Origin of the sequence: Streptomyces sp. NBC_00249 (genome assembly GCF_026342355.1) — a bacterium.
GTDB lineage: Bacteria > Actinomycetota > Actinomycetes > Streptomycetales > Streptomycetaceae > Streptomyces.
This window is the reverse complement of the sequence record NZ_JAPEMV010000011.1, coordinates 1-112,220: the sequence shown is the minus strand read 5'-3', so window position 1 is coordinate 112,220 and position 112,220 is coordinate 1. Positions and strand designations below refer to the sequence as shown.

At 71.2% G+C, this 112,220-nt stretch carries 108 protein-coding genes, 1 tRNA gene, 6 pseudogenes and 1 CRISPR repeat array (1 of these 116 running past the window's edge); of the genes and pseudogenes, 65 read left to right on the top strand and 50 right to left on the bottom strand.

Annotated features, from left to right (window positions below):
* Positions 1-495: the start of a hypothetical protein gene (locus tag OOK31_RS36185; protein ID WP_267091677.1), read on the bottom strand. Its footprint begins 3,201 nt before the window's first position; only the first 495 of its 3,696 coding nucleotides appear in the window; its start codon is at positions 493-495; its stop codon lies beyond the left edge, outside the window.
* Between the two features lie 298 nt (positions 496-793).
* On the opposite strand from OOK31_RS36185, the gene OOK31_RS36180 reads away from it, so the two are divergent.
* The 6 genes from OOK31_RS36180 (at position 794) to OOK31_RS36155 (ending at position 6,316) form a co-directional block, all read left to right on the top strand.
* A complete protein-coding gene (locus OOK31_RS36180; protein WP_267091676.1) occupies positions 794-970 on the top strand; it encodes a hypothetical protein in 177 nt (58 codons plus the stop codon).
* Positions 971-1,142: 172 nt separating this feature from the next.
* Positions 1,143-2,741 carry a type I-E CRISPR-associated protein Cse1/CasA gene (locus OOK31_RS36175; RefSeq protein ID WP_267091675.1) on the top strand — a complete coding sequence of 533 codons (1,599 nt, stop codon included), beginning with the start codon at positions 1,143-1,145 and terminating at the stop codon, positions 2,739-2,741.
* On the top strand, positions 2,738-3,379 hold the full coding sequence (casB, locus tag OOK31_RS36170; protein WP_267091674.1) for a type I-E CRISPR-associated protein Cse2/CasB: 642 nt from the start codon (positions 2,738-2,740) through the stop codon (positions 3,377-3,379). The genes OOK31_RS36175 and casB overlap by 4 nt, the downstream gene beginning before the upstream one ends.
* Positions 3,376-4,758, top strand: coding sequence for a type I-E CRISPR-associated protein Cas7/Cse4/CasC (locus OOK31_RS36165; protein WP_267091673.1), 1,383 nt, complete (start codon positions 3,376-3,378; stop codon positions 4,756-4,758). Before casB ends, OOK31_RS36165 begins: the two co-directional genes overlap by 4 nt.
* The gene (gene cas5e / locus OOK31_RS36160) at positions 4,755-5,597 is read left to right on the top strand and encodes a type I-E CRISPR-associated protein Cas5/CasD (RefSeq protein ID WP_267091672.1); all 843 of its coding nucleotides are present in this window, start codon (positions 4,755-4,757) and stop codon (positions 5,595-5,597) included. The genes OOK31_RS36165 and cas5e overlap by 4 nt, the downstream gene beginning before the upstream one ends.
* Positions 5,594-6,316 carry a type I-E CRISPR-associated protein Cas6/Cse3/CasE gene (locus OOK31_RS36155; RefSeq protein ID WP_267091671.1) on the top strand — a complete coding sequence of 241 codons (723 nt, stop codon included), beginning with the start codon at positions 5,594-5,596 and terminating at the stop codon, positions 6,314-6,316. The genes cas5e and OOK31_RS36155 overlap by 4 nt, the downstream gene beginning before the upstream one ends.
* Positions 6,317-6,403: 87 nt before the next feature.
* On the opposite strand, the gene OOK31_RS36150 is transcribed toward OOK31_RS36155, so the two are convergent.
* From OOK31_RS36150 to OOK31_RS36130, 5 genes are all read right to left on the bottom strand, one after another.
* Positions 6,404-7,303, bottom strand: a complete 900-nt coding sequence (locus OOK31_RS36150; RefSeq protein WP_267091670.1) for an SDR family oxidoreductase — start codon at positions 7,301-7,303, stop codon at positions 6,404-6,406.
* Complete coding sequence (locus OOK31_RS36145; RefSeq protein WP_267091669.1) at positions 7,300-7,893, bottom strand: TetR/AcrR family transcriptional regulator; 594 nt, start codon at positions 7,891-7,893, stop codon at positions 7,300-7,302. Before OOK31_RS36145 ends, OOK31_RS36150 begins: the two co-directional genes overlap by 4 nt.
* 732 nt (positions 7,894-8,625) lie before the next feature.
* The gene (locus OOK31_RS36140; protein WP_267091668.1) at positions 8,626-9,186 is read right to left on the bottom strand and encodes a hypothetical protein; all 561 of its coding nucleotides are present in this window, start codon (positions 9,184-9,186) and stop codon (positions 8,626-8,628) included.
* A gap of 298 nt (positions 9,187-9,484) precedes the next feature.
* A complete protein-coding gene (locus OOK31_RS36135) occupies positions 9,485-10,753 on the bottom strand; it encodes a ParB/RepB/Spo0J family partition protein (protein ID WP_267091667.1) in 1,269 nt (422 codons plus the stop codon).
* Complete coding sequence (locus tag OOK31_RS36130) at positions 10,750-11,910, bottom strand: ParA family protein (RefSeq protein ID WP_267091666.1); 1,161 nt, start codon at positions 11,908-11,910, stop codon at positions 10,750-10,752. The genes OOK31_RS36135 and OOK31_RS36130 overlap by 4 nt, the downstream gene beginning before the upstream one ends.
* A 176-nt stretch (positions 11,911-12,086) precedes the next feature.
* Here OOK31_RS36130 and OOK31_RS36125 point away from each other — a divergent pair, with 176 nt between their 5' ends.
* The gene (locus OOK31_RS36125) at positions 12,087-12,605 is read left to right on the top strand and encodes a hypothetical protein (RefSeq protein WP_267091665.1); all 519 of its coding nucleotides are present in this window, start codon (positions 12,087-12,089) and stop codon (positions 12,603-12,605) included.
* 27 nt (positions 12,606-12,632) lie between these two features.
* On the opposite strand, the gene OOK31_RS36120 is transcribed toward OOK31_RS36125, so the two are convergent.
* The 3 genes from OOK31_RS36120 to OOK31_RS36110 all read right to left on the bottom strand — a co-directional run bounded on the left by OOK31_RS36120 (position 12,633) and on the right by OOK31_RS36110 (position 15,050).
* On the bottom strand, positions 12,633-13,424 hold the full coding sequence (locus tag OOK31_RS36120; protein WP_267091664.1) for a hypothetical protein: 792 nt from the start codon (positions 13,422-13,424) through the stop codon (positions 12,633-12,635).
* Between the two features lie 110 nt (positions 13,425-13,534).
* On the bottom strand, positions 13,535-13,936 hold the full coding sequence (locus OOK31_RS36115; RefSeq protein WP_267091663.1) for a hypothetical protein: 402 nt from the start codon (positions 13,934-13,936) through the stop codon (positions 13,535-13,537).
* A 247-nt stretch (positions 13,937-14,183) separates the two neighbouring features.
* Positions 14,184-15,050 (bottom strand): AraC family transcriptional regulator, encoded by an 867-nt coding sequence (locus OOK31_RS36110; protein WP_267091662.1) that lies wholly within the window; start codon positions 15,048-15,050, stop codon positions 14,184-14,186.
* Between the two features lie 1,233 nt (positions 15,051-16,283).
* Between OOK31_RS36110 and OOK31_RS36105 the strand changes: the two genes are divergently transcribed.
* Together OOK31_RS36105 and OOK31_RS36100 are read left to right on the top strand one after the other, a co-directional pair.
* Positions 16,284-16,988, top strand: coding sequence for a hypothetical protein (locus OOK31_RS36105; protein WP_267091661.1), 705 nt, complete (start codon positions 16,284-16,286; stop codon positions 16,986-16,988).
* Positions 16,989-17,039: 51 nt separating this feature from the next.
* Positions 17,040-17,456 (top strand): hypothetical protein, encoded by a 417-nt coding sequence (locus OOK31_RS36100; protein ID WP_267091660.1) that lies wholly within the window; start codon positions 17,040-17,042, stop codon positions 17,454-17,456.
* Positions 17,457-17,861: 405 nt separating this feature from the next.
* Here the strand turns inward: OOK31_RS36100 and OOK31_RS36095 are convergent, their stop codons facing one another.
* Positions 17,862-18,866, bottom strand: coding sequence for an NADP-dependent oxidoreductase (locus tag OOK31_RS36095; RefSeq protein ID WP_267091659.1), 1,005 nt, complete (start codon positions 18,864-18,866; stop codon positions 17,862-17,864).
* A gap of 126 nt (positions 18,867-18,992) precedes the next feature.
* Between OOK31_RS36095 and OOK31_RS36090 the strand changes: the two genes are divergently transcribed.
* Complete coding sequence (locus OOK31_RS36090; protein ID WP_267091658.1) at positions 18,993-19,595, top strand: TetR/AcrR family transcriptional regulator; 603 nt, start codon at positions 18,993-18,995, stop codon at positions 19,593-19,595.
* Between the two features lie 33 nt (positions 19,596-19,628).
* Positions 19,629-20,570 carry a MerR family transcriptional regulator gene (locus tag OOK31_RS36085; protein ID WP_267091657.1) on the top strand — a complete coding sequence of 314 codons (942 nt, stop codon included), beginning with the start codon at positions 19,629-19,631 and terminating at the stop codon, positions 20,568-20,570.
* A 42-nt stretch (positions 20,571-20,612) separates the two neighbouring features.
* Here the strand turns inward: OOK31_RS36085 and OOK31_RS36080 are convergent, their stop codons facing one another.
* The gene (locus tag OOK31_RS36080; RefSeq protein ID WP_267091656.1) at positions 20,613-20,936 is read right to left on the bottom strand and encodes a hypothetical protein; all 324 of its coding nucleotides are present in this window, start codon (positions 20,934-20,936) and stop codon (positions 20,613-20,615) included.
* Entirely contained in the window at positions 20,896-21,486 is a 591-nt protein-coding gene (locus OOK31_RS36075) for an RNA polymerase sigma factor (protein WP_267091655.1), read from the bottom strand. The genes OOK31_RS36080 and OOK31_RS36075 overlap by 41 nt, the downstream gene beginning before the upstream one ends.
* Before the next feature lie 960 nt (positions 21,487-22,446).
* Here OOK31_RS36075 and OOK31_RS36070 point away from each other — a divergent pair.
* The 3 genes from OOK31_RS36070 to OOK31_RS36060 all read left to right on the top strand — a co-directional run bounded on the left by OOK31_RS36070 (position 22,447) and on the right by OOK31_RS36060 (position 25,634).
* Positions 22,447-23,553 carry a bifunctional DNA primase/polymerase gene (locus OOK31_RS36070; protein WP_267091654.1) on the top strand — a complete coding sequence of 369 codons (1,107 nt, stop codon included), beginning with the start codon at positions 22,447-22,449 and terminating at the stop codon, positions 23,551-23,553.
* The gene (locus OOK31_RS36065) at positions 23,550-25,136 is read left to right on the top strand and encodes a phage/plasmid primase, P4 family (RefSeq protein WP_267091653.1); all 1,587 of its coding nucleotides are present in this window, start codon (positions 23,550-23,552) and stop codon (positions 25,134-25,136) included. Before OOK31_RS36070 ends, OOK31_RS36065 begins: the two co-directional genes overlap by 4 nt.
* 114 nt (positions 25,137-25,250) lie before the next feature.
* The gene (locus OOK31_RS36060; protein WP_267091652.1) at positions 25,251-25,634 is read left to right on the top strand and encodes a DUF6009 family protein; all 384 of its coding nucleotides are present in this window, start codon (positions 25,251-25,253) and stop codon (positions 25,632-25,634) included.
* Here OOK31_RS36060 and OOK31_RS36055 read toward each other — a convergent pair.
* Together OOK31_RS36055 and OOK31_RS36050 are read right to left on the bottom strand one after the other, a co-directional pair.
* Positions 25,621-26,337, bottom strand: coding sequence for a hypothetical protein (locus OOK31_RS36055; protein WP_267091651.1), 717 nt, complete (start codon positions 26,335-26,337; stop codon positions 25,621-25,623). The genes OOK31_RS36060 and OOK31_RS36055 overlap by 14 nt on opposite strands.
* A 67-nt stretch (positions 26,338-26,404) precedes the next feature.
* Positions 26,405-27,502, bottom strand: coding sequence for a MerR family transcriptional regulator (locus tag OOK31_RS36050; protein WP_267091848.1), 1,098 nt, complete (start codon positions 27,500-27,502; stop codon positions 26,405-26,407).
* A 99-nt stretch (positions 27,503-27,601) separates the two neighbouring features.
* On the opposite strand from OOK31_RS36050, the gene OOK31_RS36045 reads away from it, so the two are divergent.
* The 5 genes from OOK31_RS36045 to OOK31_RS36025 all read left to right on the top strand — a co-directional run bounded on the left by OOK31_RS36045 (position 27,602) and on the right by OOK31_RS36025 (position 34,435).
* Complete coding sequence (locus tag OOK31_RS36045; RefSeq protein ID WP_267091650.1) at positions 27,602-27,835, top strand: hypothetical protein; 234 nt, start codon at positions 27,602-27,604, stop codon at positions 27,833-27,835.
* Positions 27,836-28,028: 193 nt separating this feature from the next.
* Positions 28,029-28,851: direct repeats of the CRISPR family, unit length 26 nt; unit sequence CTCCCCGCGCCCGCGGGGATGAACCC.
* Between the two features lie 301 nt (positions 28,852-29,152).
* Complete coding sequence (locus tag OOK31_RS36040; RefSeq protein WP_267091847.1) at positions 29,153-31,132, top strand: ABC transporter ATP-binding protein; 1,980 nt, start codon at positions 29,153-29,155, stop codon at positions 31,130-31,132.
* Positions 31,129-32,172, top strand: a complete 1,044-nt coding sequence (locus OOK31_RS36035; RefSeq protein WP_267091649.1) for an NUDIX domain-containing protein — start codon at positions 31,129-31,131, stop codon at positions 32,170-32,172. The genes OOK31_RS36040 and OOK31_RS36035 overlap by 4 nt, the downstream gene beginning before the upstream one ends.
* A 104-nt stretch (positions 32,173-32,276) precedes the next feature.
* Complete coding sequence (locus OOK31_RS36030; RefSeq protein WP_267091648.1) at positions 32,277-33,689, top strand: NUDIX domain-containing protein; 1,413 nt, start codon at positions 32,277-32,279, stop codon at positions 33,687-33,689.
* Between the two features lie 80 nt (positions 33,690-33,769).
* Positions 33,770-34,435 carry a bifunctional 2-polyprenyl-6-hydroxyphenol methylase/3-demethylubiquinol 3-O-methyltransferase UbiG gene (locus tag OOK31_RS36025; protein WP_267091647.1) on the top strand — a complete coding sequence of 222 codons (666 nt, stop codon included), beginning with the start codon at positions 33,770-33,772 and terminating at the stop codon, positions 34,433-34,435.
* On the opposite strand, the pseudogene OOK31_RS36020 reads toward OOK31_RS36025, so the two are convergent.
* A pseudogene (locus OOK31_RS36020) lies at positions 34,414-34,641 on the bottom strand (hypothetical protein); the annotation flags it as partial. The gene OOK31_RS36025 and the pseudogene OOK31_RS36020 sit on opposite strands and share 22 nt — an antisense overlap.
* Before the next feature lie 142 nt (positions 34,642-34,783).
* Here OOK31_RS36020 and OOK31_RS36015 point away from each other — a divergent pair.
* Positions 34,784-35,521, top strand: a complete 738-nt coding sequence (locus tag OOK31_RS36015) for a VOC family protein (RefSeq protein WP_267091646.1) — start codon at positions 34,784-34,786, stop codon at positions 35,519-35,521.
* Between the two features lie 112 nt (positions 35,522-35,633).
* On the opposite strand, the gene OOK31_RS36010 is transcribed toward OOK31_RS36015, so the two are convergent.
* The 6 genes from OOK31_RS36010 to OOK31_RS35985 all read right to left on the bottom strand — a co-directional run bounded on the left by OOK31_RS36010 (position 35,634) and on the right by OOK31_RS35985 (position 39,668).
* The gene (locus OOK31_RS36010) at positions 35,634-36,608 is read right to left on the bottom strand and encodes a hypothetical protein (protein ID WP_267091645.1); all 975 of its coding nucleotides are present in this window, start codon (positions 36,606-36,608) and stop codon (positions 35,634-35,636) included.
* A 102-nt stretch (positions 36,609-36,710) separates the two neighbouring features.
* Positions 36,711-37,049: a hypothetical protein gene (locus tag OOK31_RS36005; RefSeq protein ID WP_267091644.1), complete on the bottom strand. Its 339-nt coding sequence runs from the start codon at positions 37,047-37,049 to the stop codon at positions 36,711-36,713.
* Positions 37,050-37,240: 191 nt separating this feature from the next.
* Positions 37,241-38,386, bottom strand: a complete 1,146-nt coding sequence (locus tag OOK31_RS36000; RefSeq protein WP_267091846.1) for an RNA polymerase sigma factor — start codon at positions 38,384-38,386, stop codon at positions 37,241-37,243.
* Positions 38,387-38,420: 34 nt separating this feature from the next.
* Entirely contained in the window at positions 38,421-38,828 is a 408-nt protein-coding gene (locus OOK31_RS35995) for a YciI family protein (RefSeq protein ID WP_267091643.1), read from the bottom strand.
* 346 nt (positions 38,829-39,174) lie between these two features.
* Positions 39,175-39,321: a hypothetical protein gene (locus tag OOK31_RS35990; RefSeq protein ID WP_267091642.1), complete on the bottom strand. Its 147-nt coding sequence runs from the start codon at positions 39,319-39,321 to the stop codon at positions 39,175-39,177.
* 20 nt (positions 39,322-39,341) lie between these two features.
* A complete protein-coding gene (locus tag OOK31_RS35985) occupies positions 39,342-39,668 on the bottom strand; it encodes a hypothetical protein (protein ID WP_267091641.1) in 327 nt (108 codons plus the stop codon).
* Positions 39,669-39,806: 138 nt separating this feature from the next.
* Here OOK31_RS35985 and OOK31_RS35980 point away from each other — a divergent pair, with 138 nt between their 5' ends.
* On the top strand, positions 39,807-40,256 hold the full coding sequence (locus tag OOK31_RS35980) for a hypothetical protein (protein WP_267091640.1): 450 nt from the start codon (positions 39,807-39,809) through the stop codon (positions 40,254-40,256).
* A complete protein-coding gene (locus tag OOK31_RS35975; protein WP_267091639.1) occupies positions 40,235-40,690 on the top strand; it encodes a hypothetical protein in 456 nt (151 codons plus the stop codon). Before OOK31_RS35980 ends, OOK31_RS35975 begins: the two co-directional genes overlap by 22 nt.
* 28 nt (positions 40,691-40,718) lie before the next feature.
* On the opposite strand, the gene OOK31_RS35970 is transcribed toward OOK31_RS35975, so the two are convergent.
* Positions 40,719-41,378, bottom strand: a complete 660-nt coding sequence (locus OOK31_RS35970) for a hypothetical protein (RefSeq protein ID WP_267091638.1) — start codon at positions 41,376-41,378, stop codon at positions 40,719-40,721.
* Positions 41,379-42,064: 686 nt separating this feature from the next.
* Between OOK31_RS35970 and OOK31_RS35965 the strand changes: the two genes are divergently transcribed.
* Complete coding sequence (locus OOK31_RS35965) at positions 42,065-43,546, top strand: hypothetical protein (protein WP_267091637.1); 1,482 nt, start codon at positions 42,065-42,067, stop codon at positions 43,544-43,546.
* Between the two features lie 484 nt (positions 43,547-44,030).
* A complete protein-coding gene (gene fabV, locus OOK31_RS35960; protein ID WP_267091636.1) occupies positions 44,031-45,257 on the top strand; it encodes an enoyl-[acyl-carrier-protein] reductase FabV in 1,227 nt (408 codons plus the stop codon).
* A gap of 18 nt (positions 45,258-45,275) precedes the next feature.
* On the opposite strand, the gene OOK31_RS35955 is transcribed toward fabV, so the two are convergent.
* On the bottom strand, positions 45,276-45,812 hold the full coding sequence (locus tag OOK31_RS35955; protein ID WP_267091635.1) for a GNAT family N-acetyltransferase: 537 nt from the start codon (positions 45,810-45,812) through the stop codon (positions 45,276-45,278).
* Positions 45,797-47,062 (bottom strand): XRE family transcriptional regulator, encoded by a 1,266-nt coding sequence (locus tag OOK31_RS35950; protein WP_267091634.1) that lies wholly within the window; start codon positions 47,060-47,062, stop codon positions 45,797-45,799. Before OOK31_RS35950 ends, OOK31_RS35955 begins: the two co-directional genes overlap by 16 nt.
* Positions 47,063-47,216: 154 nt before the next feature.
* Here OOK31_RS35950 and OOK31_RS35945 point away from each other — a divergent pair, with 154 nt between their 5' ends.
* The 3 genes from OOK31_RS35945 (at position 47,217) to OOK31_RS35935 (ending at position 49,863) form a co-directional block, all read left to right on the top strand.
* Positions 47,217-47,564: a hypothetical protein gene (locus OOK31_RS35945; RefSeq protein WP_267091633.1), complete on the top strand. Its 348-nt coding sequence runs from the start codon at positions 47,217-47,219 to the stop codon at positions 47,562-47,564.
* 118 nt (positions 47,565-47,682) lie between these two features.
* Positions 47,683-48,885 carry a glycosyltransferase gene (locus OOK31_RS35940; RefSeq protein WP_267091632.1) on the top strand — a complete coding sequence of 401 codons (1,203 nt, stop codon included), beginning with the start codon at positions 47,683-47,685 and terminating at the stop codon, positions 48,883-48,885.
* A gap of 60 nt (positions 48,886-48,945) precedes the next feature.
* Positions 48,946-49,863, top strand: coding sequence for an aminoglycoside phosphotransferase family protein (locus tag OOK31_RS35935; RefSeq protein ID WP_267091631.1), 918 nt, complete (start codon positions 48,946-48,948; stop codon positions 49,861-49,863).
* A 55-nt stretch (positions 49,864-49,918) separates the two neighbouring features.
* Here OOK31_RS35935 and OOK31_RS35930 read toward each other — a convergent pair whose 3' ends face one another.
* Positions 49,919-51,037, bottom strand: a complete 1,119-nt coding sequence (locus OOK31_RS35930) for an ABC transporter substrate-binding protein (RefSeq protein ID WP_267091630.1) — start codon at positions 51,035-51,037, stop codon at positions 49,919-49,921.
* 51 nt (positions 51,038-51,088) lie between these two features.
* Entirely contained in the window at positions 51,089-52,471 is a 1,383-nt protein-coding gene (locus tag OOK31_RS35925; protein ID WP_267091629.1) for an FAD-dependent oxidoreductase, read from the bottom strand.
* A gap of 326 nt (positions 52,472-52,797) precedes the next feature.
* Here OOK31_RS35925 and OOK31_RS35920 point away from each other — a divergent pair, with 326 nt between their 5' ends.
* Positions 52,798-53,502 (top strand): 2-phosphosulfolactate phosphatase, encoded by a 705-nt coding sequence (locus OOK31_RS35920; protein ID WP_323188296.1) that lies wholly within the window; start codon positions 52,798-52,800, stop codon positions 53,500-53,502.
* Positions 53,503-53,568: 66 nt separating this feature from the next.
* On the opposite strand, the gene OOK31_RS35915 is transcribed toward OOK31_RS35920, so the two are convergent.
* Complete coding sequence (locus tag OOK31_RS35915) at positions 53,569-54,501, bottom strand: MerR family transcriptional regulator (protein ID WP_267091627.1); 933 nt, start codon at positions 54,499-54,501, stop codon at positions 53,569-53,571.
* A gap of 156 nt (positions 54,502-54,657) precedes the next feature.
* On the opposite strand from OOK31_RS35915, the gene OOK31_RS35910 reads away from it, so the two are divergent.
* The 4 genes from OOK31_RS35910 (at position 54,658) to OOK31_RS35895 (ending at position 58,577) form a co-directional block, all read left to right on the top strand.
* Positions 54,658-56,349 carry a carboxylesterase/lipase family protein gene (locus OOK31_RS35910; RefSeq protein WP_267091626.1) on the top strand — a complete coding sequence of 564 codons (1,692 nt, stop codon included), beginning with the start codon at positions 54,658-54,660 and terminating at the stop codon, positions 56,347-56,349.
* Between the two features lie 85 nt (positions 56,350-56,434).
* Positions 56,435-57,004, top strand: coding sequence for a hypothetical protein (locus tag OOK31_RS35905; protein ID WP_267091625.1), 570 nt, complete (start codon positions 56,435-56,437; stop codon positions 57,002-57,004).
* Positions 57,001-57,534 (top strand): hypothetical protein, encoded by a 534-nt coding sequence (locus OOK31_RS35900; protein WP_267091624.1) that lies wholly within the window; start codon positions 57,001-57,003, stop codon positions 57,532-57,534. The genes OOK31_RS35905 and OOK31_RS35900 overlap by 4 nt, the downstream gene beginning before the upstream one ends.
* A 164-nt stretch (positions 57,535-57,698) precedes the next feature.
* Positions 57,699-58,577: a hypothetical protein gene (locus tag OOK31_RS35895; protein ID WP_267091623.1), complete on the top strand. Its 879-nt coding sequence runs from the start codon at positions 57,699-57,701 to the stop codon at positions 58,575-58,577.
* Between the two features lie 43 nt (positions 58,578-58,620).
* Here the strand turns inward: OOK31_RS35895 and OOK31_RS35890 are convergent, their stop codons facing one another.
* The 3 genes from OOK31_RS35890 to OOK31_RS35880 all read right to left on the bottom strand — a co-directional run bounded on the left by OOK31_RS35890 (position 58,621) and on the right by OOK31_RS35880 (position 60,955).
* Positions 58,621-59,067, bottom strand: coding sequence for a helix-turn-helix transcriptional regulator (locus tag OOK31_RS35890; RefSeq protein ID WP_267091622.1), 447 nt, complete (start codon positions 59,065-59,067; stop codon positions 58,621-58,623).
* 65 nt (positions 59,068-59,132) lie between these two features.
* Positions 59,133-59,903 (bottom strand): hypothetical protein, encoded by a 771-nt coding sequence (locus OOK31_RS35885; protein WP_267091621.1) that lies wholly within the window; start codon positions 59,901-59,903, stop codon positions 59,133-59,135.
* A 113-nt stretch (positions 59,904-60,016) separates the two neighbouring features.
* Positions 60,017-60,955: an aldo/keto reductase gene (locus tag OOK31_RS35880; protein ID WP_267091620.1), complete on the bottom strand. Its 939-nt coding sequence runs from the start codon at positions 60,953-60,955 to the stop codon at positions 60,017-60,019.
* A gap of 193 nt (positions 60,956-61,148) precedes the next feature.
* Here OOK31_RS35880 and OOK31_RS35875 point away from each other — a divergent pair, with 193 nt between their 5' ends.
* The 4 genes from OOK31_RS35875 (at position 61,149) to OOK31_RS35860 (ending at position 65,666) form a co-directional block, all read left to right on the top strand.
* On the top strand, positions 61,149-62,021 hold the full coding sequence (locus OOK31_RS35875) for a TauD/TfdA family dioxygenase (RefSeq protein ID WP_267091619.1): 873 nt from the start codon (positions 61,149-61,151) through the stop codon (positions 62,019-62,021).
* A 195-nt stretch (positions 62,022-62,216) separates the two neighbouring features.
* Complete coding sequence (locus OOK31_RS35870) at positions 62,217-62,756, top strand: EF-hand domain-containing protein (RefSeq protein WP_267091618.1); 540 nt, start codon at positions 62,217-62,219, stop codon at positions 62,754-62,756.
* Positions 62,757-62,886: 130 nt separating this feature from the next.
* A complete protein-coding gene (locus tag OOK31_RS35865; RefSeq protein WP_267091617.1) occupies positions 62,887-64,515 on the top strand; it encodes an NAD(P)/FAD-dependent oxidoreductase in 1,629 nt (542 codons plus the stop codon).
* A 59-nt stretch (positions 64,516-64,574) separates the two neighbouring features.
* Positions 64,575-65,666 carry a PP2C family protein-serine/threonine phosphatase gene (locus OOK31_RS35860; protein ID WP_267091616.1) on the top strand — a complete coding sequence of 364 codons (1,092 nt, stop codon included), beginning with the start codon at positions 64,575-64,577 and terminating at the stop codon, positions 65,664-65,666.
* A 10-nt stretch (positions 65,667-65,676) separates the two neighbouring features.
* On the opposite strand, the gene OOK31_RS35855 is transcribed toward OOK31_RS35860, so the two are convergent.
* Together OOK31_RS35855 and OOK31_RS35850 are read right to left on the bottom strand one after the other, a co-directional pair.
* Entirely contained in the window at positions 65,677-66,540 is an 864-nt protein-coding gene (locus OOK31_RS35855) for a hypothetical protein (protein WP_267091615.1), read from the bottom strand.
* A 212-nt stretch (positions 66,541-66,752) separates the two neighbouring features.
* Entirely contained in the window at positions 66,753-67,010 is a 258-nt protein-coding gene (locus OOK31_RS35850; RefSeq protein ID WP_267091614.1) for a hypothetical protein, read from the bottom strand.
* Between the two features lie 682 nt (positions 67,011-67,692).
* On the opposite strand from OOK31_RS35850, the gene OOK31_RS35845 reads away from it, so the two are divergent.
* Positions 67,693-68,001, top strand: coding sequence for a hypothetical protein (locus OOK31_RS35845; RefSeq protein WP_267091613.1), 309 nt, complete (start codon positions 67,693-67,695; stop codon positions 67,999-68,001).
* A gap of 212 nt (positions 68,002-68,213) precedes the next feature.
* Here OOK31_RS35845 and OOK31_RS35840 read toward each other — a convergent pair whose 3' ends face one another.
* Together OOK31_RS35840 and OOK31_RS35835 are read right to left on the bottom strand one after the other, a co-directional pair.
* Positions 68,214-69,191 (bottom strand): poly-gamma-glutamate hydrolase family protein, encoded by a 978-nt coding sequence (locus tag OOK31_RS35840; RefSeq protein ID WP_267091612.1) that lies wholly within the window; start codon positions 69,189-69,191, stop codon positions 68,214-68,216.
* A 167-nt stretch (positions 69,192-69,358) separates the two neighbouring features.
* Positions 69,359-70,186, bottom strand: coding sequence for an SDR family oxidoreductase (locus OOK31_RS35835; protein ID WP_267091611.1), 828 nt, complete (start codon positions 70,184-70,186; stop codon positions 69,359-69,361).
* Between the two features lie 394 nt (positions 70,187-70,580).
* Between OOK31_RS35835 and OOK31_RS35830 the strand changes: the two genes are divergently transcribed.
* Positions 70,581-71,540, top strand: coding sequence for an AraC family transcriptional regulator (locus OOK31_RS35830; RefSeq protein ID WP_267091610.1), 960 nt, complete (start codon positions 70,581-70,583; stop codon positions 71,538-71,540).
* Between the two features lie 165 nt (positions 71,541-71,705).
* Here the strand turns inward: OOK31_RS35830 and OOK31_RS35825 are convergent, their stop codons facing one another.
* The gene (locus tag OOK31_RS35825; RefSeq protein WP_267091845.1) at positions 71,706-73,286 is read right to left on the bottom strand and encodes a M4 family metallopeptidase; all 1,581 of its coding nucleotides are present in this window, start codon (positions 73,284-73,286) and stop codon (positions 71,706-71,708) included.
* A gap of 275 nt (positions 73,287-73,561) precedes the next feature.
* Here OOK31_RS35825 and OOK31_RS35820 point away from each other — a divergent pair, with 275 nt between their 5' ends.
* Positions 73,562-74,617, top strand: coding sequence for a M4 family metallopeptidase (locus OOK31_RS35820; protein ID WP_267091609.1), 1,056 nt, complete (start codon positions 73,562-73,564; stop codon positions 74,615-74,617).
* 165 nt (positions 74,618-74,782) lie between these two features.
* Positions 74,783-75,676 (top strand): hypothetical protein, encoded by an 894-nt coding sequence (locus OOK31_RS35815; RefSeq protein WP_267091608.1) that lies wholly within the window; start codon positions 74,783-74,785, stop codon positions 75,674-75,676.
* 78 nt (positions 75,677-75,754) lie between these two features.
* Here OOK31_RS35815 and OOK31_RS35810 read toward each other — a convergent pair whose 3' ends face one another.
* Both OOK31_RS35810 and OOK31_RS35805 read right to left on the bottom strand, forming a co-directional pair.
* Positions 75,755-76,453, bottom strand: coding sequence for a hypothetical protein (locus tag OOK31_RS35810; RefSeq protein ID WP_267091607.1), 699 nt, complete (start codon positions 76,451-76,453; stop codon positions 75,755-75,757).
* A 106-nt stretch (positions 76,454-76,559) separates the two neighbouring features.
* The gene (locus tag OOK31_RS35805; protein ID WP_267091606.1) at positions 76,560-76,901 is read right to left on the bottom strand and encodes a HopJ type III effector protein; all 342 of its coding nucleotides are present in this window, start codon (positions 76,899-76,901) and stop codon (positions 76,560-76,562) included.
* Between the two features lie 160 nt (positions 76,902-77,061).
* Here OOK31_RS35805 and ligA point away from each other — a divergent pair, with 160 nt between their 5' ends.
* The gene (ligA, locus tag OOK31_RS35800) at positions 77,062-79,137 is read left to right on the top strand and encodes an NAD-dependent DNA ligase LigA (protein WP_267091605.1); all 2,076 of its coding nucleotides are present in this window, start codon (positions 77,062-77,064) and stop codon (positions 79,135-79,137) included.
* Between the two features lie 40 nt (positions 79,138-79,177).
* Here the strand turns inward: ligA and OOK31_RS35795 are convergent, their stop codons facing one another.
* Both OOK31_RS35795 and OOK31_RS35790 read right to left on the bottom strand, forming a co-directional pair.
* Positions 79,178-79,822 (bottom strand): NADPH-dependent F420 reductase, encoded by a 645-nt coding sequence (locus tag OOK31_RS35795; RefSeq protein ID WP_267091604.1) that lies wholly within the window; start codon positions 79,820-79,822, stop codon positions 79,178-79,180.
* A 50-nt stretch (positions 79,823-79,872) separates the two neighbouring features.
* The gene (locus OOK31_RS35790) at positions 79,873-80,685 is read right to left on the bottom strand and encodes an inositol monophosphatase family protein (protein ID WP_267091603.1); all 813 of its coding nucleotides are present in this window, start codon (positions 80,683-80,685) and stop codon (positions 79,873-79,875) included.
* A gap of 122 nt (positions 80,686-80,807) precedes the next feature.
* Between OOK31_RS35790 and OOK31_RS35785 the strand changes: the two genes are divergently transcribed.
* The gene (locus OOK31_RS35785; protein WP_267091602.1) at positions 80,808-81,752 is read left to right on the top strand and encodes a LysR family transcriptional regulator; all 945 of its coding nucleotides are present in this window, start codon (positions 80,808-80,810) and stop codon (positions 81,750-81,752) included.
* A 58-nt stretch (positions 81,753-81,810) separates the two neighbouring features.
* On the opposite strand, the gene OOK31_RS35780 is transcribed toward OOK31_RS35785, so the two are convergent.
* Complete coding sequence (locus tag OOK31_RS35780) at positions 81,811-82,716, bottom strand: SDR family NAD(P)-dependent oxidoreductase (RefSeq protein ID WP_267091601.1); 906 nt, start codon at positions 82,714-82,716, stop codon at positions 81,811-81,813.
* A 199-nt stretch (positions 82,717-82,915) separates the two neighbouring features.
* On the opposite strand from OOK31_RS35780, the gene OOK31_RS35775 reads away from it, so the two are divergent.
* From OOK31_RS35775 to OOK31_RS35745, 7 genes and pseudogenes are all read left to right on the top strand, one after another.
* Positions 82,916-84,109 carry a sensor histidine kinase gene (locus OOK31_RS35775; protein WP_267091600.1) on the top strand — a complete coding sequence of 398 codons (1,194 nt, stop codon included), beginning with the start codon at positions 82,916-82,918 and terminating at the stop codon, positions 84,107-84,109.
* On the top strand, positions 84,106-84,759 hold the full coding sequence (locus OOK31_RS35770) for a response regulator transcription factor (protein ID WP_267091599.1): 654 nt from the start codon (positions 84,106-84,108) through the stop codon (positions 84,757-84,759). Before OOK31_RS35775 ends, OOK31_RS35770 begins: the two co-directional genes overlap by 4 nt.
* A 75-nt stretch (positions 84,760-84,834) precedes the next feature.
* Positions 84,835-85,275, top strand: coding sequence for a hypothetical protein (locus OOK31_RS35765; RefSeq protein WP_267091598.1), 441 nt, complete (start codon positions 84,835-84,837; stop codon positions 85,273-85,275).
* Between the two features lie 160 nt (positions 85,276-85,435).
* Positions 85,436-86,059 carry a TetR/AcrR family transcriptional regulator gene (locus OOK31_RS35760; RefSeq protein WP_267091597.1) on the top strand — a complete coding sequence of 208 codons (624 nt, stop codon included), beginning with the start codon at positions 85,436-85,438 and terminating at the stop codon, positions 86,057-86,059.
* Between the two features lie 29 nt (positions 86,060-86,088).
* Positions 86,089-87,795, top strand: a complete 1,707-nt coding sequence (locus OOK31_RS35755) for a PEP-utilizing enzyme (protein WP_267091596.1) — start codon at positions 86,089-86,091, stop codon at positions 87,793-87,795.
* Positions 87,792-88,649 carry a PEP/pyruvate-binding domain-containing protein gene (locus OOK31_RS35750; protein WP_267091595.1) on the top strand — a complete coding sequence of 286 codons (858 nt, stop codon included), beginning with the start codon at positions 87,792-87,794 and terminating at the stop codon, positions 88,647-88,649. The genes OOK31_RS35755 and OOK31_RS35750 overlap by 4 nt, the downstream gene beginning before the upstream one ends.
* A gap of 253 nt (positions 88,650-88,902) precedes the next feature.
* Positions 88,903-89,169, top strand: a pseudogene (locus tag OOK31_RS35745) (aldo/keto reductase); the annotation flags it as partial.
* Positions 89,170-89,350: 181 nt separating this feature from the next.
* On the opposite strand, the gene OOK31_RS35740 reads toward OOK31_RS35745, so the two are convergent.
* On the bottom strand, positions 89,351-90,376 hold the full coding sequence (locus OOK31_RS35740; protein ID WP_267091594.1) for a MerR family transcriptional regulator: 1,026 nt from the start codon (positions 90,374-90,376) through the stop codon (positions 89,351-89,353).
* A complete protein-coding gene (locus OOK31_RS35735; RefSeq protein ID WP_267091593.1) occupies positions 90,370-91,122 on the bottom strand; it encodes a HEAT repeat domain-containing protein in 753 nt (250 codons plus the stop codon). The genes OOK31_RS35740 and OOK31_RS35735 overlap by 7 nt, the downstream gene beginning before the upstream one ends.
* A 314-nt stretch (positions 91,123-91,436) precedes the next feature.
* Here OOK31_RS35735 and OOK31_RS35730 point away from each other — a divergent pair.
* From OOK31_RS35730 to OOK31_RS35690, 9 genes and pseudogenes are all read left to right on the top strand, one after another.
* Positions 91,437-91,667: pseudogene (locus OOK31_RS35730) on the top strand (transposase); the annotation flags it as partial.
* A gap of 205 nt (positions 91,668-91,872) precedes the next feature.
* On the top strand, positions 91,873-92,751 hold the full coding sequence (locus OOK31_RS35725) for a GNAT family N-acetyltransferase (protein WP_267091592.1): 879 nt from the start codon (positions 91,873-91,875) through the stop codon (positions 92,749-92,751).
* A gap of 997 nt (positions 92,752-93,748) precedes the next feature.
* A complete protein-coding gene (locus OOK31_RS35720) occupies positions 93,749-94,963 on the top strand; it encodes an IS110 family transposase (RefSeq protein WP_267091591.1) in 1,215 nt (404 codons plus the stop codon).
* On the top strand, positions 94,960-95,574 hold the full coding sequence (locus OOK31_RS35715; protein WP_267091590.1) for an aminotransferase class I/II-fold pyridoxal phosphate-dependent enzyme: 615 nt from the start codon (positions 94,960-94,962) through the stop codon (positions 95,572-95,574). Before OOK31_RS35720 ends, OOK31_RS35715 begins: the two co-directional genes overlap by 4 nt.
* Positions 95,575-95,578: 4 nt before the next feature.
* On the top strand, positions 95,579-96,106 hold the full coding sequence (locus OOK31_RS35710; protein WP_267091589.1) for a histidine phosphatase family protein: 528 nt from the start codon (positions 95,579-95,581) through the stop codon (positions 96,104-96,106).
* Between the two features lie 62 nt (positions 96,107-96,168).
* Positions 96,169-96,966, top strand: coding sequence for a hypothetical protein (locus OOK31_RS35705; RefSeq protein ID WP_267091588.1), 798 nt, complete (start codon positions 96,169-96,171; stop codon positions 96,964-96,966).
* Positions 96,967-96,980: 14 nt separating this feature from the next.
* Complete coding sequence (locus OOK31_RS35700; RefSeq protein ID WP_267091587.1) at positions 96,981-97,460, top strand: hypothetical protein; 480 nt, start codon at positions 96,981-96,983, stop codon at positions 97,458-97,460.
* Positions 97,461-98,199: 739 nt separating this feature from the next.
* Positions 98,200-100,410, top strand: coding sequence for a C2 family cysteine protease (locus OOK31_RS35695; RefSeq protein ID WP_267091586.1), 2,211 nt, complete (start codon positions 98,200-98,202; stop codon positions 100,408-100,410).
* Positions 100,295-100,666 (top strand): DUF6406 domain-containing protein, encoded by a 372-nt coding sequence (locus OOK31_RS35690; RefSeq protein WP_323188295.1) that lies wholly within the window; start codon positions 100,295-100,297, stop codon positions 100,664-100,666. Before OOK31_RS35695 ends, OOK31_RS35690 begins: the two co-directional genes overlap by 116 nt.
* 165 nt (positions 100,667-100,831) lie before the next feature.
* Here OOK31_RS35690 and OOK31_RS35685 read toward each other — a convergent pair whose 3' ends face one another.
* Together OOK31_RS35685 and OOK31_RS35680 are read right to left on the bottom strand one after the other, a co-directional pair.
* A complete protein-coding gene (locus OOK31_RS35685) occupies positions 100,832-101,146 on the bottom strand; it encodes a hypothetical protein (RefSeq protein WP_267091844.1) in 315 nt (104 codons plus the stop codon).
* A gap of 304 nt (positions 101,147-101,450) precedes the next feature.
* Positions 101,451-102,359 (bottom strand): hypothetical protein, encoded by a 909-nt coding sequence (locus OOK31_RS35680; RefSeq protein WP_267091584.1) that lies wholly within the window; start codon positions 102,357-102,359, stop codon positions 101,451-101,453.
* 530 nt (positions 102,360-102,889) lie between these two features.
* On the opposite strand from OOK31_RS35680, the gene OOK31_RS35675 reads away from it, so the two are divergent.
* Positions 102,890-103,660 (top strand): 2OG-Fe dioxygenase family protein, encoded by a 771-nt coding sequence (locus tag OOK31_RS35675; protein WP_267091583.1) that lies wholly within the window; start codon positions 102,890-102,892, stop codon positions 103,658-103,660.
* Positions 103,661-103,865: 205 nt separating this feature from the next.
* On the opposite strand, the pseudogene OOK31_RS35670 reads toward OOK31_RS35675, so the two are convergent.
* Together OOK31_RS35670 and OOK31_RS35665 are read right to left on the bottom strand one after the other, a co-directional pair.
* Positions 103,866-104,181: pseudogene (locus tag OOK31_RS35670) on the bottom strand (dihydrofolate reductase family protein); the annotation flags it as partial.
* A 56-nt stretch (positions 104,182-104,237) separates the two neighbouring features.
* Positions 104,238-104,864 (bottom strand): flavodoxin family protein, encoded by a 627-nt coding sequence (locus OOK31_RS35665; protein WP_267091582.1) that lies wholly within the window; start codon positions 104,862-104,864, stop codon positions 104,238-104,240.
* A gap of 188 nt (positions 104,865-105,052) precedes the next feature.
* Here OOK31_RS35665 and OOK31_RS35660 point away from each other — a divergent pair.
* From OOK31_RS35660 to OOK31_RS35650, 3 genes and pseudogenes are all read left to right on the top strand, one after another.
* Positions 105,053-105,855: pseudogene (locus OOK31_RS35660) on the top strand (alcohol dehydrogenase catalytic domain-containing protein).
* A gap of 134 nt (positions 105,856-105,989) precedes the next feature.
* Entirely contained in the window at positions 105,990-106,217 is a 228-nt protein-coding gene (locus OOK31_RS35655) for a DUF6480 family protein (protein ID WP_267091581.1), read from the top strand.
* 20 nt (positions 106,218-106,237) lie between these two features.
* On the top strand, positions 106,238-106,456 hold the full coding sequence (locus OOK31_RS35650) for a hypothetical protein (protein WP_267091580.1): 219 nt from the start codon (positions 106,238-106,240) through the stop codon (positions 106,454-106,456).
* Positions 106,457-106,742: 286 nt separating this feature from the next.
* Here the strand turns inward: OOK31_RS35650 and OOK31_RS35645 are convergent, their stop codons facing one another.
* Both OOK31_RS35645 and OOK31_RS35640 read right to left on the bottom strand, forming a co-directional pair.
* A complete protein-coding gene (locus OOK31_RS35645; protein ID WP_267091579.1) occupies positions 106,743-107,699 on the bottom strand; it encodes a TIGR03557 family F420-dependent LLM class oxidoreductase in 957 nt (318 codons plus the stop codon).
* A gap of 94 nt (positions 107,700-107,793) precedes the next feature.
* Positions 107,794-108,364: pseudogene (locus OOK31_RS35640) on the bottom strand (enolase C-terminal domain-like protein); the annotation flags it as partial.
* Between the two features lie 61 nt (positions 108,365-108,425).
* On the opposite strand from OOK31_RS35640, the gene OOK31_RS35635 reads away from it, so the two are divergent.
* Together OOK31_RS35635 and OOK31_RS35630 are read left to right on the top strand one after the other, a co-directional pair.
* Positions 108,426-108,779, top strand: coding sequence for an STAS domain-containing protein (locus tag OOK31_RS35635; protein WP_267091578.1), 354 nt, complete (start codon positions 108,426-108,428; stop codon positions 108,777-108,779).
* A 447-nt stretch (positions 108,780-109,226) separates the two neighbouring features.
* Positions 109,227-109,502: an isoamylase early set domain-containing protein gene (locus OOK31_RS35630; RefSeq protein ID WP_267091577.1), complete on the top strand. Its 276-nt coding sequence runs from the start codon at positions 109,227-109,229 to the stop codon at positions 109,500-109,502.
* Between the two features lie 94 nt (positions 109,503-109,596).
* Here OOK31_RS35630 and OOK31_RS35625 read toward each other — a convergent pair.
* Positions 109,597-109,670: transfer RNA gene (locus OOK31_RS35625), tRNA-Met, on the bottom strand.
* A gap of 198 nt (positions 109,671-109,868) precedes the next feature.
* On the opposite strand from OOK31_RS35625, the gene OOK31_RS35620 reads away from it, so the two are divergent.
* Positions 109,869-110,186: a hypothetical protein gene (locus tag OOK31_RS35620; RefSeq protein WP_267091576.1), complete on the top strand. Its 318-nt coding sequence runs from the start codon at positions 109,869-109,871 to the stop codon at positions 110,184-110,186.
* Between the two features lie 37 nt (positions 110,187-110,223).
* Here the strand turns inward: OOK31_RS35620 and grpE are convergent, their stop codons facing one another.
* The gene (gene grpE, locus OOK31_RS35615) at positions 110,224-110,841 is read right to left on the bottom strand and encodes a nucleotide exchange factor GrpE (protein WP_267091575.1); all 618 of its coding nucleotides are present in this window, start codon (positions 110,839-110,841) and stop codon (positions 110,224-110,226) included.
* Between the last annotated feature and the right edge of the window lie 1,379 nt (positions 110,842-112,220).

Below are 112,220 nucleotides of genomic sequence, written 5' to 3'. Positions count from 1 at the left end.
ACCGAGGCGCCGGGCGATGAAGTACGGGACGACGTCGACGCCGGTCAGGTCGTACTGGAGCAAGAACCAGGCGAGGAGCGCCGACTTTCCGGCCCAAGGGCCTGCCTGCAGGTAGGTGTAGCTGGAAGCCCGGGGGTGCCGGTCGGTGGCGGCGGCGGTGAGTCCGATCAGTTCGTCGAGCCGGCCCGAGAAGTCCCGCGGCAGGAAGTGCTGCCTCAGGTGTTCCGCATCGCCGTACAGGCGCACCTTGGACTTCGCGTGGATCCGGGGACCTGAACCGCCTTGCCGGAGCTTGCCCGGACGCTGTGCGGCGTCGAGGAGGGCGAGCCAGTGGGCGTCGCTGGTGCGCCGACGGCTCGGAGGGAGTTCGAGGACTTCGTCCTCCAGGTAGGCGACGAGAGCCAGGACGGTGTCCTGGCGACGGGCCGAAGGCGCCGCGTCCCCGTTGCGCCAGCCGCTGATGGTCGAGTCCGCGACCTTGTGCCCCCGCTTCACCAGCGTCTCGGCAACCTTCGTCTGTGTGAACGCACTTCCTCGACGGGTGCGCGCAGCCTCGAGCAGACTGTCCAGCTTCCGCGCGAAGTCCGACAGCTGCGACTCCTCCGCCAATCCCACACCCCCTTCGCAGCTACGGCTGCTAGTTCTCCGGAAACTTTCCCTGGCCCTCTGACCAGGCCACTTACACCCGTTCCGGCGGTCCGGACGTCGCCGGAAGCTCTCCGGTCCCGGAATGTCTGAGGGACCGCAGCCCAGCGGGCAGAACCGCCGGGCGACCGATCCAGGGGGATTCCCGATGTCCGTACTTCCGTCCGTACTCCACGACGGGGCCGCACTGGCCGCAGCCACAGGTCTCACCTACGCGGGAGCCGTCGTCACCGTGGCCGCCGTGTCGGTGCTCTCCCGCAGCCCGGAGCGCCGACGCGATGCACGGGCGACGCTGACGATTCTGATGCGCCGCCGCCCGCGCTGACGTCCGCATCGGCCATCCCCCAACTCCACTTCCAGGGGCGGCCGTTGAAATTCACAAACCCGTCATACCGCCTATTTCCGCATGCTACGGTCCTGCCTCATTCCAGCAGAAGCCGTCTTGAGCAGAGAGCGAACGATGCATCTTGGCTGAATCACGCACTCCGCCTCGCGGGGTGGCACGTCCTCAGTGGGACCCTCGGCGACAACCATGCGCCGAGGCACTGACACTGAAGGGCGAGCGGGTCGAGCGGAGTCTGATCGAGCTGCTCGCGGAAGCGGACGGCCTGCGGTCCGTGAGTGGATCCACCCCCGGCGAGCAGGTCGCTCTCCTCGAATACCTGCTGGCCATCTGCTACGCCTCCGGGACCTCCCCCAGCACGGACACCGAGTGGCGGGACTGGGTCGAGGACGGCCACTCACTCGACCAGGCCGCCCGATGGCTCGCCGACCGGCCGGAAGACGAGATCTGGGACCTGTTCCATCCCACCGAGCCGCTCGGTCAGAACTCGCTCCTCGCCCCCTACCTCGACCAGCGCGGGGCAGGACCGGCGCAGGTCGTCATCGAGCAGGTGGGCGACTACAGCCAGTTCTTCGACCACCACCACCTGGACCACCCCCAGCCGTTGTCACCTGCCGAGGCGTTCCGGGCCGTGCTCACCCAGCACGTCTACGGTCCGGCCGGCCGCGCGAGGATCTCCGGCAAGGAGACCCTCGGGCCCACGATCACGAACCTCGCCGTCGGCCGGCTCAGCAGCCGCATACGCGTCATCGCCCTCGGCTCGACGCTCGGCGAGACCCTCCGGCTGAATCTGATGCCCTCCCCCGGTCCCCCCGGCGAGTTCAACCGCTCCTGGACCTCAGGGACACAAGCACGTCGCGGCTTCCGGACGAAGCCGGACGGACGGCCCGTGAGCGGGCCCGCGGACCTCCACAGCGCTCTCGGCCGGTCCGTTCTGCTGCGCCCGGCCGTTCTGCCCGGGTCAGGGGACATCGTGGTCGACCGGGTGCTGATGGGCGCCGGGGAACTGCTCCGCCTCCAGCGCCCGCACCTCCAGGACGCCGTCTACGCCACGACCGTCCAGGGCGTCGAGAAGCCGCTGTGGCCCTCGGCGTCCCGCGCCTTCTGGCGCGACGCGCACGCGCTCTACACGGCCGTCGTGGACGCGGGGACTGCGGATCGCGGCGGCCGCGGCACGAACCTCTACCGACGCCTCGCCCTGTTCCCCGGCCCGGACGCGCTGCGCGGACCGGACGGCCCGCCGGTCCGGAGCGTCCGCCTCTGGGCGGTGGGGCTCGTGGCCAAGCAGACCACGGCCATCACCTGGATCTCCGGCTCCTTCCCGTTCGCCCCCGGTCTGGGCGCTGTGCTGTGTCATGCGTCGACGCGGGGTTCCGCCATCGCCGAGTACGTCGCCATGAGTCTGGGCAAGGCCGCCTACGCGGCCTGGGAGATCGCCTACCCGAACCCGAAGCCCTCCGACAAGGCCGGCCAGGTCGCCCGCTTCGACGTCAGGTGGAGGCACTGGGAAGCGGCCGAGGATCCGTTCCACATCCTGCTGGAGGAAACGGCCGCCCGGGAACCGGTGCACGAGTGCCTCTTCTCCTACGCGTCCACCCTCACCGACCAGGCCAAGGGATTCCTCGCCAAGTCCCTCGACTCTCTGCCGAGGAACTCCCGGGGCTTCCAGACACGCGCCGCGGCCCTGCGCCGATTCGAGGACGAGCTGGCGAGCCGGAAGGCCCCGGCAGAACTCCACGGGGAGAAAGCATGAGCACGCAGACCGAGTTCCCCTCCGACGACCCGGACGTCCCGCACACGTCCAAGGGCCTCGTGGACCGGGGGCGGAGGGAGCGCGCCTGGGAGGAGCAGGAGCCCGGCGAGCGCCTCACCGCCTGGCTCGCGTCCCTGGTGCGCGACCGGGAGTACGGGCAGCTCGCGGAGCTGCGCCGGCCGCGCGTACGGACGAACACCCGCATCCGGGCCGGCTGGTTGGACCCGGATCGACGCGAGGTGTTCGAGGAGGTGGCCTTCCTCTTCGCCGTCTACCACCGCGGCGCGGTGCGGCCCTCGTACGGGTTCGGCAGCCTCGGTGCGGCCGCCCGCAGGATCGGCGGCGGAGCGGGGCGCGGGCCGAACGATCCCGGAGCCAGCCGTCTGATCGACCGGATCGTCTCCAGCCGCCGCATCCCCTGGCGTCACCTCCAGCACACCGTCGCCCGGCTGCGCTCCTGCGACCAGGCGCCGCCCGACTGGACACGGCTCGCGGACGACCTCGGCCGCTGGAACGACCGCAAGGCCGCGGTCGCCGACGGCTGGGCCGTGGACTTCCACGAGCCGGCCCGGACCGGAGACAGCGCCGGGAAGCGCGACACGACCGCCGACACGACCGAGAAGGGCACCACCACGTGACCACCCAGGCCTCCTTCACCGGCAGCCCGTTCCTCTCCCTCCACCTGCTGGAAACGCTCGTCGCCGTACTGCCCGTGCGGGACGAGAACGGCTCCCCGAAGTCGATCGTCTACGGGGGCGCCGAACGGCACCTGATCACGAGCCAGGCCCGTCGCCGTGCCGAGCGGGTCCACGCCCGTGACCGGGCCAACGAGGGCGTCGGCGCCCTGGCAGGGCGGACCACGGGCATCCGTACCCGCGAGTGGGCGCTGATCACGGCCCGCGCGCTGGTATCCGAACACGGCTGGGACAAGGACGAGGCGGTCACCACGGCACGCGCGGTCGTCGAAGCCACCGGCCTCAAGTTCGGCGATCCCGGCAAGAAGACCGTGGCCAACCTGACCAAGGTCCTGCTCTTCGCGCCGTCCGACGCGGGCACGCGCATCGCCGCCCACATCGCGGAAAACGCCGAGGACCTCAGGACCTGGACGGCCTCCTATCTGGCAGCGCAGGCAGCCTCCGCGAAACCCAAGCGGGGCAAGAAGGCCACCCCTCCTGCCGAGGCGGAAGCCGAGTCTGCCGAAGGCCCGGTCAAGTCCGCGTCGCTTCCCGCGCTCCCACCCGCGACCCGCACGGCGGTCCTCGTCGCCCTCGCCCCGCGCGACGCCATCGACATCGCCCTCTACGGACGCTTCCTGGCCGAGATCGCGGACTCCCCCAACGTGGACGGGGCCGTCCAGAGCAGCCACGCCTTCACGGTGCACGAGGCCGAGCAACTGGACGACTTCTACGCTGCGGCCGACGACGCCAAGCTGGACCGCAAGAGGAACGCCCTGGACTTCCTGGACTCCGCCGATGACGCGGGAGCCGGCATGACCGGCTACCAGTCGTTGATCTCCGGCACGTTCTACCGGCATGCCGTACTCGACCGCCGCAAGCTGCGCAGGAACCTCGAAGCCGCAGGCATGACCGCCCAGGAGGCGGAGGAGACCGCGGTGGCCGCCGAGGCCGAGTTCGTCAACGCCTTCGTGGACGCCTTCCCCGAGGCGAAGAAGAACTCCACCGCCTCCACCGGGACCCTGCCCGCCCTGGTCCTCGCCTTCGAAGGCGCGCGGCCCTACAACTACGCGGCCGCCTTCCAACGCCCGATCGACGAGAGCCCCGTGGCGGGCGAGGCGGAAGGCCGCGAGAGCGGCCGGAAGCCGAAGGGGGGCGAGGGGCCCGCCGGCCCTGCCGCGGTGAAGAGGCTGATCCGCCACCACGTGTTCGTCAGCGACCGCCGCGACGACATCAAGACCGGACGCGTACTCACGTACGACCCGCACATCGACGATCTGCTGGACGAGCTGAAGGACCTCGGCGCGACGAAGGTGCCGTCCATCGAGGAGCTGACGGCGTGACGCACGTCCTGCTCGTCCGGCTCGCCGCCCCCCTGCAGTCCTGGGGGGCGGTGTCCCGTTTCTCCCGCCGCGACAGCCACAGCCGGCCCACCAAGTCCGCGGTCATCGGCCTGTGCGCCGCCGCCCTCGGCCGGGACCGTACCGAGCCGGTGGACGACCTCGCGGCGCTGGAGTTCGGCGTCCGCGCGGACCGTCCCGGAACCCCGGTACGGGACTACCACTCCGTGGGCGGCGGCCGGTACCCGCTGCGCCCGCGCGACGTCATCACCGACCACCGGCGTGCGGCCGCCGTCGCCGCCGGTCTGGAGGCGGCAACCGGCGAGAGCTTCGGCCACCACGACCTGGCCGACTGGTACGGGGCACCGAAGAAGATCGCGGCCGACCCCGTCTCGGGGGCTCTCGTCTCCGGCGAACTGTCGCGTACGGCCCTGATCACCGAACGCTGGTACCTGTCGGACGCCGCGTTCGTGGTGGGTCTGCGACACGAGGACGAAGGGTGGCTGGAAGAGATCGCCCACGCTCTGGAACATCCGCGCCAGCTGCTGTGGCTGGGCCGTAAGTCCTGCCCGCCCTGCGGCACGCTCGCCGGGGACATCCTGCCCGGCACCCTCGCGGAGGCATTCACCGCCAAGCAGCTGCTCCCCCTCCCCGACGGCCCGGTCTCAGGCCACCGTCCGTGGGCCTGGATCCAGGCCCACGCCGATGCTCCCGGGGCTTCCCCGGTCAACGACCAGCCGGTCAGCTTCCATCCGGCGCGAAGGGCCCACACCACACGCTGGGAGACCCGTATGCGCGTCACCATCGCCCCGACCGCCAGCGAATGGGACATCTTCGAGTGAACAGCACCCGTGCCACGACGGCTCGTTTCGTGGCCACCCACTCCATCCTGACCCTGGACGCCCGCCACCCGTACGCCGCGAAGTCCCTCGTGGACGCCCAGGAGATGCACCGGACCGTCATGAGCGGATTCCGCGGCTGGGTCGCGGACGGGGATCCCGAAGCCCGCTCCCAGATGGGTGTGCTGTCGACATGGTCGGTGGACCTCAAGGCGGCCGCGCTCGTGCTGGTCGTGCAGTCACGGGTCCCGGGAGACTGGAGCCGTATCCCCCGGGCCGCGCTCACCGGCAGGCCGCACGTCCTCACCGTCGACCGCACCTTCAAGGCCGGGGAGGTCCTGGGCTTCCGGACCGTCGTCAACCCGACCCGCAGTCGGCCGTCGGGCAAGCCCGTCTCCGAGAAGGCTCGCGGGACCCGGGTCGCCCACACCAGTCCTGAGCACGTGAAGAAGTGGTTCCTACGGCGTCTCCAGGACGAAGGGGAACCGGTGACCGCGGAAGACGGGGTCGTCCGCATCGGGGCCTGGGCCGAACCTGACACCCTCGGGATCCGCATGCTGCCGACCGTGTCCAGCACCGATCGGCACAAGGCCCTGCGGATCGGGCGGGCGGAAATCCGCGGCGACCTCGTGGTCACCGACCCCGAGGCCCTGTTGTCGGCCCTGGCAGGCGGCCTCGGTCACGCCCGGGCCTACAGCTGCGGCCTCCTCCTGACCCGCTGACCATTCCCTGTGCGGGGGCCCGACTTTTGTCCGCGGACAAAAGTCGGGCCCCGCCGCTCGTGCCGTTCGGGCCGTACGCCGCCGGTGTTACAGGGGGTCGCCGAGGGGGCCGTGGGTGGCTTCCAGGGAATTGGCCCAGTGGGCGGCGAAGTCCGGTTGGGTGCCGTCCGCGTCGGTGAAGCCGTACTCCTCGTAGAGACCCCAGGTGGCCAGGGCGCGGCCCGTCTTCGTCATGACGTGGGGGTCGGCGGCCAGGGCGGCGACGGCGCGGCCGAGGTAGGCGGGGGTTTCGGAGTGGGCGAAGTGCGGGTCCTGGGCCGCGGCGTCACGCCAGGTGTGCTCGGTGACGCCGAAGTGGTCGAGCATGGCCTCCGAGCGCAGGAAGCCGGGGGTGACGGCCACGGCCGCGACGCCGTGCGGCCTGAGCTCGGCGGCCTGTGCGACGGCGAGGCGGATGACCGTCGACTTGGCCAGGTCGTAGAAGAACGAGCCGCGATAGCGGGCGGTGTTGCCGTCGGTGACCTCCACGACCAGGCCGCTCTTGCGGGCGACCATCAGCGGCAGCGCAAACCGGCTGGTGATCACGTGGGTCTCCACCGCCTGGCGCAGCAGCCGCAGGCCGGTGTCCAGGTCCTGCTCCCACAGGGGGTGTTCCCAGTCGGTCAGGGGGTCCCCGCCCCATACGGAGTTGACCAGGACGTCGAGCTGTCCGTCCTGGTCGGCGGCGATCCGCTCGACGAGGGCCCGGACCTCCTCGGGGCTGCTGTGGTCGGTACGGACCGGGATGCCCAGGCCGCCCGCGGCCGTGACCCGCTCGGCGGTCTCCTCGATGGTTTCCGGGCGGTCCAGGTCGGAACGGCCGCCGCCGGTGCTGCTGCGGCCGGTGACGTACACCGTCGCGCCGGCGGCGCCGAGTTCGACGGCGATGCCCCGTCCGCCGCCCCGGGTGCCTCCGGCGACCAGGGCCACCTTTCCGGCCAGCGTCATGATTCCTCCAGGAGGTGGGGAGCGAGTACGTTGTCGAGTTCTTGCCTCAGGCGCTGTTCGAGGGTGCCTTCGCGGTCGAGCGCCCAGGTCAGGCCCGTGCCGGCGGTAATCGCCTGTACGGTGCGGGCGAGCGCGGCGGCGTCCGTGTCCGGGCGGAGTTCGCCGGTGGTGGCCGCCTCGGCCAGGAGGTCTTCGATCGCGCGGGTGTGGGCCTGGTGGACGGCCAGGGCGCGTGCGTAGAGCTCCGGATCGGTGAGGTCCGTGCACAGGAAGGCCAGGTGGTTGGCGAAGCTCTCCGGCGTGGCCATCTCGGCTGCCGACCGTACGGTCAGGGCCGCGAGGGCGGCGAGGGCCGACGCGTGCGACGCGCGCACCTGCCCGGCCGTCTCCTGGGCCTCCTGCGCGGACCGGTCGGCGAGCGCCAGGAGCAGGCCGCGCTTGGACCCGAACCGCTGGACGAGGGTGCCCGCCACCAGCCCGACCTCACCCGCCACGGCGGCCAGCGTGAGCCCTGCGGGGCCCACACGGCCCATGACCTGTGCCGTCGCGCGCAGGATCACCGCGTCTTCGACCCCTCGTGGACGTGCCACCGACCGCCACCGCCCGTCATTAATGAATGCCTGTGCATTTATTAAATGCTGCGAGCGGGGCCTTGGCAAGTCCGGACCGCCAGTCCCCCGGCGCCTCGTCGGTGAACAGGCTGCGGATCTCCCGCGCTTCCGTGACACCGGATGCGCGGTGGCGGCCGTCGTGGTCGGTCAGGTCGGAGCGCAGGTGGCCGGCGGCCCAGCCCTGGTGGCCGAGGGTGTCGGCGAGGCGGCGTGCGGGTGGTGGTGAGGCGGGCGCCTGCGGTGGCGTGAGTGTCGTAGCGGACCACCCCGCACAGGAGCCAGCTTCACGGTGACCGTATGGGTGGCCTTGTTGCCGCTGTCCTTCTTGCCGCCGAGACGGACCGGCGATCCCCCGCGCCTCGGCGATCTACGCGCGAAGCAAGCCGTCCCCGCGTACGCGGGGAACAGGACAGCCCCCACCCGCGGGGAATGATCCCGCCGGGTTCATCCCCGCGGACGCGGGGAGCAGCTTTCTGACCAGGAACTCTAGCCAGGAGGCGCCCTCTTCTCCAGCGCTATCACAGAATCCGACAATCCGCCTGATTGGTTATCAATCAACTGTGGATGGCAAGTAGTTCAGACCCACTGCCCAGAGCAGCCCCTGCCGCAGCCCCGCCCGCCTCCAGGCCCCGGTGTGAACGGGGACGGTGTTACGCGCTTGTCGCCGCGGCGACCTCAGGGGCTGGGACGGAGTGGGACTCGCCCAGGGCATCAGGCGAAGACGAGAGGGCAGTTGTGCCGGATCGCGTGCTGGGCAGCGCGCAGGTACAGGACGACGTAGAAGGCCGTGTCCAGGTCTTCGCCCCACGGTCCCGGCGAAGCCGTTGCCTGTTTCGCCGCGCCTCCGTCCAGGAGCCATGTCGTCAGTTCGAGTGGGTGGCGTGCCCTCGGGACATCGGGCGGGAGGCCGATGGCTTGTGCGAGGTGCTCCGCGAGGGCCAGGACCCGGGGAGCGCTCGCGATCACGGTCTCGTCGTCGTAGCTGTTCTCGATGGGCAGCCGGACCGGCCCGTCGAGGAGGATCGGCACCAGCGCGGACCAGCCGCTGAGCATCTGGTACTCCTCCAGCGAGAGGTGCGTGCGGCACAAGGTGTCGAAGCCTGCCATCGGGGGGACGAGCTTCTCCTCGAACGACTCCCCCGGCGCGGGCTCGTACGCGGGCAGGCCCCGCCGCTTCAGCTCCGCGTCGAGAGCCGCGGCGACCTCGCCGAGGTCGCCTTCCTCATCGCCGAGCCACTGGCCGGCGCCGACACTCACCAGATAGATCCCCATGCCGGCCACGGTAGGCCGTACCACTGACACCCTGGCCGGGATCAGATCTCGCCGCGCTCCCCCGAAACGACGGCGTCGGCCGTCACGACCACGACCGGGTCCTGAAGAAGACCTACGGGCGGCGTCGCTCAGGTGGCTCAGTTCCTCTGGAGGGCGCTTCAGGAGGATGTTCCAGCGGTCGCCGCCCACCTTTGACCGCAGTCGGGCTTCCAGCCGCCCCGACTTTTGTCCGCGGACAAAAGTCGGGGCCCCACCGCGGTGTGCGGTGGGGCCCTCGGCAAGCGGGTGGTGCGGGTGGTCAGCCGTGCCTGTTGTTCTCGATCAGGAGCATCGTCAGTTCGGCGCGGTGCTTGGCCGTCATGTTGGTCCAGATCGCTTCGTACATCGCCTTCGGGTCCTGCCACGGGATCGAGGCCGATTCCGGCGTCCGCATCTGGGAGGGGATCACGCCCTCCGGCTCGTGGATCTGCTCCGACTGCGGGGGAGTCGGGAGGGGAGCCGGGGCTGCAGTGACCGGTTCCGAGGGCGTCGGGGGGAGGGGCTCCGAGGGCAGACTTTTGTCCGCGGACAAAAGTCGAGGCGGCTCAGGAGCCGGTTCCGACTCCCCCGCCGACCCGCTCTCGAGGGCCGGAGTTTTGTCCGCGGACAAAAGTCGGGGCGACTCGGAAGCCGGTTCCGACTCCCCCGCCGACCCGCTCTCGGCGGCCGGACTTTTGTCCGCGGACAAAAGTCGGGCCGGTTGCGGAGCCGGTTCGCGGTCCCCCGCCGGCTCCTGCGCGCTGCGCAGTATCTCCCGCTGGGCCGCCTTCACCTCGGCTTCCTGCTGCTTGTTCTGCTGGAGGAGGCCGAGGAGTTCGGCGGCGGAGACGCCCGGCCGGTCCTTCGCCGTACGAGCCAGGAGGCGCCCGTCGCGCTCGGGCAGTTCGCCGGAGCTGAGCAGGAGCTGGATCTCCTCGGGCAGCTCCAGCAGCACCAGCTGGTTGGTGACCCAGGACGGGGAGCGGCCGAGGCGTTCGGCGGCCCGGGACCTGGCGCCGTGCTCGCGGCCCTCGTCGGCGCAGGTGTCGACGAGCTGCTGCACACCGCGCGCCCGCTCGATGACGTCGAAGTCCTCGCGCTCCAGGTTCTCGGCGAGGAGGTGGTCGATGAAGTCGGTGCGGGAGGCGGCGAGGTCGTCGCGTACGACGAAGTCGAGGGCCTCCAGCCCCACGTGCAGGGCGCTGCGGAAGCGGCGTTCGCCGTTGATGAGGATGTGCGTGGCCGCGCCGACGCGGGACCCGTGGTCGGGCCACAGGCCGAGGTAGGCGCTGCGGCTGACGACGACACAGGCTGACAGCTGCGCCTGCCGCAGCTCCTCGCCGAAGCGGGACTTCTCCTCGTCCGTGCCGAAGTTGCGGCGCGGGTTGAGGGGGGTGGGGGAGACCTGGTCGAGGGGGATGCGGATCAGCTCGTACGCCGGTACGTCGCCCTGCGCGACGGCCTTGGCACGCCCGCGCTCGCTGCGCCCGCCGGCACGGCGGGCGTTGCTGAAGGCGGCGCCGGTCCCGAGGAGGTCGCTCTTGCTCATGCGGTGATCCTCCGGGCGATCTCGCGCATGGCGTCGGACTGCTCGCACTCCGGGGCGTAGTGCAGGAGCGGCAGTTTGACGCGTACGGCCTCGCGCTGTTCCTTCAGGTCGGAGATGACGGTGATGACGGGCGGGTCGCCGAACTCCTTCCAGCTGTTGAGGGAGGAGGTGACGACGTAGCCCTTGCGGCTGTCGTAGAGGTTGACGACGAAGCCGAGCTGGGCGATCTCGATGTCGAGGTCGTCGATGAGGTCCTCGAGCTGCTCGCTGAGCATGTCGTACGCGTCGGCGGAGGTGTCCTCGGCCTGGACGGGGACGATGATGCCGGAGGTCTTGGCGGGCTCGCCGTCGCGGCTGCGGGCGTAGTAGAGCGCCGTGTCCATGGTGTAGCCGAGGCTGGGCGGGCAGTCGACGACGATGTAGTCGAACTCCTTCTCCAGCTCCTCCAGGGCCTTCTCCAGGGCGGTCTCCTTCGTACGGACGTGGCGGGTCGTGGCCAGCCGGGCGTCGAGGAGGAAGGCGTCCTTGCAGGAGGGGAGGAGGAAGAGCCGTCCGGCGAAGACCCCGTGCTCGATGGGGACGAGGAGGTCGCGGACCCGGCCGTCGATCTCGCCGAGCATGTGCTTGGCGAGGCTGGGCTCCTTGATGCTGAGCATCTCGGCGCCGAGGTGGCGGGTGAGGTGGCCTTGGGGGTCGAAGTCGATGACGCAGACGCGGGCGCCGGTCTCGGCGAGGGCCTGGGAGAGGCCGTTGCTGATGGCGCTCTTGCCCACACCGCCCTTCTGGTTGCAGACGACGATCCGGCGGGCGCCTTCGCTGGCGGGCCGTCGGCGGCCGACGGGGGAGGGGTGGGTGTCGAGCCACAGCCGGATGGACTGGGCGACGCCCTGGTTGTACGGGATCTCCCGTACCCGGCAGTCCTCCTTGAAGTCCCCGTACAGGCCGGTGGGGAGGTACGTGGAGAACGAGGAGGCGCCGGAGGTGTCCACGGTGGTGGCGGCCGAGGCGTCGGCACGCCATGCGTGGACGCCCTCGGTGACGGCGTCCTGGATGTCCACGCCCAACTGGGCGGCGCGGACCTTGAGTTCCTGCCTGAGGGACGCCGGCAGCTTGGCGACTACCTTTTCCCTGACTTCCGGATCGTATGGGGCGCTCATGTGGGTACCTTACTAACCTTCTTGCGGGAAGGCGAAGGGCACACGGAAACATGTTGCGCTGATTTGCCTGAAGTTGCCCCGGATGGGGGAGCGCTCGAACCGCCTGTTCGCCGCACGCCCCCGGGGGAGTGGGGCCCGGGGGACCCCGGCGGCGGGGTGCCGCGTACCGTCGGCGCATGGACGGCGATCAGCGGGACCAGGCCCGGGGCGGCAACGCCGACGCGGTGGTGTTCGTGTGCGGGAGCTGCGGGGTCGCGCTGACGGGGCCGCTCACGCGGCTGCCCGCGGTTCCCGAAGCCCCGTTCTACGCATGGTGGGACGCGGATGAGCCCGGCCCGTCGCCGGCGACCGTGCCGTCGGGCCGCTACGCGATCGAGACGGAGCCGTACGGCGCACCCCTGGTCGTCGCCGAGGTGCCCGGGCCGGTGATGCCGCGCCGCGGAACGAAGAGCAACGTGCACGGGCAGCCGCTGGTGTCGCAGGGCCCCCGCGGCAACATCGTCGTCAACCCGGACGACGCCCGTGGCCTGGAGCTGCGACACGCCTCCCCGGCCTGCTGCGGAGCGACCCCGGACGGCAGGCTGAACCAGCTGTGCGCCGCCTGCGGAACCCTCGTGGCGACCCTGTGCTCCGACTGCTGCCTGCCGTACGAACTCCACCTCTCGCCCGGGCACGTCAGGGCCGTCAGGCCCTGACCTGTCAGGCCGACTTGGCGGCAGGAGTCAGGGGATCCAGGGCAGGCGTACGGCCTCGACGTCCTTGTCGGCGAGCAGGGCCTCGATGAGCGGAGCGGGGCCCGCCACCTTGGTGGCCCACAGGTCGTAGTCCGTGCACAGGACCCAGGACCGGTCCCGGGCCCAGAGGTTGGACGGGCTCCACTCCGGCTCGGGGTGGTCGTACAGGGCCTTGGCGTCGCCGAGCCGACCGCTGCGGACGCTCAGGTTGTCGAAGTCCTCGGCCCCGAGCACCAGCGGCGTCCAGTAGGCCAGGCAGGGGGTGTCCGGGCCCTGCGGGCTGTGCTCGGTGAGGAGGTCGACGAGGCGGTTCCAGTCGGCCCGGTCCACGTAGCCCTCGGACGGCGCGCAGATCCCGACCGGCCAGCCGACCGGCTGGCGGAGCGAGGGGAAGGCGGTATAGCAGGGGAACTTGCCCTCGGGCACCAGCGGATCGCCGATCCGCTGCGAGAGTTCCGCCCAGCGCAGACGCCGCCACCGCGGCCCGGGGTGCTCACCCTGGGTGCCGCCGAACACCTCCGCGGGGTCGAGCCCCGGGATGATCTCGGGGCCGGTACCGCCGGCCATCAGGACGGCCTGGTTGTAGGTGGCGTACGACATGTCGGTGGGCCCGACCTCGTGCTCGTACATGGAGTGCAGCACCCAGGCGGCGTCGGGATGCGGTGGTGGCATGAAGCCGGTGAGGCCGTCGTCGTCGGCCAGTTCCCGCAGCCAGTCGGTCTCCCCGGAGGCGGCGAGCGGCCACCGGGCGGTCGCCAGAGCGGCGGAGGTCTCGTCCATCGGGTCAGGATCTCACCGGGCAGGACCGAGCCATGCGGCCGGCCCGCCCGTCCCCGTCAGGCTGACGGGGACGGGCGGGCCGCTCTTCCGTACAGGTCGCACGAGGCAGGTCAGTTGGTGAGCGTGACGCAGGGCAGGCCCACGCTCGCGCCCCCTCGGAAGCCTTCGGCGCAGAGCCGGGTGCCCGCCGGGAAGTGCCGCTGCGGGTATGCCTGGTCCCGGTAGGTCCTGAACGCCGCTACGTCCTCGACCTTGGTCTTGGAGCTCCAGCCGTTGGTGGTCCACACACGGGCACTGATGCGGTTCGGCTGGTTGGTGTTGGTGACCGACACCTCGACCCTCCCCAGATAGGTGCCCGTGTCGTAGGTCTGGATGCAGACCGAGTTGTTGCACCACTTGCCGTCGGCCGCTGCGGGCGGACCTACGGCGATCACGCAGCCGAGAGCGGCGGCGACCGTTCCGATCCCGGCGGCGATCTTCTGGGTGACGTAGTGCATGGCGGGCGACCTCACGCATTCTTCCTGGCCCCACGACGAGGCACGGATCCTGTCGGCACATGTCTCAGGGCCGGACGGATCGAAGTCATCGGATGCGCGTGGCCCTGCGCGGACCAACGTCCGACAAGATCGTGAGTTACGGCGCCCCCTGCGACTGACGCTCCGGCCGGTCACCGCAGCTTCACCGCCGAGCCGCCCCCTCCCCATCTCGACACGTGATGGGGAATCAGTCACGCCTGCCCCAGGGGGCCTTCAGCAGTGTTCAGCCGTGCTCGGGCTCCACCGGGAGCCACAGCACGGCCTCGGCCTCGGTCTTGTCCGGCGACAGACCGATACGCAGGATCTCGGGGCCGGTGCGGCTGCGGTAGGGGTTCGACGGGAACCACTCGGTGAAGACGTCCCGCCACAGCTCCTGGATGGCCTGCGGCATCGGCCCGGAGGTGGTGAAGACCGCCCAGGTGCCGGCCGGGACGGCCAGCGTGGTGGTCCCCTCGGGCGCTGCCGCGGAGGTGAGCACGCCGTGGTGGTAGTCGAGTTCGGTGCCCTCGGCACGGCTGGGGTCCAGGTCGTCGCAGACCGCGACGATGCCGTTCGGCTCCTGGTCGGACAGTTTCTCCAGGCGCTCCAGGATCTGTGGGTCGATCCCGCGGACGAAGTCGATGATCGCCTGGTTCGGCCCCGCATGTACCAGCGGCACCCGGGCCTTGAACCCCACGACGGTGAAGTCCGCCTTGTTCACAACGCGGTATCGCATATTGCTGCTCCCTTCGATGGTGAGGCGGAAGGCCATCCGGGACTGGGAGCTGAGCGCGGCGCCGGTACGCCGGGCCTCGCCCGGACCAATGCCGTGCATGGCCCGGAACGCCCGCGCGAACGCCTCGCCGGAGCCGTAGCCGTAGCGCACCGCGATGTCCAGCAACGTCTCGCGCCCCGCGAGTACTTCGGCGCCCGCGAGGGTGAGCCGACGGCGCCGGACGTACTCCGACAGCGGTATGCCCGCGAGCGCGGAGAACATCCGGCGCAGGTGGTACTCCGAGGTGGCCGCGATGCGTGCCAGCTCCTCCACCTCGACGGTCTGGTGGAGATGGCGCTCGATGTGCTCCATCGCCTGGTTCAGCCGCTCCAGCATTCCCGGGTTTCCTTCCTCTTGACAACCACCACGCTAGGCAGTGCCTACCATGCCGGACCCGACATCTTGTGCCCGATGAAGTCGGGTGCACGAGGCAGAGAGGAAGGTTGAACACCTGTTGCCGATGATCAAAAGCTCTGTGCGCCCCGCTGGGACGCTCTGAGATGAAGAAAGGTCACACCACACACGGGGTGTTGCGAAAGGAGCTCTGAGGCCCCGTTCTGGCGGTCGCTTTTGAGCGTTGTGCGGCAAATTTCTCTGCTGCCGCCCTCAGGAGTGTCCCGTCACACCCTCTGTTGGATCAGACCGGTCAGCCTTCGATGAGACGGGACACGGAGCGGGGTTCTTGTCCGCTCCTGGCTGCGGACCGTTAGTCCCAGGGGCCAGCCCCTGGACCCCGCCAGCGCCTGGCCGCGCTGGACCGGCCGTGGCATGGGGGGCTCCTCGCCCCCCAGACCCCCTCGCCAGGCGCTTGGGCGCCCTGGACCCGCTCCCCCTCACGCCCTGCCCCACCTCCCTGACGGTCGGCGGTGCACCCCTCGGGCGCTGGGCGCCCTCACTGGGCATGAGGGACGAGAAGCCGATGATGGCGATGCCGGAGGTGAGCTGAGGTGGGGGAGTGCCGGTCCTGACTCGGCTGCGGCCGGGTTGTGCTGACGGTGCGTCGGCTGAGGTCGTGTGGCCTGGGGGTCAGAAGTGAGTGAAGTCAGGCTGATACCCCCCGGCGGCGGAGGAGTGACGCACAGCTGATGTGCAGAGACCTTCGGGCTGGCGTCGGCGGTCAGGTTGCTCTTGTAGTAAGAGGGCGACCCGTTTTCAGGGCTCTGACCTGCATGTTTGCCTGACGGAGTGTGTCCCCCAGGACACATTCGGGCTCGTCAAATGTGTACCCAGCGAGCACATTTGGCCGGAAAATCAAGCACACGTTGATTTTCGCGGAGGCTCGGCGCGCTGCGGATCGGCGCAGGTCAGGGCATCGGACGGAAGAGCGCCAAGGGCCAGGCAGGGCGTCGGGGTTCGAACAAGGTGTGCCGCCATCGCGACAACCGAAATCAAGCAGCCGTGGACTTTCGGGGCTTTCTCGCGAAATAAGTACACGCCCCGTGTAGTTTCGGCGCATGTGCGGGGGAGGGGTACTCGGGCGTGGGCCCTCCGGCGCGCCGACGCGTCAAAAGACAAGCCCTCGTTGATTTTTTGGATAGTCTCGGACCGCCTGAGTAACAAGGAGGTCCTGTGACATCTGATCCGCCCGCCCGTCGTCGACAGCGCGGGCCCCGGCCTGTCCCCGCTCCCGCCACCGCGGGCAGCGATGCCGAGTACGGCGACATCCTGGCCGTCCTCGGCCAGCAGCTCGGGGAGCAGGTGGCCCAAGTCGCCGACCCCCGGGGCCGGCGCCGCCTCAAGGGCGTGCACCTGGAGTACGCCGCGGACCCGAGGTCCGTCCACGACATGGCCGGTGGCGCCGGCTACAGCCTGGCCAGCAACTGGTTCACCCAGCTCCTGGCCCAGCTCGCCGTGGCCAACAGCATCACCAAGTCCCAGCTGTGCGTCTTCCTGTTCGTCGCGGGCGGGCAGGTGCCGGGCACCGGCATCACCCAGTACACGCAGCAGGAGATCACGGACGGGCTGAACAAGATCGCCGCACAGAAGGGCGGCAAGATGATCACTCGTTCGACGGTCAACCGTGCCGTCCAGGCGCTGTGCGGCTACAACTGGGTGGAGAAGGCCGGAAACGGCCGGATCCAGATCAACGTACGCCTGTGGTTCCAGGGCAACAGCACCGCCCAGCAGGAGGTTCTCGCGGAGATCGCCGAGAAGCACGGCAACGACCCGGAGTCGTTCCCGTACGCGCTGGGGCCGGAAGGGGCCCACCAGGAACAGCTGGACCTCGACTTCGGAGTCGAGATTCCCGCTCCCGGACGGAGGCGTACCGGGTGATAGTGCTGTCAGGCCCACGCACGGGCGACCGTTCACGAGGAAGGCCGTTCCATGGCTAACGTCATGTCTCCGATCGTCGCGGAGCGCATCTGGGCCCTGCCGCTGTCAGGGTCTGCCGTCAAGTTCCTCCAGTACCTCGTCTCGCGCAGCGACTTCGGGGGAGCGCTGCCGGTCCGGCAGAAGGACATGGCGGCCGAGTACGGGGTCACGCCGCAGGCCGTCAGCGGGCTCATGGCGCCGCTGTGCGACCTGAACATCGTCCTGCGGCCGCGCAGCGAGGAGCGCAACGGCAACTCCTACCGGCTGCACCCGCTCGCGGCGAAGTACGAGAGCCCGGAGGCGATGGAGGCGGCGTTCCGCACGGCCCTCGTCCGCATCCAGGCCGGGGACCTGCCCAACCTGAAGCTCCCCACGTACCACCAGGCCCCGCCCACCCCGACGGGCCGGCCGAAGCTCCAGGTCGCCTGACCGGACCCGGGCGGAGACCCCGGACAAGACGGAAGGCCCTCCACCATGGTGGAGGGCCTTCCGCGCCTGAGTAACAGTTGGTCCCCCGAGTATATCCGCCAGGCGCGGGCTGCACACGGCTGGCATCCGCGACGTCGCCCGACCGTGTCTCGGCCCGAGCCGGAACTCCGCCACCACCAGATTCCGCGAAACCGTCGGGAACGGCACCCGCCCCACGTATCGTTGCAGCTCACGAGGCCTGCTCCCCGCGTCCGCGGGGGATGAACCCCGGTGCTGCAGTTCGATCGTGTACAGGGTTGCCTGCTCCCCGCACGTGCGGGGATGAACCGCCGCCCGGGTTGACGTTGGGCGTGAACTCCAGCTGCTCCCCGCACACGCGGGGATGAACCCCGGGCGCCCGACGGCTCAGCGATCGGGGTAGGGCGCCTGGGCCACCTGGAGGACGATCTTGCCCTGGAGGTGGCCCCGTTCGGCGTGGAGGTGGGCGTCGGAGGCCTCGTGGAGGGGGAAGACGGTGTCGATGCCGACGCGCAGGCGGCCCGTGTCCGCCAGGCGGGCCAGTTCCGTGAGGTGGGCGCCGTTGGAGCGGACCTGCCAGCCCGCCACCGTGATGCCCAGCGCGGCCGCGCGGTGCGGGGCGTAGTCGCCGAGGAAGACGGGGGCGAGGTGGCCGCCGCGGCGCAGGGCCGGGAGGAGGCGGTGGGCGTCGGGGCCGCCGACCGCGTCGATGAGTACGTCCACCTCTTCCCGTACGGCATCCTCGACGGCGGTGCGGGTGTAGTCCACGAACCGGTCGGCGCCCAGGTCCTCCAGGAAGCGTTCGTGGCGTCCCGAGGCCACCGCGACGACCTGTGCGGCGCCCGCCGCCCTGGCCAGCTGCACCGCGAAGTGGCCCACCCCGCCGCCCGCGCCGTTGACCAGGACCGTGGCGCCCTGCGCGTCCCCGAGGCGCAGGTGCTCGAAGACGAACTGGTACGCCGTCAGGCCCGCCATCGGCACCGCCGCGGCCTCGACGTGGCCCAGCGCGGCCGGTTTGCGCGCCAGGTGCGCGGCAGGGGAGACGACGTACTCGGCGTACGCCGAGGCCCGGCCGCCGGGGAAGTCCACCAGGCCGAAGACCTCGTCGCCGACCCGCCACCCGGTCACCCCGGCGCCGAGGGCCGCGACGACGCCGGAGATGTCGGTGCCCGGGGTGAAGGGCAGCGGCCAGGCCGGGCGCATCGCCTCGGGGATGTTCGTGAAGCCCTGGCGGGCGTAGCGGTCGGGCGGGTTGACCCCGGCCGCGTGGACCCGTACGAGCACCTCGCCCGCTCCCGCGGCCGGCCGCGGGACCTCCTCGTACAGCAGTTGCTCCGGGCCCCCGAAGGCGTGCACGCGTACGGCCCGCATCGTTTCCGTGGTCGTTCCCATGGTGACTGTCCTCCCCGAACGTCGAGTGGGCGCCCCGGGCCGTTAGGATCGGCGGGATCCAGATCCGGAGCACTGCTCCGGATATTAAGCGGAGCAGTGCTCCGGTTGTCAACGTCAGGGATTTCCATGCCAGATGAGCCCACCGCCGCGCCAGGGCAGCGCGCAGACGCCCAGCGGAACCGGGAACGGATCCTCGAAGCCGCCGCCGAGGCCGTCCGCGAACAGGGCACCCAGGCCTCGCTACGGGACGTCGCACGCCGCACGGGCGTCGGACTCGGCACGCTCTACCGGCACTTCCCGACCCGCGACGCCCTCCTGGAGGCCCTGCTGCGCACGGGCTTCGACCACCTCGCCGCACGGGCCGACGAACTGCTGGCCGACCGCGGCCCGACCCCCGAGCGGGCGCTCGCCGACTGGCTCGGCGAGTTCACCCTCCGGGCCGGGGCCTTCCGGGGACTGCCCGCCTCCCTGATGGCCACGCTCGGGGACCCGGACTCCGCCCTGCACGCCTCCTGCCTGGCCATGCGCGAGGCCGGCGGCCGGCTGCTGCGCGCGGCCCAGGACGCGGGGGCGATCCGCCCCGACGTGGACGGCACCGACCTGTTCGCCCTGGTCAACGCCCTCAGCTGGGTCGCGGACCAGGCCCCTTCCATCGCCGCCCGCCGCGCACACCTGCTGACCCTGATCACGGACGGCCTCGCCCACCCGGGGACGGGTGCGCGGGCTTGAGTCTCCAGCCGGTGGAGAGCTGAGGGTGGCGGCATGAACAGTCACGAGCTCTACCCGATCGGCGAGCTGGCCCGGCGCACGGGCAGCCCGGTCAGGACCATCCGCTTCTACTCCGACCACGGGATCCTGCCTCCCGCCGGCCGCACCCCGGCCGGCTACCGGCTCTACGACGAAGCCTCCGTCGCGCGGCTGGAGCTCGTACGGACCCTGCGAGACCTGGGCCTGGACCTGGAGGCGGTACGGAAGGTCGTGGACCGGGAGCTGTCCCTGCCACAGGTCGCGGCGGCGCACGCCGAGGCCCTGGACGTACAGATCCGGGTCCTCCGGCTGCGGCGTACGGTGCTGGCGGCCGTGGCCGAGCGGGGCGCCACCCCCGAGGAGACCCGCCTCATGCACCGGCTGGCCAGGCTGTCCGAAGCCGAACGGCAACGGCTCGTCGATGACTTCCTGGACGCCGCGTTCGGCGGCGTGAGCGCCGATCCGGCATTCGCGGGGATCAGGCGCTCGATGACCCCGGAACTGCCGGAGGATCCCGGTCCGGAGCAGGTCCGGGCCTGGGTGGAGCTGGCCGAACTGTCTCAGGACCCCGGTTTCCGTGCCCACGTACGGCACATGGCCGAGGAGCTGGCCGCCGGGCGTGCGCACAGCGGGCCCGGACCGTCCCGTGGGCTGGCAGTGACCGTCGGCGAGCAGGTCGCCCCGGCGGTGGCCGCGGGCACCGAACCCGACTCGCCCCGGGCCGATCCCGTCGTCTCGGCCCTGCTGGCCCGCTGCGCGCCCCTGCTCTGTACCGGGGGAGGGGAGGGCGCGGCCCGCCGGGAGCTCCTGGCCCGGCTGGAGGGCATGAACGACCCCCGCAGGGAGCGGTACTTCGCCCTGCTCGCCGTCGTCAACGGCTGGCCCCGCCCGGAGAGCCCGGGGCCGGTGCTCGACTGGGCCGTCCAGGCTCTGCGTGCGCGCGTGGGGCAGCCGTGAGGGGGCCGTGGGGGCCGTGCGTCGCGGTGCGTGGGTCCCCCGCTAGCGCGGGACCGGTACGGCCGGGCGTTCCTCGGGGGCGCGGTCCGCGACGGACAAGGTGCACTGGCCGTTCTCGCAGGTGCGCTCCAGGCGGCCCCGCGAGATCGTCTGCATCAGGCCGATCGCCCAGCACATCGGGCAGCCGCGCAGTGCCAGGGCCCCGACCGGCAGGAGCAGCAGGCTGACCGGGCCTACGGTCGGCAGGAGCGCGACCGAGGCGATCGCGCCGCCGAAGCCGATCAGACCCCGGACCAGGTGGCGGGGGAGGGATGAACTCGCGAAGTCAGGGCCGGCGGGTTTGGTGGCCGTGGTGGTCGTCTTCATGGGTGTCTCCCGTCGTGGGTTCGGGTGTGGCGCGGAGGGACTGCTGAACTGTGGTGCGGGCGCGGTGCAGACGCGATTTCATCGCGGCGGTACTGAGGCCGAGCGCCTCGGCGGCCATGCGTCCGCTGTAGCCCTGGATGTCCCGCATGATCAGCACGCGCCGCTGCTCGGCTGGCAGGGCGGCGATGGCGGCCGCGACCGTGCCCGCCTCGATGCGCTGCAGGACCACGTCCTCGGCGGAGCGTTCGGCGGCATCCGGCAGGGGTGCGTGGGCCCGCATCGTCCGTGCCCGTCGGAGGCACTCGTTGCGGACGATGCGGAACATCCACGAGGCCAGGGCGCCGGAGGCCCGTAGGGTCCCGATCTTGCGGTAGAGGATGATCAGGGCTTCCTGTGCCGCGTCCTCGGCGTCCTCGGGGGTGGCGCAGAGCGAGCGGGCGAACCGCTGGACGTTGGGGTGAGACCCCGACACCAGCGCGGTGATCGAGTCGACGTTGCCGCGCTGGGCGTCGACGATCAGCTGGTCGCCGGGCCAGGACGAGTCAGCCACGGGCTTGCTTGCGCTTGCGCAGGACGACGTAGCTGCACGTGCAGAGCAGCACGGCTGCGGCAGCGATGGCGATTCCGATGAGCATGAGGACCTTCCTGTTGGCGTTCCGACGGTTGTCGGTACACGTATAAGAGACGCGGGCCCGCCGAAAGGATTCGGGCTGGGGGTGGGAAAGTTGATCCGGCCGGCGGGAGCGGCCTGGCCGCGTGGACATCTGTGCCGGGCATCCGGGCATCCAGGCCGCTTCAGACCCTCCGGGCCATCGCGTGGGTTTCGGTCCCTCAGTCGGTCCCTGGGCTCCACGGCGGGTGCGGGAGCGTTGATCCGAGGGTCTCTGTCGTTCCAGCCCCTTTGGGGTTGAGTCCCTGCGGTTTCGGTCCCTGTGGGAAAAGGCCAGGTCAGGGCTGTTTTTGGGCCAGAGGGAGGGACTGAAGGGACCCAACTTTCCTGTTTCCAGCCTTTACGTGTGCGTGTGTATACGCGGGCGTATGAAGCAGGTAGTGCCATATTTCAGTTATAACTGCGAAGTTGAGTCCCTTCGGTCCCTCGAAAAACGACGATAGGGCCCCTGACCTGCAGGTTTAGCAGGGACTGAAAGGGTCAGGGACTGAAGGGTGGACGACGGCCTCTGGGACCCTGGTTCGGGTGGAGAGGAGAAGGGGGCGGAGGCAGGGGTTCCGGGCCCCGGCGGCTTCAGTCCCTGGGCGAGAGGGACCGGCGGAGGCCGGGTGGATCTCAGGGACCGAACGCCCCCGCCCCCGCCGAACTCGCCCCGAGGGACTCAAGGGACCGGAAAATCCATAAGGGTCGCCCGACCTGCGAGGTCCTGTCGGTCCGCTGCGCTAGGCTCCGCGATAGTGAAACTTCGGTCCCTTCAGTCCCTGACAGAAGGGACCGGCGGTCCGTCAAGCAGTACAACGAACCACTGACATCGCAGGTGACCCGTCGAGGAAGCAGAACGTGCCAGCCGATCCCGCCACCCGGCCTCACGCCGTCTCCGCCGCGGCTGAGCAGCGGCTCGGCGTCGCGCGCTGGTTCGCGGCGCGCGGCTACCCGGTGCACCCCCTCGCCCCCGGCGCCAAGACCCCGGCCCCGAACTGCCCCGACTGCCGGACCCACCCGCACCCGCCCACCGGCTGCCCCTGCCACGCCCGCAGCCACCGCTGGTGCCACGGCTTCCACGCCGCGACCACCGACCCCGAGGTGCTCGGCGCGTGGTGGCGCGAGGAGCCCGGGTTCGGGGTCGGCGTGTCCTGCGGTCCGGCCGGGCTCGTCGTCCTCGACGTCGACGCCCACGGCGCGCCCGTCCCCGAACGCCACCGCCTGCTCCCGGGCATCCGGATCGACGACCGCGTCGACCTGACGGGCCTGTCCTCCGGCTACGACACCCTCGCGCTCCTCGCCGCCCACCGCGCGCAGCCCCATCCCGCCGAGGACGCGGGCACCTTGCGCGTACGGACCCCGTCCGGAGGCCTGCACATCTGGTACCGCCTGCCGCTGGGCAGCCCGCACTTCCGCTCGTCCAGCGGCTCCGGCCCGCGCGTGGCGCTCGCCTGGCAGGTCGACGTCCGGGCCAGCGGCGGCTACATCGTCGCGCCGACGACCCGTACCGCCGCGGGCGTCTACGAGGCGCTGCCCGGGGCCCGTACGCCCGCCCCGCTGCCGCTGTGGCTCGCCGCGGAGCTGACCCGTACCGGCCATGCGTGCTCCGCGCCCGGGGGAGCCGTAACAGCGCCCGTACGAGGCCCCGTACGCCCCTCAGGGCCCGCGGGGGAGGGTCAGGGGGCCGGGGAGGCCCAGCGGATCCTGCGGCCCCTCCTGGACGCCGTACGGGCCTGCGCGGCCGCCCCGCGGGGCACGGCGTTCACCGAGAAGCTCAACCGCGCCGCCTTCACCGCCGGGGGCCTCGCCGCCGCCGGGCACATCCCGCACGCCGACTGCGCGAGCCTGCTGGCCGCCGCCGCCGAAGCCGCACGGCCCCACCAGAGCCGCAGGAACCGGCTCGTCATCGACTCCGCACTCCGCGCCGGCGGCACCCGCCCGATCCACCCCGAGGGACGTTCATGAGCAGCGCAGGCAGCACCGGGTTCGACGCGCACGCCGCCGCCGAGCAGCTCGCCGTCTTCAACGCGCCCGCGTTCGCGCCTGCTCCCGCGCCCGCGTCCCCTCCCGAAGCCGTCCCGCCCCAGCTGCCCGCCCAGCAGGGCGTCAACACCCCCCTGTCGCGCCCCGGCGACTTCGTCCAGGCGGGTCTGCTCGCCAACCTCACCGACCGGGGCAACGCCAAGCTCTTCGCGCACCTCCACAACCACCGCTTCCGGCACGTCGAGGGCCTCGGCTGGTACGTGTGGGACGTGTACCGGTGGAAGCGCACCGGCGGCGAGAAGGCGGCGATCTGGGCGGCGGGCGACATGGCCGAGGAGATGCCGCTGCACGACCCGCGCGGCCACTTCACCGACCGCGAGCTGACGCAGCACCGCAAGCGCTCCATGTCCACCTCCGGCGTCAAGGCGATGCTCGCCCAGGCGAAGGCCTCGCCGGAACTCGCCCTGGACCCCGACACCCTCGACGGCGACAAGTACGCCCTGTGCACCCCCGCCGGCGTGGTCGACCTGCGCACCGGCGCCCTGCGCGCCCCCGACCCGCGCCGCGACCTGCACTCCCGTGCCACCTACGTCGCCCCGCAGCCCATCCCCACGCCCCGCTTCGAACGCTTCCTGACGGAGACCTTCGGGGACGACGACAAGGGCAAGGAGATGATCCACTTCCTTCACCTCCTGCTCGGCTACTCCATCACCGGAGACGTCGGCGGCCAGGTCCTGCCCTTCCTCTACGGCATCGGCGCCAACGGCAAGTCCGCCCTCATGGACGTCGTCATCAAGATCCTCGGGGACTACGCGGACGTCGCCCCGCCCGGCTTCCTGATGGAGCGCGGCAAGTTCAACGAGCACTCCACCGAGCTGACCGAACTCCACGGCCGACGCCTGTTCGTGTGCAGCGAGCTCAAGCCGCACGACAAGTTCGACGAGGCCCGAGTCAAACTCCTCACCGGCGGCGACCGGCTCAAGGCCCGCCGCATGCGCCAGGACTACTTCAGCTTCGAACCCACCCACAAGCTGTGGCTCCTGGGCAACCACCGCCCCGAGGTCGGCACCGGCGGCCACGCCTTCTGGCGGCGCATCCGCCTCATCCCCTTCGACCGGGTCGTCCCCGACCACCGCAAGATCGACAACCTGGCCGAGGAACTCGTCGCCGACGAGGGATCCGGCATCCTCCAGTGGATGGTCGACGGCGCCATCGCCTACCTCGCCACGAAACCCTCCCTGGGCGGACCCACCGTCGTCCGCACCGCCACCCAGGCGTACGCCACCACCGAGGACCACATCGGCCGCTTCCTGGCCGAATGCTGCACGACGACCACCGCCGAGGCCGCCGACCCCCGCGACCTGCGCGTCGAACAGGGCGCCCTCTACCGCGCCTACAGCACCTGGTGCCAGGAGGGCGAAGGCCTGCGCCCCGCCACCACCCGCGCCTTCGCCACCCGCATCCGCGCCGAGGCCGGCCTCACCTCACCGAGCGAGATGCTCCGCTCCAACGGCCAGAAGTTCTACCCCGGCCTCGCCCTCCTCGCGGACGAGCCCCGTGCCTGACCCGTACCGGCGTACTGTCCGCAACCGGGCCACCCCTCTACGATGGAAGAGAACCACCATCACCACCGACGCCATAGCCGACCGCGCCCACACCACCGAGGAAGGACAAAGGCCATGAGTTCGCTGCTCGAACCGAGCGATCTCACCCACGAGGTCAACGTGGTGTGGCTGGAGGACCCCGAGGCGCTCGACTACGTACGCCAGGCCCTCGACAAGACCCCGCGCCGGCGGGGCAGGCCCCGCTACCACCGCGACGGCCGCATGATCGGCTTCACGGAACTCGGCGAGACCGCCGAAGCCGACCCCGACAGCGGCCTCCAGAAGCGCCGCGTCTTCTACCTCCTCCCGCACGACCGCGACGCCGAACCCAACGGCCTCTACCGCGAGGGCGCCCCGGGCGAAGCGGTGGACCCCCGCACGATCGAACCCCGCAAGGTGGGCCTCAAAACCCCCCGCTCCCAACGCGGCCTGGCGACGGCGGAACCTACGGTCGCGTGATCTGCCCGGAGATGAAGGCTCGTAGCTTCTCGTGCTGTTTGCGCAGGATCTTGGCGGGGACCGCGCCGGAGTAGGCGGTGAGCACACCGCCCGTGCGGACGACCGTGACGGGAACGGTGGTGTTCATCGCGATGCCCGGCACGGTCCAGTCGAAGGCGACGCTGTCGTCCCCGGCCGGCGGGGCCGGGCGCCGGCCGATGCGGATGCGCGCGTCCTGGTCCCCGTAGTTCAGGGTGTACACGAGGAACTCGCCGCACAGGGGCACCGCCTTCTTGAGCGAGTCCACCACCGCGGAGGCCTCTTCGACGGTGTGGCTGGACAGCACCACGGAGTGCAGCTTCTTGAAGTCGCGCTTCCCGGAGGTGTCGTCCCGCGGCCATATCTCGGCCGGGACTCTCGCCGCGGGTCGGGGCGGCTCGTGGTTCAGCCTGAAGTCGACGAGTGCCTGGCACGCCTGCGGGGTGTCCGGGCTGACCTTGCTCGGTATGGCCGTGTGGGGTGTCGCGGTAGGCGGTGAGTGGGGCTTGACGACGTAGCCCGGTATGTCCGTCCCTGACGGAAGTACGGACCTCAGCTCGGCCTCGGTCAGCACCCCCGGACGGGGCACCGGGGGCGGCCCCTCCGGCTCGCAGGACGTGGTGGTGGCCGCCACGCAGGCCGTCAGGGTGACGGCTGTCGCTACGGCACGCGGAAGACGCGGCATTCGGTTCCCCCATCGTTGACAGGCCATTCTCCGCCCCCTCCGGCCGACGCCGCGCGGGGGCGTCCGTTCAGGCTACGAGCAGGCGCAGGCCGAGGTCTGCCGCGTCGAGGTCGGCGAGGGCGCGGTTGCGCCCGGCCCACCGGCCGGAGGCGAGGTCGTCGCCGAGGCTTCGTACCGCCCGCTGTTCGGCCTCGGGCCCGACCCTCGTCCACACCGACATCGCGCGGCGCACGTGATCCTCCAGGTACGCCTCCGGCCGGCGCCAGTACGCCTCGAACAGGCCGTCGGCGCAGTCCCACGGGACGGGCACCGGCTCGGCGCGGGCCCCGATCGCGTCGGCCATCCCGGCGAGCGAGGGAAACCCGGCGAGGACGTCGGCGAACTCGGGCAGGTAGTCGCGGGTGAGCCAGAACCGGTCCTGCCATCCGGGCTCGTCGGTGTCGAACGTGAGCACCACCACGCGGCGGGCCACGCGCCGCATCTCGCGCAGCCCCGCTATCGGATCGCCCCAGTGGTGAACGGTGGAGACGGCCATCGCGACGTCGAAGGAGTGGTCCTCGAACGGCAGGCTCTCCGCGGCGGCGGCCACGCACCGCGCCGAGCCGGCAGGGCGCTGCCCGCGCATGACCGCCGATGGCTCGACCGCGGTCACGTCGCGATCGGCGGGCTCGTAGGAGCCGGTGCCGGCCCCGACGTTCAGCACCGTCCGCGGGTCCCCGAGCGCGTCCCAGATCTGCGCCGCGATCCGCGGCTCGGTACGCCGGGTCGCGGGGTAAGCGCCGCCGATCGCGTCGTACAGCCGTGCACCGAGCATCTCCAGTTGCTCCTCCGGTGTCACCCTCAGTCCCTTCGCCCGTGCCTCGAGTTCCCTGTCGATGGCCGCCACCATGGCGTCAGCCCGATCACGCCGCTCCAGCAGCAGGCCGCGCAGCCGGCGCAGGTGCGCGACCGCGTCGGTGGACGGGTCGCCGACCAGTTCCGCGACCTCCCGCAGCCCGAAGCCCAGCCGCCGGTAGGCCAGCACCTCCCTGAGCCGCTCCACGTCGCCCGCCGAGTAGGCCCGGTACCCGGCCGGGGTCCGGGCCGACGGCCGCACGAGTCCGATCTCGTCATAGTGATGCAGCGTGCGGACGCTCACGTCGGCCAGTTCGGCCACGCGTCCCACGGTCCAGTGATCTTCCACGGCACCGACTATGCGGCCTGACGTCACGTGAGGGTCAAGAGCCGCACTCACGGCAGCAAGCAAGGCCGGTTCAGGCCGACGGTGCCCGGTCCGACCACGCGTGCCGCCCGCCCCCGTACCCAAGACCGTGGCGGAGGCCCTCCAGAGAGCTTCCGCGCCCACGTTGGCCGCGCGCTGGGCGCGGGAGCGACCCCCGCCGAGACCCGCGCCGCCGTCCGCGCCACGGCCCCGTTCCGCATGACCCGCACCTGGCGCGCCCTGCACGTCCTCGACACCCTGCTGGCCGAACAGGAGGGGTCCGCCGGGGACGCGTGAGCGCCTGCCGCTTGCTCTCGGGGGGAGTGCCGGCCCTGGCTCGTTCGCGCAGTTGATGCGGTGGAAAGTGGCGGTTCACGGACGATGACGCGGATACCTGAGCCGGCAGCAGCGGGCGATGTCTGAATTGCCGGATTCCACGAAAGTGCGCGAATCTGCGATGCCGCGGCTGTAACGTGCCTGGTCAGAAAGCCTACTCCCCGCGCCCGCGGGGATGAACCCCTTCAGTCGCTGCCAGCCGCTCGTGAAGGCGACTACTCCCCGCGCCCGCGGGGATGAACCCTTGTCGTCGGCGATGACGACTTCCAGGCCCTTCTACTCCCCGCGCCCGCGGGGATGAACCCCCATGCCTGGCAAGGGTCGTTTGCCCGACACGCTGCTCCCCGCGCCCGCGGGGATGAACCCTGGGGGCCGTGATGGTGCCCGAACCCGAGACCCTGCTCCCCGCGCCCGCGGGGATGAACCCGTTCGCGATCCTCGCCGAGCTGGAGATCAGCGACTGCTCCCCGCGCCCGCGGGGATGAACCCCGGCCCGAAATCGTCGGTCGGCTTGCCCAGGGCTGCTCCCCGCGCCCGCGGGGATGAACCCGGCTACCACCTGTACATGTTCAGCCTGCAGTCCTGCTCCCCGCGCCCGCGGGGATGAACCCACCACCGTCCACTCGTACGGAGGGGTCACCGCCTGCTCCCCGCGCCCGCGGGGATGAACCCTTCTCCAGCGCCTCGTCGACCTGGCCCTGCTCCTGCTCCCCGCGCCCGCGGGGATGAACCCTCCAGGTAAGCGTTGTCAGAGTGAAGGGCCTGCTGCTCCCCGCACCCGCGGGGATGAACCCTGGCGCCCCACCTCCCTACCTGAGGTCAACGCCTGCTCCCCGCGCACGCGGGGATGAACCCAACGGGATCATCGACAACATCAGCCCGTGGACCTGCTCCCCGCGCACGCGGGGATGAACCCTTCAACCCCATCGAAGAGCCATACGCCGTCCACTGCTCCCCGCGCACGTGGCCCAGGCCCGCAAGCCTCCGTTCGGGGGACCTTGACCTGTTCGAGCGAGTTTCAATGGCGTCGGGTCAGGGGGGCCAAGCCCCAGGGCGGTGGCGGGAACATGTGTTCAGCGGCTGCCCTCGGACCGGGCGTGACTGGGCCGATCGGGGGGCGTTTCTAGAGCACCAGTGCCAGTTGTGCGTCCGTTCGGAGGGTGTTGTGGGGTGCTTGGCTGATTGCCGTTCTCGGCTTGCTGTATTCGAACGACCGGCTGTCGCATGCCGTGAGGCGTGGTTGAGGTGGGGAGCGTGAGCGGCGCCGGGGCCGACGGGATGTCGGAGTCCGAGCGGTTGTTGTTCGGGGGTGAGCTCGCCTACGACATCGGGTGGGAGCGGCACGAGGGGGCGTGGCTCCGGCTCGGGCTGTGGACGATGGCCAAGGGGCTGCCGCGGCTCGTCGGTACGGGGATGCGGCTCGCCTCCCTCGCCGACGCGCACGCCCTGCGGGTCGTCCTCGGCGCCGAGGTCGGCCGCGGTCTCACCCAGGCGGTCGGGCTCGTCGCGGTCAACAGCGTGCTCGGGCATCTGCTCACGGACGGCACCACCAACGAGCGGCTGGTCCGGGCCGTGCCCGCGCTCGTCGTCGTGGCCGGGGCGGCGTTGCTCGGTTCGCTGCTGCGGTCCGCGTCCACGGCGGCCACCGGCACGCTGGAGCCCAAGGTGCAGCGGGTGGCGACCGAGCGCTACCTCGGGCTGGTGCACCGGGTGGAGCTCGCGGCCGTCGAGGACGACGAGTTCCACCGGCTCCTGGACGCCGCCCGCTACGGGGCCGACTCCGCCCGCGGCATGATCCGTTACTGCACCAACACCCTGAACTCCGCGATTTCCCTCATCGCCGCCGCCGGCGTCCTCACCGTCCTGCACCCGGTCCTGCTGCCGTTGCTGGTGCTGATGACCCTGCCCAGCGCTTGGAGTTCGCTGACGATCTCCAAGCAGCGGTACATCTCCTTCCACACCTTCGTCCAGCACGCGCGGGCCGGCCACCTGCTCGGGCAGCTGCTGACCCAGCAGGAGGCGGCCGCCGAGGTGCGCGTCCACGAGGTGGGCCCGTTCCTGCTCGGGCACTTCCGGAACATGGCCGAGACCAGCGAGCGCGAGCAGACCCGGCTGGCCCGCCGGGCCGCGCGGATCGGGCTGGTCGCGGACGGCGCCGGCGGCGTGGCCACCCTGCTGACCTACGGGGCCCTCGGGCTGCTGCTGTGGGGCGGGGCCATGGAGCTGGCCGTCGCGGGTACGGCCGTACTGGCGATCCGTACGGGCGCCTCCAGCCTGGACTCCCTGGTGCTGCAGATCACCGACCTGCACCAGGAGTCCCTGTTCGTCGCCGACTACGAGCGGCTGTGCCGGGAGGCCGAGGCCCGGGCCATCCCGGTGGGCGGGGAGCCGTTGCCCGAGGAGGTGAGGGAGGTCCGGTTCGAGGAGGTCACCTTCACCTACCCCGGCAGCAGCGGTGGCGGCGAGCAGCCCGAGCCGACGCTGCGCGAAGTCAGTCTGTCCTTCCCCACGGGGAAGATCATCGCGCTGGTGGGGGAGAACGGCTCGGGGAAGTCGACCCTGGTCAAGCTGCTGGCCGGGCTGTACCTGCCGGACGAGGGCGGCGGGACGATCCGCTGGGACGACGTCGACGCCCGGACCGCGGACCGCGCGCAGGTCTTCGCCCGGGTCGCGCTGATGTCGCAGAACTTCTTCCACTGGCCCTTCACCTTCCGCGTCAACGTCGGCATCGGCGAGTCCGCCCGCCCGATCGACGACCGCGCGGTGGAGGAGGCGGCCGCGTACGCGGGGGCCGACGAGGTCCTGGCCGGCCTGCCGCGCGGGCTCGGCACGCTCCTGGCGCGCGGATACCGGGGCGGGCACCAGATCTCCGGCGGCCAGTGGCAGCGCGTCGGGATCGCCCGCGCGAAGTACCGTCGGGCCGAGATCCTCATCGTGGACGAACCCACCAGCGCGCTCGACGCGGTGGCCGAGCAGCGGGTCTTCGACCAGATCCGGTCCCTGGCGGCCACCACCGGGCAGACGATCGTACTGATCACGCACCGCCTGCACTCCGTACGTCACGCCGACCTGATCCACGTCCTGAAGGACGGCCGGGTCGCGGAGTCGGGGACCTTCGCCGAGCTGATGGACGAGAAGACCGGCACCGGGGACTTCCGCGACGCCTACCTCGTCCAGGCCGCCGCCTTCGACGCTCCGCTCCCGGGCCAGTCCGCCGGTGACCACGACGCGCTGCCCGCCGCGAAGGACCGTACGTGACCACCGCCCGCGCGGCGCCGCGTACGGCCCGGCGCATCCCCGCCCCGAAGTGCCCTTCCCCGTCCGCTTCCCCGAACCGCGAGGCCGCCTTGCCGTCCACCCGCCGCACCCACATCCCCGACCCACCGCGCCGAAGCGGCCTCGACGGCCCGGCCGAGCCGGTGAACGCCTCCGTGTTGATCCACGACGACCAGGGCCGCTACCTGCTCCACCTACGCGACGACGTACCCGGGATCTGGGAGCCGGGCGCCTGGGCCCTGCCGGGCGGCGGCCGCGAGCCGGGGGACGGCTCGCTGGAGGACACGGCCCGCCGCGAACTCCGGGAGGAGGCCGGGCTGGTGCTGCCCGTACTGGAGCCCTTCGACGTCGACCTGGTCCCCGGAACCGGAACCGACGGTACGGCCGTCCTGGTGCAGGTCTTCGCCGGCCGGTGGAACGGCGACCCGGCCGGCCTCCACCTCACCGAAGGCGTCATGCTGGCCTGGTTCCACCCGGCGGCGATGCCCCGCCTGCGGCTCAGCCCCTCCACCCTGGACCTGGTACGCCGGCACGCGGCCGCCACCCGCGCGGAAGTACCGCGGCCCGGACCACGGGCCGGCAGCGCGAGCGTCCCCCACGGCGTCGGCGTCCACCTCTACCTGGAGCGCGACGGCCGCGTCCTGCTCGGCCTGCGGCACCCCGACTGCGCGTACGCGGGCTCCACCCATCACTTCCTCGCCGGGCACTGCGAGCAGGAATCGGCCGTCAGCTGCCTGGTGCGGGAAGCGCAGGAGGAGGCCGGCCTGCTCATCGACCCGGACGACGTACACCTGGCCCACCTCGTGCACATCGTCGACGAGCCCGGCGGGCAGCCCCGGATGCAGCTGGTCTTCCGCGCCCGGCGCTGGCAGGGCACGCCCGAGGTACGGGAACCCGACCGCTGCCTGTCCTGGGACTGGTGGCCCGCCGAAGCCCTCCCCGACCCGGTCGTCCCCTACACCCGGGCCGCCATCGAGGGCATCCGGGCCGGCCGCCTCTACACCGAACTCGGCTGGACCTGAGGAGCAGACACCCGCATGACGACGACCCCAACCCCCGCGTTCCGTAGCCACCGCGACACCGCCGTCCCCTGGCTGCCCCAGGTCCCCGACACCCGGCGCGCCCGGTGAGCGGCGGCGCCCGGCACACCGTGCCCGTCGACGTCCACCTCGTCCTGCGCCGCGACGGCGAGCCGGGCGGCGGTGGCCCGGAAGTGCTGCTGTCCCGCCGGGCCGGGCCGGTGTACGCCGCCGGGATGTGGCACCTGCCGTCCGGGCACCTCGAACCGGACGAGGGCATGGTCGACGCGGTGATCCGGGAGGCCCGCGAGGAGACCGGCGTACGGATCGAGGCGCGGGACGTGAGCGTCGCCGTCACCGTCCACCACCGCCCGCCCCGGGGTGCCGGCTCCCGGATCGGAGTCTTCTTCGACGTACGGCGCTGGTCCGGCACCCCCCGGGTGCGGGAACCGGACCGCTGCGACGGGATGGGCTGGTACCCCCTCGACGCGCTGCCGGAGCCGATGGTGGCGTACTGCCGGGCCGGACTGGACGCCTACCGCGCCGGCCGGCCCGCCGCCGTGCACTTCCAGGAGCCCGGCGACACCGTCGAGCACACCGCCGACGGCGCCGACCGCACCCGCCTCCTGCCCGCCCCGCCCGTGGCCGGGCCGGATCTGCCCCACCAGCTGCGGCTGTTCGCGGAACAGGCCGTCGGCCGGGTCGCCGGGGCGGCGGAGGTCTCCGCGGTGCGCGGCGGCGGCAGCCGGGTGTGGCGGATCACCGGCGCCGACGGCGGCACCTGGTACCTCAAGCGGCACCGCGGCGAACGGTTCCACGACCGGGAGGTGGCCGCGTACCGGAGCTGGGTTCCCGCCCTCGGGGCGCGGGCGCCCCGCCTGGTCGCGGCCGACACCCCGGCGCGGGCCGTCGTCGTCACCGCCCTGGCGGGGCGTTCGCCGCACGGCATGCTCCTCGGCGCGGCCGCCGAGACCCGCCTCCACCACGAGCTGGGCCGCCTCGCGTCGGCCCTGCACCGCAGCGCCCCGGAGCAGCAGCCCGCCGGGTCCCCGGCCGCCCCGGTGAAGCAGCACTTGGAGGCGGCCCGGCCGTACCTGGAGGACGGGGACGGGGACGCGGAGCTGGTCCTCGCGCTGGCGGCGACGTACGAGGAACTCCCGCGGCCCGTCCTGGTGCCGACGCACGGGGACCTCCAGTACCGCAACGTCCTCCTCGCCGACGAAGGCGAGGACGCCGAGGTGAAGCTCCTCGACTTCGAGCGCTCGCAGTACGCCACCGCCACCCGGGACATGGTGCGCCTCGGCGACACGTGGACCGCCCGGCCCGAACTGCGCGACGCTTTCCTCGCCGGGTACGGCAGACCGCTCAGCCCCGTCGAGGAACTCCGCCTGGACTGCGAAGCCGCCTTCGACGCCGTCTCGGCCATCGCCTACGGCGCCACCCACCACGACCCCGGAACCGCCGAACGCGGCCGCCGCACCCTGCACCGCCTCCGCACCACCGCCGCCCGACGCCCGTAGTGCCGACGTAGGCGCAGACGGACGTCGTACGCCTCGACCGCGCTGAAGCGATCGACCGAAAAGGGGAGCACACGCACCGCATGAGCACCGCACCGACCGCACAGGACTGGCACGACCACTACGCCGGCGGCCGGGACTTCCGCCCGCTGACCGACCGTGAGAAGTCCCTCCTCCACGCCCATCTGGCCCTCCCGTCGAATGCGCTCGCCCCCCGGGCCCTGGACGTCGCCTGCGGCACCGGCGAACTGGCCCGACTCCTCGCCGCAGCCGGCTACCAGGTCGACGCGGTGGACTGGGCCGCGGCCGCCATCGAGCGGGCCCGCGCGGCCCCGTCGTACGGGATCACCTACCACCGGCTCGACGTCACCCACGGCGGCATCGCCGCCCTCCCGCCCGCCGGAGCCGGCTACCGCGTCATCACCCTGCGGCGGGCGCTGGCCCACCTGCCCGACCGCACCCGCACGGTGGCCGAACTCGCCGCGCTGCTCGCACCCGGCGGCACCCTGTGCGTGATCACCCCGCACGCCGACCGGCACCGCGCGGACCTGCGCGGGATCTGCCTGGACGACGCCGAGATCGGCCAGCTCACCGACGGCTGGGAGCACACCGAGCGCTTCGAGGCCGACGACTGCACCGTCCTGCTCCTCCGAGACCACGCGGCTGACGTCCGGGCTGCCGCGAGAGGGCTCCTGGACTCGGCTATCCACTCCTCGCCCATGTCGAGCGGCACGGAGACGACGATCTGAGTACTGGGCCCGTCGTGCACTTCGACCACGTAGGGGTCTTCGGCGATGAAGCGGAGGTGGGCCGAACGGCCGGCTCGGGGCCAGTCGGCGCTCAGCGGCTCGTCCGCCTCACTGCCCGCCTCACCGTCTTGCTCGGCTTCCTCGACGGCATCCAGCCGGATCACCTCGATCGGCTCGATCGTGTCGGGCTGTGTTGTCGTTCCCATGGCCGGAAACCTACGGCGGTCGCTCGGAGCCGGAACCGACGGGCGGGCACGCGGAATCCGCCGCCGGCGGGCTGGTCGGTGTCCGCGCGGCGACGGGGATATCCGTTTGTCGTCGCAGGTGGGCGTGCATAGGGTCGGCGGCATGACGACACGGCTTGTGCAAATCGCGATGAACGCTCGGGACGACTCCACGCTGGGCCGGTTCTGGGCGGAGGTGCTCGGCTGGGGTGTCGACAGCGAGGGACCCGGCGTGACCAACCTCGAACCCGTGGGCTTCGTCTATCCCGACCCCGTCGCCGTCTGCGTCGACGTCATTCGCGTACCGGAACCCAAGACCGGGAAGAACCGGGTGCACATCGACCTCGCCACCACCTCCGCGGCCCATCAGGCAGAGCTGGTCGCGCGCCTCGAGGCCCTCGGCGCGACGCCCGCCGACGTGGGCCAGGGCGACGTCCCGTGGACGGTCCTCGCCGACCCGGAGGGCAACGAGTTCTGCGTGCTGGAGCCGCGATCGATGTACCGGGACACCGGGCCGATGGCCGCGGTGGTGGTCGACTGCGCCGATCCGCGGGCCATGGCCCGGTTCTGGGGCGAGGCGATGGACTGGACCCTGCACGAGGTGACCGACGGTCATGCGCGGCTGCGTTCTTCCAAGGGCGTCGGCCCGTACCTGGAGTTCATCCGCACACCCGACGTGAAGACCGTGAAGAACCGCATCCACCTCGACCTCCGCCCGTACCCCGGAGACGACCATGCGGCGGAGGCGGCCCGGCTGCGGGTTCTCGGCGCCACCGACATCGACCTCGGCCAGGGCGACGTGCCGTGGACGGTCCTGGCCGACCCGGAAGGCAACGAGTTCTGCCTCCTCACCCCGAGCTGACGGCGGGCCGGCCGGAGCTGCGGACCGGGCTGGCCGGCCGCGCGTGACGACCCCGTAGGGTCAGCCGTGTCGCTTCGTCACGGCCCAGCCCGACGGCCCGGCGGCCCGGCGGCTACTGGATGTTCAGGCGGATCGGGTGCGCGGCGTCCAGCGGGCAGGTGAAGACGCGGAGTTCGCCGAACCGGCCGACGTTGAGGTTGGGGTCCTTGCCGCTGTCCACCGTCAGGAGCAGCCGGGTCCGCGCTCCGCAGGACGGGCAGTCGACCGGCTCCAGGTCCGTCAGGTGCCAGCTCGGCCAGCCCCCGGCCTTCCAGCCCGCGTGGCAGGACAGCTCGCGGTGGTACTCGGTGTCGCGGGCCTCCGCCCAGGCGTCGGCCCGTACGAGGAGTTCCTCCGGGAGCTCGTCCCCGTCCGGAAGGTCGGTCACCTCCAGCGGATCGAGGACACAGGGCCGGGGCAGATAACCGTCCACGGCATCCGTCGGCACGGGCCGCTCCAGGACGGCGCCGACCGACGCCGCCGAACGGTGGCGCAGCTCGACCGAAGGACCCCAGTAGTACGACTGCCCCGGCAGATCGGCGTGTTCCTCCGGGCACCACAGCACCTGCAGTACGTCCGTCCCCTCCGGCCAGTCGACCGTCGGTACGTCCTGCGCGCGGAGCTGGAGCACGGGCACCAGCGGTACGCCCGGCACGGTGGGCACCGGGACCCGGCGGATCCGCTCCCAGGTGATCATGTCGAGGGCGCCGGCGCCGTCCATGATGCGGGACTCGGTCTCGGCTTCCTCGTGCGTGAGTTCGTACGCGGCGTTCGGCCTGCCCGCCCGCCGGTCCCGCATGGCGCGGTCGATCCGCTGCCACGTCTCCCGGTCCTCGTCGGACAGCTTCTCCCGCACCGCGACGAGGTGCGGCCCCTCACACACGGGCCACGCCTCGTCGGCCGGCCACAGCAACGGACCGCCCACATGACTGTCGCGGGAGGTGGGACGGCCCGCTTCCGGCCGGAGCAAGGTGGCCTTGCGGGCGTACGCGGCGAGTTCGGGTATGTCAGCGAGGAGCGCGTCGACGCTCGGGTTCACGGTGGTCACACCGGACACCGTAGTTGGGCTGCGCGGTGGTGAGGGGCCTCGGCGACTTCCTGTGGGCCTCTTCTGCCGCCTGCCCGTCGCGTTCTGGTGCTGGGCCAGCGGCTACAGCAGCTGGCCCTGTGAGGTGACCGTGTACGCGCGGCCGCGGACGGCGGACCCCGAGGTGTCGCTGGCCGCGCCGCCCTCGTCGGACCAGGCCGACGTGGAGTCCGTCGCCGGCCGGCACGGTGAACTCGTCGCCCACCGGCGCCCCGTCGGGGCCGCCGTACCGCCGGGCGCGGAGGCGGTGGTCGTGGCGCCGTCGGCCTTGAGGAGCTGGCCCTTGATCGTGCCGTCGTCGCTGTCGCTCCAGCAGACCAGGTAGTGGGTCCCGAAGAGGGCGGCGACCGTGGGCTGCCCCTGGTCGCCGGTGGTGCTGGTGTTGATCAGGATCTCGGACATGAGTACCCGCCTCCGGGGGAGTCGTTCCTGTGTTCCTGTGTCACTGTCCACGCTACGGAGGGTGGTGGCCCGGAGGTGACAGCCCGTCGGGCGGGGTGCAGTGAACGGTGATGTCCGCCCAGTTCAGAGCGTACGTGGGCCAGGTGCGCGGCGTGTCGTGCAGGACGGGCGACGCCACGGAGGGCGACAGGTCAGCGGCATCGGCGGGCGTTGAGCCGGGCGGCCTGGCGGGTCAGGTGGTCGCGCTCGGCGAGGTTGGGCGCCTTGTGGGCCGCCTCGGCGTACAGCCGCGCCGCCGTCGCCAGGTCACCGTCGCGTTCGTGGAGGTACGCCGCCACCGCCGCGTGGCGGGGCAGTGAGGCGTCCAGCTCGGCGAGCGCCGTCAGGCCGGCGCGGGGCCCGTCGGCCTCCCCGACGGCGACCGCGCGGTTGAGCCGTACGACGGGGCTGTCGGTCAGGCGCGTGAGCTCGTCGTACCACTCGACGATCTGCACGCAGTCGGTCTCCTCGGCGGTGGGCGCGTCGGCGTGGAGCGCCGCGATGGCGGCCTGGGCCTGGAACTCGCCCAGCCGGTCGCGGGCGAGGGCCGCCTGGAGGATCACGACGCCCTCGGCGATCAGCCGCGTGTCCCACCGGCTGCGGTCCTGCTCGGCGAGCGGCACCAGGCTGCCGTCGGGCGCGGTCCGGGCCGCGCGCCGGGCGTGGTGGAGCAGCATGAGGGCCAGCAGCCCCGCCACCTCGGGGTGGTCGACGGCGGCCGCGAGCTGTCGGGTGAGCCGGATGGCCTCGGCGGCGAGGTCGACGTCACCGGAGTAGCCCTCGTTGAAGACCAGGTAGAGGACGCGGAGCACGGTGGCGACATCGCCGGGCCGGTCGAGGCGCACGTCGGAGACGGTGCGCTTGGCCCGGCTGATGCGCTGCGCCATGGTCGCCTCGGGTACCAGGTAGGCCTGGGCGATCTGGCGGGTGGTGAGCCCGCCGACGGCGCGCAGCGTGAGCGCGACGGCGGAGGACGGCGTCAGCGACGGGTGGGCGCACAGGAAGTACAGCCGGAGGGTGTCGTCCTCGGCGCTCGCGGGCCCGGGCGCCGGTTCCTCGTCGACGAGGTCCTCACGCCGGCGGCGGGCGGCGTCCGCCCGCAGCGCGTCGAGGAACTTGCGCCAGGCGACGGTGATCAGCCAGCCCTTCGCGTCCCGCGGCGGGTCGGCCGGCCAGACGCGGACCGCCTCGAGGAGGGCCTCCTGCACGGCGTCCTCGGCCGCCGCGAAGTCGGCTCCGCGGCGGACGAGGACGGCGAGTACGCTCGGAGTGAGGCTGCGCAGCAGGGCCTCGTCCATCTGAGTCACCCGGGGCACCTGAGGCACTGAGCGGTCACTCCGTGATGGTGGGGTGCACGCCCAGGAACGGGCGCAGCTCCAGCCACTCGTGGATCGGCTTCCCGCCCGCACCGGGCGCGGCCGACAGCTCCCCGGCCAGCTCGACGGCGCGCTCGTAGCTGTCGACGTCGATCACCATCCAGCCGGCGATGACGTCCTTGGTCTCGGCGAACGGCCCGTCCGTGACCGGCGGGCGCCCCTCACCGTCGTACCGGACGAAGGTCCCCTCGGGGGCCAGCGCCTGGCTGTCGACGAACTCGCCGGTCTTCTCCAGCCGGGCCGCGAAGTCGTTCATGTACTGCACGTGGGCCGAGATCTCCTCCGGCGTCCACTGGGCCATCGGCACGTCGTTGACCGAAGCCGGGGCGCCGCGGTAGTGCTTGAGCAGCAAGTACTTGGCCATGGTGTCTCTCCTCGCTGGTGCGACCCGTTCCGGTCGCGTTCACTACGGGGACGGAGCCGGTCCCAGGTTCTCGACATCGCCGTCCGATTTTCTTCGGGCTCGCGCCGTGGCCGGGTCCCCGGCATGGCGCGAGGGCGAGACCTTGGAAGATCGGCACCGGCCGAACCACTGAACCACGCGGCAGGGGTGAGTCAGCCGGTGGACACGGGCGCGGGTCCTCGTCCTCGGTGTCCTCGGCCTCGGTGCCGCCTACGCCCCGTCGTCGACACCGCCGTCCTGGAGCACCGTCGGCATGCGAGCGGCTCCAGGTCCCGGTGGACCCGCCGCTCGTCACGGGCGTACCGGGTCAGTCGGTGTCGAATCCGAAGACCTCGTCCTCCCCGAACAGCCTGGGGTCGTCATCCGGGCAGAGGAGGTCGTCCGGCCCGGAGACGGCCAGCAGCCCGCTCGGCACACGCAGGGTCCCGGTCCGGCGCGGCTCCACGACGGTCATCACGGGGTGGTACCCGTCGGTCACCCGTGTCCCGGGCCGGAACAGCGCCGACTCGGGTCGTCCAGCAGCCGCAGGTCCAGCTCGTCGGTGCGGCGGCCCTGGTCGTCGTAGGCCCACAGGCCGACGTAGTGGTCCCGCCGGGAGACCAGCCGGACCTCCAGCGGAACCTCCCGCCCCGGTATCCGGTACACCACGACGTACGGCAGCCCCGCGACGTCCTGCTCCCGCGCCGCCTCGGCGGTCAGCGGCCGCCACGGCGCGCGGGCCTCCAGATCCCATGCCAGCGCGTACGCCACCTCGACGACCGTCCCCGGTCCCCGGTCCCTGATCCCCACCCATACGTCCACCGCCCGCTCTGTCCGTACCTGATCAACACAGTAGCCACCCCCACTGACAAGGCCGATGCCACTGAACCGATCCGTCATCAGGGTGAACTCGTACGCGGTCCGCGTACGCGCCGGCAGTGGGACCACGATTCTTGACGGATGATCACCACCCCCTTACTCCGCACGGCAGCGGTCCTGGCGGCTCTTCTCCCACTGGTGGCCGCCGCCCCGGTCAACGGCCCGGACACCTCGTGGAACACCACGGAGAAGTGCGTCCAGACGGACTGGGACAACCGCCGCATCCCCACCCGCATCGGCAACTCCGAGCTGGGATGGCAGCACTTCTCCCGCCCGCACGGCATCACCAGCTGCAAGCTCATCAACGCCGCGCTCGACGGCAAGCCCGACAAGTCCTCCGATCAGCAGCGGAACCTCGAATACTGGGGGTCGGCCATCAGGAACGGCCGCCAGGTCGACTTCGTGGTCAAGGTCCGCTACGCCAAGAAGACCGACGACGACGCGTACGAAGCACCCGGCGCGAAGGGGAAGGTCGGCGTCATCACCGCCTACTGCAGGGGAGTGCAGAAATGCCCGACGTGGGTCAACTGACCTGTTCCGGCGCATGCCTCGCCCGTACGCAGAGCGCCGTCGCCTCCGCCCTCCGCCACTACACGGACACGCCCATCGCCAAGCCGTACTACATCCGCGGGTGCATTCCCGAACCGGACGGAGCCGGGGTGATCGTCGCCCTGTGGACCGGTCCGACGGCGCGGGAGAAGTGGAACCTCTTCCTGCTCGTGCCCCTGGTGTCCGACGGCCTGGCCGTCCCGGCGCAGCAGGTCGTGGCGTGCCTGATGCGGCTGAGCCGCGGGACGCACCTGTTCGGTTCCGTCGGCCGGCGATTCGACGGCAAGCCCCTCCTCGACGGCAGCCGACTCGTCGAGGGCGAAGGCAGGCCCTGCGAGTGCAGCGCCGCTCCGGAATCCCGAGCGCCGCACGGGTTCTACTTCGAGCGCCCCGGCGAACTGAAGCAATACCCCTGACCTCAGGGCCCCAGGGCCCCAGAGCGGCCTACGGTGATCCATTCGTCAGCAGGAGGAAGAAAACACCGTCCCGGTAGGCGAGAGTGGCGGTATCGGACTCGCCGCCGTCGAAGTAGGCCAGGTCGGGGCAGGGCTTCGCGGTGTAGTACTCGGTTGACGGCAGGAAATCAGGCCTGACGGCGGCGAACGACCAACCGTGCAGAAACGGCTGTTCTGCGGTCCCTCGGCTGGAGGAGGGGCCGCTGCCGGTTCCGAAAGCCTCATGCAGGAAGGCCCCGATCGTTTCTACCGCGCGCTCCTCTCCGAGATGGCCGTGATGCGGACTGAACGCCTCGCACAGCATCCACCGAAGACGGGCCAGGAAACCCGCTTCGTCCATCGGTTCCAGGACGAGGTGGAGATCTTCGGGCACCAGCCAGGGGGCCGCGTCCGTGGAGTTCGCCAACGAGGGGTCCGGCGTCTGCCACGGGACCTCGTGGAACATCCACCAGTCGCGTTCCTGATCCGCGTCAAGCATCATCTCGTGGAACAGTCGGTCGCGGACGAAAGCGCTGAGCACCTCTTGGTGGTTTTCGCGGGTGACCGGGGTCTGGGTGCGCACCTTCAGCAGAAAGGTATTGCTGTTCATGACTTTGTCCACGGCCGTCAAGAACGCATTGACCCCAGGACGGTTCAGGTCTGCGAGCAAGGACTGCACTCTCCTGCCCTCCCTCATTCCCCATACCCCGCAGGTCCAGATAGGCAACACGTCATGTGTTCGGCGACCGGCGTAACCCGTCTCTACGGTGACCGTATCATCGCCACCTTCCGGGGCCGGAGGCGGAGTACGGCCCCGGGGGCCCTGCCCTGACCCGTCATTCTCCTCGAATTGGCAACCGTTGTGCAGCGGTGGTGCCCACCCCCTCGGCGGCACATGATGGAGATGGCGTCTGAACTTCGGCACCACGGGACAGCTGAGGAGAGCTGTTGCTCCGCTGGGATTCTGTCTGCGCATAGCGGACTTCGACAATTTCCGCATGCACGGCAAGTTCTTCGAGGGAATTACGGACCCCGACGTCGCGGACCAGCTTCAGTCCGCATGCTTCAGGATTGCGCAGCCGCTCGATCCCGGGCAGTAATGCGCGGGTGAGTGCTGCGCACCGTGCACGGGTGTCGAGAAGGTCTCTGGCAGCGCCTTCGCCCGCCCTTCTTTCTTTCCTTCCTTCCTTCCTCTCTTCTGTTGGTCCGTTCGCGCGCCTGCGTGGTCCTTCCGGGCTGTTCGCCCGCCCGTACGGATCACGCCGGGGAGCCGACGGCGGTTGCGCGTGGTCGGCTGGGCTCGGCTGGTCGCGGTTCCCTGACGGCCGGCCGTAGACCGCAGAAGAGGAGTCCCCGATGTCCCGTCGGCATGTTCCGGCCGTCCTCGGCCTCGTGGCGGGCGCGCTGGTGGCGGTTCCCGCCCCGGCCGCTCACGCCGCCACGGTGCAGGTGCGCTGCTCGGTGCCCGATCTCGTCGCGGCGGTCAACGCCGCGAACAGCTCACCAGGCCCGGACACGCTCCAGCTGGCCCGCAAGTGCACGTACACGCTGACGGCGCCGGACAGCGCCAACCCCGGCAACGGGCTGCCGGTGATCAGCAGCGAGATCACCATCGACGGACGCGGGGCCACGATCAGGCGGGACGGGGGCAGGGAGGGGCACGGGGACGGGCACGGGCACGGGGACGGGGACGGGGACGGGGACGGGCACGGGGACAGGCACGGGGACAGGGACGGACACGGGCGTACGACACCGAAGTTCCGGATCCTCTTCGTCGACCGGACGGGCAACCTCACCCTCACCCACACGACGATCAGCGGCGGCTTCGCCACGGACTGCCCCGCCTTCCCCGACCCTCCGGGCCTGGCCTGCGGCGGCGGCATCTCCAACGCCGGGACGATGACCGTGACCCACAGCAGGATCACCGGCAACACGTCCCGGTCCGACGTGTTCGCCCAGGGCGGCGGTATCGACAACCCCGGCACCGGACGGGTGAGCGACACCGAGGTGACCGGGAACCACGTCATCTACAGCGGCACCGAGCCCGGCAGCGGCGCCGCGGGCGCCGCCATCGCCAACGACGGCCCGCTCACGGTCACCGACTCCCGGCTCAGCGGGAACACCGCGACCGTCACCAAGGACACCGAGAGCTTCGCCTTCGGGGCCGGCATCATCAGCTTCGCCGAGACGACCGTCGAGAACACGGTCATCAGCAAGAACCGTTCCTTCGCCCCGGGCGGGTTCGCGCGCGCCGCCGTCTCCAACGGCGTCCCGGCGCCCGGCAGGATGACCGTCACCGGCGGTTCCATCACGGACAACACCTCGGACGCCCCGCACGGTGTCGCCCAGGGCGGCGGCATCGCGAACAACGCCCTGATGACCGTCAGCGGCGTGAAGATCAGCGGGAACCGGGCCGTCGCCAAGGACGGCACCGCGCGCGGTGGCGGCGTCCGCGTCGGCCCCTTCGGCACGCTCGACCTGACCGACAGCCACATCACCGGCAACACCGTCGACGCACCGGGCGGCACGGCTCAGGGCGGCGGCCTCGACAACCCCGACGGCGGCACCATGACGGCCCGGCGCAACAAGGTCCTCCACAACACGGTCACCGCGAAGGGCGGCACCGCGCAGGGCGGCGGCCTCTACCACGCCGGGGGACCCGAGGGGCTGGGCAGCACCACGCTGGAGCGCAACACCATCACCCACAACCGGGCGGGCGACGGCGGCGGCATCTTCACGGCGTCGTCCGGCGTCCTCACCCTGAACGGCGACGTCGTCCGCGACAACCACCCGAACAACTGCAGCCCGTCCGGCACGATCCCGGGCTGCACCGGCTGACGCCAGCGGCGGGCGCGGTTCCACCAGCCGATGCCCTCCAGCGCCAGCACCTCCCGCTCCAGGGCCCGGCCGCCCCGCCGCTCCCGGTGACGGCCCAGCAGATGTGAAGGGCCGCCCAGGCCAGGGCGGCCCTGCCCCATATCTGGTGGAGCTGACCGCTGACCGATGACGGCAACGCGGGTGGTGGGTAGGGTTCGGACCGAGCCGAGCCGCAGTGGTTCCTGCTGCCGACCGGCGGGGCCTCGCAGGAGTACCTGGCTTGGGCGGTGCGGGAGACCAGCGCGCGGTAGGCGCCGGATCTGGCCGGAGTTGGTCCCCGCTCTGCCGGAAAGTGGTGGAACACTCCAAGACCGGCTCATGATCATTGTCGTTGGAGGGGACTCTCACCGGGTCCCCGCTGTCGCAGACTTACGGGACGTGGCGGCCCGACCCCGGTTCGCCGCGTCCGTCCAGTTCCCAGTCGACCCACCCAAGGACTGCCATCGTGAGCGAGCGCGTTCTCATCCCCCGCAACCGGGGTTTCCTCTTCCTCGACTCCCACCCGGCGGGCTGCGAGCGGATGGTGGCCGACATGTGGCAGGCCTGCCCGGACGCGGAGCCCGCCCCTGCCGGTGCCCCGGACGGCGCCGGGCCGGTGGCTCTGATCATCGGTTCCTCGGCCGGCTACGGCCTGGCGGCCACGCTCGCCGGGCTCAAGCGGGCCGGCATCCGCGGCGTCATGGTGTCCTTCGAGAAGGCCCCCACCGGTCGGCGTACCGGCACGGCCGGCTGGTACCGGACCGCCGCCACCGCCGACATCGCCCGCGCCGAAGGGCGGGATCTGGTCTTCCTCAACGGCGACGCGTTCTCCGACGCGATGAAGGACCAGGTCGCCGACCTCGTCGAGCAGCGTTTCGGCGGCCGTCTGGACTACCTGATCTACTCGGTGGCCGCGCCCCGGCGCACCGACCCGGAGTCCGGTGCCACGTACGCCTCCGTCCTCAAGCCGATCGGAGGGGCGAACCGCACCAAGACCCTCGTCTTCGACGACCAGGGCGTTCCCGAGGTCCGCGAGGTCGAGACCGGGCCGGCCGAGGGCGACGACGTCGAGCAGACCGTGGCCGTGATGGGCGGCGCGGACTGGGAGCGCTGGATCGACCACCTCGACGGCCGGGGCCTGCTCGGCGAAGGCTTCGCCACCGCCGCGCTGTCGTACATCGGCTCGCCCCTGACGGCGGCGATCTACCGGCAGGGCACCATCGGCGCGGCCAAGGCCCACCTGGAGGCCACCGCCCGCACCCTCAGCGAGCGGCTCGCCAAGACCGTGGGCGGGCGGGCCGTGACCTCCGTCAACGGCGCCGCCGTCACCCAGTCCTCCACCGCCATCCCCGGCATCGCCCTGTACACCGGCCTGCTGCGCGGCGTCCTCGGCGAGGCCGTGGTCCCGCCGGTGCACCAGCTCGCCGCGCTGTGGGACCAGCTCACCGGCGCCGCACCGCTCGCGCTGGACGACGAGGACCGGATCCGGCTGGACGACTGGGAACTCACCGACGAGGTCCAGGCGGCCGTCGCCGAACGCTGGGCGGCCGCCACGACCGACACCATCGCCGGTCTCGCCGACCTCGACTGGTTCCGCGCCGAAGTCCAGCGCCTGTACGGATTCTCCGTACCGGGCATCGACTACACCGCCGCGGTCGCCACCGACGTCCCCTGGCCCGGCCACACCTCCTGACCCCGGCACCGGAGCAGGTCAGACGCCGGCGAGGTCGCGCAGCATGACGGCGTAGACCGGCGAGTCGGCGAAGGGCTGGTTCTGTCCGATCTTCCGGTATCCCCACCCCTCGTACATGGCCTGCAGGCGGGGCCGCTTCGTGTCCACGGTCAGCACCGCGCAGGACTCGGGCCGGTCTTCGAGGAGGGCATCGTGCAGGCGCGGGCCGAGGCCGGCCTTCCGCCACTTCGGGCGGACCATCAGCTCCGAGACGTGGAAGGTGGCCGGGTCGGCCGGCGGCGTACCGAGGTGCCCTCGCCACCACTGGCGCCCCTCGCCCGCCGGAGCCCCGTACGAGAAGCCGACCGGCGCGTCCCCGTCCCACGCGATCACGCACGTGAACCCCGGGTTGCCACCCCAGTGGTCCACGAACCACGGGAAGCGCTGGACGAATTCCTCGCCCATGCGGTCCTCGTACGCGTCGGCGTGCACGTCCAGCAGCGTCTGCCGTATCGCGGGCAGATCGTCGTGGACGTGCCGGGTCAGGGTGATGTCGCTGCTCAAGGCGTGCTCCATTCGGTGCGGTAGCGGTCGGCCCACTCGCGGGCGGCACGGTCGGTGGGGGCGAGGGTGAACAGGTCGCGGTGGAAGTCGCCGATCTGGGTCCGCATCCGGCCCGGGATCGGGTCCCCGGCCATCAGCGCGAACGCGCCACTGCTCGTCGCGCACGCCTGTTCGACGTCGCCCTGACGGAGCTGCGCGTGCGCGAGCCGGACCGTCGTCATCGCCCTGTTCCGGCGCAGCGCCACGGGCAGCGCGGCGAGCGCGCGGTGCGACGCGGCTTCGGCGTGGGCGGGCTCGCCGCGAAGGTCGTGCACGATCGCGGTGAGCGCGGCGAGCTCCGCCGACCCGTAGAAGCCGATCCACGGCGGCCGCGGTCTCTCCTCGGCCCGCGCGAGCGCGTCCTGGGCATGGCCGAGGGACCTGAGCGCGGGTTGCCGGTCGCCCCGCGAGGCGTACCCGATCGCCGTACGGGCATGGGCGAGCGAGGCGAACAGCGGGTCGCGGCGGGCGGTCGTGGTCGCCTGCGCGGCCTGCGACGCGGCGATCCCCTCGGAGAACTGGCCGCGCTGGTGCGCGAGCATGGCCGTGCAGTTCCAGACCCGCAGCTGGGCCATGGGGTCCTGCGCCATGCCCGCCAGGCGCAGCGCCTGATCGAGATGGGCCTGGGCGCGGTCGCCCTGGCGGGCGTCGATGCACGACCAGGCGGCCGAGGCCGTGTAGTGCGAGGCCAGCGAGAACAGGCGCTGCCGCACCGTCTGGGAGGCCGCCCGCTGCTGCAACGCGATGGCCTCGGCGGCCCCGGCCAGTGCCGCCCGTTCCAACGAGCCGTGCCCGCCCCGCGTCTGGTCGAGCGCGGTCAGTGCGGCCATCCCGTCCCGCAGCCGGATCACGTCCGCGGTGCTGACCGACCGGCGGCCGGAAGGGACGACGGCAGCGGCAGCCGCGCCGGCGGTCAGGGAGCAGAAGGTGCGGCGTAGCACGGGGTCCTCCGGCGATGAGGGTGGTGCGGGTGGTGCAGGTGGTGCGGGTGAGGCGAACCCCAGGTCGGCGAGGGGGCATCCGAACACCCGCTCCAGCGCCACCCGCGTCCGGCCGATCGGGCGCGTGGTCTGCCCGTTCAGGAGGTTCCGCACGCTCCGCGCGGACATGTTGCCGGGTCTCCCGGTGATCGAATGCAGCGCGGCGTTCAGCTGACCTGCCAACTCGTCCTGGGTCAGGCCCAGGTCCGCCATCCGCGCGCGGAGTACGGCGTTCTCTGCCATGGCACCGACCGTACGGCCACGATCACGGTCCGATCCAGACGGTCCGTAAAGTCTTCCGGTTGCCCGCGACCCCGGCCCCGGCAACTCTTCCTGTCCCGTCCCGCCCCCACGGTCGTTGACTGGTCATCAGCACCACAGCTCCCCAGGAGGGCCGGTGAGCACCATGACCGACCGCTGCCCCTACTCCGTCGGCGACCACGTCACCGGCACCTCCTACGTTCCGCCGGAGGACCGGGGCCACGAGCAGCCCGAAGCCATCACCGGCCGGATCGTGCAGATCGGAGCGGGCTGGGCCGGAGTCGACGCCGACCGGGCCTTCGTCTGGATCCGCCTCGCCTGCGGCCGCGAGCGCAAGGCACTCATGAAGGACATCGACGTCGTACCGGCCAGGCGCGGCGTGGACGGTGAGGCCGCGCACCGGCGGGACGCGCAGGGGGCGGTCGCGCCTACGGCCGAGGCCTGCGACGACACACCGGTAGTGGCGCAGCCGCTCTCTCCATGATCAACATATAGCGCAGAGGGGGGCTTGCGGCAAGACCCCGGTTGTGACGCAGAATCGCCCACCTGACCCGGAAACACCAGGCCGGGCCGCTCCACAACCACCGAACGAGAGTGACGAAATGCGCGTGCTGTTGATGAGTTACGGGTCGCGCGGCGACATCGCACCCCTGGCGGCGCTCACGCTGCGGCTCCGGGAACTCGGCGCGGAAGTACGGGTGTGCGCACCCCCGGACGAGGAGTTCGCGGCGCTGCTGACCGGTGTCGGCGCCGAGGTGGTGCCGTTCGGCCGGGCGGTGCGCGCGCTGGTGACCGGGCCGCCGCCGTCGGACGTGGCCGGCTTCGCCGCCGAGCTGGTCGCAGCGCACTTCGAGACGGTCGGCAAGGCGGCCGAGGGCTGCGACGTCCTGATGGCGAGCGGCCTCATGCCGGCCGGCGCGCGGTCGGTGGCCGAGAAGCTGGGCATCCCGTACGTGTACGCCTGCTTCCACCCGTTCGAAATGCCGTCGGTGCACTACCCGGCGCCGCCACGGCCGGGCCCGCCGGCCCCGGCTGGCATGACCGGCCACCGCGCACTGTGGGACTTCGACGTCCAGAAGGTGAACGCGCTGTACCTGGCGCCGCTCAACACCCACCGGGAGTCGATCGGTCTGCCGCCGCTGGACAACGTCCGCGACCACGTCTTCGGCGACCGGCCGTGGCTGGCGGCGGATCCGGTGCTCGGCCCGTGGCAGGAGCTGCCGGACCTCGACCTCGTACAGACCGGCGCGTGGATCCTGCCGGACGAACGCCCGCTGCCGGACGATCTGCTGGCGTTCCTCGACGCCGGCACCCCGCCGGTGTACGTGGGCTTCGGCAGCATGCCGATGCGCGCGGCGAAGGACGCGGCCAAGGTGTCCGTCGAGGCGGTCCGCGCGCAGGGCCGTCGCGTACTGGTCTCCCGCGGCTGGGCCGATCTGGGTCTGGTCGACGACGCGGACGACTGCTTCGCCGTGGGCGACGTCAGCCACCAGGCACTGTTCCGCCGGGTGGCCGCCGTCGTGCACCACGGCGGCGCGGGCACGACGACGACGGCCGCCCTGGCCGGTGCGCCCCAGGTGGTGGTCCCCCAGTTCGTGGACCAGCCGTACTGGGCCCGCCAGGTCGCCGAGCTGGGCATCGGCGCGGAGCACGAAGGCCCGACCCCGACCGTCGAGTCCCTTTCGGCCGCCCTCAGGACGGCCCTGACCCCCGCGACCCGCGACCGGGCGGCGGCCGTGGCCGGCACGATCCGCACCGACGGCGCGACGGTGGCCGCGAAGCTGCTGCTCGACACGGCCGGTTGAGGAACCTGGCGGCCCGCCACCCGAGGGTGGCGGGCCGCTGCCCGGCTACCGTTGGCCCGCATGACCCACACCGACATCGAGATCACGGCGGAGCTGGTACGCGACCTGCTGCGCGACCAGCACCCCGACCTGGCCGGTCACCCCATACGGCTCGGCGCGCGGGGCTGGGACAACCAGCTGTGGCGGCTCGGCGACGACCTCGCCGTCCGGTTGCCCTGGGCGACGGACTCCGCGGACGCGCTCCTGCGCAAGGAACACACCTGGCTGCCCGCCCTCGCCCCGCACCTCCCGCTGCCGGTCCCCTTACCGCAGCGCCTCGGTGAGCCCTCCGAGCGGTTTCCGCGGCCCTGGATCGTCACCACCTGGGTGCGGGGCGAGCCCGCCGACCGCGCCCCCGTCACACGCGCCGCGGAGGCGGCCGACACCTTGGCCACCTTCCTGACGGCCCTTCACCGACCCGCCCCCACCGGGGCGCCCGCCGGACGTGGCCGCGGCGGGCCGCTGGCCGGCTACGCCGAAGGGTTCGCCGAGCGCCTCGCCTCGGCCACCGGGCTGGGGCTGATCCCCGACCCGGACGCCGTCCGCGCGGTCTGGGAGGACGCGGCCGCCGCGCCCGACTGGGCGGGCCCGGCCCTGTGGCTTCACGGCGACCTGCACCCGGCCAACGTCCTCACCGCCGACGGCACCCTCTGCGGCGTCATTGACTTCGGCGACCTCTTCGCGGGCGATCCGGCCTGCGACCTCGCCGCCGCCTGGGTGCTGCTGCCGGACGGCGCCGCCGACCGCTTCCACGGGGCCTACCGGCCCACCCCGGACGCCGCGACCTTGCGCCGCGCCCGCGGATGGGCCGTGCTGCGCGCCCTCTCCGGCATCCTCATCGGACACGCCGGCGTCCACGGCCGCCCCGGCGGCAAGGCCACCTGGGGCCCGCCCGGCCACGCCACACTGCGACGCCTCATCGCGACGGCCGGCCGCTGATCCATGAACGTGGCCCGAGCGTGATCCGGGCGGCCGGCCTTCGCGCCCACTCGGCTCAGCCGGTGTGGAGGATCCGGAAGCGGTCCGGTTCCGCCGGGTCCCGGTCGACGACCTGTACCGGCGCCGACGTCCACTGCCAGACGTTGATGCCGGGCGTACGGGAGAACCGGATCTTGCCCCGGGTGCCTTCGACCGCGACGAGCGGCCAGGACGCGGCGGTGCCCGCCCGGTCCGTGCCGTGGGAGCGCAGGACCTCGGCGAGGACGGTGATCGTGTCGTAGCCCTCGAAGGCGACGAAGGAAGGCGCCGCGTCCAGGTGTTCGCGCAGCGCCGCCCCGACGCGCGTGCCGAGGGGGCCGAGGCGCTCGGGCAGGTAGCGCAGGAACGGGACCGCGGCGCCGTCCGCGCCCAGCGCCGCCGCCCACTCGGCGAACTCCGGCTGCCCGGCCGGAGCACCGATCGTGACCCTGGCCAGGCGCGGGTCGCGCCGTACGGACCGGACGATCGGCGCGGCCGGATCCGGGAGGCCGACCAGCAGCAGGAGGGCCGTCGCACCCTCGTCGACGAGGGCGTCGCACACGGCCGCCGGGGTGAGCGCGTTCATGTCGAGTTCGACGAGGGTGGCGCCGCGCGGGGCGAGGCGGTCCCGCAGGATGCGGGTCCCGGCAGCCCAGTAGATGCTCGACTGGGCCGCGACGGCGATACGACGGTGTCCGGCGCCGAGCAGGAAGTCCGCGTAGACCTGCCAGCCGCGGGACTGCGGCGGGGCGAGGCGCGCGATGCGTTCCGTAGGCTGTTCGGTGAGCGCGTCGAGGACCGCCGACGAGCAGAGGAACGGCAGGCCCAGGGCGTCGGCCCTGGTGGCAGCGGCGCGGGCGACGACGCTGTGGTACTCGCCCGCCAGGGCGGCCACCCCCGCCCCGGCGAGCTCGTCCACGGCCGCCGTGGCCCGCTCCGGGTCGGCCGCCGTGTCCCGGACGACCAGTTCGAGCGGTCTCCCGCCGATCCCGCCGGTGTCGTTGACGTCCCGGACGGCCAGCTCGAGTCCGGCGAGCAGATGCCGGCCCGCCTCGACCCAGCCGGGCCGCGTCAGCGGAACGAGAGCGCCGATCCGGACGGACGGCCCGTCAGTGCGCTCCGCTCCGGGCTGCGATGGTGATGTGCTGGTGTTCATGGGTCGGCGTCTCCGAGTGACGGTGTGTGCGGCGAGCTGGCAGGGAAGTGCTCAGCCCGGGATGAGCGCGTCCCACTGCTCCCGGGTCGGGCCGTCGTGCCGCGGATCGAAGTCCGGGTGGGCGGCCAGCCAGGCGGTGACGTGCCGGTCCACCTCGTCGGTGGCGTAGGCCTCGGATGCGGGCCGCACGAGGTGGCGCACCTGGGCCCGGGCCCTCATGACGACGGGGTCGTCGAAGGCGCACGCGGCCACGGCGGCGGCCCGCCGGTCCGGGGACGGTGGCGAACTGTCGGCGAGGCGCTGCTCGTTGGCGCGGTCGGCCGTGACCTGGGCGTCGAACCACGGACGGAGGTTCTGGGCCGTCCACGTGTGGTACCCGGTGGGGTCCGCGGCGATCTCGTCGGCACGGGCGGCGAGGTGCTGGGCGGCGCGCAGGCCGAGCGCCACGCCGTGGCCCAGGGTGGGATTGGTGTGGATGAGGCTGTCCCCGGCGTTGACCAGGCCGGTGACGACGGGCCCGTCCTCGTCGGCGAAGGAGGTCCAGCGGTTGTCCAGGCCGGCCATCGCCAGCACCGGCGACCGCGGTTCGGGGTCCAGGCCGAGCCAGGCCGCGGCGGCGGGGAAGCGGCGGGCGGCGGCCTCGAACACGGCGGGGTCGGTGAGCGCGCCGCGGGTCGGATCGCCCGTGGAGAGTACGAGGTGCAGCGCGAAGGTGTCGTTGTCGGACGGGAAGACCCCGGCGAGCGCGAACGGCGAGGCCGAGCCGGTCTTCACCCGCCCGGGGTCACGCGGGCCGCCGGCGCGCAGGCGGTACCAGCGGCACAGGTACGCGATCCCCGCGCGGTGGCTGTCGACCACGGGCGGGCGGCAGCCGGCCGCGCTCACCCAGGCGGGAACCGGCGAGCGACGGCCGGCCGCGTCCACGACGAGGTCCGCCCGGTACGTCCGCGCGCCCACCCGCACGCCGGTCACCCGGGCAGGGCCGCCCTCCCCGAAGGCGAAGTCGAGGGCGTCCACCCGGCACCCGCGCCGCACGTCCACGGCCCCTTCCCGCCGCACGGCCGCGGCCAGGGCCGCCTCCAGCACGATGCGACGGGTGCGCAGGGTCACCAGGTCCTCGTCACCGTCCAGGTGCGGCGGATGCTCGTCGAACCAGTCGAAGTCGTGGTACTCGCGGGCTCCGCGCGCCAGCAGGTCCGCGTAGACGTCAGGGGCCTCGGCGCGCAGCACGGTGCGCACGGGCGCGAGGAACGAGTGGGGCTGGACGGCCTGCGGTATCCGGGGCCTGTGCCAGTGGAAGAAGTCCCGCTCCGGGTCGTCCCCGGCCTCCCGCGCCTCCTGCTCGAACAACGTGACCGTATGGCTCCGCCGCCCCAGCATGAGCGCCGTCCCCAACCCGCTGATACCCCCACCGACCACCGCAACCCGCGCCACCGCATCCCCTTCGCGTCGTGTTGCAGAACGATCTTACTGCCCTGTGAGCTCGGCGATCTTCGGCCGGCAACCGGCCGCGGCGGACACCGGAGCGCCTGCTCGGCGCCGTCCTCGCGCTGCGCACCGCGGCCGCCCACCCCGACCAGGTGGCCGCCGTCGCCGGATTCCACCCCGGCGCCCTGGTCACCGACGCCCCCGACGGCCCCGCACCTCCTGGCCACCGACCTCACCGCGCGCATGCCGGAGGTGTTGCGCCGCGACAGCGTCGACATGATGCGCATCACTCTCCGGGTGCCTGGCGCCGGGCGCGGGCGATCATGGCCGGTATGGACACTCGTTTCCTCGGTATCCCCGATCTGGCCGAAGTCCCGTCCGTGGCGGTCGTGGTCGACGTCATGCGCGCCTACACCGTGGCCGCCTGGGCCTTCGCCCGGGGGGCGGAGAAGATCGTTCTCGCCGAGTCGCTGGACGAGGCCCTGGCGCTCAAGGCCCGCCACCCGCACTGGGCGGCGCTCAAGGACGGTCCGCCCGCGCCCGGGTTCGACCTGGTCAACTCGCCGGGCCTGCTGCGCTCCGTCGACCTCGCCGGCCGGACCGTCGTACAGAAGACCACGGCAGGGACGGTCGGCGCCCTCGCGGTCAAGGACGCTTCCCTGGTGCTGTGCGCCGGCTTCGTGGTCGCGGAGGCGACGGCCCGGCTCCTGCGGACGCGCGACAACGACAGCGTCACGTTCGTGGTCACCGGCGAGGACGGGCGGGCCGACGAAGACCTGGCGTGCGCCCAGTACATCGCCCGCAGGGCCACCGGGGAGCGGACGGATCCCGCCGGGTTCCTCCACCGCGCCGCCACGTCGCGCGCCGCCACCGAACTGGCGGAGGGCGTGCGTCAAGGAGCCCATCCCGACGACATCGCGCTCTGCCTCGAGCTCGACCGCTTCCCCTTCGCCATGGTGGCGACCTGGGAAGACTCGCTCATGGTCCTGCGCCCGTACACCCCGCCGCCCGCGCCGACCGAGGACGCCCCGGTCTGACCGGCGGGGCGGCCGGGCTCCCCGCTCCTCCCCGCTCGCCCCCGCCCCCGCCCCGGCCGTGCCCGGTCAGAAGACGGACTTCGCCCGGGCGGCGTCGGCTATCGAGAGCGACAGTCCCTCGGTCAGCCATCGGTGAGCCACCGTCATGTTCAGCACGCGCCCGCCGGTGACGGTGCCGACCAGGCCCCAATAGCGTTCCAGGCGGGGGTCGAAGCCGGACGACCTCGACACCAGCCCGTGCAGGTGTGCACGGAAGGCGGGGGTGTCCGACTCCCGCCGGGCCCGTGCGTGGGCGGACACGAACGCGTTCACCGCATCCCCGGAGCCCGGCGGCAGACCCTGGACCACAGCGGCGGCCGTCAGGGCGGCAGCCTCGTCGATCTGCGCGTAGAAGGCCGGGCCGTCCCTCATCTCCTCGTCGTGGTCCTGGGTCCAGCGGGTGAAACTGGGCGTGGAGACGAGTACGTGGAGCTGGGCGTAGGCCAGGGCCGTGGTGGCATCCGGGTCCCGGGGCGGCTCGGGCGCCAGCATGGCGATCATGATGTCCAGCCGGTGCCCGGGCATGGTCCCGGACAGCTCGCGGTACCAGTGGTCGGTGAGGGCGCGGTGCGCCTGCGGGAGCCGCTGGACGCGGGAGAGGATCTCCAGCCGCTCGAGCCGTTCCTCGCCCGGACAGTCGTTCAGGGACTCGAGTGTGGCCTGGCGCCACCGCAGCTCGGTCAGTCGTTCCTGCACCGCTTCGAGCTCGGTCGCCACCAGTTCGCCGAGGGAGCACTCGCCGGTGACCACCTGGGTGATGGTCGCGATCGGAGTGTCCATCGCCCGTAGGCGTCTGATGAGACGGATCCGCTCCCACGCCTCGGGGCCGTAGCGCCGATGGCCACCGGCGCTACGGGCGGCGACGGGCAGCAGACCGCTGTCGGAGTAGTAGCGGAGCGTCTTCACAGGGACCCCGGTTCCGTCCGCGAGCTCACCGATGCTCCATGTGTCTTGCGTCATAACCTCTTGAACCTCCAGCGCACGGGAGGTCCTAGCGTATTGAGCACTGACCGAGTCGGTCCGCACGGTCCCCCCCCACGTCCCAGGCCTCGTGCGGCCGCGCCCGGCTTCGTCCGACCCAGCCCGACCCCGTCCGACCAAGAACGGTGGGTACGCATGTCCGCGACCACGACACCACCCCGTCCATCCCGAAGAGGCAGCCTCCGCGCGGCGCTCCTCCCCCTGCTCTGCGCGGTGGGCCTGCTCACGGCCACCGCGGCACCCGCGACCGGCGCACAGCCCGGCTCGCCGGACGCCGCGGGGCAGAGCGGCAGCGTCGTACGGACCGACCACGGCCTCGTACGCGGCGTGTCCCACGGCTCGTACACCACCTTCGACGGCATCCCCTACGCCGCGCCGCCGACCGGACCGCTGCGCTGGCGCGCCCCGGCCCCCGCCGCCCCGTGGCCCGGTGTCCGGGAGGCGACGGCGCCGGCCCAGCGCTGCGTGCAGATGCCGGCACCGAACGCGCCCGGGGTCGTCGGGTCGGAGGACTGCCTCTACCTCAACGTCACGACGCCGACGGCGAAGCCGCGCGGGAAGAAGCGGCCCGTGCTGGTGTGGATGCACGGCGGTGCGTTCCTGGGCGGTTCGGGCGGCGACTACAGCACCGAACGACTGGCGGTGCGGGGTGACACGGTCGTCGTCACCGTCAACTACCGGCTGGGGATCTTCGGTTACTTCGGCCACCCCGGGCTTGGCTCCGCCCCACCGTTCGGCCTGGCGGACCAGCAGGCCGCGCTGCGCTGGGTGCGGGCGAACGCGGAGCGCTTCGGCGGTGATCCGGGCAGCGTCACCCTGTTCGGCGAGTCCGCGGGCGCCCTCAGCATCTGTGCGCACCTCACCTCACCGACGGCCGCCGGACTCTTCCAGCGCGCCGTGCTCCAGAGCGGCTCCTGCCTCATGTCCTTCCCCCGCGGCGCCCTCGGCCCCGGCACACCGGAGTACAAGCCCTTCGCCTCGCAGAGCGACGTCCAGGCGTCCGGTGCGGATGCCGCCCGGCAGCTGGGCTGCGCGGAGGGCGGCGACGAGGCACTGGCATGCCTGCGTGGGCAGAGCACCGACCGCCTCGCCACCGCGCAGCTGATGCAGTCCTTCAACCGGCCCGCCTACGGCAACCCGCTGCTGCCCGTGGCGCCGGACCAGGCGTTGGCCTCGGGACGCTTCCACCGCGTGCCCGTCATCCAGGGCACCAACCACGACGAGATGCGGATGTTCGTCGGCCTGACGCTCGGCGTGTTCCCGATCCGCACCGAGGACGACTACCGCGCCCGTCTGACGGACGCCTTCGGGCCCGCGGCCCCGGCCGTCGAGGCGCAGTACCCGGCAGCGGACCACCCCACGCCCGCGCTGGCCTGGGCCGCGGTACTGACCGACCGGTCCCTCACGTGCACCACCTTGGCGGCCAGCCGGGCCATCGCGGCCCGCGCCCCCGGCCTGCCCCTCTACGGCTACGAGTTCAACGATCAGGACGCTCCCGTCCTCGCAGGCCTGCCGCCGAACCCGGGCTTCCCCTACGGGGCGGCGCACGGCTTCGAGATGCCGTTCCTGTTCTCCTCCTTCCCCACCGAGCGACCGCTGACCGACGCCCAGCGCGCCCTGTCCGACCGGATGGTCGACTACTGGACGAACTTCGCGCGCACCGGCAACCCGAACACCCCCGACGCCCCGCGCTGGCCCCTCCTGCGCCCCGCGTCCCCCCTCGCGCCGCAGACGGTGCAGTCGCTGGCCCCCGGACCAGGCGCGATCCACCCCGTCGACGCGGCTTCCGCCCACCACTGCTCGTTCTGGGACCGCCTGCCCCAGTGACGGCGGGGAGAGGCCCACACAGAGGGGGGCCTGCCACGGGCAGGCCCCCCTCGCGCTGTCAGTGCCCGCCCTTAGGCTGCCGCACATGATCGAATGGATGGACGAATCCTTCCCCGGCCATGAGGTGAACATCGTTTTCGCCCGCGGCACTTCCCGTGACGCGCTCACGGAGCGGCTGGCCGCCCTGCGGCGGGTGCCCCTGGCCTCCGGCGAGTCCGGCGGGTGGGCGTGGGCGGTGCACGACATGGCCAACTGGGAGATCGGGGACTACGACCCGGTCGACTACCGCAGCGTCTGCCCGGCGGGCACGGAACTCGTGGTGTTCGTGACCGAGCCGTGCAGCGCGAAGGCGCACGGGCCGCAGTTCGAGTACTACCGGGACGGCCGGACGGTGCTCGCCTTCAGCTTCGAGGACGTCGGCTCGCGGGTCGGTGACGACCCCGACCACCTCTCGCCCGAACTCCTGGCCGCCGGCCTGATCGGCCCGGACGCGTACTGCCCGCTGGAGGACGAGGACGACGAGCACGACTGCTTCGAGGAGCACTTCTACGACGACCAGAACCTCATCATCAAGACGGTCGCCGGCTACTTCGCCCTGCCCTCACCACCGCTGAAGGCGGAACTGACGCAGGCGCCGGGGGTGGTGGCCCCGTGATCCGGCTCGCCCCGAACACCTTCCTCACCTTCGGCCGCGGCCTGCCCCGGGCCACCCTCGCCGACTCCCTCTCGGCGACGGGACACCCCGTCCTCGACTCCGGCACGGAGGGCGACTGGGCCTGGGTGAGGCAGGAGGCCTACAGCGCCGGGCAGGGGAGCGGCGGCTGGGCGGTCGCCGCCTCGCTCACCAGGCGGGCAGTCGGTGTGGAGACGGCGTTCGTGGCCACCACGCCCCCGTGCGCGTGCCCGCACGGGCAGAACTACATGGTGCCGCACTGCCCCGACCACCCGTTCCAGTTCGCGTACTGCCGAGACGGCTTCGAGGAGCTCTACCTCAACCTCGGCGGGCGCCGCGAATCACGGCGCGCCGGATCCCTGGCCGACGTGGTGGTACGGGAACTGCTGGACGCCAAGATCGTCGGCCGGGACACCACCCGCTACGACGCCGACCCCACCTTCAACGCCGACGGCTCCCACACCCTGCGCATCCTCGCCGCCCACTTCGGCCTGCCGCTGGACCTCACCTGACGGCCGCACCCACTGGTACCGGTCCGGCGAGGACTCCGCGTCGACGGACAGGCACGCAGGAAGAATGAATTGAACGTGTTCAGCCCTGCTGGCAGAATGGATCCACGCCGCCGGCCGGGCCCGGCGCACGCGTTCATTTCGCCGTGCCACGAGGGGGGTCGGCCGTGGAGCAGACGAAGCGGTCGTACGGCCGGATGCTGCTGGTCTCGGTGCTGGTGGGGTGCCTGGAGGTCGCGCTCGCCGTCGTCGTGGTCCTCCTGTACGTCCGGACGCAGCCGCCACCGGACACCCCCGTCGACCCCACCGCCCTGGCGGCAGGCCTGCTCTCTTTCGGCCTGCTCGTCGGCGTGATCGCGTTCCTGCTGTCCCTGGTCTTCGTGCTGCCCGCCGTGGCGCTGGCCGATCTGCTCGGCCGCAGGATCGGCGGCCGCGAGGCGTGGTGGTGGGTCCCCCTGACAACGGCGGCTCTGGTGGCACCGCCGACCGCGGCCTTCGCGGCGTACAACCGCGTGGAGGTGCGGCCCGCGCTCGTCTTCTGGGCGGTGGCCACGCTCGCGCTCTCGGTGGGCGGCCTGGTCGCCCGTCCCCGGCGCCCGGCACTGGTCCGGCACGTCGCCTCCCGGGGCACGGCGGTGGTGGCGGGAACGGGCCTCCTCGGCGCACTCGGGCTCGCCACCGGCCTGCTGCCCGCGTACGAGCCCCCGGCGATCGGTCCGGCGACCATGGCCGGCACCTGGGTCGACCACACGGGCGGAACGCTGGCCTTCACGTCCGACGGCCGGGTCACGGCCTCCGGCGTCGGCGAGCACGCCCCCGACGACCACCCCAGCGGCCCGTCACGGCAGTGCACGGGCTCCGGCACCTGGTCGTACGAGCCCGGGCGGGACGTCTGGACCCAGGAGGTCAGCGTCCACGTCCCAGGGTGTTCCTGGCCGGCCTGGGGCGTCGGCGGCACCGACCGGAAGCCCCGGATCCACCAGTACGTCGGGCACCCGGGTTCCGGGAAGCGCTACGAGCTGCGGAAAGCCGCCGACGGGCCCTGACCGCGCGGGGGCTGTGGGGGCGCCGACCGGACGGCGGACGGATTCAGGCGACTGCGGTGGTGTTGAGGAGCGCCAGACCTGCTGGGCTGACGCTGTGCCGGACGTGCTTGTGGTCGCGGGTGAGTTCGGTGAGGCCGGCGTGACGCAGGACGGTCGCGTGCTCGCTCGCGCTGGCGAGGGAGACCTTCGTGCGCGTGGCGAGCTCGGTGGTCGTGCACAGGGCATGGTCGGCGATCGCGCTCAGGATGGTGGCCCTCGTACGGCCGAGCAGGGCGACCAGGGGCTGGGGCACGGCGGCGCTGCCGTGCGGACCGCGTGCCGCCGACGCCGGCGCCGGCGCCGCCCAGATGGTGCTCGCGGCGGCGAGGTCGTGCAACGCGGGGTAGACCAGCAGGATTTCCCGGCCGCCCGGGCGGTCGAAGTGTCCGAGCAGGGCCGATTCGGCGTGCAGGTGACGGTGGATCCGGTCCCAGTAGGGGGCGACGGCCACGTCGTGGCAGTCCGCCTCAACGCCGAAGCGGCCGCCCGGTCGAGGACCACCGCGCCGGACAGGCCCTAGCCCGGGTAGGTGATCGAGCCCAGCGGCGGGCAGGGGATGAGCACGCTGCCGGCGCCGGGGCGTTCGACGAAGGCCCGGGCCTCGGCGGCCCGCAGGCGCCGGGAATCCAGCTCGTCGGCGTGCCAGGCGTCGCGCGTGGCGCGGGGGTCGTCCCACGAGTCGTCGATGAGACCGAGGCTGGTGTTTCCGGAGCTGCGCTGGATGTCCAGCTTCCAGGCGGCCTGTCGGAGTGCGGTCTGGGTCGCGGCGAGGTCGATGCGGGTGATCAGGATGCCGAGGGTGTTCGGTTCGCGGGTCGGCATGGGGGCCTGCGGGAGCAGTGACACCCCGGTGTCGAGGCGGCCGATGTTGTCGACGGCCGCGTTCTGGGCGTCCTGCGACATGAGCTGCATTTCCTGGTGCAGCCAGAAGAACTCGTCGAGGTCGGCCTGGGTGATGCGCATCCGCTGGTACAGGGATCGGAAGCGGGGATCGTGGTGCAGCGGGCGTATGGGGGCGACGTGGAGCGCCACGCAGTCGTTGTATCCGGCTGCGACCGCGGCGTCGAGGTGGTGGACGGCCTGGTCCGTCTGTCCCTGTGCGCAGGCCAGGCCGCCGAGGCTCGCGTGGCCCGCGGCGACGAGCCACGTACCGTCGGGGCCGAGCGCCGTGGCGCGCGCGACGACGTCGTGGAAGCCCGCGGTGCCCTCCGCGGCGGAACCACCGCTCAGGAGCGCCACCAGCAGTTCGTGAACACGGACGGCCAGTGAGTTGACGGTGTCGGCCATGGATCTCCTCGGACCTCGGTGGTGAAGAGCGAACGGGTGTTGATCCTCCGTCAACCCCCGTGGACATGACGGGCGGACGAGGTGATCGGTTCCCTGCCCGGCAGCGGCCCGGCCTACCGCTCCAGGCGGGACGTGTCGGGTGCGCGGGCGCCGGCCGCTTCCGTGAACGTGTCGTTCAGCGTCCGGAGGAGGGAGTCGGGCAGCGTGATCCGCGTGGCGGCGGCGTTCTCGCCGAGATGGGTGCGCCGACGGATGCCCGGCAGCGGGAAGACGTCAGCTCCCTGGGCGAGGAGCCAGGCCAGCACCAGTTGGGAGGGGGTGCAGCCGGCGGCGGATGCGAGGGTACGGACCCGCGCGGCCCGTCCGAGGTTGGCGGTGAGGTTGTCGCCGAGGAAGCGGGGCTGGTTCCGCCGGATGTCCTCCTCGGCGAGTTCCTCGATCGTGTTCAGGGTGCCGGTGAGCAGCCCGCGCCCGAGGGGGGCGTACGCCACCAGGGCGACCCCCAGCTCCCGTGCGGCCGGGAGGATCTCTCTCTCCAGGCCGCGGGTGAACGGCGAGTACTCGCTCTGCAGGGCGCGGATCGGCGCCTGCGCGCACGCCCGCCGCAGGGTTGCCGCGCTGACCTCCGACAGTCCCAGGTGGAGGACCTTCCCCTCGGTGACCAGGTCGTGCATCGCCCCGACGGTTTCCTCGATCGGGACGTCCGGATCGCGCCGGTGCAGGTACAGCAGGTCGACGTGGTCGGTCCCCAGCCGCCGCAGGGAGGCCTCGCACGCCCGCCGCGCGTATCCGGCGGACGAGTCGACACGGCGGGCTTTCGGGTCCGGGCCGCGCACGACGCCGAACTTCGTGGCGAGGAACACCTCGTCGCGGCGTCCGGCGACGGCGCGGCCCACGAGCTCCTCGTTGGTGTGCGGGCCGTACATGTCGGCGGTGTCGAGGAAGTTCATGCCCGTGTCGAGGGCCTGGCGGATGGTGGCGGTCGACTCCCTCTCGTCGGAGGGCCCGTAGAACTCGGACATGCCCATGCAGCCCAGCCCGAGTGCGGACACCCACGGTCCTCCTCGCCCCAACTGCCGCTTGACCACCCTCTGCTCCGTTCCCACGCTTCCCGGGGTCTTCGACAGCCTAGGCAGTCCACCGGTGCGGCAGGAGGCCCGTTTCCGCCTTTCCACCGCCCGCGAGGCCGCCGTAGCGTCGAAAGCCGCCGGCCGTCCTGCTCCGGCGTGAGGAGGCGTGGGCCCGATGGCGGATCTCGTGCACGGCTGGGACAAGCGGTCCGTGTCCGATCCGGCGCTCTACGTCCTGCGCTACGACGCCGACCACGACGCACTCGCCCGCCGAGTGCGCACCCAGCTCACCACGGGTCCGGGCTTCGCGGTCGTCACCGGCGTGCCGGTGCACGCACTGCCCACGGAACAGGTGCGGGACACGGCGTTGGCGATGATGCGGCCCCTGGGCCGCCCGCTGCCCCAGGGGACCGGATCCGACGAGGCCCTGGCATGGCTGGTACGCGACGAAGGCGTCTCCGCCCACACCGACGAGCGCAGGTTCAGCGAGTCGGCGTACACCTCGAAATCGCGCGGCTACCTCCACCTCCACAACGACGCCGCCGTCTCCCCCTTCGGCCACGAGCCCGACTACGTGTCCCTGCTCGTCCACCGCACCGCCCGTACCGGCGGCGCCACCGTCCTCGTGGACGCCCTCACCGTCCACCGGGTCCTGGCCCACGACCACCCCCACCACCTGGCTCTCCTGCACACCCCGTTCGCGTTCGACCGCCGGCACGTCGCCCCGCCGGGCCGGCCCCCCGTGGTCTGGGGCCCTCCTTTCGCGCACCGCGACGGTCACCTGCGGGCGCGCTGCAACACCGTCCGCATGCGCGGCGCGTACGACCTCCTCGACGAACCCCTCCCCGCGGACCGCGGGGCCGCGATCGACGCCCTCGAAGCGGTCCTCCACCGGCCCGAACTCGCCCTCACCCTCGAACTGGCGGAAGGCGACTGCCTGATCGTCGACGACCACCGCATCCTGCACGGCCGCACCGCCTACGAGGACCCCGAGGACGACCCCGCCCGCCGCCGCTGCCTCGTACGCGTCATGGCACAGGCCGCATAGCCGCCCCCACCCCGGTACCGGAGGGGAAACGGGCCGGCCGGAGCCACGGCTCGACGACCGGGCGCGGTGGTGGGACGCGCCACCCGGAAGTGCCCGGTCACCCCGTTCCTTCATGCAGGAAGACCAGGACGTGTGGTTTCCTGAGCCGCCTCGCACTGTAGCGATGCGACTACACGAAGTGAAGGGAATGTTGTCGTGAGCGTTCTGGACATCAAGCTGGACCGGTCGTTCGACGTCTTCGACTCGGACGGCGACGGACGGCTCCAGAAGTCGGACGTCATCGCTCTCTCGGACAAGCTCGCCGAGTCGCTCGGTCTCGCCCCGGACGCCGTGGCCGGGCTCCGGGGCTCGCTGGCGGACCTCTGGGACACCGTCTTCCAGAAGATGGACAGGAACGACGACGGCGGCGTCGACCGGCAGGAGTTCCGGGCGTCGTTCCGGGCGCGGATCGTCACCGACCAGAACCGGATCTGGGAACGGATCAGGAACATGAGCAACGCCTGGACCGAGCTCGGCGACCACGACGGCGACGGCATGCTGAGCCGCGAGGAGTACACCTCCCTGCTGCACGGCATGTTCCGCCTGCCCCACGTGACCTGCGACGACGCGTTCAACCGGCTGGACGCCGACGGTGACGGGCAGCTGAGCCGTGACGAGATCAGCTCCGCGATGAAGGAGTACTACACGAGCGAGAACCACTCGGCCCGCGGAAACCACTTCTTCGGCCGGCTCTGAGAGGCGCGGCCCGGGGGCGCCCGCGCGCCCCCGGCTCGCGGTGGCTTCCCCGGAGCCGGTTCGTATCGCGTACCCGCTCGTTGAGTGCAAGCGGAAGCCCATACCCCAAGACCTACTGGAGAACCTCGTGATGGCCGATGTCACGCTGCCGGTGATCGTTCTCTCCGACCCCGATCCGCTCCGTCGGCACGAGACGGCCGAGCTGGTGCAGAGCTGGTACCGCACGTCCTTCCGTGTCCTGCAGGTCGCAGGCCCGGCGGAGGTGGTCCGCGCCCTGAGGTCACTGGCCGAGCGGAAGGTACCCGTCGCGGCCGTGCTCGCCGACGAGGCCCCCGACCCCGGTGCCGCGCACCCCGGCGTGCGCTGGCTGTCGCTGGCCGAGCACACCGGCGTCGTGCCCGACGCCCCCGCCGGGGCGGTCCGCAGCGACGAGAACCCGGCCGCGGACCTCCGGGGCGCGCTCGACGACTCCCTGTGCGGGTGGAACGCCGACTGCCACGGTGATCTGCCGACCGCCGAGGTGCGCGGCAGCCGCTCCTCACCCGCCGCCTACGCGGTACGCGACTTCCTCGGCCGCAGCGGCGTGATCTTCCGCTGGCTGCGCGAGGAGGAGGACGTACGGGACGCCCCGGTGACCGTCCGCCTGGGCGACGGCACCGAGATGGTGAACCCTTCGGTCAGCGAGCTGGCCGAGCGGCTCGGACTCGTCCGGCCGGCCGCGCAGGACCACTACGACGTCGCGGTGATCGGCGGTGGCCCCGGAGGCCTGTCCGCGGCGGTGTACGCCGCTGCCGAGGGCATGAGCGTGGTCGTGATCGAGGACGACGCGCCCGGCGGACAAGCGGGATCGACCTCACGGATCGAGAACTACCTCGGGTTCCCCGTGGGCCTCACGGGTGGTGATCTCGCCCAGCGGGCCCTGCAACAGGCCCGCAGGGCCCGCGTCGAGTGGCAGCCCACCCGGGTGGCCGGCCAGGTGACCCCGACGGGCACGGGCGACCACACCGTCGAGTTCGCCAAGGCGGGTACCGACGAGAAGGCCTCGGTGACAGCGGCCGCGGTGGTGGTCGCCACGGGCGTGGACTGGAACCGCCTGGCGGCTCCCGGTGTCGAGCGTCTGCTCAACTCCGGCGTGTACTACGGAGCATGCCTGTCCGACGCCCCCTCGGCCGTGGGGGAGGACGTGTACATGGTCGGTGCGGGGAACTCCGCCGGACAGGCCGCCCTGTACTTCGCGCGCTACGCCCGCTCCGTCACCTTGCTGGTACGGGGCGCCGACCTCGGCGCTTCCATGTCGAGCTACCTGGTGCAGCGCATCGAGCGGACCCCCGGCCTGCGGGTCCTGCTGGGCACCGAGGTGACCGAGTGCCTCGGCGGGACCGCTCTGACCGGGCTCACGCTGCGGTCCCGCGACGCCGGAGAGCGCACCGTCTGCGCGCACAGCCTGTACGTCCTGATCGGCGGCCACCCGTCGACAGACTGGCTCGGCGGCATGCTGAAGCTCGACGACCGCGGCTACGTCCTGACCGGGACCGGCGTGGCCGGCGTGGCTGGCGCGACCGGCGGGGTCGGCCCGGACGCGCTGCCGATGGAGACCAGTGTGCCCGGAGTGTTCGCCGTCGGCGACGTGCGGTCCGGATCCGTCAAGCGGGTCGGCGCCGCCGTGGGTGAAGGGGCCGCGGTGGCCCAGAGCCTGGTCGAGTACCGGCGGCGGCACCCGGACCGCTTCCGGGACGCGCGAGCGGCCTGCGTCTTCTGACGACACCGACCGGATGCGTCAGAGCGCGGGGCCCTCAGTGCGCGGATACTCTGGGAAGTGTGATCGAGCCTGGACGGCCGCGGTTCCGCAGGCGCCCCGGCCCGGGAACACTTGTTCGGCTGTCGCCGGTCATCCTGACCGTCGTCATCGCCAGCCTGGCCTACACCACTCCGCCGGAACTGGCCTTCAGCCGCCTCCTGCCCGCGGCGCCGGCCCTCGCCGCCGCCATGTGGCCGGTGCTCCCCACCGTCCTGCTCGGAACGGTCTGCCTCCTCCTGATGATCGGCCTCAGCCTCGTCTTCCCCGACCTGGGGACGTGGTGGACGGCCGCGGGGATCATCGCGGTCACCGTGGCCGCCGCGTACGGAAGCCACGTCCGGCTCCAGCGGGAGCGCACGCTCTTCCAGGTACGGCTCGTCGCCGACGCGGCGCAGCAGGTGGTGCTGAGCCCCCTGCCGCGTCGCATCGGCCGCATCGAGATCGAGTCCCTGTACCTCGCGGCCGCGGCGGAGGCCCGCATCGGCGGGGATTTCTACGAGGTGGTCGACACGCCGTACGGGGTCAGGCTGCTCATCGGTGACGTGCGGGGCAAGGGCCTGCCGGCCGTGGGGGCGGCCGCGGCGATCGTCAACGCCTTCCGGGAGGCGGCCTACGGCGAGACCGACATGATCGACGTCGCACGCAGGCTGGACGCCAGCAGCACCCGTTACAACGCCGGCTTTCCCCCCGAGGGGCCGATGGAGCGCTTCGCCACGGCCCTCCTCGCCGAGATCCCGCACGAGGGCCGGCACATCGACATCCTCAACTGCGGACACCCTCCGCCACTGCTCCTGAACCGCGGGAAGGTCAGTGTCCTGGAGTCGGCCACCCCATCGCCCCTGCTCAGCCTCGCGGAGCTGATCGGGGATCACTACAACGTCGACACCTTCGACTTCGCCCCCGGCGACCTGCTGCTCCTCTACACCGACGGGATCGCCGAGGCCCGCGCCCGCGACGGCGAGTTCTTCCCGCTGGCGGCCTGGATGAGCCGACAGCCCCCGACACCGCCCCGCGAACTGCTCACGGCTCTCCACCGCGATCTCCTCCGCTACAGCAGGGGCCGCCTCGACGACGACATCGCCGCCATCGCCGTACGCCTGTGTACGTCCTGAGACCCGGTGCTCAGCTCCCCGTCGGGGCCGCCTTCGGCGGGTTGAGGAGGCCCTCCGGGGGGCCCAGGGTGACGGGGGCGTCGGCGGGCTTGAAGGTGTGCATGACCCGTATCTGGGCGCCCGAGCCGCCGATGTGCGTGAGTTTCATGGTCACCTCGAACCAGGTGATCCGCTTCTGCTCGTCCAGTCGCAGGTCGACCGTGACCTCGTTCGGGCTGTGGTCCGGGAAGGCGCTGGTCAGCATGGAGTTGCCGGCCGCGGACATGCTCATGGAGTTCATGACGACGTGGAATTCGCGCCCGTCGGCCCCGGAGCTGGTGAAGGAGTCGAGGGCTCCGGGGGTGAAGGCCGCCAGCAGCCGGGCGGTCATCAGCGGGTTCGCGGCGCGCGCCCGCCAGGCCACGGTGCCCATCTCGTCGGCCGTCTTCGCCAGCTGCCCCTGCGACATGGCCACCCAGGCCGGCTTGCCCGTCTGGTCGACGGCCCTCCAGTACCGGACGTACGTCTGCCCGCCGGCGTACCGGGCGGAGTCGGTGTGCCCGTCCTCCGTGAACTGCATCTCGTACGACCCGCCCACGGCGGCCTCCGCCCCGTCCCCCCGGTACCGGCCGGTGCCGGGGAGCGGGCCCGGGACGCTGCCGTCCATGCCCTTCGGCGGGGTGAACAGCAGCTCGGAGGTCACGCCGGGGGAGTCCAGCAGGGCCTGGCCGGCGGCGTGGACGGTGTCCAGGTTCTTGACCTCGGCCGCCGTCAGACAGATCGTGACGCCCTTGGGCATCTTGCAGGTGGACTCGCCGGAGCAGGACGACAGCGTGGCGAGAGCCAGAACGGCCGCCGCCGCCCACGCCGAACGCCGGAAGAAGGCAGCAGACATGTGTGTGTTCGGTTCCCCGTGTGTGGTCGATCCGGGGAAACCCGAAGCACCCTGTCCCCCCGGCCAAGTCCCGCCAGGCTACCGGACCTGCGGTGCGGTGGTGAGCAGCAGGTCCGCGCGGCCGTCGCCGTCGGCATCGCCCGTCCGGCGCCCCGGCCGGCCCTGTTCGTTCCACACCATCAGCAGGGGACTCCGTAGCGGCAGGGCACGGGTCAGTCCCCTGCGGATTCGGGCGGTCGACGCAGTTCGAGGAGGGCCACCGCGATCTTCACCGCGGTCGAAATCGTCAGGGCCTGGAGAAACGGCATACCCATGAGCCACAGGGCCACCATCATGATCGTGAGCACCATGAACGCCGGCAGCAGATTCGTCCGCCTGATCACGGTCCGCAGATGCCCTGCTCGGCTCCGCGGCTGATCCGCCCTTCCGTCCGGGTGCCCGTTGACGTCTGTCTCCTCGGCCTGTGCCATTGGCTGCCGCCCTTCCTCGCGCGCGTCTCCGGCCGCCAGCCTCGGGTTCGAGCCGTCGGACGGCCACCGCTGCCCCCCGTCCCCACCCCCATCCGATGGACAGGTTCACCTGACCGGGCCGCCATCCCTGTGCGTGTGGAGCTTGACCGGGCGTCGGCATCCCGGCGCAGCTGACTTCCCGGATCCACGAACGCCTAGGACACGGTTCATGAACCGCCCCCTGACGGGCCGGAGCGTCAGGTGCCGAGCGTCACGTTGCACCGCTCGATGGCGAGCGAAGGCGGGCCACGAGCTGGTGCGCGTACTGATCCTCCGGCCCAAGGGCATCGACCGCTCGATGCGCCTCCTGGACCCGACCCGTGCCACAGATGGTTGTCGTGTGCGTAGGAATCGGCGGAGAAGCACTCGGCGTGGGCGCTCACCACCGCGATAGCCGCATCCCAATCCCCGAGCTGTTCCGCTGCCCGGGCACGATCGAACCACTCCATGGGACGAGTGTCGCGTAGCGCTGCCTGGTACGTCGCGCAGCGGCTCGTCGACCGAGATCGAAGGCAGGCTGCTCGGAAGGTACATGGGAGCCCCCTTTGCGGCGGAGCCCGATCTAGGATGAGTTGGGCACCGTACAGAGAGGGATTCCATGCTCGGCTGGAACGTTTCGATCTACATACCCACCCCGGAGCAGATGCAAGACCTCAAGGACAGCGGGCACCACGACTACAGCGGTACGCAGGGCCTCGCCTACTGGACTACGACCAGCATGCTGGGGTGGCTGCACGAGCTCGAGATGCAGGGGAAGGCCCGGAAGATTCTCGACTCCGGCTACCCGCTGCGCTACACCGCCCGCGCCCGCGACGTGCTGCCACTTCTGGCTGACGAAGCGCTCCTCGGCATGGGTGTATGGCCCCACACAGGCAAGTCCCTGTATCCCGACCGGATCGCTGCGTGCCCCGGGGACCAGCTGCTGATCATCGACGCGATGGACCAGTCCTGAGCAAGCCGCTCGCACCACAGGCGGATCCGCTGCCTCGAACCGGCTGCGCGCGGACCGGCGGAGTGCGCGCCCGGCACGGCCGGCACATCCGCCGGATCGTGGCCAGGGCGACCCGGCGTTCCCCTGGAACCTCTGCCAGGTAGCGGCGGCCGGCCTCCGCCGGGTACGGGGGCCGGCGCAGACCTACACCCGAGTACGGGCCGCGGCACAGCTCACAGGATGGGCTGAGTTGCCTCGACAGTGGCGATGGCACGGCGGCAGGCGTCGCGGAACGGGATGAAGCGAGCTTTGGTGTCCTTCCAGCTCGACGCCCGGCTGCTGCGGGTGCTGAAGTCACCGAACAGGCTCGCCCGGAGCTCGTAGGTCATCTCCAGCTGCGCGCCCTGCCGGAGCATCGTCCTGTTGCAGGGGTTGTTCGTGTGGTCGCCGTTGAGGTGGCCGAGGCTCTCCACCCCCGATTCCTGCGGCTTCATGGCGTCGATGGCCTGGAACCCGGCCGCACGCAACTCCGCCACCAACGCCTCCCGCAGCGGAGTGGAGAGCCCGCCCACGACCACTGCCTTCGGATCGATCTCCTTCGGCGGCCAGGTCAGATTGGTGATGAACGGGATCTGCTCCGCCTTGCAGCCGTGCAGGCTCAGTACGTTGAGGCTGCTGGCGGCCATCGACAGCGCGACGTGGTCGTCGCAGTTCTGGGCCGTGACGTGCAGATCGGCGTTCTTCTGCCCGTCCGGAGCGCTCGCCGACCGCAGCCCCTCGAACATCCAGTAGTCGTACGTGGCTACGCCGGGCTCTGCCTTCAGCGTCCCCGGGTCGTACCCGGCGATGCCCAGACACAGTTCGGAGGTCCCCATCTCGATGCCGCCGCCGTGCAGCGCCATGACCGTGGTGCGGGCGTACGGGAACCTGTTCGGCAGTTCCGTGTCGGTCAGCTCGTGGCGCTTGTAGCGGCGACCGAAATCGATGCCCTCGCGCCCCGCCAAGTGGCGGTACAGATGGTTGTTGGTGAAGTACTCCGCCCCGGGCGCCGGTGGCCCGTCCGGCGGCGGCGTGGTCGCCGCGTACGCCGGCGTCCCGCCGAGCTGCGCGAGCAGGGGGGCGCCCGCCGTGGCCGCGGCCAGGGCGGTCAGCAGGGTACGGCGACGGGTGGCGGGTGCCCCGGAGGCACCGGGCTGCGAGACAGGATCCATGAGCGGAAAGGTAGCCATGCCCCGCGCCCCCGTTGTGGTCGCCCCCCGCCCTGTGACGGGGGGCGACCTGGCCGGTATGGGTGAGGAGTTGAGGCCGGCGGAGGGTGTGTCTTCACCCGGTGCTGGTTCCGGGGTCAGCGCCGACGGCACCGTGGCGGCCGTGAGGATCAGGCGGACTTGCCGCCCTGGGCCTCGACGGCCACGTCCTGCCAGTCCGCCCAGGCCTTGAGCCGGTCGGCGTAGGCCTGCGGGATCAGCTCGTTGCCCTGGGTGCCGAAGAAGACGCGCAGCGGCGGGTTGTCGGAGTCGACGACCTTCAGCAGCGCGCCGGCGGCGGCGGCCGGGTCGCCGAAGTCGAGGGTCTGCATGAACGCGCCGAGGGCGTCCCGTACCCCGTCGTACACGGCGAGGGGGTCGACGGAGACGGCGGAGGCGCCGCCCCAGTCGGTCGCGTACGCGCCGGGCTCGACGAGGGTGACCTTGATGCCCAGGCCGGCGACCTCCTGGGCCAGGGCCTCGCTCAGGCCTTCGAGCGCCCACTTGGAGGCGTGGTAGCCGCCGACGAGCGGCCAGGCGACGACGCCGCCGGTGGAGGAGATCTGCACGATGTGGCCGCTGCCCTGTGCGCGCAGGTAGGGCAGGGCGGCCTGGGTGACCCACAGGGCGCCGAACAGGTTGGTCTCCAACTGGTCGCGCAGCGCCGGCTCGGTCAGCTCCTCAACGGCGCCGAACAGGCCGAATCCGGCGTTGTTCACGATGACGTCGAGGCGGCCGAAGTGCTCCTGGGCCTGCTTGACCGCGGCGAACACCGCTTCCCTGTCGGTCACGTCCAGCCTCAGCGCGAGGACGGAGTCGCCGTAGGAGGCCACCAGGTCCTTGAGGGTCTCGGTGTCGCGGGCCGTCGCGGCGACCTTGTCACCGCGCGACAGGGCAGCCTCGACGTACTTCCGGCCGAAGCCGCGGGAGGAACCGGTGACGAACCAGATCTTGCTCATGATGTGCTCCATACGCGAAGAATTCGAAAGTGACGGGTCGGCCGTGCCAGCCGGGCCGGCCGGCACGGTGGGGAAAACAGGGCCAGGGCAGGGGCGGCGTGCCGCTCGCCGACTGCCGGGCGGGTCAGTGTCAGTCCCGCGAGCCGCGCTCCTCCACCGCCTGCGCGAGCTCGTCAGGACGGATCGCGAAGTCCGCGGGGAACATGGCGATGCCTAGCTTCATGGGTGGGTTCTTCCTTCATGCCGGAGCGTGGTCGAAGGCACCTCGTGGCGCTTCTTCGGTTTTAACCCTAGGGACTTGAGAAGAGACCCTCCATGGCAGAAACGATCCAGAAATTGCCGGATCGTCTCATCGGCCCGTCATAAATGTGCTGCCACATATAGGCTGCGCGGTATGGATGTACTCGCCGACGTACTGGCCACCACCGGAATCAACGGGGTCCTGCTCGCCCAGCTGCGCTCGCGCGGCCCAGGCTGGGGCTGCGCGTTGGAACAGCAGAGCACCGCCGGCTTCCACCTGGTGGCCGAGGGGACCTGCTGGCTGCGCGTCGCGGGGCAGCCGCCACTGCAACTGGTGCCGGGAGACGTGGTCCTGCTGCCGCGCGGCGAACCACACAGCCTGGTGGGCGCCCCGGAGGAGTCCGCCGTGCCGTACGCCGACCTGGAGGCCGCCCACCCCCCGGGCCGCGAGGGCGTCGTCGACCTCGGTGGCGTGGGGGCCGTCGTACGCATCGTCTGCGGCAAGTTCAGCTACGAAGGGGACACCACCCGGCACCCGGTGCTGTCCGCCCTGCCGGCCGTGATCCACGTCCCCGGCATGAGCGCCGACCCGGAACTGCAGGGCGTCATCCGGCTCCTGATCGCGGAGACCACCCGCACGCGGCCCGGAGCACGCGTCGTGGCGGCTCGCCTGACCGACGTCCTGTTCGTCCAGGTCATCCGCGCCTGGCTCGACCTCGCCGATGCGGACGCCGACGCTGGCACCGGATCCCGGCAGCGCTCCTGGCTCACCGCGCTGCGCGACCCGCGGATCGGCGCCGCGCTCTCCCTGGTCCACGAGACGCCGCAAGCCCCCTGGACGGTGGAGGGCCTGGCGCGCGAGGTGGCGATGTCACGCCCGGCGTTCGCACGCCAGTTCAGGGAACTGGTCGGCGCCGCCCCGCTCGCGTACGTGTCCCGGCTGCGCGTCGACCGGGCCGCCCGCCTGCTGCGCGAGACGGACGATCTGGTCGGCGACATCGGCGAAGCCGTCGGCTACGCCTCCGAATTCACCTTCTCCCGCGCCTTCTCCCGGGAACTGGGCATCGCTCCCGGCCGCTACCGGCGTGCCGCCCAGGCACAGCCCGCCACCTGAGCCGCCGCGGGGCGCCGAGACCCTCACGCTCCGGCCTTGGGACCGGAGCGGCTGCCGGCGCCCGGGCTGTCCGCGACCGGCGGCCGATGGCGGCCGGACGGCAGGGCGCGCACCCGTCGCTCGTGTGATGAACGACGACGGCGTGCGCACCCCGGCCCGGTCGGCTCAGTTGACGTTGACCGCCTTCCACGCGGCGGCCACCTGCTGGTACTCGGCACCGGTCGATCCGTACAGGTCGGCCGTCGCCTGCAGGGTCGCGGTGCGCGCTCCCGCGTAGTTGGTGGTCGAGGTCATGTACGTGGAGAGCGCCTTGTACCAGATCTTGTAGGCCTTGGTGCGGCCGATGCCGGTGACCGTCGAGCCGTCGTAGGTGGGCGAGTTGTAAGCCACGCCGTTGACGGTCTTCGCGCCGCTGCCCTCGGAGAGCAGGTAGAAGAAGTGGTTCGCGACGCCCGAGGAGTTGTGGACGTCGAGCCGGCCGACCGTCTTCGACCAGTAGTCCGCGGAGGCCCCGTCCTTGCTGGGCTTGTCCATGTAGCGCAGCGGCGTGCCGTTGCCACGTATGTCGATCTTCTCGCCGATGAGGTAGTCGCCGGGGTCGGCGGAGTTGTTGGCGAAGAATTCGACGGACGTGCCGAGGATGTCGCTGGTGGCCTCGTTGAGGCCGCCCGATTCACGGCTGTAGTTCAGCTTGGCGGTGGCGGCGGTCAGGCCGTGGCTCATCTCGTGGCCCGCCACGTCCAGCGAGGTGAGCGGCTTGGAGTTGTTGGCGCCGTCGCCGTACGTCATGCAGAAGCAGCCGTCGGACCAGAAGGCGTTGACGTAGGCGTTGCCGTAGTGGACTCGGGAGTAGGCGGCCTTGCCGTCTCCGGCGATGCCGTTGCGGCCGAGCTCCGTCTTGTAGAAGTCCCAGGTCACCGCCGCACCGTAGTGGGCGTCGACGGCGGCGGTCTGACGGTTCGCCGCGGTTCCGTCGCCCCAGGCGTCGTCGGCGTCGGTGAAGAGGGTGCCGGTGGCGGTGGACGTGGCGCCGTTCAGGTCGTACGTCTTGTGCCCGCCGCGGGCGGCGTCGCTCAGGCTGTACGCGGATCCGCTCTGGGTGGTGCCGATTGGGACGGTGCCGGAGTACCCGCTGGTGCCGGTTCCGGTGTCGATGGCTTCGTACGCGTAGAGCTCGGCGCCGGTGGCGGCGTCGGTGACGACGTGGCGCTCGCTGGGCGTGCCGTCGGCCTGGGTCCCGGTGACGACGGCCTCGTAGGCGAAGACGGGGGTGCCGGTCGCGGCCCATACGACCTGGCGGGCGCCGGCGGGCGCGGCCTTCAGGGTGCGGGCGGCGCCCGGGGCGATGCGCGCCTCGTTGGCCTTGGTGGTCTTGCGGGCGCCGTTCTTCTTCTGGTGGACGACCAGGTCGCCGCCGAGCACGGGCAGTCCGGCGTAGGTGCGCTCGTAGCGGGTGTGCACGGTGCCGTCGGCGTCCTTGATGACGTCGCGGGCGACGAGGCCTTCCTCGTCGGCCAGGCCGATGGCGCGGGCGGTGTCGGCCGCCGAGGTCTGCGCGGTGGCGATCGCCTGGGCGCGGGCGCCGGCGGACTGGGTGATCGCGGTCGCACCCTCCTCCCGCTCCGCGGCGGCGCTGGCCGAGCCGCTCTGGGTGGCGATCACGACCATCGCCGCGGAGGCGACGACAGCGGCGGTGCGCAGCACACGGGTGCGGTTGCGGTTGCGGAGTGTGGGGGTGGAGGACATGGGGTGGGTCACTCGCTCTCCTTCAGTTGCCGTGGGGGCGACGGCGACATTGCCAGGAAGGAGCGTTCGATTGACAGGTATGCAACAAGGATTTGACCTGTTGTTGTCCGGAGAGAGGGTCGTGATGTTCGCTCAACGACCAAAAGATGCGCAAAAAGGACTGCCCCGGCGGGAGTTGGCCGAGAACTGGCAGGGCCTGGACTCTGGCCAAACGCACCGGCCGTACGCCAGGATCACACCCCGCCGACAAGATCCCGTCTCAGGAGGACACCCCCATGCCTCGCCGCACCCCCCGCGGGCTGACCGCCGCAGCAACCGTCACCGTGGCGCTGGCCACCCTGGGCGGACCGGCCTCGGCCGCCTCCGAACCGGCCCAGGGCCCGGCCGCTCAGCCGCCCCTGGCCCGCATCTTCATGGTCAACCCCGTCCAGTCCTCCGGTGACCAGACACTCGCCGACGCCAAGGACGCCGCCGGCGCCGTGCCCGCCTCCGCCTACGCGACGGCCGCCCTGCGCAACCTGGACGGCAGCGGCAAACTGTCGGGGAAGTGGGCGTACGTCAGGTCCGACACCGGACCTTCGGCCAACTCCGCGCAGGCGGGCTCGTACAACCGCGCCGACGACCGGTTCGAGCAGGTCATGGCCTACTTCTGGGTCAACGAGGCGCAGGAGTACCTGCAGGGCCTCGGCTTCGGCACCGACCTCCCCGGTGCCAACGACCGTCCCCAGCCGGTCCGCATCAACCAGTGGGGCGCCGACAACTCGTTCTTCACCGACAAGAAGGACGAGATCCGCTTCGGCAAGGGCGGGGTGGACGACGCCGAGGACGCCGAGGTGATCATCCACGAGTACGGTCACGCCGTGCACAACGCCCAGGTCCCCGGCTTCGGCACCTCCCCGGAGGCGGGCGCGATCGGCGAGGCCTTCGGCGACTACCTGGCCGTCGAGGTCGGATCCCACGCGGTCGCGGCCAACGGCTGGCCGCAGGGCGCGGACCCGGCCTGCGTCGCCGACTGGGACTCGGTCCCCTACAGCACCGCCCCGCACTGCCTGCGCCGCATCGACGGGAACAAGGTGTACGCGGACCGGGTGGGCGAGGTCCACGCCGACGGCGAGATCTGGTCGCGTGCCCTCCTCGACATCCGGCGCGCGCTGGGGGCCCGTACGGCCGACCGCATCATCGTCAACGCCCAGTTCGGCTTCGCACCGGACACCACCTTCCAGGCCGCGGCCCTGAAGACGATCGCCACGGCGGAACGCATGTACGGCAAGCCCGCGGCGGACGCCGTCCGCACTGCCTTCCAGGCCCGCCAGATACCCGGCGTCGTCTGACCCCCGCGCCGGGCCCGTCCGGGCGTCGTACCCGCCGGGGTGCGGGCGCCCGGTCGGTCTGCGCCGACTGGAGCAGACCCATGGGCGAAATCAAGCCTTTCGGCTGGTTTCCGCCTCTATCTGAGATGGCTGGTTCTCGTCAGACTCGGATGGAGGCGAGCCGTTGTGTCGGCGGTCGTCGACGACGCCGAAGGAGCCGGCATGGCCAAGGAAAATGGCGGATTCCCGTATCCGGAAAGTCACCTGATCGGGCTCCAGAAAAACCAGAAATCCGGCGGCTTTCACTTCGTCATGCCCGGGCTGGGGAAAAAAGGGGTCGATACGGCCACCAGTGCGACCTTGGCCGCCTTCTACGGCATCCTTGAGGCCAAGGAGAAGCTGCCGAAGGCCTCCATGTCGATCAAGTTCATCGGCTTCGTTGCGGGCAAGCACGTAGCGGGAATGGCCATCGACATTGTTGTGTCGCAGCTGTTTGACACCGCGCTCGCCGATTCGCTGCGTACGATTGGTGGCGTCAATCTCGGGGCGGCACTCGAAGAGCTCGAAGACGCCAACAGCGAGCCCAAGAACAGCGGCAAGAAGCGCCATCGTCTGCTCGCGCAAGGCCATCTCGGGGTGGTGTTCCAGGCCGCCGAGAAGGAGGCCGCGTTCCTCAAGGGAAAGCTGCTGCCCCACACCGATCGCAGGGCCGAGGTGCATCGCAAGGCGGCGCTCGTCGCAGCCGCCATCGCGCTCATCAATCAGGACGCCGGAATGCGGGCAGCGGTCAAGTGGGCCGACAAGGCGAAGCTTCACTTCGACCGTTACGACGCCCTGGCTGGCAAAACCGACCGGCGGGTCCTGGAGCGGATGAACCGCAAATGGGACGAGCTCCAGTCCGGCCAGTCGCTGCTCGTCATCCACCCCACCCGAAGCGTTAATGTGGGGCCCAATTGGGTCTTGCGCCGTACCGCGATCCTGGACCTCGAAGAAGACAGGTATCCGGTTCAGCAACGCCTCCGCGTGCTGGGGGAAGAACGGTCTCGCTTCGAGGAGTTCTATCAGGCCCTTACGCGCTGACCCCTGCGCCCTGCGGCCTCTCCCCGACCCGGTACCGCCAGGACGGGGAGATCCGCCGGGAGTTCACCGGAACCGGGGTCAGCCGTAGAACGGCCCCGGGTGGGTCCACGACGTCGAGCCGAAGACGTACGGGTCGTCGATGGAGACCCGCAGGTTGGTGACCTTCAGGCCGTACTGCGACGGAGTCGTGCCGGCCGGGCAGTTCACCGTCTCCGCCGGGAAGTTGACGAAGAACTGCGGTCCGAACTCCCTCGACGGGTCCTGGCGGTGTGCCTGGACGAGGTAGCCGGCCGAGGTGGTGTAGTACGTGGCGGTCAGTGGCATCCCGGTGGTGCGGACGACGGTGTCGTCCTTGTGGTCGAAGCCGCCGTCCGGGCGGACGCAGCGGAAGGTGCGCGCCGTGTCGGCGGAGGCCTCGAAGGAGGTGGACGCGGGCGAGGCGCCGGCCTGGTAGCCCGGCAGGTCCCGGACGTGGTGCAGGGTCGCGCTGAGCTTGAAGCCGCCGCAGCCGGGGGTCGGGTCGAAGTCGTGGTAGATCAGCTGGCACTTGTGCGGGCCCCAGGCGTCATCGGCGTCCGGGACGTACGGCTGGGGCACGACGGCCCCGTGGAACCGCACGGTCAGCGAGACCCCGCCGGGCGTGGCCGCCGGGATCTCGACCGTCTCCGAGGCGTGGGCCACTACGCTCGGGCCGACGAGGACGAGTGCCGTCCCCGCGAGGAAGGCGGGGACGAGCCGGGACAACAGCGAGGTGTAGGGCAGGTGGAAGCGTGCCATCTGGTGGTTCCCCCCTGGACCAGTGAATGGTGTCGAACACGGGGACCCTAGCGGCGGAGGGGGAGCTTCGGCAGTGTGCCTCGGCTCCGGAGACCCCACGACCGTTTCAGCTGTTACGGGCCAACGGCTGCCCGGCGAAGCTCACCCCTGCCAGGCCATGGGCCATGAGGTTGCGAATGTTGCTGTGATCAGTGTCGTTCGGCGTCGCCAGCACGCTGCGATAGTGCTCACCGAATGCCTGCAGCGCCTCTTGGTCACTCAGCCCTTCCAGCAGGGCCAGTCCCAGCGTCTTGCAGGAACCCTCGTTCTCACCTGCGGCATTTTCCAGGTCCCCGTTGCGGAACGCCTGCGGCTGATACGCGTAGTGCGCGGCGACGAAGGCCAAGGTGTCGGCGAACTCGTGCTCACCGGACGCAAGGCTTGCCCGCAGCGAGTTCAGATCAGTCATGGTGGTTCCCCAGGGTTGAACAGACGATCCGATTGCCGTCCGTGACCGGACGACGATACCGCCCGTAAGGCCAGCCGGAACGAGCGGCATCACCGCAGGTCACGATGTGAGACCGGGTGATCCGGGTCGGGCGGCGGCGTTGTCAGTGCCGGGCAGGATGATGACCTTCATGACCGAAAACAGTGCTCTGCTCTCTCCTGCCGCCTACGCGGAGGCCGTGACCACCGCCGTGGCGGCGTCGGCCGCGTACTACGGCGACGGGACCACCCCGCTCGGTGACGACGAGTACGACGGGCTGCTGCGCGCCATCGCAACCTACGAGCAGGCCCACCCGGACGAGGTGCTCGCCCAGTCTCCGACCGGGAAGGTGGCGGGCGGGGCCGTGCAGGGTGACGTGCCGCACTCGGTGCCGATGCTCTCCCTCGACAACGTCTTCGACGCCGACGAGCTCACCGAGTGGGCCGCAGGGCTGGAACGGCGTCTCGGGCACCCCGTGTCCGGGTGGTGTGTGGAGCCGAAGCTCGACGGCCTCGCGGTGGCCGCCCGGTACCGGGGTGGCCGGCTCGTTCAGATCCTCACCCGCGGCGACGGCCTGGCCGGCGAGGACATCACCCACGCCGCCGACGCCGTCCTCGGACTGCCGCCGGTACTCACCGAGCCGATCGACGTCGAATTGCGCGGCGAGGTACTGCTGACGACCGCGCAGTTCGAGGAGGCCAACCGGATCCGGCTCGCCCACGACGCCACGCCCTTCGCGCACCCGCGCAGCGGAGCGGCCGGCACCCTGCGGGCCAAGGACCGCCCCTACCGGATCGAGTTGACCTTCTTCGCCTACAGCGCGATCGGCCTGGACGACCTCGGCCACGTCGCTCTGCTGGAGAAGCTGGCCGCACTCGGCGCGAACACGGCCGCCGCCACGGACGTCGCCCCGATGCGGTGCGAGACCCTGGAGGAAGTGCAGGAACGTATCGACGTGATCGCCGGCATGCGCGCAGACCTGCCGTTCGGGATCGACGGAGTCGTCGTCAAGGCCGACACGGCCGAGGACCAGCGGCAGGCCGGCAACGGCTCGCGCGCCCCGAGGTGGGCGGTGGCCCGGAAACTGGCGGCCGAACACAAGGTGACGCGCCTGCTGGCGGTGGAGTGGAACGTCGGCCGAACCGGGATCATCGCCCCGCGCGCTGTCCTGGAGCCCGTGGTCATCGACGGGGTGACGGTCACCTACGCCACGCTCCACAATCCGTCCGACATCACCCGTCGCGGGCTCATGATCGGCGACCAGGTGTTCGTGTACCGGGCCGGCGACGTGATCCCCCGGGTCGAGGCACCGCTGGTCGACCAGCGCACCGGCGCCGAGAGCCCGATCGTCTTCCCCGAGGCGTGCCCCCGCTGCGGCGACGCGATCGACACCTCCGAGCAGCGGTGGCGGTGCGTGCGCGGCCGGAGCTGTCAGGCCGTGGCCTCGGTGATCTACGCGGCCGGCCGGGACCAGCTCGACATCGAAGGTCTCGGCGGCACGCGCGCGGTCCAGCTGGTGGAGGCCGGTCTGGTCAAGGACGTCGCCGACCTGTTCACGCTGACCCGCGAGCAGCTCCTCGGTCTGGAACGGATGGGCGAGACCAGCGCCGCCAACCTCCTGGCCGCGATCGAGACCGCCCGCGGGGCCGCACTGAGCCGCGTGTTCTGCGCCCTCGGCGTCCGAGGCACCGGGCGCACGATGTCCCGCCGGATCGCCGCGCACTTCGGCTCGATGGCCGCGATCCGGGCCGCCGACGCGGACACGCTGGCCGGGGTCGACGGCATCGGCACCGAGAAGGCCCGCGTCATCGCGGCCGAACTCGTCGAACTCGCCCCGCTCCTCGACAAACTCCAGGCCCAGCAGGTCGGCACGCAGGTCACCGAGCCGCAGAAGCCCGCGACCGAAGCGACCGACGCGACCGAAGCGACCGACATGACCGACGGCGAGGCCCCGGCGGGCGGCCCGCTGGCCGGGCAGGCCGTCGTGGTGACCGGCTCCATGACCGGCCCCCTCGCGGTGTTGTCCCGGAACGAGATGAACGAGCTGATCGAGCGGGCCGGCGGAAAGGCATCGTCGTCGGTGTCCAAGCGCACCACCCTCGTGGTGGCGGGCGAGAAGGCCGGCTCCAAGCGCACCAAGGCCGAAGAACTGGGCATCCGCATCCTCGACCCCGAGGAATTCGCCGTCCTCGTCGCCGGTCTCCTCCCCACCACCTAGGACGCCAGCCCTCGGGTGGTCCGGACCCGGTCCTGGCCGGTCAGCGGGCGAGGGAGACGGCGAAGGGCTTGAAGCCGTGTCGGCGCAGGATGTGGGGCACGACCAGGATCATGGCCTCGGTGGCGCGGGCCGTGGTGATGTCGCCGAGGTCCTCGATCCGTTCGGGCTGCCAGCCCAGGTCGCCGAGCAGGCCGGTGACGGTCTTCTTCGCGTGTTCGTCGTCGCCCGAGAGATAGGCGGTCGGTGGCGTGGCAAGGGTTTCGGGGGCGGTCATGACCATGAAAAGCATGGTGTTGAGGGTCTTGACCACATGGGTGTCGGGGAGCGCGGCCTGGAGCTTCTCGGCGAGGCTGCTGCCGGGATGGCACAGGTCGCCGGGCAGGCCGTCACCGTCGGCGCGGGTGGCGTTGGAGACATCGATGAGGATCTTTCCGGCGAGTTCGGCGCGCAGGTCGGTGAGGCGCTCCAGGGAGCTGTCGCCGGGCGTCGCGTTGATCACGATGTCCGCGGTGCGGGCGGTGGTGCGCTGGTCGGCGAAGGCGATCCGCGGGCCGAGCCCGGCGGTGCGGGCGGTGGTGCCTTCGGCGCTCCGGCCGCCGAGGGTGACATGGTGTCCGGCTGCGGAGAGCTTGCCGGCGAGGTTGGTTCCGACGCGGCCGGCGCCCAGGATGCCGATGCTGGTCATGCGGTGATGCTCCTTGCGGTATCGGGGTGGGGAAGAGTGGAGACGTCCGGTCAGGCGATCGGCGAGAGGACCTTGAGGGCGGCGCCGTGGATGCCGGGGGCGGCGGCCAGGAAGTCGCGGCTGCCGGTGTTCCAGGGTTCGCCCGCCAGGTCGGTGACGGTGCATCCGGCCTCGGAGACCAGCAGGGCGCCGGCGACCAGGCCGGAGCGGACGTCGGAGAACTGCCAGAACGCGTCCATGCGTCCGGCGGCGACGTGGATGAGCTGCATCGTGGCGGGAACGGACACGCGCACGACCAGGCCGTTGACGAGCATCGCGGTGACGGAGTCACCGATCCGCCGGAAGGTGCGCTCGTCCTCGCCGGGCTTGGCCTGACCGGTGCCGATGAGCGCGGCGCCCAGGTCGGTCTTCGCGGACACCTTCAGGGGCCGGCCGCCCAGGCGGGCACCGCCGCCGGCGACCGCGGTGTAGGTGTCGCCGGTCAGCGGAAGGTGGACGACGGTGAGTACCGGCTGGTTGTCGCGGACCAGGGTGGCGGTGACGGCCCAGTCGTCCATGCCGTGTACGTGGTTGATGTTGCCCTCTGCGGGGTCGACGACCCACCACTCCCCGGGCGGGAGCGCGCCGCCGGCCAGCTCGTCCTCGGCCCACTGCGACCCCGGCCGGGCCCGCAGCAGTGGTTCCCGCAGCACGTCCAGCACCGCGTCGTCGTTGGCGTGGATCTCACCCACGACCTCGTCCAGACTCACGCCCCGGGCGTGCGAGGTGTAGCGGTCGCGCAGCGTGACGCCGGCGGCCTCGACCGCAGCGCTCACGTCGGACAGGAGCGTCGTACCGGCGTCGAAAGGCATGGCTGTGCTCATGGCGGGCCCCTGGGGGATCGGTGGAAGTAGAAGCGGGGCGGTCGTCTCGCCCCCGCACTTCGAAGGTAGGCCGCCCAACAATTAACAACAAGTGCATGCTTGACACTCGTAGAGTTACTGCCATGCAACTGGATCTGAACCTGCTCACGGCCCTGGACGCCCTGCTGGAAGAGGGGAGCGTCGCCGGCGCCGCTGCACGCCTCCACGTCACCCCACCGGCGATGAGCCGCTCCCTGGGCCGCATCCGCAAGGCCACCGGTGACCAGATCCTGGTCCGCACCGGCCGCAGCATGGTCCCCACCACCCGCGCGCTGGCCATGCGCGCCCAGGTCCACGCCCTCGTGCAGCAGGCCCACCAACTTCTCTCCGCGCAGCAGGAACTCGACCTGACGGCTCTGGACCGGGTGTTCACCGTGCGCTGGCACGACACCCTGACCGCCGCATGCGGCACCGCATTGACCACGGCCGTCCACCACCAGGCCCCCGGAGTCCGGCTGCGCCTGTCCGCCGAACCCGGGACGGACGACGCCGAGCTGCGCCGGGGTGAGGTCGACCTCGAATCCAGCTCCACCACTCCGACGCTCCCCGACATCCGCCACCGCCTCGTCGGCAAGGACCAGCTGGTCGTCGCCGTCCGACCGGGCCACCCGCTCACCGCGGGCCCGCTGAGCCTGGAGCGTTACGCGGCCGCCGAACACCTCACCGTTTCGCGGCGCGGAAACCTACGCGACCCGATCGACGACGCCCTGACCACACGCGGCCTCGAACGACGCGTCGTCGCCGCCGGTCCCACCGCCGCCTTCGCCCTGCGACTCGCCCTCGACACCGACCTGGTCGTCACCCTCCCCGACGCGGTCACCCGCACGGCCCGGGAACAACTCGGCCTGACCACACTCCCGCCGCCGCTCCCGCTGCCCGACGTCCCCCTGTACCTGCTGTGGCACCAGCGCTACGACAACGACCGCGCCCACACCTGGCTGCGAGACCTGGCCACCGAAACCGTCCGGGCACTGTTCACACCACCGACCGCCTCTCGACAGCCCCTCACCCACCGGACCGGGCCGTGACGGATACGCCCGGGAGGAAGACCCGCGGCAGCTGACGCCCGTTCGACTCGCGCCGGCCTCACGTACGGCTCGGCTGGATCATCTTCCGGCCCGCGGTGCTTCCGCCGTCCACGGTGATCGACGCACCCGTCATGTAGGGGAAGTCGTCGGACGCGAGCCCGAGCACCGCGCGCGCGATCTCCTCGGCTTCGGCCATCCGTTCGAGACCGTCGACGTTGAGCGGTCCCCACGCCTGCTTGTACTTCGCCCAATCCGCGTCCGGGATTCCCGGCGGGCGGACGAAGGGGGTGTCGGTGGTGCCGGGCAGCAGGGCGTTGAGCCTGATTCCCTTGGGTCCGTACGCGAGGGCCGCGGACTTCACCATGCCCTGCACCGCCCGCTTGCTCGCGGTGTACGCGGCGCTGTTCGGCCGCGCCTGTTCGGCCGCTGACGACGAGGTGCAGATGATGACGCCGCGCTGCGCCTTGAGCATGTGCGGAATCTCGTACTTGATCGCGAGGAACACTCCCCGGGCGTTGGTGGCCTGGACGTCGTCCCACTCCTCGACGCTCATCTCATGGGGCAGTTTGCCGCTGCCGATGCCGGCGTTGTTGAAGGCGACGTCGATGCCGCCGTAACGGCTCGCGACCCGGTCCACGAAGCCGCGGACTTGGGCGTCCACGCGGACATCGGCCTCGATGTACGTGGCTTCGCCGCCCGCGTCCCGGATCTCGCGTTCCACCTGGCGCCCCAGCTCGGCTCGTCTGCCGCAGAATCCGACATGGGCGCCCTCAAGGGCGAACGCCTTCGCCGCCGCCCTGCCTATGCCGGATGTGGCACCCGTGATGAGCACGGACTTTCCCTGGAAGCGGCCGGTCTTGGTGTGGGACCTCGACTGGGCGCCGGCCGCGTGGGCAGTGGTGCCGAAGGCCGCGCTCCCCAGCCCCAGAGCGGCCGCACCACCGAGGAGGGACCGCCGCCCCATGGCGGTGGGTTCTGCGTCTGCGTTTGCGTCTGCGTTGGCACTCGTGGCCGTATGCGCATTGGTATCCATGACGATCACCCTCGCCCCCCGACCCGGGTTCCCGACTCCCTCCACGGGCCGGACATCGCGGCCGGTGGGAGGAGGTGGCCTCCTCCCACGGCAGGACCCGGGCGTACGGGCGTCCGCCTATCGTGGGGGTGTGAACAGAGCCTGGATCGAGCCCGCGTTCGACAGAAGATTCGCCGGCATGCGGATCCTGGCGCTCGCCGGCGTGATGGTCGGCTATTTCCTGCTGCTGCAGCGGCCGTCCGGGGCACGGGACTGGAGCCTCGCCGCAGCCGGGCTCGTGCTGTGCCTGGCCGCGGGGAAATGGGTGTTCGGTGCGCTCCTGGCGCAGTCGGTCCTGCTCGTCGCCGCACACACGCTGGGCGCGAGCATCGTTCCTTCGCTGAAGGTGCTGGCCGCCGTCACTCTCTTCGAGCTGGCGGTGCAGCAGTCCGGACGCCGCCTCACCGCCGGGGCGACGGGACTGGCACTCGCCGTCGCCGTGAACCGCTTCGAAGACCTGCCCGGCGAACTCCTGCCGGTGCTCTACAAGATGGGCATCGTCGCAGGCCTGCCGCTGCTCCTGGGCGCGTACGTACGCGTGACCCGCGACGCCGCGGTGCATGCCCGTCAACACGCGGAACAGCAGGAGCTCCGCGCCGAACAACAGCTGCTGGCCGCCCGCGCGGCGGAGCGCACCACCATCGCGCGCGAGTTGCACGACCTCGTGGCCCACCACGTCTCCTCCATGGTGCTGCGCGTCGGTGTTGCCCGGCACGTCACCGCGGCCACCGGCACCACTGACCCGCGGATCACCGAAGTCCTCGACGACCTGCACGCCAGCGCCGGCGCGGCACTGACCGATCTGCGGCGCCTGGTCGCCCTACTGCGAGCCCCGGACCCGACCGGTCCCGACACCGGCTCCCTGGTCGAGCCCGGAGCTCTGCCGACGGCCTTGGAATCGGTGGTGGAACACAGCCGCCAGACCGGCCTGACCGTGACCGCTTCCGTGGATCCCCGCGTCGCGCGGCTCGACGCGGTACGTGGCCTCGCGGTCCTCCGCCTGGCCCAGGAGGGCCTGGCCAACGCGGCCAAACACGGCGGGCCCGGCGCACACGCCGAGCTGACCGTGCGGGTGGCCGATGACGCCGTTCACGTGACGATCCACGACGACGGCGCCGGAAGGGCCCGGCCACCGGCCTCCGGCCCTTCCGGACACGGCTTGATCGGCATGCGTGAACGCGTGGACCTGCTCGGCGGCCGACTGGATGCGGGCCCCGCCACTCAGGGCTGGCGGCTCACGGCCGAACTTCCCGCCTTCGCATCCCACATGGAGCCCCAGCTGTGATCCGCATCCTCGTCGTCGACGACCAGCAGCTCGTCCGTATGGGACTGCGCATGCTCTTCGAGCAGGCACAGGACATCGAGATCCTGGGCGAGGCGGCCAACGGCGCGGAGGCGGTACGACTGGCGGAACACCTGACTCCCGACGTCGTCCTCATGGACTTGAGAATGCCCGGCATGGACGGCATCACGGCCACCCGCCGCATCGTGACGGCACGCCCTGCCACCCGGGTCGTCGCCCTCACCACGTTCGACGACGACGACCATCTGTATCCGGTGCTCGCGGCCGGAGCCTGCGGTTTCCTCGTCAAGGACACCCCACCGGCCGAACTCCTGGAGGCCGTACGCCGGGCCGCCAACGGAGAGGCCCCCTTCAGCCGGGACGTCCTGGACCGCCTCGTCGCCCAGGCTCTCCACACCCGTTCCTCCTCGGACACCCCTACGGACATCCCGGTGCCGGCCATCACCCCGCGCGAGCGAGAGGTCCTCGGACTGCTCGGCGTGGGCCTGTCCAACAAGGAGATCGCCGACAGGCTGCATCTCGGGGTCACCACGGTGAAGACGCACGTGGCCAGCCTGATGGCGAAGACGGGCCGGGACAACCGCATCCGCCTCGCTGTCCTCGCCGTCCTCACCGGCATCACGCCGAACTGAGCCGCCTCTGCTCCGAGGCCGCCGCGCCAGGGCCCTGGTGCGCGGGTGGCGGGCCGGGCAGGCTACTTTGCTCGGATGAGTCTCCTTGATGATGTGGCCGAGCGTGACGGCTGGCAGTGCTGGGTGTGTGACGAACCGGTCGACCCCGACGAGTCGGTGAACGACCCGCGGGGGCCCAGTGTCGACAGCCGGACCGCCGACCGGAAGGCCAAGGTCGCCGAGCGGCTCGCGCACCGCGGGTGCAACACCCGCAAGGGTGCGGTCAAGGTGGTCATCGCCTGGCCGGAGCGCCTGTACGTAGTCGAACCCGCGCCGCTGATCGCCGTTGCCGAGAGGCTGGAGCGCAAGGGTGGCCGCGAGATGGTGGGCCGTTGTCCGACCAGGAAGGACGCCCAAGAGACGGCGGATTGGCTGGTGGACCGGTTCTCCCGACTGGTACCGGGGATGCCGGTGACCGCCGACATCCAGGCCGGTGGCGGCCAGTTCCTCGTCATCCTGGCCACCGGCCGCCGCTGATCGGGGATCACCCTCACACGCTCGCGTCGAGATGGCGGTCATGACCATCCGACGCCGCAAGATCTGGCCGACTGGCGTGCGAAGGTACAGACCGGGGGTAAGGGGAAATTTGTACCGTTTCTTGACAGTTTAGTGTGAATTGAAGTACTGTCGACGTGCCATGAAAGCGAAGCGCGCGTACGAGAGTCCGCTGCGTGCCGGGCAGCTTGAGCAGACCCGGCAGCTGATCCTCGCCGCGCTCACCGAGGCCATCGCCGACGAAAGCGTCCAGGAGCTGACCATCCCGCTCGTGGCGGAGCGCGCAGGCGTCGCCGTCCGCACCGTCTACCGGCACTTCCCGACCAGGGAGGCGCTCTTCGCGGCCTGGAGCGGATGGGCCCAGGAGAATCTGCACGTGCTCATGCAGTCCTACCCGGACACCTTGGACGGGCTGCGCCGCGTGGCGCCGGAGCTCTACCGCTCGTACGACGAGCACGCGCCACTGATCCTCGCCATGCTGAACTCCAAGGCGGCCCGGCCGCTGCGGGAGCAGGGCCGCAGACACCGGTTCCACTCGGTGGAGGCGGCGCTGGCCGAGCTCACGGCGGAGGCCGACCCGGTAGCCCGCCGCCGCGCGGTCGCCGTGCTGTACCTGCTGGTGAGCGCCCCGGCCTGGCAGGCCATGCGGCTGCAGGCAGGGCTCGACGGGGCGGAGGCCGGCACGGCCGCCGCCTGGGCGGTGCGGGTACTCACGGACGAGCTGCGGCGAGACCCGGACGGCCCGCTGCGCGACCCGGGCGGATGACCGGCAGATGACCGGCGAGGAGGAGAGCCATGAGCATCGCCACGGAACGCACTTTCGCCCCACCGGGGCCGGGTACCTGGTTCCTGGACCCGACCCACTTCACCCGCCCGGTGACCAGGTTCCACGCCGAGATCTTCATCGAGGAGATGCACCGCGGCTTCGGAGAGAGCCTCCGCCGGTACGGGTCGCTGCTCGAACGGCTGGACTGGGCCTTCGTCAACGGTTTCTGCTACTACCATCCCCAGCCGCTGGGAGCCCCACCGGACGCCACACACCACCCGCCGAGAGAGGTCTGGGAACGCCTCGCCGCCGATCATCCCGAGATCCGCACCAGGCTCGCGACCAGCGCGACCGTCTTCGAGCGCAAGCTGTGGCGCGAGGACCTGCGCCGCTGGGACGAGGAGGTCAGACCCGGGCTACAGCGCGAGCGGCGCGAACTGCAGCAGGTCGAGCCCGGTCTCCTCGATACCGGCAGTCTGCTCGCGTACCTCGACCGGTGCCGGGAGCACCAGCGCCGAGCCGGCTACCTGCACCACCTGTTCAACATGCCGGCACTGCTGCCGATGGGCGATCTGCTCGCACACTGCCAGGAGTGGACCGGGCGCACCACCGGCGAGATCCTGGCCCCGCTGGCCGGATCGAGCCCCGACCCGCTGGCCGACCGGGAGGAACTGGCCGAGCTGGCCGCCGCCGTAGCAGCGGACCCCCGGGCGAGTGAGCTGCTCGCCTCCCCGACGCGCCCCCAGGAGCTGCTGGCGGCGCTGGGGGCCGTCGCCGGACGTACGAGTACCGCCCTCGCCGAGTACCTGGAGACGGCGGGCTGGCGCCCCGTCAATGGCGAGGACGTGGGCGATCCCTGCGTGGCGGAGCTGCCCGCCGTCGTACTCGCGGCCATATCCTCGGCGGTCTCCTCCTCGACGAGGCCCCAGGCGGACACCCCCGCCGACCAGCGCGCCGACGCGGCGGCCGACCTTCGCGAAGCCGTACCCGCGCCGCACCGCTCCCGCTTCGACGAGCTGCTCGCCGAGGCGCGGTTGGTCTCCCGGCTGCGCGACGAGCGCGGGTCGTGCGCGGACCTGCCGGCCATCGGCCTCACCCGGCGCGCCATCCTGGAGGCCGGCCGACGGCTCACCGAGCAGGGCCGGATCCACGCACCCGCCCACCTGGCCGAGGCGGGCTACGCCGAGCTGCGCGCCCTGGTCCGTACGGGCTCCGGGCCCGACGCCGCAGAACTCGCCGCCCGGGCGCACTACCGCGACCACGCCCGGTACGCGGACGCGCCGCCGATGCTGGGTCCACCGCCGGGCGACCCGCTGCCGCCCGACTGGCTGCCGCCCGCCGCGGCACGCCTGGAACGCGCCCTCGGGGCCGTCGTCCTTGCCATGTTCTCCAACCCGGCAGCCCGGACCGAGGGGCGGACCGTGCACGGGCTCGGCGCGAGCCCGGGGGTGTACGAGGGCACGGCACGGGTGATCAGCGGCGTGCCCGAGTTCGACCGCATCCAGCCCGGCGACGTCCTGGTCACCGGCGCGACCACCACGGCCTTCAACATCGTCCTGCCACTGCTCGGCGCGATCGTCACCGATCGCGGCGGGGCGCTCTCCCACGCGGCCATCGTCGCCCGGGAGTTCGCCATCCCCGGCGTCGTCGGATGCACGGATGCCACGACGGTGATACCCGACGGCTCCTGGGTGCGGGTCGACGGCCGGGCCGGAGAGGCGGCGGTGGTCCGATGACGGGTCCGCTGTCGCCGAGCACGTGGTCCGCCCCCGTGCCGCTCCGCCTGGCCACCGACACGAGCCGGTACGGCGGCAAGTCCTCGCAGCTCGCGGCCGCCGCCGGGGCAGGTCTACCGGTACCGGAAGGAATCGCCCTGGAATGGCTGTTCGTCGACGCCGTCGCAGCAGGCGACGACGAGGCGCTCGCCGCCCTGCACCTGTCGACCGCCGACTTGCAGGGCGGCGGCGGGCTGGCGGTGCGTTCATCCGCGCTGGGCGAGGACTCGGCCGCGGCGAGCTTCGCCGGACAGCACCTCACCTGCCTCAACGTACGGGGTCCGGACGGGCTGACCGAGGCGGTCCGAATGGTGAGGGATTCGGCGCACTCGGCCGCCGCGCTCGCCTACCGTGAGCGGCTCGGGCTGCCCGGCCGGCCCAGAGTGGCAGTGGTGGTACAGGAGTTGGTGGTACCCGAGTGCGCCGGAGTCCTGTTCTCCCGAGACCCCCTCGACGGCTCCGACGTCCTGGTGATCGAGGCGAGTTGGGGCCTGGGCGAAGCCGTGGTCAGCGGCCTGGTCGTACCGGATCACTACCGGGTCCGCCGCGACGGCCGGGTGATCGAGCGCACGGCGGGCATGAAGGACCTGGCCGTGGAGCCCGCGCCGGCCGGCGGAACGAGCCAGGTCCCGGTCCCCGCCGACCGAGTCCACCGACTCTGCCTCGACGAGACGCGGCTGGAGAGCCTGCGGGAACTCACCGCCCGCTGCGAGCAGGTCTTCGGCGGGACGCAGGACCTGGAGTGGGCCTTCGCCGCCGACCGTCTCCGTCTCCTCCAGCGCCGCCCGATGACCGGCGCCGTACCCCCGCACTGACCCCGCGGAGCCGTCCATGTGCAGGGCGCGGGCGAGAGCCGAAAGCGGCGGGGCTGGGGCGGGTTGCGGCGGACGCCGGCGCCGCCCTGCCACACCCGAGTAATCCGGGCGAAGGTGAATGAGGAAGACGCCGACCTCTCGCGGTGAGAGACCAGGCGACACCATGATCGGAAGAGGGCGAGATGCGGTACATCAAGCTGCGTGACCTGGAGGTTTCCCGGATCGGGCTGGGCGCCATGGGCATGTCCCACGGCTACACCGGATCGGCGACGTCTACGGCCAGTGGCGCGCCATGGAGGCCCTCAACCGCGAGGGCGCGGCCAAGGCCATCGGTGTCGCCAACTTCTACCCCGACCGGCTGATCGACCTGATCGTCAACAACGAGATCACCCCCGCGGTCAACCAGATCGAGACCCACCCCTTCTTCCAGCGCGCCGACTACCAGGACCTCATGCGCGAGCACGGGGTGCAGATCCAGTCCTGGGGCGGCTTCGCCGAGGGCAAGAACGACCTGTTCACGCAGCACGCCGCCTGGACAGCTGAACGCCCCACCCACTGCCCCTCACCGGCCGCGGGTGCCCTCAAGAGGGGCCCTGGAAGATCGACGTATGAGCACCGACCCGCTGCCTGCGTCCGGGTGGCCCAGGCGCTCACCCGGCGATTCCCGGACCCCGTTCAGATCGCGCTTTCAGGAATGCCCGTCAAGCTTGGTCTTCGAGTGACTGCTCCTTGAGGACTCCGACAAGGGCCGAGGCGACGAGGGCGACAGCGCTGTCGTCGTCGTGGGCCAATTGGCGAAGGACCTCCTGCGCCGCGGTTCCCGCGAGCTCGACCAGCGCCTGGGCAAGGCGGATCCGCGTCGCGGAGTCCGCGGTGGGCGCGGCCAGTTCGTCGACCAGGGCGGTCGTGATCCGGTCCGCGCACCCGGGGTCCAGGGACAGCGTTCCCAGAACCTCCGCCGCGTCCACGTCGTAGGAGCCCTCCACCACCATGCTGACGAGTGTGGGCACGGCCGCGGCCACGCCCTGCCTGCCCAGAGCCAGAGCAGCGTGCCTGCGCACCGTCGTGTCCGGGTCCCCGAGGGCGTCCGCGAGCACCGCGGCAGCACCCGGAGCGTCGGGCATCTCGGCGATCGCCAGCACCGCGCGCCGCCGGATGTCGGCGTCCTCCGAGTGCGTGCCGGCGTGCAGCGTCGCCACGCCGTCGCCGCCCGATCGGGCGAGCGCCCAGCGCAGGGCGCCTGCGACGTGCGGGTCGGATTCGGTCAGGACCGCCCCGGCCAGCAGTTCGGCGGGTACCGACACGTCCTCCGGCCGGGCCAGGACAGCCTGCTGCCTGCGCGCGGCGCTGGTCGAGTTGAGTTCCCGCATGAGTTCGACGATGCGCAGCACTCCCTGCCAGTCGGTGGGCGCGGACGCGTCGATCGCACGGAGCCGCTCGAGCAGCTCCTGTTCCCGCGCCAGGCGGTCCTCCGTCCGCCGGATGAGGTCGCTGACCAGGGTGGACGGCGTGAAGGCCGGGTCCTCCAGAGCGCGCCCGATCTGCTTGAGCGAGAGCCCGAGGGACCGCAGGCTCTCCACGTGGAAGATCCTGCGGACATCCTCGGCGGAGTACTCGCGGTAGCCACCGACGGTGCGGCCCGTGGGCCGCACCAACCCCAGGGCGTCGTAATGCCGGAGCATCCGGGTGCTTACCCCGGAGCGGCGGGCCACATCACCGATCAGCAATCCGCTTCCTCCGAGACCTCTGCAGCCTTCGCGGCCTCCATCGGCCCGGGCGTCTCCGCGGGCTCGGCGGTCTCCGGGGTCTCGGGGCCTGCTGACGCAGCCGCGGCGGCAGCAGCAGCTCGTTCCGGGGCGAGTGCGACCACGCGCTTCGCCTCGTCGAGGGCCACGTCGAAACCGGTCTCCGGGTTCTGCCGGAGCAGCTCGGTGGCACCGGCGTGCGCGGCCACCGCCGGGTCGGAACTCGCCGAGGCCCTCTCCAGGGCGGGCTTGATCACGTCACCGAGGTCAACCAAGGCGCGGCTCAGACTCAGCTGCACATCGCGGTCGCCACGGCCGAGCTGCAGAACCAGTTCGTCGGCCAGGTCCTTCTCCTCGTCCTCGTCCTCGGGCACGAGGACGACCGCGACGCGCCACGCAGTCCGCGCGACCTCGTCGTCGGCGTCCCGCAGCATGCCGCGGGTGATCCAGGCCCACGTGCTCTTGTCGCCGATCTTGGAGAGTGTGTGCAGCGCCTGGCTGCGGGCCTGGGTACGCTCGGAGTCGAGCTCCTGGCGTATCCGGGGCAGGGTGATCTCCGGCGGGAGGCGGGTCAGCGCCCAGGACAGCATGTCTCGTACGAAGAAATCCGGCTCGACCGCGCACCGCCCGACGAGCATCTCCAGGAACACGGGGTCGGGGTTCGAGCCGACCGCCAGGGCCGTCCGAAGCCGGACCGATGAGTCCTCGGCGCCCAGGGCGTTGCTCACACGGGTGTTCTGCGGGGTTACGTGGGTCGTGTTGATCGGGACCACCTCCTGCGCCCAAGTGAAAACCTTGTCACCGTGTCAAGGTCAAGTTCGTGACCAGCGCATCGGGAAATCCGCTGCACGCTGACGGGAGCCCCGCTTCTCCCGGCAAACTGTTCGCTGCCCTTACACCGGATCAGCTCCAGGCACTCAGCCGTCTCGCCGAGACACCGACGGAACTCCAGCTACCACCGGACGATTCTCGTCGAGAGCAGGAGAAGCCCGACGTGGCGTGGGACACGCCGCCGGTTTCGGTTCCAAGTACCTATTCGGTTCGGTTGTCGATTGTGATCACGGCCGGGCAGCGCGGGGTTTCCCCGCAGTTCGAACCGGTCCTGGAGAACATCCGGGTGCCGCGGCAGGGGCTGGGGCGTCCACGCAAGCGGCCGGACAGAGTGCGTGCCGACAAGGCGTACGGCTCCCGGAAGAACCGCGCCTACCTGCGCCGACGTGGGATCCGGTGCACGATCCCGGAGAAGAAGGACCAGATCCGCAACCGTAAGAAACTCAACGAGGGGCTGTGACCACACGGCCGCACCAGCCTTCAGTTAACCCTTGGCCGAGGAACCGATAGACCAGCTACGTTCTCCCAGCCGTCCATGTTGATCCGGACCGGCACTGTCGACGAGGAGGTGTGGAGCACATGCGCAGGAGTGCCCAGCAGTTGAGCCCGCGTACTGACCTTTGCCACCTCCTCACGACGGAGACACCTTGTCGCTCCGCATCACCCCACTGACCGACCCCGCTCACGGGGCGCACAGCCGACGCCTTGCATGGCTGGCGTCCGACGCCGATGCCAACCCCGTCGGGACGGCCTTTCTGCGCCTGTTCGACGGCGGACAAGAGCACCTGGCCGAACTCACCCTCCACGTCCATCCCGTGGAGCGCCGCAAGGGCGTCGGCTCCCGGCTCCTCGACACTGCCGTGGCCGCCGCCCGGGACAACACCCGGCGCTGCGTCGTGGCGCAGGCCGGCGCCGGATCACCCGGCGACCACTTCCTGCCGGCCCGCGGCTTCCGCAAGGTCCTCACCCTGAGGTACTCCCGCCTGCCCCTGGCCGATGTGGACATCCCCTCCCTGGCAGAGATCATTGAGCGTCCGCATTCCGGCTACCGGCTGGCGTCCTGGAAGGTAACCGTCCCCGACGATCTCGCCCAGACCTTCGCCGACTCACGTCGCGCCATGGACGACATGCCCATGGAGGACACCGACCACGGCACCACGACCTGGGACGTGGACCGGGTCCGGGCTGCGGCGAAGGCCGTCGAACAGCGCGGCGACCACCTGCACACCGTCGTCGCCATCGACACCTCCAACGGCTCGATCGCCGGGTTCACCGAACTGGTCGTGCCCGGCGGCGGCACAGGTGATGCCCAGCACTATGGCACCGGCGTGCTGCCCGAGCACCGCGGACACGGCCTCGGCCGATGGATGAAGGCCGAGTCGATCCGACAAGCCCATGGGCACTACCCGGCCCTCGGCGGCCTCCTGACCGACACCGCCGACAGCAACACGCACATGAGACACATCAGCGACAGCCTCGGCTACCTGCCCACGCACACGACATTGCAGTATCAGCTCGCCCTGTAGAGACGAGCGGACGGGCCGGACCTGCGCATCACCTCGTCCGGCCCGTCGGCACTTTCACAACAGGCCCTACGACAACCCGCCTTCAAGGTCAGTAACACCTGGTAGGGCTCCCAGGAGTCTCACGTCTTCCGTAACTGGCCGATCTCGGGCAGGACAAAGCTCTTGAGATCCCTTGCAGGACGTCGTCCGTCGGGCATGGCGGGACGCTAGCAGAAGGGGGCCCTGACCTGCACAAATCGAGCGGCCATTCCGCGATCCGAGGTTGCACAAAATGTTGAGAACTCGTGCACTCTGCGCACAGCACTGCCCGCCGCGCGCCACAGAGGTTCGTGTCAGCGCTCGGTGAACTGAGTAGTCGTCATGCTCCTGACCTGGTGTTGTGCAGGTTGGTTGAGCGGGTTTGTGGCTGACTGGCTCACTGAAACCGCACAGTGTCGGGGTGTGGAATCCATCTGATGTCGCCGGTCGGTGAAGCCGGGTGAAAGGCGCGTTCAGCCGAGCGGCCATGCCGAGGTCGACCTCGCCACAAGGGCGCACGTGGGACCGAAACAGCGGGGTCAGGCCGCGTCGATCGGCCGTGGCGACCGGGTCCGCCCTTCGGTACGGGAGCCGGGTCCGGGACCGACACCTCCTGAAGCAGGCCTCCGGTAGTGCCCTGGTCGGCAGCCTCGTGGACGCGACCTTGCACTCCCTGACGACGCCGCCCTCCGCGCCTGCGTCCCGGGTTCGGGTCCCCCGTTATGTTTTTCGCGGTCCTGCAACGGGGCCGCTGGCCTCCGGGCCCGGTATGACTGTGTCCCCTCTGTCGAACGGATGACCTGGGGGGTGGTGTCGCCGGGTCCGTGGGGTGTCGTCGGAGACGCTGATGAGAGACCCGGCCACCGTCCGGTCCGGCGCAATGCCGGGCAGTTCGCGGGCGGCAGGTCTGCATAACGTGGATGCGCGAGCACGGTGCCATCGCCGAGGCCGGCACGGTCAACACCTGCGGAAGGGTGCAATGTTAGAGACCGAAGGCATAGGCGTCTTCCTCGGGATGGACGTCGGCAAGACGGCCCATCACGGCCACGGGCTCACCCCGGCCGGGAAGAAGGTCTTCGACAAGGCGATGCCCAACAGCGAACCGAAGCTGAGGGCCGTCTTCGACAAGCTCAAGTCCAAGTTCGGCACCGTCCTGGTGATCGTGGACCAGCCCGCCTCGATCGGTGCCCTGCCGCTGACCGTCGCCCGTGACGCGGGCTGCGAGGTCGCCTACCTGCCCGGACTCGCGATGCGGCGGATCGCCGACCTCTACCCGGGCGAGGCGAAGACCGATTCGAAGGACACCGCGGTGATCGCGGACGCGGCCCGGACCATGCCGCACATCCTGCGTTCGCTGGAGCTGACCGACGAGATCACCGCCGAGCTCACGGTGCTGACCGGCTTCGACCAGGACCTCGCTGCCGAGGCCACCCGCACCAGCAACCGGATACGCGGCCTGCTCACCCAGTTCCACCCGTCGCTGGAGCGCGTTCTCGGCCCGCGACTGGACCACCCGGCCGCCACTTGGCTCCTCGAGCGCCACGGATCCCCGGCCGCTCTGCGGAAAGCCGGCCGCCGCAGACTCGTTGAACTGATCCGGCCCAAAGCCCCGCGCATGGCACAGCGGCTGATCGACGAGGTCTTCGACGCTCTCGACGAGCAGACCGTCATCGTTCCCGGAACTGGCACCCTCGACATCGTGATCCCGTCCCTGGCCGCTTCACTCGCCGCGGTCCATGACCAGCGCCGAGCCCTGGAAGCGCAGATCAGCAGCCTGCTGGAGGCTCACCCTCTTCACTCGGTCCTGACCTCGATGCCGGGAGTCGGAGTCAGGACCGCCGCCGTCCTGCTGGTCACCGTCGGCGACGGGACCGGCTTTCCAAGTGCCGCCCACCTCGCCTCCTACGCCGGCCTCGCTCCCACGACGAAATCGTCGGGGACCTCGATCCACGGCGAACACGCACCCCGCGGCGGAAACCGCCAACTCAAACGCGCGATGTTCCTCTCCGCCTTCGCCTGCATGAACGCCGACCCGGCATCACGCGCCTACTACGACCGGCAACGAGCCCGCGGCAAAACCCACACACAAGCCCTCCTGAGACTCGCCCGTCAACGCATCAGCGTCCTCTTTGCCATGCTCCGAGACGGCACCTTCTACGAATCCCGAACCCCCACCATCACCCTCGCCGCATGACCACCCCAAACACCCGCATACCAGGCACCACGTCCTTGACGAAAGACATAGAGACACCCCCCCCGGCGACGGCCCGTTCCCGCTCCACCACCACACCCGCCGCCGAGGCCCCCGGACAGCCGGATCCGGCCGAAGCCGCCATCCCCGCCCACCGGCAACAGGCCGCACCGGCCAGGGGCCTCTCCAAGGCCTTCGCCAGCAGGGTCGGCTTCATCGCCGCCTGCGACGAGGCGTTCACCGGCCACTTCAAGATGGGCTCCCACCCATCCGTGTTCAGCTCCACCCTGCTGCCCCACGAAATCGCCGGGCTCACCGAAACCCTCGCCGTCGTCCGCCAGGACACCTGGCGCCGCACCCGCCTGCAGGCAACCTCCACCCGCGTACGCAAGGAACTCACCGCGGCCGGCATCGACCTCCACGGTTCCGCCAGCCACATCCTTGCCCTGGTGGCGGGCGACGAACGGCAGGTCATGACCATGCGGGGCAACGGCACGCCCCAGTACCGGTCGACGTCGACAGGACCGGCGCCGGTGCTCGCGTCGGTCGGCTTGAGCGTGAGCATGACGTTCGGGTGTTGCGGATCGCGCCGCCCCAGTCACATGCGAGGCTGAGGTCGTGAGCAAGAGAGCCGATGCCCGTCTGGTGTTGCTGCGCCACGCCAAGTCCGCCTGGCCGGACACCGCGGATCATGAACGTCCGCTCGGGCCACGCGGCCTGCGGGACGCGCCGGCCGCTGGCCAATGGCTCCGTGACACTGGCTGCCTGCCCGAACTGGTGATCTGCTCCACCGCCCGGCGTGCCCGCGAGACCTGGGCGCTGGCCGCCGAGCAGCTCGGCGGGCAAGTCCCGGTGCGCTTCGACGAGCGTGTGTATGCCGCCGAGCCGGAGGAGCTGCTGGCCGTGGTGTCCGAGGCGCCCGAGGAAGTCCGGACGCTGCTGTTGGTGGGCCACAACCCGGGGCTCGCGGGTCTCGCCCTCGGCCTCGCGGGGGAAGAGGCGGACGAGGGGGCGCTCGACCGCTTGGCCGAGAAGTTCCCGACCTCCGCGATCGCGGTACTGGCCTGCCCCGGCCCCTGGCGCGGGCTCGCGCCAGGTACGGCCCGCCTGACCGACTTCGCCGTCCCCCGGGGCGCCGCGCCCTGACGTACATACGCAAGCGCGCCCCCACCGATGACGTCCGGATACCCGCCACTGCCCGAACCGTGATGACCATCTCTGACGCGGTCCGCCGCGCCACCCAAAAGCGCCTGACGGGCCAGGAGGAGGGACTCGGCGAGGACGCCGAGAAGATGGCGCCGGGCTGGTCGGCCGACCAGCTGAGCGGCGTCCTGGGCGACGACGTCCTGGCCGAGCTGATGAAGGGGGCGGACTGGCCGGCGATGGCCCGCCAGTTCGTCGGCCTCCAGCAGGCTGGTGTCGACCTGGCGGTGTTTCTGCCGCAGATGGGCCGCATGACCGCCGGGGTCCACCAGGCGGTCGCGTCGAACATCGCGCGCACGAAGGCGGAGGGCACCGACCGGTGGGCCGACCTCCTGAAGACGACGATGCCCGAGGGCCTGGTGCGCGACGCGATCCTTTCCTCCCCGGCCTGGCCGGACATCGCGGCCGCGATGGGCCAGCTCGACGCCCGCGGTATCGACGTCGCCCGGATCCTCGTCGACGCGCACGCCGCCGGAGCGGGCGTCGACCACGCCGTCACTGCCGTCACCACCGCGGCCGCAGCGCAAGCACCCGCCCCGACGGCGACCACCGCCCCCGCTCCTGCCCTGCTGCTCCCGGTGCTGCCGCGCCGCCGGCCAGGGACGTGCTGGCCTCGCGCATGGGCGGGTCCGGCGATCCGTGGGGTGCGCCTGCAGCGGGACGGGTACCCGCACCCGCACCTGCACCCGCCACGGGCACCGCCCCCGCCCCCGCTCCTGCTGCGGCGCCGCCGGTGCAGGAGGCCGCCGACCTGTGGGCGCCGCCCGCGAGTACGGACGCGAAGCGTTCCTGGGGCCCGCTGACCGAGGGCCTAAACGTGCCCCGGGACCTGGACCTCGACGACCGGGCGAAGGCGCTGGAACAGCTCGGCGTCAACCGGCTCGCGCACGCCGCGATCGTGGGAGTCGTGAAGGACGTGCTGCTCGAGACGCAGGTGGGCCTCCTGGTCGGCTCCCGCCAGTGGCCCCTGCTGGCCCACCGCATGGACCAGATCCGCGACCAGGGCGGCACCGGCCTCCTTGCCGCGCACCTGGCCCGCCTCGGCGACAACACCTCCTGGAAGCACGGCCCGTCCTCCACCACGGTCGGACGCCTGGTGGACGCGACCCTGCACTCCCTGACGACACCGCCCTCCACCCCGGCCGCGCCCGCGTCCCGTGTCCGGGTCTCCCCGGCGGCGTCCCGCTCCCGCTCCACGACCACGCCCGCCGCCGCGCCCCCCGGACCGACGGAAGCCGCCGTCCCCGCCCACCGGCAGCAGGCCGCACCGGCCAAGGGCGCGGGGTGTACGCGGTGACGGGGGCCGGCTCCCGCACGCGGACGCGGCGGGCGTGGTGTCCGCTTCCCCGACGAGCCAGCGCCGGAAGTCCCCGCGCTGGGGCCGCCGTCCTCGGCGCGGGCCAAGGCGGACCAGGAACGGTCGATGCGACTGCAGAAGGCGATCGACGAAGCCGCCGACGACGGTTTGCCAGGGGAGCTGTCGGACTTCGAGACCTGGAAGGACGGCCCGTCCTCCACCACGGTCGGGCGTCTCGTGGACGCGACCTTGCACTCTCTGACGACGCCGGCTGTGCCGGCGTCCCGGGTGAGGGTCTCCCCGGTGGTGGCCCGCCAGTTCGTCGGCCTCCAGCAGGCCGGAGTCGACCTCGGGGTTTCGCGGCGACGGCCTGGTGGACTCCGGCGGTCATGCGGCCCATCTGCGGCAGGAACACGGCAGCCCCGTGGCATGTATCGGGTGGCGGTTCCCACGCCAGGTCCGCCGAAGTCGTATACCTGACCCTCAGTTAGTGTGATCGGCGGAACTGCTTGCCGGGGGAGGGGATCATGGACGGAATGCGCGCAGTCCAGCCACGGCGCATGGTGGGGCCGATCACTGCACATGGGGACAACGCCCGTGGCCCGGGGGCCACTCTGTGAGCGACCGGCCGACAGAGCAGCCCCCCGTACCGGAATCACCGGCGGCACCCGAAGCCACGGATGCCCCGGAGCCCACTGCGCCCGACGACTCGTCGGCGCCTGCGCCCGCAGACGCCCCGGTGGAGCCAGCGGACCGGTCGACCACCCTGGAGCCCGTCGAGGCTGGGACGCGGGAGAGCGACTCGGCGATAGCGCCCTCCCCGGAAGGACCCGATGCGCCGGTCGACGCCACTGCGGACCCGGACGAGGCCCCCACGCCGTACGACGCGGACTCCGATTCCCCGTCCACTCCGGAAGAGCCTGGGGAGTACTCCGACAACGCGGATCAGGAAGTACCGTCGGACCCGGACGAGGCCCCGTATCCCCCCGAAGGGCTGGAGTCAGAAGCCGACGGCGACTCGGCGGCGGCACCGGCCCACGACGCGGGCGAGGCACCCGACCCCACGCCGGCGGCGGACGACACCCCGGAAGCACCCGAACCGGAAGCGGACACCGACAGCGCTCCGGCAGCCGACGACTACGACGAGGCACCGGACCCCGCTCGCCTCCATGACGCTCCGTACACACCCGCCGAGCAGTCCTTCGACGCTGTGCCCGACCCGGACGAAGCCCCCACACCGTACGACGCCGCTCCCCACCCTGCGGCCACTCCGGAAGAGCCCCAAGATCACCCCGGCACCACCGAGCCCCTCGAACCTTCCCTCTCGGAGGAAGAGCCTCCGCACCCGGACGAAGCCCCGGATCGCCCCGAGCCACTGGAGCCGGATGCTGACGGCGACTCGGCGGCAGCAACCTCCCCGGAGGCGGACGAGGCACCCGACCCCACGCCTGCAGCGGACAGAGCTCCAGAGGACCCCGGGCCGGTACCGGACGCCCCTGCAACGCCTCCGACCGACGACCATGACGAGCCGCCCGGTCCCCCGGCCTCGTCGGGCGAGGCGTCGGAGGTCCATGCGGAGCTGTCCGAACCCGCCGACCCGGATTCCGAATCCGTCCCCGACGCGAGCGAGCCCCGTGCGTCGCACGCCGACACGAAGAATGACGTGGACGCCGGCACAGACGCCGATATGTATGCCGAGGTGTCCCCCATAGCAGAGGCCGAGCCTGCGGGGATGGTCACCCGCGGCGAGCTCGGCGAGGACGCTACCGAGTGGCCGGACGAGCCACAGGAATCAGGAGGGCTTGACACCGAGGAGTACGCGGATCAATCCGGAGTACCGGAGGATCCGGAAGAGCGCCATACTCCCGGGGCCTTTGTTGAGGCCTCCCCGGGGGCGGTGTTGGAGACGCTCACCGACTCGGCTGAGGACGAGAACAGGGACGAGACGAGGAACGAGGCTCCGGACGCGGCCGAAGATGGCCACGCCGCCGAGCGTGCCTCCATACGGGACACCTACTCGAAGGTGCGCGACGCCGTGCTCGGCCCCCGCGAGCCGGCGGAAGGTTCCGTCGACGCGTACGCCTTGGTAGACCGGCCTGCGTTCAACGCCATGGATCTCCCGGAATACGGTGTGCGCCTTTTCCAGTACGGTACGCCCCTCGACCGCCCCGACGGCCGGCGCGTCCCCCTGTTCGACGGACCGCCCAGGCGCGAGCAGACAGAGCAAGGAGCCCTTGGGGACTGCGGGGTGATCGCCACCATGGGGGCCGTTGCCGGGCATCTTCCGGAAGCTATCTCGAAGTGCATAAAGGAAAATGGCGACGGCACTTACGAAGTGACTTTTCATCAAGTGAAGAAGGACTTCAATGGTGACTGGACTCCCTTTGAACCAACGGGTGCGGTCACTGTTCTCACTGTCGCGCCGGATTTGGTCGTACCGTACAACAAGACGGACACGCCAGCTTATGCACAGTTGGCCGGAGGTGTCGCCTGGTCCGCGATCCTGGAGAAGGCTTTTGCGGGTGTCGACCAAACATGGGAGGAAGGCCGTCTCAAGCGTACGTCGGGCTACCAACGGCTTGATCTCGGCACAGGGCCGCGTCACCGTGCCGAGATGCTGACCCAGCTCACTGGCCGACCAGCGTATACCGAGGACTTTCCCACGGAGTTCGACAGGAACGGCATGAGCGCGAACCGGCAGCTCCTTGGCTCCTTCCGGGAGAAGCTGGAGGCAGGCTGCCCGATACTGATCGCGACACGAAAGAATGAAAAAAGCAAACCGCCGCTTCCTGACGACCTTGTGGAGGGTCATGTTTATGAGGTGACCCGTGTGGATGGCCAGGGAAAAATCTACCTGCGTAATCCGCACAACCTTAATCACCCCGAGGAACCGCTTACGGCCGATCAACTCAGAGACAGTTTCGCGCACCGCTTCACTACGATGGGATAACAACATGATCAACGAAATCAGGCTGAGGCCCCGCAGGACCGGGGGGTCTGACAATGCCCGGTTCGCCGTGATCCACCTCTACGATCCGCCCGGTGAACCGCTCACCGTCCGGCTCGTGGTCGCGGCCGACGGGGAGCAGAAGTACACGCTGGGCGTCGGGGACACCTTCCCTGTGCGCGAGGAGACCTGGAGTCTTGACCGCGTGGAGAACCTGGAGAGTGAGGACTGGGTCGTGATTCTGCGCAAGGTCAGTTGAGGCCCGCGGACCATGGTGCTGTTGTGAGGTGCCCAAGGCTGGAGTACTAGTACTCCAGCCGTAGTTCGTGATCTCGATCGTGAGGGGCGCCGAGGAGGCAGCTGGCAGCGTCGATCATCTGGACGAGACCGACCACGCCGTCGCGGGCGTCCGTTCCTTCTCCGCCTACCCGAGTCCACCGAGGCGGAGGGCGTTCCTTATCTCGCTGAGTTTCGCGGTCGTCGCCGGGGTCCACTCCTTCGCCTGCTCACCGAGACGGAGGTCGTTCTCAATCTCGCTGAGTTTCGCGGAGGACAGAACGCCCGCTCGCTCGGTCAGGTCGTCCCGGGACACGGTGGTTAGCCACGTGCAAGGGGTAAAGCCCGAAGGCGGCAACGCGAACCGCAGCACGCCTTCAAAGGGCAGTCCTTCCACGGCGCCTACTGCCACTTCGACGCCCAGACCGGTGATGTCGACACCCGCCCGAGCGACGACCTGCATCACCCGGATCCCGGACGCGTCGTCTCCCGACAGCAGCACGACCGGCCGCCGCTCGTCTGTGCGTTCTCGTTCATGTTGTGGTGTGGCCGTTGACGGGCTGTCTCTTTGACCTGTGATGCTGCGGGTCTATGAGGCGGTCGGTGATGGGTTGTTTCCGGTGTCGGAGGGGTCTTGACCTGTAGTGCCGCATGTTGAATGAGAGTCCCGCAGATGTATTGAGAATTGCAGTGGGCGTTTGGGGCTGTCTGCGGGCGAGCGGGAAGCGGTGTGTCTGGTAGTCCGTGCCGGGCCGGTTGCTCTGACTTCAGGTTTGTTGTGCCTGGGGGAGGTCGAGGTAGCGGGCGGCGTCGTGGAGGATTTCGGGGGTGAGTGCTTCTGTGCCGTCGAGGATGGCGAGTTGGGCGGCCATGCCGATCAGTGGGGTGAGGTGTTCCATGAGCCCGTCGGTGATCTGGTAGAGCTTCTTCTGGTGGTCCAGGAGGCTGTCCGGTTTGTGATGGCGTAGCCGGAGTCTGCCGTCGAGGGTGGCCAGGGTGCTGACCCATTCGTCGGGGTGTTCCTTGCAGCGGGGTGGGAGCCGGTTGACCCAGAGGGTGGGGACCGAGCGTGGCCGGATCGGCGTGGTGGATTCTGTGGTGCGGCGCAGTGTGGGGAAGCGTGCGGCGCGGGCTTCGCGGAGGATGTCGCTGGAGCCGATACCGCTCCAGAAGACGGTCAGGCCCAGCTCGTCGGCGAGGTAGTCGAAGAAGTCGAACGTCGGCTGCAGGTCCTCGGGCCGCAGCCGGTCGATCCCGTCAACGAGACACACCTCCGTACGGGCATGGCACATCACGTGGACGGCGGGTCCGGTGAGGTCCTTCATCCGCTGTACTGGCCGTTGCTCGGTGTCGGGGCGGTAGAGGTCCCAGCCGATGAATACGGCCAGGGCCGCGGACCAGTCGGCGGGTGAGCTCTGTTCCGGAGGGGCGTTGACGCACACCACCGGGATGCGGCTGTCGTCGATGCCGTGGAGCTTCTCGCGGCGTCCCTGGTGCGCCAGCCCGATGTGGTGCAGCAGGGTGCGTTTGCCGGTGCCGCGGCAGTCGCTGTCGATGGCGACGTGGGGGCAGGGGTGGCGGCGTTCGCCGTTGAGACGCAGCAGGCGTCGTGCGGTTTTCAGGCCTGTGGCGATGTCGGTGGTTTCGACGAGGCCGAGCTGAGCGTGGTAGCGCACGAGTGGGTCGTCCTCGTCGACGGGCGTGGAGCCGTCGGCCGGCGGGATCGGGGGAGGAAGGGGCTGGTGGCGCACGCGTGCGCGCCAGCCGTGCAGGGTGGTCGGCGGTCCGGGAGAAAAGATCGGTGCCGGCGTGAGAGGTGGGGCGCTTCGGGCGTCGCGTACGTCGCGGCCCGCGATCCGTGGGTGACGCTGCCCACTGCCGTGAAGGGACCGGCCCCTTGAGCGTGCCCGGGCATTTGGGTCGCTGCCGGCTTCCGTTCCCGGTGGAAGGGCAGGGGTTCTGAGGGTGCGTTCGTGGGGCCGAGGCGGGTGTCCCGAGCCGCTGACCGCGGGGGCTATAGAGGTGTGGTCACGTGGGGTCCGTTGAATGGGGGCTGGGTGACGGGGAAGAGGGGGAGGCGTGCGTAAGGTCGGCACGGGGCCGTCGGCGCCATGGCCGTCGTGGTGACCTGTTGGAGGAACACGTGGAAAAGGCTGAGCCCCAGCGGCGGTCGCACTCTGATGCGAGGGGCCCTGGCCCTGCAGGCGTGGAGGGTCTGCGCGAGCGCGGGTTCGCCCGCTACGGCGCTGAGCAACTCGGTATCGACCTGGCCGGCTCCACTGCGAGGGACTTGGCCCGGATCCGGGAGGTCTTCGCGGCTCTGCCGCCTGACCCGTACGTTCCGGGAACGAACCGGTTCCGCCGCTACTCGCATGCCGTGTACCTGCCGTGGAAGGACGAACTGTCCTGGATTCCCGGAACCCCCGACCCCGTACACGGTACGGTCACCAATTTTTCCCAGGGCGAAGACGACCCTGAGCACCCGCGAAAGCGTCGGGTGCTCCCCGGCATCCCCGAGGCGCTGCGCGGCAACGCCCTGCTGCTGCGGCTCCTGCGCTGGGACATTGAGCAGGTCCTGTCCGTGAAGGACCTGAGGAGGCAGCCGCTGTGGGCTGGGGTCCACCTGATCAGGCTCGGCGTCAACAGTCCAGGTCAGGACGCTGTTTCTTCCCCGAACTGCCTGCACCAGGACGGTGGTTCGGCCAGCACGTTCACTTTCGCCCACCTGATCAGCCGTACCAACGTCACGGGTGGGCAGAACGTCATCGCCACGCCGGGCAGTGCGGGCCTGCAGCCCGAGGACCCGTGGGCGGACATCCACACCAGTTTCACCCTCACCGACCCGCTGGACGGCTATGCCGTCCACGACCACAGGGTCAGCCACTATGTCGGGCCGGTTCGCACGGGCTCCGAGCCGGGGCCGGGCGGACGGTCCATCCTTATCGTCGGTCTCGCCCCGTACGTGCCCCAGCTGTGACACCGGCACCGCCCGAGCCCGCCGAACACACCTGTTTTCCACGGGGCCACAGGACGCAGGCGTGACGCAGCCGCTGGATGGTGCGGCAGGCCGTGGCCGGGGAGATCCCGAAGAGCGGGGCGAGCTGCCGCGATCACCGGGCGGGCATGAGCTGAGGAAACCGCCAAGGCCGGCTGCCGCCCGAGGCGCGACTCGACGGCCCACCTCAGGACTGGCCCCAGCAGGCAAAACAGCCGGCCGGTCCAGCCCTGAGAACCGGCCATTTTCCCCAGAACAGGTGGTGCGTCACCCCGCGCGGGCTGGGCACGACCTCTAGGTGGAACCGGTCGAGCAGCTCATCGGGTGACTCCCCGGGCCGTACTCCGGACCCGAGCTTCACCGGTAAAGACCGCCACGTGCATGGTGTCGACGAGGTCGGTGTCAAGAGATTCCCGGATGGTGGTGGCCCCGCCGCCGAGTCGGACGTCCTTGCCCTGTGCCGATTCCCGTGCCAGTTCGAGGACCGCGGCCGGGTCTTGATCCGGCGGGCCGGGCGGTCCTGCGGCACTGGGGCCCACCGGCCGCGGCCCGGCCGGCCTCAGGAGGAGGGCGGGTAGGAGGCCGCCTTCAGGCGGCGGGCGAGGTGGGCGGTGTTGGCGGCGAGGGTCTTCGTGGTGGCCGCTGTCTTCTCGGGGGTCTTGTCCAGGTCCCGGTAGTCGGTACGGTGCATGGCTTCGCCGACCCAGTAGGTGACGGCGTTGGGGGCGAGGGAGAAGCCGACGTCGTTCAGGCCTTGGAAGAGGTCGGCGCTGACCTTGTGCGCGCCGTCCTCGTTGCCGACGACGCAGATGCCGGCGACCTTGCCGTAGGTGAGCATGCGGCCTTCGTCGTCGGTTTCGGAGAGTTCGGCGTCGAGGCGCTCCAGGACGCGCTGGCAGATGCTGGACGGGTGGCCGAGCCAGATCGGTGTGGACAGGATGAGGATGTCGGTGCCCAGGACCGTGTCGCGGATCTCCGGCCAGGTGTCTCCGTCACCCATGTCGGTCTTCACGCCGGTCTTCACGTCGTGGTCGGCGATCCGGATGGTCTTGCCCGTGACGCCGTGCTCGGAAAGTGCGGCCATCGTCTGCTCCGCCAGCAGCTGGGAGCTGGACGGGGAAGGGGAGGGGGAGAGCGTGCAGACCAGCGCTACGGCGCGGAGCGGGGTGTTCTCATGGGTGTCCATGACGTCCGGCTACCCCCGGACCGGGCACGCATCCCCCGTCCTTCCCGGCGTCCCGCGCCGCCGGACGGGCGCACGCCTCCGACTCCGCTGTCATATCCGATGCGCAGGCGTGGACGGCCCGGATCGGGGCACACGGATGGTCGGAGGTGGACAGGGAACCGTACCCCTGAAGGGTGGGAGGAGTCCCCATGAAAGCCCTGACCTGGCACGGCAAGCGGGACGTACGCGTCGACACCGTTCCCGACCCCGTGATCGAAGACCCCACTGACGTAATCGTGAAGATCACTACGACCGGGTTGTGCGGCTCCGACCTGCATCTCTACGAGCTCTTCGGGCCCTTCCTCGACGTCGGCGACATCCTGGGCCACGAACCGATGGGCATCGTGGTGGAAGCCGGCCCCGAGGTCACGCGCGTGCGTCCCGGCGACCGGGTCGTGGTGCCGTTCAACGTCTCCTGCGGCAGCTGCCACATGTGCCGGCAAGGGCTGCACTCGCAGTGCGAGTCCCCTTCGGCAACACGCTGCCCATCCCCGTCGCGGCCGGCGGATCCGACGACCGCTTCGTCTACCTCTCCGACGTCCTGCCCACCGCCTCGCAGGCCGTCGAGTACGCCGCGATTCCGCCCGGCGGCACCGTGGCCGTCCTCGGCCTCGGTCCCATCGGCGACATGGCGGCCCGTATGGCCGCCCACCGGGGTGCGGGCCGGGTCATCGGCATCGACCTCGTACCCGAACGACTCCGGCGCGCCGCCGCACACGGCGTCCACATGCCCCTGCTGACCATGTTCGACAAGCAGATCCAGCTCCGCACGGGCCAGGCCACCGTCTGGCGCTGGGTCGACGAGATCCTGCCGCTCCTCAACGACGCCGACCCGCTCGGCATGGAAGCCTTGGCCAGCCATCACCTGCCGCTGTCCGAGGCTCCGTACGCGTACGACATGTTCCAGCAGAAGGACGACGACGGAGCGGTCAAGGTCCTTTTCAACCCCTGAGGACGGATGGGGCGGCCCCGCAGTGAGGGCATCGGCGACGGGTAGACGCCCGGTGCCCCCGGCTCGTCACCCGGGCACCGCCTTCCGCGAGCCCGTCGGGCCGAAGGCCGGCACAGAACCGAGGTGACAGAGCCATGACCGAATTCTCACGGCCGGACCCAGCGCGCGACCCTGACCGAGGTGTGGAGGGCGGCGTACGACCCGGTGAGACACCGCCCGGCGAGTCGAGCACAGGGTCCGGGGCCGGTCCCTACCGACCGCTCACCCGCGGCTGGGCCAAGAGGCCGCTCGTACTGATCTGCCTGCTGGCTTTCCTCGTCGCTCTGTTCTTCCTCGCCTACGCCGTCATTCTCAACCTTTGAACCGAGGACAGGAGATCATCATGCGCGGTAAGGACCACAGCCGTAAGCCCACCCCTCCGTCGCAGGCACCCGGCGAGAGCGGCGACCCGGAAGCCCGGAAAGAAGCCGAGGAGGCCGTGCTTCCCCGTACGGGGGACGGAGAGGCCGGGGACGCGTTGACGCCGAACAGCGAGGCGCAGCGCCGCGCGGCCGCGAAGGCCGGGAGGGGGAACGGGAAGGCCGGCGGACGTTCGGCCTGAACGGCTGACGAGACGGGAGCTACGGGGATTCGGCATCCTCGTCGTGACAAGGGGGTTCGTCTTCCAAGGCCCGTCCGACACGATCGGGGTCGGCCGGCGGTGAGGTGGAGCCCGTTCCGGTTCGGGAGGCGACCCCGGGTGGACGCCCGTGTTCGTCGACCATCGCCCCCTCGTCAGGCAGCAGCCGGGGACGTGGTTCTCGGCCGCGCGGTGCTTCCTCCTCGCGGTGATCTCCGGTCCTTGACATGATCGTCTCCCTCGCTTCGATGCTGTGGAGCCGACCACGTCAGCCGGGGAGGGAGGGGAGGACCTTGTCGCGGTAGGCGGCGAAGAATCCTTCCTGTCCCTGGCCGATCTGCCCGACGTACACCTCGTCGAATCCGGCCGCCACGTACGCGCGAATGGCCTCGGTGTGCTCTTGGACGTCCGGGCCGCACGGTACGGATTCGGACACCTGCTGCCGGGTGACGAGTTCGGTCGCCTGCTCGAAGTGGGCAGGTGTGGGAAGGATCTGGTTCAGCTCGCCGGGCAGGTGCTCGGTCGGCCACATGCGGTGCGCCGTGTCGACGGCGGCTTCCCGGTCCTGGTTCCAGCAGACCTTCAGTCCTCCGACGACGCGTTTGCCGGTGCCACCCGCCTCCCGGAACGAGCCGACCGCGTCCTCGTCCGGGCCCATGGTGACGAACCCGTCTCCGATGCGGCCGGCGAGCCCGGCCGCTTTGGGGCCGAAGCCCGAGACCAGAATGGGCACCGGCCCCGGCGGAGCGGTGTAGAGGCGGGCGTTGTCGACCGTGTAGTGCTTCCCGCGGTGGGTGGTCTGGCTGCCGGTGAACAGCTTCCGCATCACTTCGACCGCCTCTTCCAGCATGTCCGCCCGTTCGTCGAACGCGGGCCACCGGTCGCCGAGAACATGCTCGTTGAGGGCCTCACCGGTGCCCACGCCGAGCGCGAACCGGCCTCCCAGCAGCACGCTGGAGGTGGCCGCAGCCTGGGCGGTCACCGCCGGGTGCAGGCGTACGGTGGGGCAGGTGACGAGTGTGGTGACGGGCAGGTCCACGGTCTGGGAGAGGGCGCCGATCATCGACCACACGAAGGGGCTGTTGCCCTGGACGTCGGTCCATGGGTGGTAGTGGTCGGAGATGGCGAGGCGGGTGAAACCCGCGTCCGCCGCGAGGCGTGCCTGTCTCAGCAGCTGCGCCGGGGTGAATTCCTCGCAGGACAAGAAGTAGCCGAAGGACGTCATGCGCTCGTTCCCTTCCGTTCCGCCTGGGTCCGTCGCCCCCTGGTCCGTCTACCCGGGTCCGCCGCCCCGACACCCGGCGGCCGTTCCGGCCCGTTCAGGCCACCCGGTGGCGCCGGGCCGCCTCCTCGCGCAGGGCGAGGCCCAGGCCCGGTGCTCCGGACGCTCCGGGCCTGAGTGTTCCCCCGGTGGCGTCCGACGTGCCGTCGAAGAACATCCGTTCGATCCGTATGTGGTCGTGGAACCATTCGAGATGGCGGAGGTCGGGGACGGCCGCTGCCGCGTGGGCATGCAGGTGCGGGGCGCAGTGTCCTGAGATGTCGAGCCCGGCGGCTTCCGCCAGGGCCGCCGTGCGCAGCCACACCGTGATTCAGCCGCAGCGGGTCGCGTCGGTAGCCGTATTCACCCGCTGCCACGTCCGCCGTGACCGCCGACCGGATCCGGGCCAGGCCGGTCAGATCGTCGGAGGAGACCGGTTCTTCGAACCACGTCACCCCTTGGTCCTCCAGGCGTCGGCCGACACGGACAGCCTGCTTGCGGGTGTAGGCCCCGTTGGCATCGACGTACAGTTCGTCGCCGTCGCCGTCGCCGTCGCCGTCGCCGTCGGTCCGCCGGGCTCGCGCCACGCGCTCACGGTCGCGTACTTCCTCCGTGCCCCACGACTCCCCGTTCGCGGCGGGGACGTCCCACGCGCAGCGGCCGGTCACCACCGGGGCCAGCTCCCGCCGGATGACCTCGGCGGTCGCGGTCCGGTCCGAGGCGGACGGCGTCTGTGTGATCGTGTGTTCCGGGGAGTTCGACCTGCACACCTCCAGCGTGCTGGCGGTGGCATGCGAACGGGAAGCGGCCCCGGGCGGGTTGCTCGTGCTCGATGTCGCGCAGGTGGCGTTCGCGGACTCGGCGTTCCTCACCACCCTCCTGTGGGTGCGCGACTCCCGCCGGCTGGTGCTGGCGGGCCCGCTGCCGAGTCAGCTGCGCAGGCTGCTGGAGATGACCAAGGTGCTGGACTTGTTCGAGATCCGCGACAACACCGGTCAGAGCGACTCACAGCACTTGCGCGAGCGGTTGGCGCCGGCGTGGTGAGCGAGGGCCGTGGACAGCCTCCAGGCGGGCTCGCCGAGTGGGCGGCGCAGAGCGGCAGCGGCGTACCGACGTCGAGGCCCGGCTGACGGGTGAGGCGCGGGGCGGGAAGGACTCGCAGGTCCGGCGGGCGGTGGCCGGGTAGGAGCGCCCCCGCCGATTGTCGTGGCCGGCGCTCGTGCGGGCACGGCGGATTCGATCGTCAAGCGACTGCGCGCGGCCGGTCGGACGGTCCCGCTGCGCCCTGAGGGTCCCGCCAGGTCTCCGAGTACCGTCCCCTGCCGCCACCGGAGACCCCTCAGTGGTGCGGGGCAGCGCTCAGCGGCGGGAGGTTCGCGGCCACGCGGGTGACCTCCGCACGACCCATGGCCCCGTCCCGCCGCGCCAGAGACCCGCCCGCGCGAGGATGCACGGGCCCGTTCCCGGATTCTTCGTGGCTGGAGTCTTTCAGTGCTCGAACGCAAGCAGCTCAAGGGCCGTACCCAGGTCACTTTCATCCTCCCCGAGGACACTCCGGACGGGCCGGTCAGCGTCGTCGGAGACTTCAACCACTGGAACCCGGCCGCCCACCCGCTGGAGCCCCGCGGCGACGGTACTCGCGCCGCGACCGTCGCCCTCCCGGCCCACAGCGCGCACTCGTTCCGCTACCTCGCGGCCGGCGACTACTGGTTCGACGACGAACACGCCGACAACCATGACGGCACCAACAGCCGCCTCCACACCTGACCACTGCCCTGTCGGCATCGTTCTGACCTTGCCTGAAACGCCGAGGTACAGCAGAAGGGCCCGGATCCTTGAGGATCCGGGCCCTTCTGGTGAGTAGCGGGGACAGGATTTGAACCTGCGACCTCTGGATTATGAGCCCAGCGAGCTACCGAACTGCTCCACCCCGCGTCGGTAAACCCCACTCTACGCAACTTCAGGCTGCCCGTCGACCAGCTTTGCCCTGCTCAGACACCACGTCCGTGACGTCGGTGGGGCGAAGCAGAGGATGACCCGCACACGACCTGAACGGTTCCGGATGGCCCCAAACTGAGGCCGACCCACACCTCGCGCACGCCTGCGCAGCCACGGCCGGGGCATTCTCGGAACATGACGGAAAACGAGATCAAGCTCAAGGCCATCGGCGCTCTGACCGCTCTGCGTGGCGGCGTCGAGGAGAGCTTCGTCTCGGATCTGCTGGGTGAGGTGATTCCCGGGCAGTTCATCGTCCCGGCCGAGGCCGGCCCCGAAGAAGCCGGCCTGGCCGTGCTGAGTCAGCTGTCCGAGCCGCTGAGCGCACTGGTCAACGGATTCATCACCGCCTTCGAGGCCGTCGCGGATGCCTACGACGAGACCGGCGCCGAGCCGCACACCGACGGCATCCTCCAGGACCTGGCGCTGCGCCTGGCCCGCGACAATTTCGGCTGACGGACGCCGAGCGGTCCCGGTCTCCGCGTCCCGGGCCTCAGCTCTCGGGCGCCGCCGTGGCCGGGAGGCTGTCGGGCGGCTCGGTGACGGAAACCTGAGCCGGGCGCAGCAGCCGCGTCCCCACCCGGTAGCCGGGCCGCAGGACAGCTCCGCAGACCGGAACCTCGACCTCGTCCCAGACCTGGTGGTCAACGGCTTCGTGGCGGAGCGGGTCGAAGGGTTCGCCCGGAGCGCCCACACGCTCCAGCCCGAGGTCCGAGAGCCGGTCTTCCAGCGTGTCGACCGCAACCCGCAGCTCTCCGGCGACCTCGCCGAGCCCGCGGGCCCTGTCGATGCCGTCGAGAACGGGCAGGAGGCTGTCGAGGATCTTGGCGGTGTGGATTTCCCTCAGGGCCGCCCGATCGTGCTGCACGCGCTCGCGGTAGTTCTCGTACGCCGCTTCCACCCGCTGCAGCTCGGCGGTGCGGTCGGCGAGCTCGGCCTCCAGGGTGCTGGCCCGGTCCACCGTCCCGAGGACGTGTTCGCCCCCTTCCCGCTCCGGCCCGATCTGGTCGGGTTCTCTCAGCTGGAGGGTCTCCGGGTCGATCCGGCGCCTGTCGTGGATGACCAGCGAGGGGTGCGGTTCGCTGGGTCCGTATGTGTTCGGCCGATTCATGCTCTCCTCCCTTCACCCGGCGGACTGGGTCCGCTGCCTTGAAGTGGACCAGCCAGCGTGGCCGCAGCTGGGGCCTGGGGGCGGCTGCCTCGACGGGACCGCTGTTCAGGCGTGCCACGGCCTCACCCTGGTGCCGGAGGACGACCTGGTCCTGCACGAGAGTCCGCCAACAGCCGTGAAAGAAAGCAGAATTGACGCCTCGCCGGACCGTCCCTGGTACCGGCGGCGCCGTGCCATGGGCGGTATGGCTGTCTTCCTCGCCGTGGCTGTCGCCCTGCCCGTCGGGCTGCACCTGACGTCTGACGCGGACAAGCCGGAAGCCGCGGTGTTCGTCGGCCTGACGGCCGCTGCGCAGGTTGGTTGAGTAGCGCATAGTTTCACTGAGCGCCGACACGTGCCCCGCGTGCGGCGCCAGCTGTAGTACCTGTCCGCTCCAGAGTCTAGCTGTATCTGATTTTGAAGCATGCGGGTGTGGGAGGTGGCGGGAGTGGCCGGGGGCTCTGGACGTCTCCTCGTGGTGATGTGATGATCAGTTTCATGAGTGCTATCCGAAAGGCTTATGCCGCGTAGGCGGCCTGGCGCGCTGCGCGCGCAACGAGCGGTACCGCGACAGCTGTACGTAGGTGCCAGCCCTTGGTGGGACGAGCGGTTCTTGCAGCCCTGGCCCACTCGAATTGACGGTCTTTCTCCCCGGACGGTTTCCGCGATCCACCGCGAGGAGCGCCGGCGCCCGCACGACGAGGGACTGTGGCCCGGCGCAACCCGAGAGGCTCTCGATGCCTACCGCTGGTTCCTCGCCCTCCCTGGCAGGTACGTGTATCTGCGGTTGTCCATCTGTGGTTGTGAGGAACACGAGCTTCAGGACAACGTTGCGGTGGCACGGGATCTGCTTGAGGTGATTGTGCATAGGCTTCCTCCACGTCCGCGCCGGGAGCTGGAGGCACTGCTGGCACAACTGGATGACGAACTGTGGCGCAGGACCCTCCCTGACCCGTTCGCCTACCTACAAGCGCATCGCAGGGGAGGCTGGTGGCACTGGCGTCTTTATCACGAGACCTACCACCTATGACACCACCGCACCCCAACACCTTAGCCAGCCTGACCCGCGTCAGCAGGCCGAAGGTTTTGGAGGCGCAGCCGGAAAGCCCGGGCAGGGGGGCGAAGCGGACCTGCCCGTCAAGGGTGCGAAGCGCCCGCAGACCCAACGCGCCGAAGGCGCCGACCGAGTGAAACGAGGTCGGCTCCGGTGAAGCGAAGCGGAACCGGAGCAGTCCGAAGCGAAGCGAAGGACACCGGCCCGAAGGCGGCCCCGAGCCCGCGGAGCCGCTCCGCCGAGCGCAGCGAGGCAGTTCCTTGCACAGCGCGCAGCGCTGTGGGAC

Coding starts and splice junctions, on each gene's coding strand:
- OOK31_RS36180 (WP_267091676.1), top strand. CDS start 794: ATGTCCGTACTTCCGTCCGTACTCCACGACGGGGCCGCACTGGCCGCA.
- casB (WP_267091674.1), top strand. CDS start 2,738: ATGAGCACGCAGACCGAGTTCCCCTCCGACGACCCGGACGTCCCGCAC.
- OOK31_RS36150 (WP_267091670.1), bottom strand. CDS start 7,303: ATGACGCTGGCCGGAAAGGTGGCCCTGGTCGCCGGAGGCACCCGGGGC.
- OOK31_RS36140 (WP_267091668.1), bottom strand. CDS start 9,186: ATGGGGATCTATCTGGTGAGTGTCGGCGCCGGCCAGTGGCTCGGCGAT.
- OOK31_RS36135 (WP_267091667.1), bottom strand. CDS start 10,753: ATGAGCAAGAGCGACCTCCTCGGGACCGGCGCCGCCTTCAGCAACGCC.
- OOK31_RS36130 (WP_267091666.1), bottom strand. CDS start 11,910: ATGAGCGCCCCATACGATCCGGAAGTCAGGGAAAAGGTAGTCGCCAAG.
- OOK31_RS36125 (WP_267091665.1), top strand. CDS start 12,087: ATGGACGGCGATCAGCGGGACCAGGCCCGGGGCGGCAACGCCGACGCG.
- OOK31_RS36120 (WP_267091664.1), bottom strand. CDS start 13,424: ATGGACGAGACCTCCGCCGCTCTGGCGACCGCCCGGTGGCCGCTCGCC.
- OOK31_RS36110 (WP_267091662.1), bottom strand. CDS start 15,050: ATGCTGGAGCGGCTGAACCAGGCGATGGAGCACATCGAGCGCCATCTC.
- OOK31_RS36100 (WP_267091660.1), top strand. CDS start 17,040: ATGGCTAACGTCATGTCTCCGATCGTCGCGGAGCGCATCTGGGCCCTG.
- OOK31_RS36095 (WP_267091659.1), bottom strand. CDS start 18,866: ATGGGAACGACCACGGAAACGATGCGGGCCGTACGCGTGCACGCCTTC.
- OOK31_RS36090 (WP_267091658.1), top strand. CDS start 18,993: ATGCCAGATGAGCCCACCGCCGCGCCAGGGCAGCGCGCAGACGCCCAG.
- OOK31_RS36085 (WP_267091657.1), top strand. CDS start 19,629: ATGAACAGTCACGAGCTCTACCCGATCGGCGAGCTGGCCCGGCGCACG.
- OOK31_RS36080 (WP_267091656.1), bottom strand. CDS start 20,936: ATGAAGACGACCACCACGGCCACCAAACCCGCCGGCCCTGACTTCGCG.
- OOK31_RS36065 (WP_267091653.1), top strand. CDS start 23,550: ATGAGCAGCGCAGGCAGCACCGGGTTCGACGCGCACGCCGCCGCCGAG.
- OOK31_RS36060 (WP_267091652.1), top strand. CDS start 25,251: ATGAGTTCGCTGCTCGAACCGAGCGATCTCACCCACGAGGTCAACGTG.
- OOK31_RS36055 (WP_267091651.1), bottom strand. CDS start 26,337: ATGCCGCGTCTTCCGCGTGCCGTAGCGACAGCCGTCACCCTGACGGCC.
- OOK31_RS36040 (WP_267091847.1), top strand. CDS start 29,153: ATGTCGGAGTCCGAGCGGTTGTTGTTCGGGGGTGAGCTCGCCTACGAC.
- OOK31_RS36025 (WP_267091647.1), top strand. CDS start 33,770: ATGAGCACCGCACCGACCGCACAGGACTGGCACGACCACTACGCCGGC.
- OOK31_RS36015 (WP_267091646.1), top strand. CDS start 34,784: ATGACGACACGGCTTGTGCAAATCGCGATGAACGCTCGGGACGACTCC.
- OOK31_RS36005 (WP_267091644.1), bottom strand. CDS start 37,049: ATGTCCGAGATCCTGATCAACACCAGCACCACCGGCGACCAGGGGCAG.
- OOK31_RS36000 (WP_267091846.1), bottom strand. CDS start 38,386: ATGGACGAGGCCCTGCTGCGCAGCCTCACTCCGAGCGTACTCGCCGTC.
- OOK31_RS35995 (WP_267091643.1), bottom strand. CDS start 38,828: ATGGCCAAGTACTTGCTGCTCAAGCACTACCGCGGCGCCCCGGCTTCG.
- OOK31_RS35990 (WP_267091642.1), bottom strand. CDS start 39,321: ATGACCGTCGTGGAGCCGCGCCGGACCGGGACCCTGCGTGTGCCGAGC.
- OOK31_RS35980 (WP_267091640.1), top strand. CDS start 39,807: ATGATCACCACCCCCTTACTCCGCACGGCAGCGGTCCTGGCGGCTCTT.
- OOK31_RS35975 (WP_267091639.1), top strand. CDS start 40,235: ATGCCCGACGTGGGTCAACTGACCTGTTCCGGCGCATGCCTCGCCCGT.
- OOK31_RS35965 (WP_267091637.1), top strand. CDS start 42,065: ATGTCCCGTCGGCATGTTCCGGCCGTCCTCGGCCTCGTGGCGGGCGCG.
- OOK31_RS35955 (WP_267091635.1), bottom strand. CDS start 45,812: ATGGAGCACGCCTTGAGCAGCGACATCACCCTGACCCGGCACGTCCAC.
- OOK31_RS35950 (WP_267091634.1), bottom strand. CDS start 47,062: ATGGCAGAGAACGCCGTACTCCGCGCGCGGATGGCGGACCTGGGCCTG.
- OOK31_RS35940 (WP_267091632.1), top strand. CDS start 47,683: ATGCGCGTGCTGTTGATGAGTTACGGGTCGCGCGGCGACATCGCACCC.
- OOK31_RS35935 (WP_267091631.1), top strand. CDS start 48,946: ATGACCCACACCGACATCGAGATCACGGCGGAGCTGGTACGCGACCTG.
- OOK31_RS35930 (WP_267091630.1), bottom strand. CDS start 51,037: ATGAACACCAGCACATCACCATCGCAGCCCGGAGCGGAGCGCACTGAC.
- OOK31_RS35920 (WP_323188296.1), top strand. CDS start 52,798: ATGGACACTCGTTTCCTCGGTATCCCCGATCTGGCCGAAGTCCCGTCC.
- OOK31_RS35915 (WP_267091627.1), bottom strand. CDS start 54,501: ATGACGCAAGACACATGGAGCATCGGTGAGCTCGCGGACGGAACCGGG.
- OOK31_RS35910 (WP_267091626.1), top strand. CDS start 54,658: ATGTCCGCGACCACGACACCACCCCGTCCATCCCGAAGAGGCAGCCTC.
- OOK31_RS35905 (WP_267091625.1), top strand. CDS start 56,435: ATGATCGAATGGATGGACGAATCCTTCCCCGGCCATGAGGTGAACATC.
- OOK31_RS35885 (WP_267091621.1), bottom strand. CDS start 59,903: ATGGCCGACACCGTCAACTCACTGGCCGTCCGTGTTCACGAACTGCTG.
- OOK31_RS35875 (WP_267091619.1), top strand. CDS start 61,149: ATGGCGGATCTCGTGCACGGCTGGGACAAGCGGTCCGTGTCCGATCCG.
- OOK31_RS35865 (WP_267091617.1), top strand. CDS start 62,887: ATGGCCGATGTCACGCTGCCGGTGATCGTTCTCTCCGACCCCGATCCG.
- OOK31_RS35855 (WP_267091615.1), bottom strand. CDS start 66,540: ATGTCTGCTGCCTTCTTCCGGCGTTCGGCGTGGGCGGCGGCGGCCGTT.
- OOK31_RS35850 (WP_267091614.1), bottom strand. CDS start 67,010: ATGGCACAGGCCGAGGAGACAGACGTCAACGGGCACCCGGACGGAAGG.
- OOK31_RS35845 (WP_267091613.1), top strand. CDS start 67,693: ATGCAAGACCTCAAGGACAGCGGGCACCACGACTACAGCGGTACGCAG.
- OOK31_RS35840 (WP_267091612.1), bottom strand. CDS start 69,191: ATGGATCCTGTCTCGCAGCCCGGTGCCTCCGGGGCACCCGCCACCCGT.
- OOK31_RS35835 (WP_267091611.1), bottom strand. CDS start 70,186: ATGAGCAAGATCTGGTTCGTCACCGGTTCCTCCCGCGGCTTCGGCCGG.
- OOK31_RS35830 (WP_267091610.1), top strand. CDS start 70,581: ATGGATGTACTCGCCGACGTACTGGCCACCACCGGAATCAACGGGGTC.
- OOK31_RS35825 (WP_267091845.1), bottom strand. CDS start 73,286: ATGTCCTCCACCCCCACACTCCGCAACCGCAACCGCACCCGTGTGCTG.
- OOK31_RS35820 (WP_267091609.1), top strand. CDS start 73,562: ATGCCTCGCCGCACCCCCCGCGGGCTGACCGCCGCAGCAACCGTCACC.
- OOK31_RS35810 (WP_267091607.1), bottom strand. CDS start 76,453: ATGGCACGCTTCCACCTGCCCTACACCTCGCTGTTGTCCCGGCTCGTC.
- OOK31_RS35805 (WP_267091606.1), bottom strand. CDS start 76,901: ATGACTGATCTGAACTCGCTGCGGGCAAGCCTTGCGTCCGGTGAGCAC.
- ligA (WP_267091605.1), top strand. CDS start 77,062: ATGACCTTCATGACCGAAAACAGTGCTCTGCTCTCTCCTGCCGCCTAC.
- OOK31_RS35795 (WP_267091604.1), bottom strand. CDS start 79,822: ATGACCAGCATCGGCATCCTGGGCGCCGGCCGCGTCGGAACCAACCTC.
- OOK31_RS35790 (WP_267091603.1), bottom strand. CDS start 80,685: ATGAGCACAGCCATGCCTTTCGACGCCGGTACGACGCTCCTGTCCGAC.
- OOK31_RS35785 (WP_267091602.1), top strand. CDS start 80,808: ATGCAACTGGATCTGAACCTGCTCACGGCCCTGGACGCCCTGCTGGAA.
- OOK31_RS35780 (WP_267091601.1), bottom strand. CDS start 82,716: ATGGGGCGGCGGTCCCTCCTCGGTGGTGCGGCCGCTCTGGGGCTGGGG.
- OOK31_RS35765 (WP_267091598.1), top strand. CDS start 84,835: ATGAGTCTCCTTGATGATGTGGCCGAGCGTGACGGCTGGCAGTGCTGG.
- OOK31_RS35760 (WP_267091597.1), top strand. CDS start 85,436: ATGAAAGCGAAGCGCGCGTACGAGAGTCCGCTGCGTGCCGGGCAGCTT.
- OOK31_RS35755 (WP_267091596.1), top strand. CDS start 86,089: ATGAGCATCGCCACGGAACGCACTTTCGCCCCACCGGGGCCGGGTACC.
- OOK31_RS35750 (WP_267091595.1), top strand. CDS start 87,792: ATGACGGGTCCGCTGTCGCCGAGCACGTGGTCCGCCCCCGTGCCGCTC.
- OOK31_RS35720 (WP_267091591.1), top strand. CDS start 93,749: ATGTTAGAGACCGAAGGCATAGGCGTCTTCCTCGGGATGGACGTCGGC.
- OOK31_RS35715 (WP_267091590.1), top strand. CDS start 94,960: ATGACCACCCCAAACACCCGCATACCAGGCACCACGTCCTTGACGAAA.
- OOK31_RS35705 (WP_267091588.1), top strand. CDS start 96,169: ATGACCATCTCTGACGCGGTCCGCCGCGCCACCCAAAAGCGCCTGACG.
- OOK31_RS35690 (WP_323188295.1), top strand. CDS start 100,295: ATGGCCAGGGAAAAATCTACCTGCGTAATCCGCACAACCTTAATCACC.
- OOK31_RS35685 (WP_267091844.1), bottom strand. CDS start 101,146: ATGCAGGTCGTCGCTCGGGCGGGTGTCGACATCACCGGTCTGGGCGTC.
- OOK31_RS35665 (WP_267091582.1), bottom strand. CDS start 104,864: ATGGACACCCATGAGAACACCCCGCTCCGCGCCGTAGCGCTGGTCTGC.
- OOK31_RS35655 (WP_267091581.1), top strand. CDS start 105,990: ATGACCGAATTCTCACGGCCGGACCCAGCGCGCGACCCTGACCGAGGT.
- OOK31_RS35650 (WP_267091580.1), top strand. CDS start 106,238: ATGCGCGGTAAGGACCACAGCCGTAAGCCCACCCCTCCGTCGCAGGCA.
- OOK31_RS35645 (WP_267091579.1), bottom strand. CDS start 107,699: ATGACGTCCTTCGGCTACTTCTTGTCCTGCGAGGAATTCACCCCGGCG.
- OOK31_RS35635 (WP_267091578.1), top strand. CDS start 108,426: ATGACCTCGGCGGTCGCGGTCCGGTCCGAGGCGGACGGCGTCTGTGTG.
- OOK31_RS35620 (WP_267091576.1), top strand. CDS start 109,869: ATGACGGAAAACGAGATCAAGCTCAAGGCCATCGGCGCTCTGACCGCT.
- grpE (WP_267091575.1), bottom strand. CDS start 110,841: ATGAATCGGCCGAACACATACGGACCCAGCGAACCGCACCCCTCGCTG.